We start from the raw sequence: 110,274 nt of genomic DNA on the forward strand, positions 1-110,274 counted from the left end.
CCGCACGTGCTGCCGGGCATGCTGCTGCTCGGCGTGGGGGCGGGCATTGCGCTCAACCCGCTGCTGCTGGCGGCCATGGGCGACGTGCAGCCCGAGGACTCGGGGCTGGCTTCGGGCGTGGTCAACACCGCCTTCATGATGGGCGGCGCGCTGGGCCTGGCCATCCTTGCCAGCCTGGCCGATGCGCGCACCGGCAGCTTGCGGGCGTCGGGTGCCGATGTTGCCGTGGCCCTGCATGGCGGCTACCAGCTGGCGTTCTGGGTGTCTGCCGTGGCGGCGGCGGTGGCCGCCGTGCTGGGTGGGTTGGCGCTGAGGCCGGTGCCGGTCTCCAGCGAAGGCGCACAGCCGGTGCACGCCTGAGGGCTGGCATTGTCCTGTGGTGGGCACCGCACCGTTCCATCCGTGGGACTTCTGTTTGCGCGCGGTGGCCTCACTTGCAGGTGCAAGCCGTTCACAATCCGAGCGGCGCACCACACAAGGAGTCATCGCCCCATGTCGAACACCCCCTCCACGCCCGTCCTGCAGAGCCAGCCGCTCGGCCCGCTGTGGCCCACGCTCGACCCGTTCCTGTTCTGCGCCCACCACGACGACGCCTACCCCGCGGGCAATGCCTCCTTCGGCCCGGCCGTGCCCGTGGACGACCGCCAGATTGGCAGCGACTTCAGCCGCAAGGACGGCTGGAGCATGTACCACGGCGACACCGTGCCCGGCTTTCCCGGCCACCCGCACCGCGGCTTCGAGACCGTGACCCTGGTGCGCAAGGGGCTGATCGACCATTCCGATTCGCTGGGCGCGGCCGCGCGTTTCGGCGGTGGTGACGTGCAGTGGGTCACGGCTGGCAAGGGCATCGTGCATTCCGAGATGTTCCCGCTGCTCAACGCCTCCGAGCCGAATCCGCTGGAGCTGTTCCAGATCTGGCTGAACCTGCCCGCGCGCCACAAGATGGTGGAGCCGCACTTCACCATGCTGTGGAACGAGCGCATCCCGCGCCTGGTGCACCACGACGAGGCCGGCCGCGCCACCACCGTGACCGTGGTGGCCGGTGCCCTGCCCGCCGCGCCTGCGCCGCTGGCGCCACCGCCCGAGTCCTGGGCCTCGCAGCCGGGTGCGGATGTGGCGATCTGGACGCTGCGCCTGGATCCGGGCGCCCAGTGGCCTATGCCAGCCGCGCAGGGCGAAGGCACGCGCCGCATGCTCTACTTCTTTGTGGGCGATGGCCTGCGCGTGGGCCCGCAGGAGGTGCGTGAGCACGCCGCGATGGAAGTCGATGCACGCCAGGACTGGCTGCTCACCAATACCGGCCCCACCGTGATGGAGCTGCTGGTACTGCAGGGCCGCCCCATCGGCGAGCCGGTGGCGCAGTACGGCCCCTTCGTGATGAACACGCAGCAGGAGATCATGCAGGCCATGCAGGACTACCGCCGCACCCAGTTCGGCGGTTGGCCCTGGCCCGACAGCGACCCCGTGCACGGTACCGAGGCGCGGCGCTTTGCGCGCTACCCCGGTCAGGCCGAGGACGAGGTGCCCGCGGCTGCCTGAGTGCCCGCTGCCCCTGCTCCGGCAGGAGTGCGCCTGGTCGTGGACAATGCGCCATCCGGAAACCGCAGGCGGCCGCCGTGCCGCCCGCATTCCTTCGTCAACGAAAGCGCAGATCCATGAACATCGCCAAAGACACCGCCGTCACCATCAGCTACAAGGTCACCACGCCCGAGGGCAAGCCCCTGGACTCGGGCAACCTGTCCTACCTGCACGGCGGCTACGAGAACATCTTCCCCAAGGTCGAGGCCGCGTTGGAAGGCCAGGCTGCCGGTTTCAGCACCACGCTGGACCTGGCCGTGGAAGACGCCTTTGGTGCGCGCGACGAAAGCCTGGTGCGCACCATCCCCAAGGCTGAGTTTCCCCCGGGCGTGAAGGTCGGCGGCCAACTGCAGGGTGTGGGCAACGATGGCCAGCCCGCCGTGTTCAATGTGGTCAAGATCAAGGGGCCCGAAGTGCACCTCGATGGCAACCACCCCCTGGCCGGCCAGGCCCTGCGTTTCTCGTGCAAGGTGGCCAGCGTGCGCGCCGCCAGCGCCGAGGAAATCGCCCACCGCCACGTGCACGGCGACCACGGCCACCACCACTGATAGCCTCAGCCGGGCTGCCGCCGCAGCGCCTCGGGCGGCAGTTCCCAATGTTCCCATTGGGTGTCGCGGCGCCCGCCGCAGCGCGCATACATGCGCTGGGCCGCGGCGTTGCCCGGCAGCACCAGCCATTGCAGCCGCGCAGCACCAATGGCGTTGGCCTGGGCGCGCACCGCATTGAACAAGTGCTCGCCCAGGCCCCTGCGCCGGTGGGCGGGCTGCACCCACAGCTCCTTGAGCACCAGCGTGGGCTGCAGGTCGAAGGTGAAGCGCGTTTGCACCCAGACCGCGTAGCCGGCGAGCGGTGCGTTCACACCCGCCTGCGCGACCAGGCAGCCGAACTCGCGGTCTGCCCCGCTGCAGGCCAGCCCGCGCTCCAGCAGATCCCGCTCCGTCACCTCGAACGCATCGGCATAGCCCTCGAACACGGCCAGCGCGCGCATCATGGCGAGCAACTGTGCTGCATCGTGCGGGCCGGCTTCGCGGATGCGGGTGGGCTCAGGCACCCTGGGCGCCCTTCTCCAGGCTGAAGCCCTCGTCGATCCAGCCGGTCAGGCCGCCGATCATCAGCTTGACCGGCAGCCCCAGCCGCGCCAGCCGCACGGCGCCGCGGTGCGCGCCGTTGCAGTGCGGGCCCGCGCAGTAGACGACGAATAGCGTGCCGGGGGCATAGGCGGCCATCTTCGACGCGATGATCTTGCCGTGCGGCAGGCTCACCGCGCCGGGCACATGGCCGGCCTCGTACAGCGCGTGGCTGCGCACGTCGAGCAGCACAAAGTCCTGCACGCCGCGGTCCATGGCATCGTGCACGTCCCAGCAATCGGTCTCGAAGGCGAAAGCGGATTCGAAGTGGGCGAGTGCCTGGTCGCTGGGGGCGGCGGGGATGGCGGCGACGGCGCTTTGCGCAGAGGTCATGGTCAAGTGCTCCTGAATGAATGGCTGGTGAGATGGCTCCAGTGTCGCCATGGGAACGCTTTCGGGCCAGTGGCCGAAGGGACAATCTTCGGTAACATTGCGCCATGTCCCACCTTGTCGCGATCCTGGCCTACGACCGGCTGTGCACCTTTGAATTTGGCTGTGCGGTCGAGCTGTTCGCGCTGGAGCGGCCCGAGCTCCAGGTGGACTGGTACCGCCATGCCGTGTGCGCGGTGGAGCCCGGGCCGCTGCGCGCCATGGGCGGCTTGCAGGTGCAGGCGCCGCATGGCCTGGCCATGCTGGCGCGCGCCGACACCATCGTGGTGCCCGGCTGGCGCGATGCGGCCGAGCGCCCGCCCGAGGCACTGCTGCGCGCCCTGCAACGCGCCTGGCGGCGCGGTGCGCGCGTCTGCTCCATCTGCTCCGGTGTGTTCGTGCTGGCGCATGCAGGCCTGCTGGCGGGCCGGCGCGCCACCACGCACTGGCGCTATGCCGAGCGCCTGGCCAGTGAGTTCCCCGACATCACCGTGGACGTCTCGGCCCTCTACATCGACGAAGGCCAGGCCATCACCTCGGCCGGCTCCGCCGCGGGGCTGGACATGCTGCTGCACCTGGTGCGGCGCGACCACGGCGCCCGCGTGGCCAACACGGTGGCCCAGCGGCTGGTGATGCCACCGCACCGCGACGGCGGGCAGGCGCAGTTCGTGCCCCGGCCCATGGCTAGCACCGAGGTCAGCCCCATTGCGCGCCTGCTCGACTGGCTGCGCGAGAACGCGCGCCAGGACCATTCGGTGGATGCCATGGCGGATTTCGCACAGATGAGCCGGCGCACGCTGCAGCGCCGCTTCAAGGAAAGCACCGGCCTGTCGCCGCAGGACTGGCTGGTGCGCGAGCGCATCGGCATTGCCAAGGATCTGCTGGAGACGCATCCGGCCATGCCCATCGACGAGGTGGCGGACCTGGCGGGCCTGGGCTCCCCCGAGTCTTTGCGCCGCCACTTCCGGCTGCACCGCCTGCCGGCGCCCACGCGCTACCGGCAGACCTTCTCAGCCCCTGCGGGTGAGCCCACGCCCCTGCAGCACGGGCTCGGCTGACAGCCGCTCGCGCGCAAATTCCACGAAGGCCCGCACCTTGGCCGGTGCACGCCGGCCCGCCGGGTAGACGATGTGCACGGGCACGGGCGGTGGCTCGTGCGCGGCCAGCACAATGCGCAGCCGGCCTGAGCGCAGGCCCGGCGCCGCCTGGTAGGCCAGGCAGCGCGTGAGGCCCAGGCCCGATTCGGCCGCGGCGATGTCCACCTCGTTGCTGTTGCTGATCCAGCTGAACTGCGGCTGGCCGACCACGCCGTCCCTGAACTTCCAGGGCGAGACGCTGTTGTTGTCGAAACTGAAGCCGATGGCACGGTGCGCGGCCAGGTCGCCGGGGTGCTGCGGCTCGCCCTGCTGCGCCAGGTACCCGGGCGCGGCCACCACCAGGCGGCGCAGTGCACCCACCTGCACGGCCGTGAGGCGCGAATCCGGCAGATGGGCGATGCGCACCGCCACGTCCATGCCTTCTTCAAGCAAATGCACCAGCCGGTTCACGAACAGGGTGCGCACCTGCACGCGCGGCTGGGCGTGCAAAAAGGCCTGCACCACGGGCGCCACGTGGCGCATGCCGAACATGTGCGGCGCGGTGATGGCCAGCAGGCCCTGGGGCTCGGCCTGGGCACCACGGGCGGCCTGCTCGGCCTCGTGCAGGTCGGACAGGAGCGGGCGGCAGTCGGCCAGAAAGCGCTCACCCGCCTCGGTCAGGCGCACGGTGCGCGTGCTGCGCTGGAACAGCAGCACGGACAGGCGTGCCTCCAGCGCCGCAATGGCGCGCGTGACGGCGGTGGCCGACACCCCCAGGCGCCGCGCCGCCGCCGCGAAGCCGCCCGCGTCGGCCACGGCAATGAAGCAGCGCAAGCTGTCCAGATGGTCCATTGTTGCGATATCCGCAATTTTGATTGCCGCACTATGGCTATTCACGGCGGATTTGGCAATGGATATCGTGGAGGCATTCCTGTTCTTCCACTTCCCAAGGACCTTTGCCATGGCACCCTCTGCTCCCCTGACGCTCTACCGCATGCCCATCTCGGGCCACAGCCACCGCGTCGAACTCATGCTGTCGATGCTCGGCCTGCCCTACCAACTGGTCCATGTGGACGTGCTTGCCGGCGAGCACCGCCAGGCGGCCCACCTGGCGCGCAACCCGCTGGGCCAGATCCCGGTGCTGGTCGATGGCGACCTGGTGCTGTCCGACAGCAACGGCATCCTGGTCTACCTGGTGCAGCGCTATGCGCCCGGCAGCCACTGGATGCCGCAGGACCCCGTGGGCCAGGCCGGCCTGCAGCGCTGGTTCAGCCTGGCGGCCGGCATGCTGGCGCCCGGGGCATCGAGCGCGCGCTTTGCCGCGATCACGGGCCGCGAGCCCAGCGAGGCGGCGCTCGCCATCGGCCGCAGGCTGTTCGACTTCATGGAGCAGGCGCTCGAAGGCCGTGACTGGCTGCTGGGCGGAACCCGGCCCACGCTGGCCGACATCGCGATGGTGAGCTACACCTCGCAGGCGCCCATCGGCGGGCTCTCGCTGGACGGCTACCCGCGCATCGCTGCCTGGGTGGCACGCACCGAAGCCCTGCCGGGCTATGTGCCGCTGGCCGACCGCCTGCCCGCCCCTGACGCCGTGGTGCCAGCATGAGTGCCGGGGCCGCTGCCGCCTTCCACGTGGGCGAACAGGCGCTGCAGGAGCGCGTGGGCGTGCGCGAGCGCATGGCCGCGGTCGGCCCCGTGGTGCTGCGCGACCACATGCCCGACCAGCACCGTGAACTGTTCGAGAAACTGCCCACCCTGCTGCTGGGCGCGCTCGATGGCCAGGGCCAGCCCTGGACCACCATGGTGGCTGGCGCGCCCGGTTTCGTGCAGACGCCCGATGAGCGAAGCATGCAGATCTCCGTGGAGCCCGATGCGTCCGACCCGGTGCTGGCGCAGCTCACGCCAGGGGCTCTGGTGGGCGTGCTGGGCCTGGAGCCGCACACGCGCCGGCGCAACCGCATGAACGGGCGGGTGGCCGCATTTGGCGCGCGGGAGGGGCTGGTGGTGGATGTGGTGCAGAGCTTTGGCAACTGCCCCAAGTACATCCAGGCACGCGCGCCCGGCCTGCGCGCCGAGGTGACGCCGCCCGCGCCGGCCCAGGCCCTGGGTGCGGGGCTTGATGCCGCCGCACTGGCGCTGATCGCGCGCAGCGACACGATGTTCATCGCCAGCGCCTCGGCGGCCCACCCGGGCTCCCGCCGCAACGAGGGGGTGGACGTGTCCCACCGCGGCGGCGAACCGGGTTTCGTCCATGCCGAGCCCACGGCCGAGGGCCTGGTGCTCAGCCTGCCCGACTACCCCGGCAACCTGTTCTTCAACACCCTGGGCAACCTCGCGCTGCACCCGCAGGCCGGGCTGCTGTGGGTGGACTACGAGGACGGCGGCCTGCTGCATGTGGCGGCCCGCACCGAACTGCTGTGGGACGAGGCCTCGCGCGCGCGCTGGCCTGGCGCGCAGCGCGTGCTGCGCCTGCATGTGCAGGGAGGGATGTGGCGCGCCAACGCACTGCCCTGGCGCTGGACGGTGGCCGAGCCCGCGCCGCAGTTCAGTGCGATGCGTGCGCGTGCGCCGGGATGAGCGGCGCAATCGGCTTGCGCGGCGTGGTGGCCGGTGCCGCCACCATGCGCGCGCTGCGCTCGTGCGCGCCGTGGGCCAGTTCGCTGATGAGCGTGGCCTCGGGCAGGTTGCGCCAGTAGCGCTGCGGCATCTCCTTGCGCATCATGGTGGTCTTCAGGCGCGCAGGGTTGAAGATGTGGCGGTAGTAGGTGAGCCACAGGGCCTCGCCCGCATCGGGTGGCGGTGCATCGCTGCGCTGCGCCCCGGGGCCGATGTGCAGCGCCGAGCCGTCCCAGCGCACGCTGGCATCGGGCGTGAGGATGGCCCAGTGCATCTGCGTGAAGCGGCGCACGAAGAAGCCGGCATTGGCCTCGGCGATGAAGTGGTCGGGCTCGAACCAGGCCACCTGCACGGTCTGGCCGGCACTGTCGGTCACGGGGCGAAAGCGCACGAAGGCGTGCATCTTGTGCATGTCGCGCGCCACGGCACGCACCATGTGGTGGGCCTGCAGGCGGTCTGCATCGAGCGGGTCGTGGCGCAGCCCGCGCTCGCGCGCCAGCCGCCACAGCAGCCGGTACATGAGCGCAAAGCGCGCCGGGTTGCGGTGCAGCACCAGGCGCTCGCACAGCTGCACAAAGGCCTCGGGGACCCGCAGCACCGTGGCCGGGTCCGCAGGCGGCGGTACAAATCCTGGGGCGCTTGCTCCCCCTGCAAACAGATCGTGCGCGGCGGCCTGTGGCGTGAGCCATTCCACCTCCTGCGGCGCAGCGCCGGCCTGCACCAGGGCGCGTGCGGCCTGGCGAAAGCCGCTCCAGTCGGTGGGGTGGGCGAGCGTGATGGTGTGGCGGGCCATGGGCGTGTCGTCAGTCGAACAGGCCGCGCTGCGCGGGCGGTGGCGCCAGGCGGGCCGCCAGGTCGGCGGCGTCCAGCGTGCGGCCGGGACGGTAGTCGGCTGCCTCCACAAAGGGCAGCACTTTCTTGATCGGTACGTGCAGCCGCGCCAGGTCGGCATGGCGCAGGCGGCGCACCCGGCGCGCGGCCAGCAGGCGGTCCACCGTCTGCACGCCGAAGCCGGGCACGCGCAGCAGCAGCTCGCGCGGCGCGGTGTTCAGGTTCACGGGGAAGCGTTCGCGGTGGGCAATCGCCCAGGCGAGCTTGGGGTCCATGTCCAGCGCCAGCATGCCGCCTTGGTTCGCGGGCACGATCTCGCTGTGCGCGAAGCCATAGAAGCGCATCAGCCAGTCGGCCTGGTAGAGCCGGTGCTCGCGCACCGTGGGCGGCGCGACCAGCGGCAGCGCCCGCGCCGCGTCGGGAATGGGGCTGAAGGCCGAGTAGTACACGCGCCGCAACCGGTGCACGCCGTAGAGCCCGGCGCTGGTGGCCAGGATGGTGCGGTCATCGGTGGCGTCGGCGCCCACGATCATCTGGGTGCTCTGGCCCCCGGGCGCGAAATGCGGCGCGGCGGCCCGCCGGGTGAGCGTGGTGCCCGGCATGGACACGGGCCGCGCATGGGCCTGTTCCCTGCGCGCCTGCCGCGCATCCTCGATGTGCACCGCCATGCGCGCCATGGAGCGCGTGATGGCCGCGCCGTCCTTCTGCGGTGCCAGGGCGGCCAGTCCCTCCTGTGTGGGCAGCTCCACGTTGATGCTCAGCCGGTCGGCATGGCGGCCGGCGCGCTCCATCAGCTCGGGCGAAGCGTCGGGAATGGTCTTGAGGTGGATGTAGCCGCGGAAGTCGTGCTCTTCGCGCAGCACGCGTGCCACCTCCACCACCTGCTCCATGGTGTAGTCGGGGCTCTGGATGATGCCGCTGGAGAGGAACAGCCCCTCGATGCAGTTGCGCCGGTAGAAGTCGAGCGTGAGCTGCACCACCTCCTGCACCGTGAAGCGGGCGCGCGGCACATTGCTGCTGACCCGGTTCACGCAGTACAGGCAGTCGTACTGGCAGAAGTTGGTCAGCAGCACCTTGAGCAGCGAGATGCAGCGCCCGTCGGGTGCATAGCTGTGGCAGATGCCCATGCCTTCGGTCGAGCCCATGCCGCGCCCGCCCACGGAATCGCGCGGCGCCGCGCCGCTCGACGCACAGGAGGCGTCGTACTTGGCGGCGTCGGCCAGGATGGCGAGTTTGGATTGCAGAATCACTGTATAAATTTACAGTGATTTGGAGGTTTTGGCCAGTGCGGGGTTATTGGGGTGCGTGGGCCGGTGTCAGAACTGCACGTCCACCTTGACGGTGTCGCTGTAGGCGCCCGCGGGCGGGTTGGGCTGGTCGGGGTAGACCGTGGCCGTGTAGGGAATCGTCTGCAGGGTCAGGCCGTCGGCCGCCGGCAGCCCGGAGACGCGCGCCGTGCCCACGCTGCCCCACACGCTGGCATCGCCCTTGAAGATGTTGTACTGCAGCCGGTTGGCGCCGCTGGCCATCTGCCGGCGCGTGCCGTTGATGTAGCCCCCGGGGTCGAGCCCGACGGTGTAGGTCATGCCTTTGGTGCAATTGAGCGAAATGCTCTGCGACACCGTGGGAAAGGCACTGGGCAGCGGGGCCGAGCCGAAGTTGATGTCGGGCGCGGTGATGGTGCAGTCGTTGATCACGACGAGCTGGACGATGAGCGTGCGGTCCACGTCGCCCGAGCGGTTGTTGCCCACGCAGGTGTTGCCCACCGCTGCGCCCTCGCAGATGTTGGCGTAGTTCCAGTTCACGGTGATGCTGTCGGTGTAGGTGCCTGCCGGCACGTTGGCGCCCACCTGGGTCGTGATGCGCATGCTGATGGTGGCGTTGTTGTTGCTCAGCAGCGCGACCGCGTTGGTTCCGTTGAGGTCGATCAACAGCACGCCCTGCGTGTAGCTGCCACCTCCCAGCTGCGAGAGCGTGTAGGGGATGGTGAGGGCTGTGTTGGTGGTGTTCTTGAGCGTGAGGCCCGTGGTGGCCGTGGTGATCTTGGCCTTGAGGGTGGGCGTTCCCAGCAGGGAGACGACCGCAGTGCCGCAGCCGAGCTTGAAATCGGCCGTGGTCATGATGGGCGTGCCGCTCTGCACCCGCTGCGACGGGTAGCTGCCCAGCGCGCCACCGGTCTCGGTGTTGGTGCAGACTGCGGCAGCAGGCATCGCGCAGGTGGCCAGCAGCAGCGCGCCAAGGGAGAAGAAGGCTCTTGTCATTTCGCTGCGGCTCCTGTGGAGGCACCTGCCGGGACGGGCTGGCACCGGACAATCAGGTCACGGACCGATGCGTAGGCCGCTTCGGAAAACTCGGCCTGGCAGGCGTCGCCTTCGGGCGTGCGCACCTGCAGCAGGTTGTGTGGCCGCAGCACGGTGAGGTAGACCACGCCGTCCCAGCCCACCACGGTCTGCATGTTTCCGGGGGTGTGGAGCACCGTGCTGCCGGCCTTCATGGGCGTGCCCTGGGCATCGACCAGCGTGATGGTGGCGGTGCGCAGCTTGAGCACGGGCAGCTCGACCAGCATGCCGGCGTTGCGCGAGACGGAGATGCGCCGCTCCAGCGCCGGGATGTCCACGTCGGCCGGCAGCGTGAGCGGGTCCACCGCATAGCGGCCGGGGTAGTAGGCGGGCACGCTGGGCACCAGCAGGTAGCCCTGGGCATTGGTGTAGCCAGCCAACTGGTTCTCGTACAGGATGGGCACGCCGGGCATGCCCTGGGTGGAGACGAGCGCAAAGCCATCGTACACACGGTTGGCGGCGAACGGGTGGCCGTCGATGCTGCCCAGCGAGCCCGACAGCGTGCCCCATTGCAGGGTCTGCCCCGGGCTGGCGCTGATGCCGCCTTCCACGCTCAGCGTGCTGTTGCGGTACTGCAGCGAGGCCTGGCTGTAGCGCTGGGGACCGCCCGACAGCGTCTGGGCGACGTTCCAGCCGTAGCCGCCTTCGGTCGGCATGGTGCGCTGGTAGCTGGCATAGGTCTGGGGGGCGTCGCGGTTCTTCGACGCGGCCAGCTGGGCCGTGGAGCGGTCGCCCAGGAAGTAGGTGAGCTGCAGCCGCAGCTGGTTCTCGCGGGTCTCCAGGGTGCGCCCGGCCGTGACCGAGAGAAAGGTGTTGCGGGCCACCGGCAGGTTGTAGCTGGCAAAGGCCAGCCGGGTGCGTTCGCTGCGGGCGTTGAGCAGGTCCAGCCAGCCCCCGGTGACCGAGCCCGTTCCCAGGTTCCAGCTGGCGCTCAACTGGCGCGAGCGCCGGGACAGCTGGTAGCCGTCGTCGGCGTAGGTGCTGGCGTCGCCAAAGCGTGCGTCGCGGCCGGTCTGCTGGAACGAGAAGCCGGCGCGTGGCGTGCTGTACTGCCAGCCGGCGGAGTACTGCCAGCCGCTGCCGGAGCGTGCCGTGTGGCCGCGCGTCAGCGAGGCATTGGCGATGCCCAGCATGCCCAGGCCGGCCATGCCGCCGATGCCCACCACGCCCAGGCCCTTGCCCAGCTGCCCCTGGGCTTCGATGGTGATGCGGTCCGACAGGCCCTGGCGGTACACCCCCGTGGCGATCGGCCGGCCATAGGCAAAGCTGCGCAGGCCATAGGCCCGGCGCAAAGCGCCCAGCGAGAGGGAGTAGTCGGTCCAGCCCGGGCGCAGCAGCTCCCGGTTCACATAGAACGGAATGGTGGTCTGCACCTGCCGCCCGAGGGCGTCCGTGGTCACCACCGAGGCCGTGCCGGCACCGCTCACCACGGGCAACTCGCCCAGCGTGAACGGCCCCGCCGCCACCCGGTGGCTGGCGGCCCGGAAGCCGTTGACGAACAGGTCCACCGCCGATGGCAGGGCCGCCTGGCCCGCGAACTCGGGCAGCGGGTAGGTGATGAGGTCGGGGCGCACGCCGAAGTTGCGTGCCCATTGCACGCCGGCCATGCGCACGGACGTGGTCCAGGGCAGGGAGTTGGTCACGAGGTCGCCGTAAGTGGTTTCCGTGGCGTTGGCGGTGTCCGTGCTCGTCCAGCGCGTGTCGTGGCGTATGTAGCCGCGGTTGCCGCCCGTGGACTGCAGGCGCACGATGCCGGTGTTGGAGATCACGCCGTCCGGCCGGAAGTAGCGCTGCTCGGACCACAGCGAGGTGAGCGACTGCCGGCGCGAGTGGCTGGTGTACAGGTCGTAGTTGAGCAGCACACCGCTGCCTGCGGCGGCGGTGGGTGTCTCCTCGGGCGTCTCGTCGGCCAGGCGCTGCATGGGCAGCCACTGCGCGGGCACGGACAGGCGCAGCCGCTGGCCCAGGGCGTCGTAGTCGGCCGTGACGCCGGGCAGCGTGTCCACCGCGACCCGTGTGCCGGCGCTCTGGCCGTTCTGCACATGCATCTGGCGCAGGGTCTGCGCGTCGATCTCGAAATGGGGGCCGTTCTGCAGCACCTCCACCAGGGTGCCGAAGGCCTGGCCGTTGACCTCGACATCGAGGTAGAGCACCGTGGGTTCCGCGGCCGCCTCGGGCGCCGAAGGCAGCGCTGGATAGGTGCCTGCGGACAGCTGGGCAGGGAGGAAGGCGGCGAGCACCAGGGCTCGGCCAGCGCGGGTCCAGAGGCCAGGGCGGTCATCGCGGTGCACGGGGAACCAGGGTCTCCACCCCGTTGATCGTGGCCTTGAGCTCGGGATTGGCCGGCGGCGTAGCCTCCAGCTCCCATTGCATCTGGCTGCCCGGCAGCACATAGCCCATGAGCCCCTCGTTGATGGGGACGGTGCCCCGGCTGCCGGCGTTCCATTGCACGGAGGTCAGGCGCGCATGGCCTGCGCCCTGGTTGCGCACCACGAGCAGGTGGCGCGGGCCCTGCTTCGTGGCATGCCAGGTGAGGGAGGGCGGCAAGGGCTTGCCCTTGCCGTTGCCGAACAAGGGCTTGGTCGGGCGAAACGGCTGGGCCCCTTCGCCGTAGACGAACAGCGGAATCGCGTAGCGCACATTCAGGCGGATGCCCATGCCGGCTTCGGATCCTGGCTGCTTTTGCGCCAGGTCTTCCGGGGCCGGCAGTTCATCGATCACCACCCGGTAGGCCTCCTCCAGCCCAGGGGGCGGGCGCCGGGTGGCGATCAGGCGCACCATCTGCCGCTTGCCGGCAGGCACCACGCTGATGGGCGGGCTGGCGACCACATCCTTTTGCGTGGAGAACACGTCTTCGCCTTCGGTCTGGGTCCAGTCCAGCACACGCACCTGCAGCGAAGCAGAGGCCGTGCCGCGGTTCTCCAGCCAGACGGCGACGGCCGGCTGTTCTTCGGTGATCACGGGATCGACCGGCCAGATCATCAGCGGGGTCGCCGCCTGGGCCCAGCCGGCGCAGGCGGCGAGCGCGCAGGCCATGCGGCGCGTGGTGCGCAGCCAGGCGGCTGCCGCGGGGTGGGATGCAAGGGCGTGCGCGCTCACCATGTCACGGTCACCTGCACCGTGTCCACATAGGTCCCGGCCATGGCGGAGGAGCCGGGCAGCACCAGGTTGCCCCGGATGGGCAGGGCCGTCGCCGTCGTCCCCATGGTGATGCCGACCGGCACATTGGGCGTGAGGGCGGTCACCGTGCCGGTCACCAGCGACAGCGTGTAGGGAATGAACTGGCCGGCTCCATTGGACAGGCGGCGCTGCGCGCCCTGCAGGTTCAGGCCGCCGTTCACGCTGACCTGGGCCGCCGTGCCGGCCGTGCACACCAGCTTGGCCTGCATGCCCAGGTCATTGCTGGCCATGGCGCTCACCGCACCGGTGCTGACGGCGGAGTGCGTGCCGAAATTGACGGAGCCGAAGGGCACGCCAGTGACCTGCGACGAGTTGCCGGACACGATGCAGCCCGTGACGATGGAGGCATTCACCGCAAAGGAGGGGCTGGTGGGCACCGTGGCGGCCATGGCTGCCACGGACAGGGCCAGCGACGCGCACAGCAGCGGCAGTGCGACGGCCAGCTGTGGACTGTTTCGGCGTTTGGCGTGCAAGCCCCTGCCTGCACGTGCATGCATTTCCTGAACCATCGATGATGCTCCCTCGGCCGCCGCCACGGCCTGGTGTGAGCGCTTGCACGCTCCTCTCCCACCCCTTCCCTGCTGCCTCTGCCCCCTGGTGTGTGCGGCCGGTGGTCCGGCGCCCGGGGATCAGTAGGTCAGTGTGATCTGCAGCGTATCCGTGTACATGCCCGCCGGCAGGGCCGAGGGGTCCTGCTTGTTGATCTGGCCATAGATCGGCAGCGCAAAGGCCACGCCATTGGCCGGCACCGTGATGCCGGTGACGGCCGATCCGGTCGGGTAGGCCAGGGTGTGGCCCGCGTCGCGGTACACCTCGTACGGAATATAGGCCGCGGTGTTGCCGTTGCGCATGGCGCGGCTGCCGACGCCGATGGAGCCCCCCTGGCCGGGAAAAGAGCCTGCGCCCACCTGGATGCTGATGCCCAGCACATCGGGAGAGCAGACGATCTGCGTGGGGCCGGAGACGCCCTCACCCCCGGATGCCGTTGCCGTGACGGTGCCTGTGAAGGTGCTGGGCTTGGTGCCGAAGTCCAGCATACCGAAGTTCACGCCCGAGGCATTGCCCGAGCTGCCGGCGATCACACAGCCCGCCGTGAGCTGGATCTGCGACTGCAGCGTGCCGGTCAGTGTGCCGGCCTGCGTGGGCCAGGCCAGCAGGCCGGCCGCCAGGACCAGTGCTGCTGCGTACTGCTTCCGATGGGGCGCTGGCCCCCCGGTCAGGGGGCGGCACAGGCCTTCCAGCGCCTCTCGTTTTCGCTCGGGTGCTCGCATGGTGTCCTCCTCTCAAAGCCGGAAGATAGGCCAGGGGACGCCCAGTGGAGAGCGCCCTGCCTGCCAAAGCTACGAGCGACCTTGCACTGTTGTCGGGCAGACGTCCAGCTTTTTTTGACCAACTGGTGTGCGGGACGGGTTTCCGCGAGGTGCAGGTGCCGAGGGAACCTGGGGCTCCAGGATCAGGGCGGGGGCAGCGGCGCGCCGGCAGCCACGCCCCGGCGCCGGGGCACGAGCTGCCCGTCGAGCAAGGCCTCGATGCGGGCGAAGATCTCGTGGCGCGAGAAGGGCTTTTTCATGAAATCGTCGGCACCGATCCGGTTGGCATAGAACTGCTCGGTGGCGTGCTCGTTGCCGCTGATCATGATCACCGGGATGTGCTGCGAGGCCGGCATTCTGCGAATGGTGCGCAGCGCGTTGAAGCCGTTCATGCCCGGCAGGATGATGTCGAGAAAGACCAGATCGGGCGGGGCCTCGGCGATCAGGGCCAGGCCCTGCTCGGCATCGAGCGCCTCGCGGGTCTCATAGCCTGCCGAGGCCAGGGTCTTGCGCAGCACGGCGACGACGGTCGGCGAGTCGTCGATGATCAGCACCTTGGTGCCTTTGCGCGCGTTGACGCGCTTGCGCCTGCGCCGCTCCACGGGTACGGCCGCGGCGGTGTGGGGTGCTTCCGGATGGGCTGTCGGCTTGCGCACGCCGCCCAGAAGGCGGTCCAGGATACTCATGGTGCGGGCTCGCTTCTCGCTAGGGTAGGGCTCTGCAGGCCCCAAGTATCCAGGATCTTGGGCCTGGGCAGAAGATCCTGGCGCTTCGGGGGCCTGGTTCCGTGAGAAAGTCGGCGCTTTTGGGGCGGTGTGGCCGTGCCGCACCTGCAACGCGCGGCGCCTGGCCCTTACTCCCCGGCCTTTTGCCGGTCCTTGCGCAGGGCCCGCCGCAGCAGACGGGTGGCGCGGTCCCGAAAGGGCGACCCATGGTGCTCCAGGGGACCCTGCGCCTTGGCCTTGGTGCAGGCAGCCAGAAAGTCCTCCAGGATGGCCGTGTCGTCCAGCGTGTCGGAGCCCAGCTTGTGGAACTCGGGGTGCCACTGCGTGGCGGCGATGTAGCCGCGCCCCGGCGCGGGCTTGAGACGGATGGCTTCGGGCACGCCGTCCGGTTCGCTCAGGGCCTCGACCTCAAAGTCCGGGGCCACCCGCTTGATGCCCTGGTGGTGGATGCTGTTGACCCGTGCGCGCGGTACATCGGGGTACAACTGCGCCAGGCGTGAGCCGGCAACGATCTGGATGTCGTGGAAATGCTGGTCGTAGGTGGTGGCATTGCGGTGCTGCTGCGCGCCGGGGTGCTGGAACTCGATGTCCTGGTACAGCGCACCGCCGAAGGCCACGTTGATCAGCTGCAGGCCCCGGCAGACACCGAAGATGGGCTTGCGCACCTCGGCAAATGCCTTCACCACGGCCAGGTCGTACAGATCGCGCACGCGGTCGCCGATCCACTCCTCGCGCAGGGGTTCCTCGCCATAGTTGCCGGGCCAGACATCGGCACCGCCGTGCATGACGACCCCGTCGAGCCACTCGGCGTAGTGTGCCAGCGTCACGTCGCCGCGTGCCGTCTCCCCGGTGGGGCAGGGCACCATCACGACCATGGCACCGGCCGACATCAGCCAGTGCGCGATGGACTGCTCGACATACTGCAGGGTCTTGCCGGTGAACAGCGGGCGGTTGGGGTCGGCATGCTGGAAGCAGGCGGACAGGCCGATCTTGAGGCGGGGTGCGGCGGACATGGGTTGGGGCTCCACGGGATCCACAGCACGGGCTGCAGATGCAAGGCAATAGGTAATAACGTTGTAGCACCCGCTCCACAGGCCGTCTGTAGGAAAGGGCCCTGCGCGCCCTGTTGGCGCCACGTGGTGCTATGAAATGTGGCTTTCTTCATGAAATGGCGGGTTGCGGGTGTGCGCCGCCTGCACTGCGGCGGGCCCCGTTCCCCATAATTTCCGTAACCAGGTGTGAGCGACGCAGGCGGGTTCGTGCCTGCGCGCCGAACGCCGTTGTCCATCCCCGACGAGAGCAGAGCCCATCGCCATGCGCCATCCCACGCTGCACCTTTCCACCCTGGCCACGCTCGTGGCATTGGCCTGGCCCTGGCATGCGAGTCAGGCCGCCGTGCCGCCAGGCGCTGCGGCCGAGATCGTGGGGCTGCAGGGACCGGGTGACCAGCGCACGGCGGCCGCAGCGGACTGGAAGCCCGCGCGCCAGGCCCAGGCGCTGGCTGCGGGCGACTTCGTGCGCACACGCGAAGCGGCGCGCATGGCCCTGCTGTTCGCCGATGACACCCAGCTGCGCCTGCACCAGAATACGGTGCTGCAGGTCAAGGCCGTGGCCACGCCCACGCAGCCCATGACCACGCTGATGCTCAGCGCCGGCCGCGCCTGGACGCAGACGCGCCGCCCCGATGGCAGCCGCCTGACCCTGGAGACACCGGCGGCGACGGCGGCGATCCGCGGCACCGACTGGGACATCGAGGTGGCGGGCGACGGCCGCACGCTGATCACCGTGCTTTCGGGCACGGTGGAGTTCGGCAATGCGCAGGGGCAGGTCGTGGTGGCGGCCAACGAGGCTGCCTATGCCGATATCGGCCAGGCACCGGTGAAGATGGTGCTGAGCCAGCCGCGCGACCGCATCCAGTGGGTGAATGCGCTGCGCGCCGATCCATTGCCGCACCTGGCGGCCCAGGGCAGCACGGATGGCGGTATGCCGGCCGTGCTGCAGCCCGTGCAGCGGGCGCTGGCCGCACGCGATGGGACGGCCGCTGCGGCCGCGCTGGCCGCGGCCCGCGGCCAGGCGCCTGCAGGCTGGGTGGCGACGATGGAGTCCGCCGTGGCCCTGCAGGCGGGCGACCTGCAGTCCGCACGGGCCGTGTTGGCAGGCCAGGCCGAGGCACGGCCTCCCGTGCTGGCCGCGCAGTTGATGCTGTCGGACCTGCAGTTGCTCGAGGGTGACGGCCCTGCTGCCGTGCGCACCCTGCAGGCCGCCCTGGCCCGGCATTGGCCGGGCCATCCCGCACTGCTGGCCCAGTTGGCGCGTGTGCAACTGCTCACCGACCGGGTGCCGGAGGCCGCAGCCACCCTGGGGCCTGCGCCCGCCGGCGACCCCGGCCTGGCCCTGGTGCGCGCCGAACTGGCCCGGCGGCAGGGCGATGGGCCAGGCGCCATTGCCGCCTACACCGAGGCCACGCGCCTGGCGCCGCAGGACGCACGGGCCTGGCAAGGCCTCGGCAGCGCGCATGTGGAGCGCGAGGAGACCGGGCCCGCGCGCGCGGCGCTGGGCCGTGCGCTGTCGCTCGACGCCCAGGTCCCCGGGGCGCAAGGTGAGCGCGGCACACTCGAGACCTTCGTCAACCAGTTCACCGAGGCGGGCCAGGCCTTCGAGACCGCGCTGCGCGACAACCCGGCCGACTATGTGGCGCTGACCGGCCAGGGGCTGATGCGCCTCAAGCAGGGCCAGCCGCAGGCCGCGCTTGGCGACTTTTTGCGCGCCGGCGTGATGGAGCCGCGCTATGCGCGCGCCAAGGTCTGGACCGCGGTGGCCTACTACCAGCTCGGGCGCACGCCCGACGCGCTGGCCACGCTGCGCCAGGCCAGCGCCCTCGACGACAAGGACCCCTTGCCCTACCTGCTGCTGGCGCAGATCCAGACCGACCTGTTCCAGCCTGGCGATGCCGTCGAATCCGCCCGTGCGGCGGTGCAGCGCATGCCCTACCTCAAGTCGCTCAACCAGGTGGCCAACGACCAGAAGGGCAGCGCCAACCTGGGCGCCTCGCTGGCCTTCTTCGGCATGGAGGACTGGGCGCTGGAGCTGGCGCAAAAGAGCTTCTCGCCCTACTGGGGTGGCAGCCACCTGTTCCTGGCCGACCGCTACCGGGGCGAGTTCAACAAGAACTCGGCGCTGTTCCAGGGTTTTCTGACCGACCCCATGGCCTTTGGCGCCAGCCAGCTGCATTCCTCGCTGCTGCAGCGCCCGGGCAGCCATGGCGCCATGGGCCTGCTGCTGGACCGCGACTTCTACCGCATGCACGCGCCCTCGCTCACGCTCAATGGCATGGACAACAGCCGCCTGCCGGTGTCCTGGTTCTTCAAGGCGCAGGGCGCACGGGCCAAGCGCTCCCCGATCGATGTCGGGGTGTTCAACGTTCCGGCCTTCCACGATCCCTCGGGGACGGCGGACATCGGAGCCGATGTGCTCACCTTCGGCCTGGGCCTGCAGCCCCATGAACGCCTGAACCTTTTCGCCTATGCCAACCAGTACGACGTGTCGCTCCAGGGCCGCAACCGGCTCGACCTGTGGGGTGATGGCTCCGAGGTGCGGCAGACCACAGCGGACAACCGGGCGCGCCTGGGGGTGGCCGGCCTGTCGTACCGCTGGAGCCCCGTAGAGCAGTCCTGGCTCAAGATCGGGCGCAGCCGGGAGCGCAACCGCGCCGACAACTTTCCCACCGTGTTCCTCTTCGAGCCGCTGGCGGCCCTGGGCGGGCTGAAGGCCTCTCCCGAGAAGGCCTTCACCGATCTGCAGCTGCGCCACAGTGTGGATCCGCAAACCGGGCAGCGCTGGAGTGTGGCCCTGGAGCATGTGGCCGAAAAGCAGTCCAGCGAGGTGAGCGGCTACGGCCCCCTGGTCCGCCAGGACAGCGGCGCCGTGCCGGACATCCTGGTCTTCGCCGGGGTCAACGAGATCGACCGCCGCTACACCGGCCTGACCCTGGCGGGCAGCCAGCAGTTCAGTCCGCAACTGCTGCTCGATGGCGCCTTGGGGCTGCAGCAGATCCGCCACCGGGTGCGCGGCGGCAATGCGGTGGGCCTGCTGATCCGCGACGTCAGCGAGTCGACCCAGGCCCGGCGCAACGACACGGAGAGGGTGGCCACCCCGCGCTTCGGCGTGGTGTTCACGCCGGTGGCCGGGACCACGCTGCGCATGGCCTACCAGGACTGGCTGCGCCCGCTGAGCGCGTCCACCCTCACCAGTGTGGAGACCGCCGGCATCCCGGTCGAGGACCGCATGGTGGAGGCTGGCGGGCGGCATCGCCGCACGGTGGCACAGCTGGGCATGGAGGTCGACGGGCACACGTTCCTGAACCTGCGTGCCGACCACCTGCGCGTGCGCAACCCCGGCGTGCTCGGGGTCGACCTGCGCACACCGAGCATGCCCTTCCTGGAGGAGATGCGCAATGCGCAGCTCATCAACCTCTCGACCACCGATGTGCTCGAAGGCACGCCGGGCTTCGAAGAGGGTACGCTGCAGGCCCTGGGGGCCGGCGTCAACCGCATGTTCAGCCGCCAGTGGTCGGGCTATGCCAAGTACCTCTACCAGCACAGCAGCAGCCAGTACCTGGACAGCACCAGCAACCGCATGGTGCGTGGCCTGCGCATCCCCTACATCCCGCGCCATACGGCCGTGGTCGGGGCCACCTGGGCCAGCGCGCAGCGCGTGTACCTGAGCGCCCGGGCCGTGTACCGGTCCGAGCGTTTCGAGGACAAGCAGAACCTCACGCGCCGCCCGCCGGGCTGGAGCCTGGACCTCGTGGGGTATTGGGAGACGCAGGACAAGCACTGGGTGCTGGGCGCGGGGGTGCTGAACCTGTTCGGAGACCGGACGCCGCGCCAGACCGTCCGGTACGTGATCGATGCGCGCTATCGCTTCTAGGGGCTTCTGGCGCGAAACGGCGCTGGCGTTGGGGGCCAGCGCGCTGGTGTTGCTGCTGGTCTGGGCTGCTACGTTCACGCGGCCCTGGCATGCGCTGGAGTTCAAGACCTTCGACGTGCTCACGTCATGGGCCGCGCCGCAGCGTGCGGCCTTTCCGGTGGTGATCCTCGCCATCGACGAGCCCACCTTCCAGGCGCTGCAGCAGCACTGGCCTTTTCCGCGCAGCCTGCATGCGCGCCTGATCGAGCGCGTGCACGCCGATGGCGCCGCCGCCATCGGCATGGACGTGGTGTTCGCCGACCCGGGCGATGAGGAGGAGGATGCCGCGCTGGAGCGCGCGGTGGCCGCTGCAGCCCCGGTGGCGCTGGCCTCGGCGCGGGAGAAGGTCGACAGCGCGAATGCCACCCTGTGGACTGATGTGCCTCCCTTGCCCCGCCTGCTGGCAGCCGGAGGCCAGGCCGGCAGTGCCCTGGTGCTGCCCGACGACGACTTCGTGGTGCGCCGCGCCTTCGGCGAGGCGGACAGCCTGGCCATGCAGCTGGCGCGAAGGGTCGCCGGCGCCACCCGGGACCTGCGACCTGCCGAATGGCTGGCCTACCGGGGCCCGCGCGGCACCTTCGACACGCGTTCGTACTACCAGGCGCTGGAGCCGGGGCTGCTGCCGGCGGGGTTCTTCAAGGACAAGATCGTGCTGGTCGGGCGCTCCGCGCTGAGCGCCTCCGAACTGGAGAATGCGCGGGCCGATCTCTTCAACTCGCCCTTCGGTTCGGCCGGGGGCGAGCGCCTCTTTCCTGGCGTCGAGTTGCAGGCCACGCAGGTCGACAACCTGTTGGCGGACGATGGACTGCGCAGCGCGCCTGGCCACTGGACGCCGGTGCTGGTGCTTCTCATGGTGCCCTTGGTGATCCTGGCCGGCCGGCGTCTGCACACGGGCTGGGCGGTCGTGCTGATGGCGGCCCTGGTCGCGGCCATGGCGCTGGCCGCCTGGCTGCTGTTTGCCTACGCCCGGCTGTGGTGGCCGCCGCTCATGCCCATGGCTTCGGCCATTGGCGTGACGGGCGCCACCGCGCTGGTCATCTACGCCACGGTGCGCCAGCGTGCCCAGCAGACCCGCGCCATGTTTGCGCAGTACGTGCCGCCCGAGGTGGTGGCGCGCCTGGTGGCCGAGCCCGAACTGATGCGCCTGGGCGGCGAGGTGCGCGAGGTGACCATCATGTTCACCGACCTGGCCAACTTCACCACCCTGTCGGAGCAACTGAGTGCGGAGCAGACGGTGGAACTGCTCACGGGCTATTTCGATGCGATGACGCCCATCATCCACGCCAGCGGCGGCACGGTGGACAAGTTCATCGGCGATGCCGTGATGGCTTTCTGGGGTGCTCCGCTCGACGATGCGCGGCATGCCGAGCATGCGGTGCATGCGGCCCTGGACATGCAGCAGGCCATGGAGCCGTTGGTGGCCGCGCTGCGCGCGCGCGGCCTGCCGCCGCTGCAGATGCGCATCGGCCTGCACACGGGGCGGGTGGTGGTGGGCAACGTGGGCTCGCAGCAGCGCTTTTCGTACACCGTGATCGGAGATGCGGTGAACCTTGCGGCGCGCCTGGAGGGGGCCAACAAGGCCTTCGGCACGGGTATCCTGCTGTCGGAAACCACGGCACGGCAACTGCCGGACATGCTGCCGCTGCGTGTGCTCGATGAAGTCATCGTCAAGGGCCGTACCGAGCCCGTGCGCGTGTTCACGCTCTGTGCGGATGCCGAGGTCTCGGCGTTGTCTGCCGCCGCCCTGGACGCCTTCCACGCGGGCGATGCCGCGGCCGCCGCAGCCCACCTTGGCCAATTGCTGCAGCGCAGCCCGGGAGACCCCGCTGCCCTGCGCCTCCAAGCCCGTGTGGCGGAGGCTGCCGCCCTGCCTGCGGGTGCGCCCTGGCAGACCGCGGTGGCGCTGGACAAGTTGTAAGGACTTGCTAAGACCTGTGTCCCGCAGGTCATTGGAATGCCATTTGGCAGACCCGCGATTTGGTGCCACCATGAAGGCTCATGGCGCGGCGCTTCCACTGCCCTCCGTCGTGGCACCGCCGCCGTCTTTGGTAACCCCGAGAAAGGAGCACCGCATGCAAGTCCAAGTCCATACCGATGACCATGTCCAGGGCAGTGAGGCCCTTGCGCAATGGGTCGCCGGCCAGGCGCAGAGCAGGCTCTCGCGCTTTCAGGACAATGTCTCGCGGCTGGAGGTGTTCCTGTCCGACGTGGATGCCGGCAAGTCCGGCAGCAACGACAAGCGCTGCCGCATCGAGGCGCGCGTGAACGGCCGCCAGCCCATCACCGTGGCCGACCATGCCGACAAGATGCCTGTGGCCTTCATGTCGGCCACCGACAAGCTGGCGCGTGCCCTCGACACCGATCTGGCACGCGCCCGCGGTGGTCGCAGCGGCCGGGACACCATCCGCACGGCCGCCGCCACCGACTGACGGTAAAGCCGTATCAGTTATTCACTGCGCTGCGCGCCACCCGCGACGCATGAAACTGGCGCTGCCAAGGCCAGTGCCCCCGTGCAAGGGCCGCCAAGCCGCGAATGCGGCGCTTCGCTTGCGTGCACTGGGGGCGTCCCCCTCCCAGATTGCGAAGCAATATGAGAGAGGGGTGAAGGCGCGAAGCGACTCAGGGGGTGTTGCACTCTTCAGAGGTCCAATACCAGCAGTGCGCTCTTGGCGCGTGAGCAGCAGGGCAGGCACTGTTCGCTCACGGCCTTTTCCTCATCGGTCAGGTACATGTCGCGGTGGTCGACATCGCCTTCGAGCACGCGCGTGAGGCAGGTGCCGCAGACGCCCTGCTCGCACGAGGTCATGATGTCCACGCCATGGGGGCGCAGCGCATCCACGATGGAGATGCCGGCCGGTATCGTGTAGGTGCTGCCCGTGCTGGCGATGCGCACCTCGAACGGGCCATCGCCCGAGGTGTCCTGCGCGGGCGCGCCGAAATACTCAAGGTGCACGCGGTCGGCCGGCCAGCCCAGGTTCTTCGCGGTGTTCACCACATGGTCGATGAAGCCGGCCGGGCCGCAGACATACAGACGCGCGTCCGGGGCGATGTCGGCGAGCACGGCCATGAGGTCGAGCTTCTGCGCGGCGTCGCCATCGTCGGTGTGGATCTCCACATGCGGCGCCATGGCCGATGCCGCAATCTCCTGGGAAAATGCCGTGCGGGCGACGGAGCGCGTGCAGTAGTGCAGCGTGAAGTCGGCGCCCGTATTGGCGAGGCGCTCGGCCATGCACAGCAGCGGCGTCACGCCGATGCCGCCTGCCAGCAGCAGCGTGCGCTGCGCCGGGTGCAGCGCGAAGTGGTTGCGCGGGGTGCTGATGGTGAGCAGGTCGCCCTCGTGCACGGCATCGTGCATGCCCACGGAGCCGCCGCGCGAGGCGGCGTCGCGCAGCACCGCGATGCGGTAGCGGTGCTGCTCGCTCGCGCTGTTGCACAGCGAATACTGGCGCGTGATGCCCCCTGGCACATGCACATCGATGTGCGAACCCGCGCTGAAGGCGGGCAGCGGTGCGCCATCGGTGCGGGCCAGCTCGAAGCTGGCGATGCCCTCGGCCTCCAGCTGCTTGCGCACCACGCGCACCTGCAAGGTGTCCTGCGCGCCGCTCATGCTGCCTGCTCCGCGGCCAGGGTGCGGTCGATCAGCTTGCGCGACTGCACGCCACCCGCGTCGATGTTGAGCATGAGCAGCTTGCGCTCGGGGTGGCGCGTGAGGTTGAGCTGCTGCAGCTCCAGCATCTCCTGGTCCTCGGCGAAGATCTTGCCCTGGCCTTCGCGGATCTGCGCGGTGAGGGCCGGGTCACCGGGCTTGAAGTTGCGTGCCATGCCCCAGAAGTAGTGGATGGAGGTCTCGGTCTCGGGCGTGATGAAGTCCACCACGATGCTCGATGCCTTCTTGTCGGCCGGTGCCTCGTAGCCGCCATGGCCGGCCAGCGCCACGCCGACCTCGATCAGCACATGGCTCGGCGGCGTGAAGTGGCAGATCTGCCAGCGGTCCACCGGCTGGTCATCGGGCAGGCCGTTCATGCGCAGCGCCATCTGCCAGAACGGCGGTGCCTGGATGCCTTCCATGTGGCGGCTGGTGATGACCTCGTCGCCCTCGACGCGGGTCTTGCAGGGCACCTCGTCGATCTCCTTCTGGCCGATGCTGTTGGCGTGCACATAGGTCTCGTGCGTGAGGTCCATCAGGTTGTCGATCATCAGCCGGTAGTCGCAGGCGATGTGGTACAGCCCGCCGCCATAGGCCCAGTCGGGGCTCTCGGCCCAGTGCAGGTGGTGGATCTTGGCCGGGTCGGCCTGCGCCGCATCGCCGGGCCAGACCCAGATGAAGCCATAACGCTCCACCACGGGGAAGCTGCGCGTGCGCGGAAAGCCCTGCACCCGCTGGCCCGGCATGGAGACGGCCTTGCCGTCGCAGCCCACGCGCAGGCCGTGGTAGCCGCACATCAGCTCGCCATCGCAGACCTTGCCCAGCGACAGCGGTGCGCCGCGGTGGGGGCAGAAGTCATCGAGCGCGGCGACCTGGCCCGGTGCGGGGCGGTAGAAGACGATCTTCTCGCCGCAGATGGTGCGGCCCAGGGGCTTGTCGGCAATCTCGTCGGGCATGCAGGCGACGTACCAGGCGTTCTTCGGGAACATGGTGCTTGTCTCTCTCCGTGGGGTGGATCTGTTGGCGCCCGCAGGCTTGGTATACAGCCGGCCCGCAAATCGCCGTGTTCATGGGCCTTATTCTGCGGAAAACCCGATTTTCTGTATACATCGAAAACGCGAAAAGCAGTTATCGCAGCTGGGCATACCACCTAGATCGTTGTTTTGTAAGGGGTTGGGGCGGTTGCCGATGGATGTGGATCGCATTTCTGTATACAGTCGCGCCGATTCCTCCGATATTTGCTGCATGAACCACCCAGACCCCCAGGCGCTGGCCGCCCTTGGTGACGCCGCCGATGCGGGCGCCTCGCAATCGGTGAAGGCCCAGCTGCGGCTGCGCGAGATGATCCTGGCCGGCGAGCTGGCCGGCGGCGCGCGCATTGCCGAGCTCACCCTGGTGGAGATGCTGGGCGTGTCGCGCACGCCGATCCGCGCGGCGCTGATGCGGCTCGAGCAGGAGGGCTTGCTGCACCGCCTGCCCGGCGGCGGCTATGCCGTGCGCACCTTTTCCGAGACCGATGTGGCCGACGCCATCGAGTTGCGCGGCACCATGGAAGGCTTGGCAGCGCGCCTGGCGGCCGAGCGCGGCGCGGATGCTGCGGTGCTGGCCGAGGCCGCGCAGTGCCTGGACGAGATTGACGCCGTGCTGGTGCCGCGCGCGCTCGACGACGAAGGCTTCTCAGCCTATGTGGCGCTCAATGCGCGCTTTCACCATCTGCTCGGCCGCATGGTGGGCAGCGAGGTCATCGTGCGCGAGCTCGACCGCGTCAAGGGCCTGCCCTTTGCGTCGCCCTCGGCCTTCGTCGTGGTGCAGACGCATTCCCCCGAGGCCCGCGACATGCTGGTGATCGCCCAGGACCAGCACCGCCAGGTGCTCGATGCAATCACCCGGCGCGAGGGCGCCCGGGCCGAGGCCATCATGCGCGAGCACTCGCGCATCACGCGGCGCAACCTGCTCGCGGCCGTGCAGGCCGCACAGTTTCAGGGTTTACCCGGGGTTCAACTGATCCGGGATCACGTCTGATGGATAGCTGTTGCAAGTTATCACAAACGGCGATATCTAAAAGTTGGAAATCCCGCTTGTGTAAGCTGGCACCTCCATAGAGACTCCGCCCAATCCACCGCTGTATACAACGACACCCCAAGGAGACAAGCACCATGCACAAACGCCACCTTCTGCGTGCCTCGGCCGCTGCCGCCGCCCTCATGGCCCTGGCCACCACCCTGCCGGCGATGGCCCAGGACAATGTGTTCAAGATCGGCCTGATCCTGCCCATGACCGGCCAGCAGGCCACCACGGGCCGCCAGATCGAGGCCGCCGCGCGCCTGTACATGGCGCAAAACGGCGACACCGTGGCCGGCAAGAAGGTGCAGCTCATCATCAAGGACGACACCAGCCTGCCCGACGTGACGCGCCGCCTGGCGCAGGAACTGGTGGTCAACGACAAGGTCAACGTGCTCGCGGGCATGGGCATTACTCCCTCGGCCATGGCCACGGCACCGCTGGCCACGCAGTCCAAGACCCCGCTGGTGGTGATGGCCGCGGCCACCTCCAGCATCACCGAGGCCTCGCCCTATGTGGTGCGCACCAGCTTCACACTGCCCCAGGTGTCGGTGGCCCTGGCCGACTGGGCGCCCAAGAACGGCATCAAGAAGGTGGTGACCCTGGTCAGCGACTACGGCCCGGGCATCGATGCCGAGAAGTTCTTCAACCAGCGCCTGGCCTTCAACGGCGGCCAGGTGACCGAGGCGCTGCGCGTGCCGCTGCGCAACCCCGACTTCGCGCCCTTCCTGCAGAAGGTGCGCGACGCCAAGCCCGATGCGCTGTTCGTTTTCGTGCCCTCGGGCGCGGGCGCTGCGGTGATGAAGCAGTTCCTGGAGCGCGGCATGGACAAGGCCGGCATCAAGCTCATCGCCACCGGTGACGTGACCGATGACGACCAGCTCAACGACATGGGCGATGGCGCCCTGGGCGTGGTCACCTCGCACCACTACTCGGCTGCCCACCCCTCGCCGCTGAACAAGAAGTTCGTCGAGGCCTTCGAGAAGGCCAACAAGGGCCTGCGTCCCAACTTCATGGCCGTGGGCGGCTACGACGGCATGCGCGTGATCTACGAAGCGCTCAAGACCACCAAGGGCGCGGGCGGCGGCGATGCCCTGCTGGCCGCCATGAAGGGCCAGGTCTTCGAGAGCCCGCGTGGCCCCGTGTTCGTCGACGCACAGACCCGCGACATCGTGCAGAACGTCTACCTGCGCAAGGTCGAGCGCGTCAACGGCCAGCTCTACAACGTGGAATTCGACGTGATCAAGGACGTCAAGGATCCCGGAAAAGCTCGGTAACCCCCTGAGGCGCTGCGCGCTTCCGTGCGTCCACCAGAGGCGGCCGCTCTTCGTCGCCGTCCAAGCCTGCGCAGGCAGGCTTGGAGCCGCGGCACTCAGCCCCTACAGGGGGACGCCTCCGGTTGCCTGGCAAAGCCAGTTCCACGGTGGCGCTGGCTTTGGGCGCGCCAGTATCGACGCCAAGTGGATTTCCTCCGCGGATGGGGGGAAGACCTGGGTACGCCAGTGGTGTCGGTGCACCGTGGATTTGCTGTTCTCTATTGAAGTGATTGCATGCTGACCATTCTTTTTGACGGTGTTGCCTACGGCATGCTGCTGTTCATCCTGGCAGTCGGCCTGGCCGTGACCATGGGCTTGATGAACTTCATCAACCTGGCGCACGGGGCCTTTGCCATGGCGGGGGGCTACATCACGGTGCTGCTGATGCAGCGCCTGGACGTGCCCTTCCTGGTGTGCCTGCCGCTGGCCTTCCTCGGCACGGCGCTGTTGGGCGCGGTGCTCGAGCGCACGCTGTACCGGCCGCTCTACCACAAGGCCCACCTGGACCAGGTGCTGTTCTCCATCGGCCTGGTGTTCATGGCCGTGGCCACGGTGGACTATTTCGTGGGCTCCACGGGCCAGATCATCCAGCTGCCGGCCTGGCTCAAGGGCCGTACCGAGATCGGTAGCGGCGCCTTCATGCTGGGCATGGGGCACTACCGGCTGTTCATCATCGCGGTGTGCGCAGCGCTCACCATCGGGCTGCAGTACGTGCTCACGCGCACGCGCTTCGGCAGCCGGCTGCGCGCCTCGGTGGACGACCAGCACGTGGCGGCCGGCATGGGCATCAACGTGAACATCGTGTTCCTCTCCACCTTCGCCTTCGGCTCGGGCCTGGCAGGCCTGGGTGGCGCACTCGGGGCCGAGGTGCTGGGGCTGGACCCGAGCTTTCCGCTCAAGTTCATGATCTATTTCCTGATCGTGGTGGCCGTGGGCGGCACCTCGTCCATCACCGGCCCGCTGCTGGCCGCGCTGCTGCTGGGCATTGCCGATGTGGCGGGCAAGTACTACATCCCCAAGCTCGGGGCCTTCATCGTCTACAGCCTCATGATCCTGATTCTGATCTGGCGGCCCCAGGGCCTGTTCGTGCGCAAGGGGGGCAAGTGATGAACGGCGCTCCTCCCAATGTGCTGCTCCAGGCCCGCCGCATGCGGCCCTGGGAGCCCGTGCTCTGGCTGCTGGCCTTTGCCGCGCCGCTGGCCCTGCCCAGCCATGCGCTCATCATCAATGAGATCGCCATCGTCGCGCTGTTCGCGATTTCGCTCGACCTGATCCTGGGCTACACCGGCATCGTCTCGCTCGGCCACGCGGCCTTCTTCGGCATGGGCGGCTATGCGGCCGCCCTGTTCGCCAAGCATGTGATGCCCGACCCGCTGGTGGGCCTGGCGGTGGGCATTGCCGCGGCCACCGTGCTTGGGGCCGTGGCCTCGCTGACCATCATGCGCGGCACGGACCTCACGCGCCTCATGGTCACGCTGGGCGTGGGCCTCATCATGCTGGAGCTGGCCAACAAGCTCGACTGGCTCACCGGCGGTGCCGACGGCCTGCAGGGCGTGGTCATGGGGCCGGTGCTCGGCAAGTTCGAGTTCGACCTGTATGGCCGCACGGCCGCCTGGTACTCGATGAGCGTGCTGCTCGTGATGTTTCTGCTTGCGCGGCGCGTCGTGCAGTCGCCCTTTGGCGCCACGCTCAAGGCCATCCGCGACAACCGATTGCGTGCCATGGCCATCGGCATCCCGGTGACGGCCAAGCTGGCCCAGGTCTATACGCTGGCCGCCGCGCTGGCGGGGGCGGCGGGCGCCCTGCTCACGCAGACCACGGGCTTTGCCTCGCTGGATTTGTTTGAGTTCCACCGCTCGGCCGACGTGATGCTGATCCTGGTGATCGGTGGCGTGGGCTGGCTCTACGGCGGCGTGATCGGCGCCATCGGCTTCAAGCTGCTGCAGGACCTGATCTCGGCCGTGACGCCCCAGTACTGGACCTTCTGGATCGGCCTGTTCCTGGTGGTGCTGGTGCTGGTGGGCCGCGAGCGCCTGATCCGCCCCTGGACCTGGTTCGGAGGGCGCAAGGCATGAACACCACTGCAGTCCACAACGAAGCACCTGTGGTGCTGGCCGCGCAAGGCCTGGTCAAGCGCTTTGGCGGCATCACCGCCACCAACAACGTCACGCTGAACCTGCGCCAGGGCGCGCGCCATGCGCTGATCGGCCCCAATGGCGCGGGCAAGACCACGCTGATCAACCTGCTGACTGGCGTGCTGGAACCCACCGAGGGGAGCATCACGCTGGAGGGGCAGGACATCACGCGCCTGGCGCCCCACCAGTGCGTGCAGCGCGGCATGGTGCGCACCTTCCAGATCAACCAGCTGTTCGATTCGCTCACGCCCATGGAGACGCTGGCGCTCACGGTCTCGCAAAAGCAGGGCCTGGGCGGCAAGTGGTGGCAAAAGCTCGGCGCACGCGCAGCGGTGAACGAGCGCTGCGAGCAGTTGCTCGAACAATTCCACCTCACGGCCGTGATGGCCGAGCCCACGCGCGTGCTGGCCTATGGCAAGCGCCGCCTGCTGGAGATCGCCATTGCCCTGGCCTGCGAGCCGCGCGTGCTGCTGCTCGACGAGCCCGTGGCCGGCGTGCCCGCGGGCGAGCGCGAAGAACTGCTGCAGACCGTGGCGGCCCTGCCCGCCGATGTTTCCGTGCTGCTGATCGAACACGATATGGACCTGGTTTTCAGCTTTGCCAATCGCATGACGGTGCTGGTCAACGGCACCGTGCTCACCGAGGGCGACCCCGACACCATCGCCAACGACCCGCAGGTCAAGGCCGTGTACCTGGGCCATGGAGAAGACGCCCATGTCTGAGCTGCTGAAGATCGAGGGCCTGAGCGCCGGCTACGGCGAGGCGGTCGTGTTGCAGGGCGTGTCCCTGTCGCTGGCCGAGGGCGAAACCCTGGCCCTGCTGGGCCGCAACGGCACGGGCAAGACCACGCTGATCAACACCTTGGCCGGCGCTACACGACAGCATGCGGGCACGGTGGCGCTGGGCGGCGTGGCGCTGCACCGCCTGCCTGCGCACGAGCGCGCGGCCGCCGGCATCGGCTGGGTGCCGCAGGAGCGCAACATCTTCAAGTCGCTCACCGTGCACGAGAACCTGACCGCCGTGGCGCGGCCTGGCCGCAAGGGCGCAACGGCAGCACCGTGGACGCCTGACAAGGTCTACGCCATGTTCCCGCGCCTGGCCGAGCGCAAGACCAACCTGGGCACGCAGCTGTCGGGCGGCGAACAGCAGATGCTGGCCGTGGGCCGCGCGCTGGTGCTCAACCCGCGCCTGCTGCTGCTTGACGAGCCGCTCGAAGGCCTGGCCCCCATCATCGTGGAAGAGCTGCTGCGCGCCATCCGCCGCATCACGCGCGAAGAGGGGTTGTCGGCCATCATCGTCGAGCAGCACCCGCAGGCCATCCTCGCGATCTCGGACCAGGCTGCCGTGCTGGACCGCGGCACCGTGGTGCACACCGGCACGGCCGCCAGCCTGAGCGCGCAGCCCGAGCTGCTGGACCGGCTGCTGGGCGTGGCCCGGTAGACCACCGACAGGACGCATCACCATGGACATCCAGCACATTGGCCTGATCGGCTATGGCGAAGTGGGCAAGACCTTTGCCCTGGGCTTGCAGTCCCAACCCGGGGTGGCCGGTGTCGGTGCCTGGGATACCAAGTTCGCACAGGCCGCCACGCGCGAGGCCGAGCGGGCGCATGCCGCGCAGCACGGCGTCACGGCCCATGCCTCGGCCGCGGCGCTGTGTGCGGCCAGCGACCTCGTGATCTCCGCCGTCACCGCCTCGCACACGCTGGAGGTGGCCGAAGAGGTGGCCACCCATATCCGCCCCGGTACGCTGTTCCTGGACCTCAATTCCGCTTCGCCCGGCACCAAGCAGCAGGCGGCCGCATTGATCGACGCGCGCGGCGCGCACTATGTCGAGGCGGGCGTCATGACCTCGGTGCCGCCCTACGGCATCCGCGTGCCCATGCTGCTCGGCGGCGCGCAGGCCCAGGCCCTGGCCGCCGTGCTGCAGGCCTGGGGCATGGACGCCACGCCGGTCAGCGAACAGCTGGGCGTGGCCAGCGCCATCAAGATGTGCCGCAGCGTGATGATCAAGGGGCTCGAAGCCCTGGTGATCGAAAGCTACACCACCGCGCGCCAGTACGGCGTGGAGGCGCATGTGCTGCCGACCTTGGCCGAAACCTTCCCTTCCATCGACTGGGAAAAGCAGGGCAGTTATTTCTTCAGCCGCGTGGTGCAGCACGGCCAGCGCCGCTCCGAAGAGATGCACGAGGCTGCGCGCACCGTGCGCGAGGCGGGTGTGGAACCGCGGATGGCCAGTGCCACCGCGCACCGGCAGGCCGCAGTGGCCGCCATGGCGCGTGAAGGCGTGTTTGCCGGCCTGCCCAAGGATGCGCCGTGGCAGGACTATGCCGACCGGGTGCTGGCGTACCTGGCGAAGGATCAGGGCGCTTTGTAGATGGCCTGCAAGGTCGTGCGGATCAGCTCCGCCATGGCCTGCTGCGTGAGCGTGGCCGGTCGTTGCGAACTCACAGCCATCGACAGCTTGCTGCGCAGCCGGGGTTCGCCCGCCTGGCCGATGGGCCGGGTGCTGAACGCCTCGGGCCGGCCCGAGGTGGTGACCGCATTCATGGGCAGCACGGCGCTGCCGGCGCCATCGGCCACCAGGTCCAGGATGGCGGCCACGCCGTCGATCTCCAGGCTGATCTGCGGGCGCAGGCCCAGGGCGGCCAGCTCCGATTCCACCAGCATGCGGATGGAGTTGGGCCGCGTGGGAATCACCAGCGCATAGCGCGTGAGGGCTTCCAGCGCGACCGGCTCCAGCCCTTCGGCAGGGTCGGCGTCCGGCGCCTGGCGCTGCACAAGGAACAGGTCTTCCTCCAGCAGGGGCGTGATCTCGATGCCCGGGGAAGCCGGTGTGTTGTAGAGCAGCGCAATGTCCAGCAGCCCCGTGGTCAGCGATTCGCGCATGGCGACCGACAAGCCCTCGCTGATGGCCAGGGCCGCATCGGGCATCTGCACGCGGAACGCGCGCGTGAGCGGCACGGTGAGCACCTTGGCCATGGTGGGCGGCAGGCCGATGGCCACGCGCCCGGCCAGCGCCCCGCGCACGCGCCCCAGTTCCTCGCGTGCACGCTCCACCTGGTGCAGGATGCCGCGGCCATGTTCCAGCAGCAGCTTGCCGGCCTCGGTCGGTATGGCGCCGCGGCCATTGCGCACCAAGAGGTTCTGGCGCAGCTCCACTTCCAGCAGGCGCACCTGGCGGCTCAGCGCCGGCTGGGCGATGTCCAGCACCACCGAGGCGCGTGTGAAGCTGCCCAGCTCGGCCACGCGCACGAAGTATTCGATCTGCTTGAGGTCCATGGCCTGCTCTCCGTAATTTGCAATAGCTCCAATTCGACAATACAAGAATGATATATCTGGTAGTGCCCCTGCCGGCTTCACCTTGGGGCCGGCCCTGACCACAATCGCAGGCATGTATACAGCGACTGTTCTCCTCCCATGAGCACGCCCACCCTGCGCGGAATCTCCTCCATGGCCACACGCCAGGTGCTGGCCGAGCTGCTGGCAGCCTACGAGCAGCAGACCGGGCAGCGCGCGGTGATCGAGGCCGTGGGCGGCGTGGACGCCGCCAAGCGCGTGCAGGCCGGCGAGGCCTTCGACGTGGTGGTGCTGGCCTCCGACGCCATCGACAAATTGATCGCCGCTGGCGCAGTGGTGGCCGGCAGCAGAACCGACTGGGTGCGCTCCGGCGTGGCCGTGGCGGTGCGCGCGGGTGCTCCGCTGCCCGACATCGGCTCGGAGGATGCCGTGCGCAGCGCCGTGCTCGCCGCGCGCAGCATCAGCTATTCCACCGGACCGAGCGGCGTGGCGCTGGCCAAGCTGTTCGAGCGCTGGGGCATTGCCGCCGAAGTGGCCGGCCGCATGGTGCAGGCGCCGCCCGGCGTGCCCGTGGGCTCGCTGGTGGCGCGCGGCGACGTGGAGCTGGGTTTCCAGCAACTGAGCGAGCTGTTGCACGTGGAGGGCATCGCCATCGTGGGCCCGCTGCCGCCGGCAATCCAGATCACCACCATCTTTTCGTCGGGCGTTGCCGCCACCAGCCAGCAGCCCGCAGCGGCCCAGGCGCTGCTCGACTTTCTGGCCTCTCCTGCCGCGGCGGATGCCAAGCGCCGCCAGGGCATGGACCCTGCCTGATTCCGAATTCCAAGATCCAAGGAGCACAACGCAATGAGCCTCATCATCGATTGCCATGGCCACTACACCACGGCACCCAAGGCGCTGGAGAACTGGCGCAACCAGCAGATCGCCGGCATCCAGGACCCGGCCGCCATGCCCAAGGTCGCCGATTTGCAAATCAGCGACGACGAGCTGCGCGAGTCCATCGAGAGCAACCAGCTGCGCCTGATGAAGGAGCGCGGCAGCGACATCACGCTGTTCTCGCCGCGCGCGAGCTTCATGGCCCACCACATCGGCGACTTCAACGTCTCCAGTACCTGGGCGGCCATCTGCAACGAGCTGTGCTACCGCGTGTCCACGCTGTTCCCCGAGCACTTCGTGCCCGTGGCCATGCTGCCGCAAAGCCCTGGCGTGGACCCTGCGACCTGCATTCCCGAACTGGAGAAGTGCGTCAAGGACTACGGCGCCGTGGGCATCAACCTGAACCCCGATCCTTCGGGTGGCCACTGGACCAGCCCGCCGCTGACCGACCGCCACTGGTACCCCATCTACGAGAAGATGGTGGAGTACGACCTGCCCGCCATGATCCACGTGAGCACCAGCTGCAATGCGTGCTTTCACACCACCGGCGCGCACTACCTGAATGCCGACACCACGGCCTTCATGCAGTGCATCCAGGGCGACCTGTTCAAGGACTTTCCGACGCTCAAGTTCTTGATCCCGCACGGCGGCGGTGCCGTGCCCTACCACTGGGGCCGTTTCCGCGGCCTGGCGCAGGAGATGAAGAAGCCCCTGCTCGAAGACCACCTGCTGAACAACATCTTCTTCGATACCTGCGTGTACCACCAGCCCGGCATCGACCTGCTCAATACCGTGATTCCGGTGAAGAACGTGCTGTTCGCCTCGGAAATGATCGGCGCGGTGCGCGGCATCGACCCCACCACCGGCAACTACTACGACGACACCAAGCGCTACATCGAGGCGTCGAAGATCCTGAGCGGCGACGACAAGCACCAGATCTACGAAGGCAATGTGCGCCGCGTGTTCCCGCGCCTGGACGCGCGCCTCAAGGCCAAGGGCCTGTAACCCCCACTGGAGACCCCAACATGTACGAACTCGGCGTTGTCTACCGCAACATCACCCGTGCCGACCGCACGGCCGCCGACGGCCTGGCCGCCCTGGGCTCGGCCACGGTGCACGAGGCCATGGGCCGCGTGGGCCTGCTCAAGCCCTATATGCGTCCCATCTACCCCGGCCAACAGGTGTCGGGCACGGCGGTCACGGTGCTGCTGCAGCCCGGCGACAACTGGATGATGCATGTGGCGGCCGAGCAGATCCAGCCCGGCGACGTGGTGGTGGCAGCCGTCACCTCCGAATGCACCGACGGCTACTTCGGTGACCTGCTGGCCACCTCGTTCCAGGCGCGCGGTGCGCGTGCCCTCATCATCGATGCCGGCGTGCGCGATGTGAAGACGCTGCAGGAGATGAACTTCCCCGTGTGGAGTCGCGCCATCTCCAGCAAGGGCACGATCAAGGCCACGCTGGGCTCGGTCAACATCCCCGTGGTGTGCGCCGGCATGTGGGTCACGCCGGGTGACGTGATCGTGGCCGACGACGATGGCGTGGTCTGCGTGCCCGCCGCGCGTGCCGCCGAAACGCTCGAAGCCGCACGCAAGCGCGAGAGCTTCGAGGGCGAAAAGCGCGCCAAGCTCGCCTCCGGCGTGCTCGGCCTGGACATGTACAACATGCGCCCCGGGCTCGAAAAGGCCGGGCTCAAGTACATCGACTGATCCGTCTTTGACGACCCCCTGGCACCGCCTGTTTGGCAGGCGGTGTTTCTGCCGCCGTGTGCGGCGCATCCCGACAACTTCCCTGAGACAACCATGAGCCTGCTTTCCCCCTCCTTCTCCCGCCGTGCCGCCCTCGCCCTGGGTGTGGCCGCCGCGGCCGGCCTGGCACCCCAGCTCGCTGCCGCCCAGCAGTTCCCGAACAAGGCCGTGCGCATCATCACGCCCTTCCCGGTCGGTGGTGGCCCGGACGGCGTGGCCCGCATCGTGGCCGAGAAGCTCGGCCGCATCTGGAACCAGCCCGTGGTGGTCGAGAACCGTCCCGGTGGCAATGGCTTCATCGCCATCGATGCCTTCAAGCGCGGCGCCAAGGACGGGCATGACCTGATCGTGCTCGACAACGTGCACCTGGCCGCCTACCCCAGCCTGTTCAAGAAGCTCCCCTACGATGTCGCAAAGGACTTCGACACCCTGCTGCCGCTGTTCAAGACCCACTTCTTTTTCACCGTGGGCACGGGCAGCAAGTACAAGAACGTGGCCGACATCGTGGCCGATGCCAAGGCCCGCCCGGGCAAACTCAACTACGGCTCGTGGTCGGTGGGCAACCCGGTGCACCTGGGCTCCGAGCTGTTCGAGTCGGCCACCGGCACGCAGATGGAGCACGTGATCTTCAAGGAGACCACGCAGCTCTACACCTCGGTCGCCACGGGCGACATCGACTTCGCGCTGGGCAGCGCCGCCACGGCGGGCCCGCTGTACCGCGCCGGCAAGCTGCGCCTGCTGGCCTTCGCCAGCCCCCAGCGTTCGGCCGAATTCCCCGACGTGCCCACCGTGGCCGAAGCCGGTGGCCCCAAGGACTTCGCCGTCACGGGCTGGAATGCCATCGCCGTGCCGCCCGGCCTGCCCGCCGCCGTCACCGACAAGATCAAGCGCGACATCGAGCAGGCGCTGACGGGCCCCGATGTGGCCGAGAAGTTCAAGACCTTTGGCTACGAGCAGTTCCCGACCACGCGCCCCCAGTTCGCGCAATTCGTCAAGGACGAGAGCCAGCGCTTTGGTGAGGTCATCAAGAAGGCCAACGTCTCGCTGGACTGAGCCTGCAGGCAAGGAGCACGCACATGAGTGAATTCACCAAGACCCCTGGCTGGCTCGACTGGTACGCCGGCCCGAGCCAACCCCGCTTCCAGGTGCCTGAGGGCGCCGTGGATGCGCACTGCCACGTGTTCGGCCCGGGCGCCGAGTTCCCCTATGCCCCCGAGCGCAAGTACACGCCCTGCGATGCGAGCAAGGCGCAGCTCTATGCGCTGCGCGACCACCTGGGCTTTGCGCGCAACGTGGTGGTGCAGGCCACCTGCCACGGTGCGGACAACCGCGCCATGGTCGATGCGCTGGTGCATTCGGGCGGCAAGGCGCGTGGCGTGGCCACGGTGCGCCGCTCGGTCACCGACGAGGAGCTGCAGGCCATGCACGACGCCGGTGTGCGCGGTGTGCGCTTCAACTTCGTCAAGCGCCTGGTGGACTTCACGCCCAAGGATGAGCTTCTGGAGATCGCCGGCCGCATCGCCAAGCTGGGCTGGCATGTGGTGATCTACTTCGAGGCGGTGGACCTGCCCGAGCTGTGGGACTTCTTCACGGCCCTGCCCACCACCGTGGTGGTCGACCACATGGGCCGCCCCGACGTGAGCAAGCCCGTCGACGGGCCCGAATTCGAGCTGTTCCTCAAGTTCATGCGCGAGCACCCCAATGTGTGGAGCAAGGTCAGCTGCCCCGAGCGCCTGAGCGTGGCCGGCCCCAAGGCGCTGGATGGCGAACAGGCCGCCTACCGCGACGTGGTGCCCTTCGCGCGCAAGGTGGTCGAGGAGTTCCCCGACCGCGTGCTCTGGGGCACCGACTGGCCGCACCCCAACCTCAAGGACCACATGCCCGACGATGGCCTGCTGGTGGATTTCATCCCCCACATCGCCACGACGCCCGAGCTGCAGCGCCAATTGCTGGTGGACAATCCCATGCGCCTCTACTGGCCAGAGGAAGTGAAAGGCTGACGCCATGTCCCTCGAAAAACCCTATCTGGACGTGCCTGGCACGACCATCTTTGACGCCGAACAATCGCGCCTGGGCTACCACCTCAACCAGTTCTGCATGTCGCTCATGAAGGCCGAGAACCGCCAGCGATTCCTGGCTGGTGAGCGCGCCTACCTCGACGAATGGGCGATGACCGAAGCGCAGAAGCAGGCTGTGCTGGCGCGTGACCTCAACCGCTGCATCGCGCTGGGTGGCAACATCTATTTCCTGGCGAAGATCGGCGCGACCGATGGCAAGAGCTTCCAGCAGATGGCGGGCTCCATGACCGGCATGACGGAAGAGGAGTACCGCGCCATGATGGTCGGTGGCGGCCGTTCGGTCGAAGGCAACCGCTACATCGGCGAAGACGGCGACGCACAGGCGCACCGCCAACCCCAAGGAGCTGCCGGCAAGAAGCCGGCCGGGAACTGACATGGCCAAGATCACTGCATCCGTCTACACCTCCCACGTGCCCGCCATTGGCGCGGCACTCGACCTGGGCAAGACCCAGGAGCCCTACTGGCAGCCGCTGTTCAAGGGCTATGACTTCTCCAAGGAGTGGGAAAAGGCCCAGAAGCCCGACGTGGTGTTCCTGGTCTTCAACGACCACGCCACCGCGTTCAGCCTGGACATGATTCCCACCTTTGCCATCGGCACGGCGGCCGAGTACCAGCCCGCCGACGAAGGCTGGGGCCCGCGCCCCGTGCCCCGGGTGCACGGCCATCCTGAGCTGGCGGCGCACATTGCGCAGTCGGTGATCCAGGACGATTTCGACCTGACCATCGTCAACCGGATGGACGTGGACCACGGCCTCACCGTGCCGCTGTCGCTGATGTTCGGCCAGCCCGAGCAATGGCCCTGCAAGGTCATCCCGTTTGCCGTCAACGTGGTGCAGTATCCGGTGCCCTCGGGCAACCGCTGCTTCCAGCTGGGCAAGGCCATCCGCAAGGCCATCGAGTCCTTTGACGAAGACCTCAACGTGCAGATCTGGGGCACGGGCGGCATGAGCCACCAGTTGCAGGGGCCGCGCGCCGGCCTCATCAACAAGGACTGGGACAACCAGTTCCTGGACCGCCTGATCGCCGAACCCGCCGAGCTGGCCAAGGTGCCGCACATCGAGTATGTGCGTGAAGCCGGCAGCGAAGGCATCGAGCTGGTGATGTGGCTCATCGCCCGCGGCGCCATGGGCGACGTGGCCGGCACCGGCCCTGCGCCCAAGGTGGCGCACCGCTTCTTCCATGTGCCCGCCAGCAATACGGCGGTGGGGCACCTGATCCTGGAAAACCAATAAAGGAATCCACCATGACCATCAAAGTCGCACTCGCCGGTGCGGGCGCCTTCGGCATCAAGCACCTGGACGGCATCAAGAACATTCCCGGCGTGGAAGTCGTCTCGCTCATCAGCCGCGACCTGGCCAAGACCCAGGAAGTGGCCGATAAGTACGGCATCCGGCATGTCACCACCGACCTCGCGGACAGCCTGGCCATCAAGGAAGTGGACGCCGTCATCCTGTGCACGCCCACGCAGATGCATGCCAGCCAGTCCATCGCCTGCATGGAAGCGGGCAAGCATGTGCAGGTCGAGATCCCGCTGTGCGACATCCTCTCCGAGGGCCAGGCCGTGGTGGACCTGCAGAAGCAGACCGGCCTGGTGGCCATGTGCGGCCACACCCGCCGCTTCAACCCCAGCCACCAGTTCGTGCACAAGAAGATCGAAGCCGGCGAGTTCAACATCCAGCAGATGGATGTGCAGACCTATTTCTTCCGCCGCACCAACATGAACGCGCTGGGCCAGCCCCGCAGCTGGACGGACCACCTGCTGTGGCACCACGCCGCCCACACGGTGGACCTGTTCGCCTACCAGGCGGGCAGCCCCATCGTGCGCGCCAACGCCGTGCAAGGCCCGATCCACAAGGACCTGGGCATCGCCATGGACATGAGCATCCAGCTCCAGGCCGCCAATGGCGCCATCTGCACGCTGTCCCTGAGCTTCAACAACGATGGCCCGCTGGGCACTTTCTTCCGCTACATCGGCGACACGGCCACTTACATCGCGCGCTACGACGATCTGGTCAACGGCAAGGAAGAGAAGATCGATGTGAGCAAGGTCGATGTGAGCATGAACGGCATCGAGCTGCAGGACCGCGAGTTCTTTGCCGCCATCCGGGAAGGCCGCGAGCCCAACGCCAGCGTGGCACAGGTGCTGCCTTGCTACCAGGTGCTGCACGATCTGGAGTTGCAGCTCAACGCGGGCTGAGCCGCGAGCGCCAGGGGTTGCCTCCGGCCCTGCGGTCGGCAATGCCGGCTTGGCACCGACCCGGAGGACGGCGTCTGGGCTGGAATGGGGTCTGCAAGGGGGCTGTGCGCGGCGGTGGATGTTGAGGACAATGTGCTCGCCATGCCCGCTCCCACCTTCTTCGCCACGCAGGCAGCCTTTCGCCGATGGCTGCAGGCCCATGCTGTGAGCGCCTCGGAGTTGCTCGTGGGCTTTCACAAGGTCGGCTCGGGCCGGCCCTGCATGAGCTGGTCCGAATCGGTGGACGAGGCGTTGTGCTTCGGCTGGATCGACGGGGTGCGCCGGCGGTTGAACGAGGACAGCTACTGCATCCGCTTCACGCCGCGCAAGCCCTCGTCCATCTGGAGTGCGGTGAACATCGCCAAGATGGGGCCGCTGCAGGCGGCGGGGCGCGTGACACAGGCCGGGCTGGATGCCTTTGCGCACCGCAGGGCCGACAAATCCGCCATCTACGCGCACGAGCAAGCCACGGTGGCGGATCTGCCGGCGCCGCAATTGCGCGAATTCAAACGGCACAGGAAGGCGTGGCAGTTCTTCGAGGCCACGCCACCGGGCTACCGCAAGACCATGCTGCACTGGCTGGCGTCCGCCAAGCGGCCCGAAACGAAGGCAGCGCGGTTTGCCCAACTGCTCGCCGCCTGTGCGGCGGGAGAGCGTGTGGATCTGTGGGCCAAGCGGCCTGCGGCGGTGGGGCGCATCGTGGACAGGCCGTAGCCCGCCACAAGCCCGACCCCCTCGGGGGGTTGCCGTGCATGCCGTAAGCTCCCGGCATGCAACAAAGAACCCTTGGACCTTTCACCGTCTCGGCCATCGGCCTGGGCTGCATGAACCTGTCGCACGCCTACGGTGCACCCGTCTCTGCCGAGCAGGGCGAGCGTGTGCTGCTGGCCGCGCTGGACGCGGGCGTGACCCTGTTCGACACCGCCACGCTCTACGGCTTCGGTGCCAATGAAACCCTGGTGGGCCGCGTGATGAAGCCGCACCGCCAGCGCTTCACCCTGGCCAGCAAGTGCGGCATGCAGGGCGTGGACGTGGCGGGCGATGGCAAGCTGGTGCGCGTGATCGACGGGCGCCCCGCGACCCTGCGCCAGACCTGCGAAGACAGCCTGCGCCGCCTGCAGACCGATGTGATCGACCTGTACTACCTGCACCGCTGGGACAAGCAGGTGCCCATCGAAGACAGCGTGGGCGCGCTGGCCGACCTGGTGCGTGCGGGCAAGATCCGCAGCATCGGCCTGTCCGAGGTGTCGGCTGCCACGCTGCGCCGGGCCTATGCAGTGCACCCCATCGCCGCCGTGCAGACCGAGTATTCGCTGTGGACACGCAACCCCGAGATCGCCGTGCTCGACGCCTGCCGTGAGCTGGGTGTGGCCTTCGTGGCCTTCAGCCCCGTGGCGCGGGGCTACCTGTGTGGCGGGCTGACCGATGTCTCCACCCTGGATGCCAAGGACATCCGCCGCGCCATGCCGCGCTTTGCGCCCGAAGCCTACGCCGTGAATCTGGCGCTGCTGGAGGGGTATTTCGCGATCGCGCGCCAGGTGGGCTGCACGCCTGCGCAACTGGCGCTGGCCTGGTTGCTGCACCGGGGCGGGCACATCATCCCGATTCCGGGCACGACCAGCGTGGAACACCTGCACGATGACCTGGGCGCTGCCAGCGTGCAACTCGACGCAGCAACACTGGCCGCACTCGACGCGGCCATCAACCAGCACAACGTCGTCGGCCCCCGCTACAGCGCGCAGAGCGCGAGCGAGGTGGATACCGAGACGTTTGCCTAAGGCTGCCGGACGCCCTGCACCATGGCAGGGCGTGCCGCATCAGCGGCGCGAGGGGGTCTCGGTGTGCAGGCTGATCTGGTCGGTGCCGGAACTGGCGGTGCGGATGTTGGCGGCCAGCATGCGCGTGCGTGCCGCGCTGGTGGCGGCCTCCGCCTGCAGGGCGGCCATGTAGGCGATGTGGTTGGTCTCCGCCTCGTCGTGGGTCTTGCTCCAGATGCTGTTGGCCGTGGCCAATGCATCGGTGGCCTTCTTGAGTTCCACCGCTGCATGCCGCATGACGGTGGGGTCGGCGCTGGCCGTGCCGACGGCGGCGCGGGCGCGCTCCAGGGCCATGGAGGGTGCGGTGGCGCAGGCGGACAGAAACCCTGCGGCCATCGCGCTGATGGCGAGAACGGTGGTGCTGCGAAGCATGGGATGCATGGTGGCTGTTTCCTTCAAGACGCTGGTGGGCGTGGTCTGCATCGGCTCCATATGTAACAAATGCATATGACCCGCCCGTGGCAGAAATTGAACAGCAAAACCTGTGCCGCCCCGCATGGGGCTTACCCTTGTGGGATATTCCTGTTACCGGCCGCGGGCTCCGCACCAATCCAAGGCGCCCCAGGGAGCGCGCGGATGTTACAAGTGGGTGGCCGCTCACTTAGACTGGAACATCTTTTTGACCCAGGCACCTCCCGCATGGTGGACACGCAAAAAAGCCGCGCAGTGGGGGACAGCGCGGCCTGGAGGAGGGCAGGGGTTTCAACGGCCCTTGAGGTTGCCCTTGTCATCGGCGATCACGATCTCCACGCGCCGGTTCATGGCGCGCCCTTCGGGCGAGGCGTTGTCGGCCACCGGGTAGACCTTGCCGTAGCCGCGTGCCGTGATGCGGTTCGCATCCACGCCGCGGGCCACTAGCGCATCCCGCACGGCGGCGGCGCGGCGTGACGACAGGTCCAGGTTGTAGGCATCCGAGCCCACGCTGTCGGTATAGCCCTCGATCAGCAGCCTGCGCTCGGGAAACTGCTGGAGGAAGCTGGCCAGCTTGTCCAGGCGCGGTGCGGCCTGGGGCGACAGCTCGGCCTTGTTGAAGGCGAACAGCACATCGCCCAGGGTCACGATCAGGCCGCGCTCGGTCTGCAGGGCCTCCATCTCGCGCAACTGCGCTTCGAGCAGGCGCACGCGGTCCTGTGCGGCACTGGCCTGCGCCAGCGCCGCATTGGCCTGCGCCTGCTGCTGGGCCGCGCGCTGCTCGGCACTCAGGGCCTGGGCCTGGGCGATCTGCGCGTTGCGCGCCTGGGCATCGGCGCGCAGGCGCGCCTCGTCGGCCTCGCGGGTGCGCGCTTCCAGGCGGATGCGGTCGGCCTCGGCACTCGCGCTCTGCAGGTTGGCATCCAGCATGCGGGCGCGGGCTGCATTGGCCGCGATCTGGGCGCGCTGTGAAGCCAGGTAGGCCATGTGGTTGGTTTCGGCCTCGTCGTGCTTGTCGGCCCAGTGGCGGTCGGCGCGCAGCAGCGCATCGTGGGCCTCCTTGAGTTCCAGCGGGGCGTACTGGCCCACGATGGGGTCGGCGCCCACGCGGCTCACGTTGGCGCGGGCCTGCTCCAGGGCGGCAGAGGGGCCGGTGGTCGCGCAGGCGGCCAGCAAGCCGGCGGCCAACAGGCTGGTGGCGAGGGCGGAGGTGCGGCGAAGAATGGGGTGCATGGTCGTTGTTCCTTCGGTATTCGGTGGAGGGCGGGGCGCGTCGGCGGCAGCCAAGGCGCCGATCAGCGGGCCGGCGCCACGGCGCGGCGGTTGATCTCTTCCTGCAGTGCGCGGATCCCGTCCTGCACCTGGGCCAGGTTGCCTGCGTTGCGTTCGGCGTCGGCCCGGGTTTCGGCCACGCGGGCATCGACCTCGGCCTCGGCCGCAAGGCGGCGCGCGGCCGTGTAGTCCTCGGCGCCCATGGCCTTCTCGGCCGCCATGAGCTTGTCGCGGGCGCGCTGCAACTCGATGGGCGCAGTGGCCGTCACGTTGGGGGCCGCAGACACCCGGGTGAGCGTGGTGCGGCTCACGGCCATCTGCTCGGTAGGCGCTGGCGGCTTGGAGGCGCAGGCGGTCAGTGCGGCCAGGGCCAGTGCGGAAATGGCGAGGCGAAGTGCGGAGGATGGATGCATGGCTGGGGGCTCCTTGGGAGGAAAAGGACCGGGAAGCCTGAGAGAGGCATGGTGGGGCAGGGAGGCCTGCCGGGGGCGCGGTCCCGAAACGGTGCGGGTTGAGATGCATTGTTCGCGGCAGTGCCCGCCGCCCGCGTAGTCCCTGCCACAGATCGCCTGTGGGTACGGTCTTACATCGTTTTACGTGCGTGCGATGGGTCGCAAAGGGCGCGATCCCGGTCTGTCCGCCCCGGATCTACGGCAGGTTTTCGCGGAAGACGACCTGGCTGCGCGTGGTCTCCACGCCCGAGAGCGCGGGCCGCCCGTCGCGCAGGTTGGCGAAGATGCGCACGCAGCTCGTGATGGTGCTGAGCGGGTTCTGCGTGATCACGGCGTCCATGCTGCCGTCGATCAGCTGGGCGCGCGTGTCGGGTGTGAGGCCGTGGCCGATGAACACCACCTTGTGCTGCACGCCGCCTTCCTGCAGCGCGCGGGCGATGCCGTCCGAGGCACCGCCGATGTTGTAGATGCCGGCCAGATCGGGGTGGCGCTCCAGCAGGGTGCGCGTCTGGCGGTAGTTCTTCTCGGCATCGTCGAGCCCCTCGCGCAGGCCCACCACGGTGAGCTGTGGAAACAGCTCTTCGAGCACGTGCAGGAAGCCGGCCTCGCGCTCCTGGTGCGCCGCGTAGCGCAGGCTGCCGGCCACCAGCGCCACCTTGGCCTCGCGCGCGCCGATGAAGCGGCCGATCAGGTAGCCCGCCGTGCGGCCCGCGGCCCGGTTGTCCAGGCCCACATAGCCCACGCGCTGCGAGTTGCCCAGGTCCGAGATCACGGTGACCACGGGCACCCCGCGCTCGGCCAGCGTGGCCACGGCCTCGCGCACCTGGGGGTGTTCCAGCGCCATCATCACCAGTCCGTCGTAGCGCTTGCCGTGGTGCAGCAGCGCCTGGGCCAGGGCTTCGGGGTTGAAGCTGTCCACCGTCTCGGCGCGGCACTTGACGTGGAAGGGTGCCCAGTGCTCCTGCGAGTAGCTGACCATGTCGCCCAGCATGGTCAGGAAGCGGCTGGTGTTGCGCGGCAGCAGGAACATCACGCGCAAAGGTGCTGGCGCCAGTGTGGCGGCCAGGCCATCGGCCGGCAGGTAGCCCAGCTCGCCCGCCGCCTGCACCACGCGCTGCGCCGTGGCCTGGCGCACGCCGCCGCGCCGGTTGAGCACCCGGTCCACCGTGGCCGTGGAAACGCCGGCCAGCGCAGCCACCTCGACTATGCCAGGCAGGGCGCGGCCCATGGCGGTCCTCCAAATCCATCAAAAACCATCATGTTGGGCGATTGGTCCATCACGGGTCCGAGGCTATCGTAAGGGCCTGCCGCGTGCCAGAGGGTTGCGGCCCCAACAAGGAAAAATGATGGAGACAAGCAACAACAAGCGGCTCGCGGGCCGCGTGGCCCTGGTGTTCGGTGCCGGGTCCGACGGGGACGGCTGGGGCAATGGCAAGGCCGCTGCGGCGGCCTATGCGCGGGCGGGGGCCCGGGTCGTCGCGGTGGACCGCGACGGCGCCGCCGCGGAAGTGACGCGTGACACCATCCACGGCGAGGGCAACGAGGCATTGGCCGTGCGGGCCGATGTCACGCAATGGGCCGACGTGCAGGCCGCCGTGCAGACCGCCACCGATGCCTACGGCCGCATCGACATCCTGCACAACAACGTGGGCATCACCTCGCAGGGCGGGCCGGTGGAGACCAGCGAGGACACCTGGGACCGGGTCATGGCGGTCAACGTCAAGAGCATGTTCCTCACCTGCAAGGCCGTGCTGCCGCGGATGCAGGCGCAGCAGTCGGGCGCCATCATCAACATCGGCGCGCTCGGCGGCGTGCGCTGGACGGGGTATGCCTACTGTGCCTATGCGGCCTCCAAGGGGGCGGTGAACTCCTTCACCCAGAGCGTGGCCCTGCAGTACGCGGCTCAGGGCATCCGCGCCAACTGCATACTGCCGGGCGTGATGGACACGCCGCACATCTACCGCCAGATCTCGGGCTTCTATGCCAGCCATGAAGAGATGGTGGCCGCGCGCCACAAGCTCTCGCCCACGGGGCGCATGGGTGATGGCTGGGACGTGGCCAATGCCGCGGTGTTCCTGGCCTCCGACGAGGCCCGCTACGTCAACGGCGTGGAGCTGCTGGTCGATGGCGGCATGCATGCGCGCTGCAACTGAGCGTGGTCTGAGAATCCATCAAAACCCATCAGATTGCCCATTTGCCCCAGGCGTGGACCGCGGATAAGGTCTGCCCCTGAACGAAGCCCGCCTGCGGGGTGCCGATTCCAACGATTACAGACAGGAGACAAAGACCATGGCCCATTCCTCGAACCTTCCTTCGCGCCGCAGCCTGCTGCGCGGCCTGTGCGCGCTGCCTGCCGCATCCGTTGCCGGTGCCTGGCCCGGGCTGGCGAGCGCCGCCGCGCCCGAGTACAGCTTCAAGTTCGGCAACAACCTGCCCGTGTCGCACCCGCTCAACGTGCGTGCCAACGAGGCGGCCGCCCGCATCCTGGCCGAAAGCAAGGGCCGGCTGGAGCTCAAGGTGTTCCCCAACAACCAGCTCGGCGGTGACACCGACATGCTCTCGCAGGTGCGCAGCGGCGGCCTGGAGATCTTCAACGCCGGCACCATGGTGATTGCCACGCTCGCGCCCATCAGCGCCATCACGGCTGTGGGCTTTGCCTTTGCCGACTACGACCAGGTCTGGAAGACGGTGGACGGCAAGCTGGGCGACAGCATCCGCGCGGCCTTCGCCAAGGTGGGCCTGTACACCTTCCCGCGCATGTGGGACAACGGTTTCCGCCAGGTGACCACCAGCACCAAGGCCGTGAGCAGTGCGGCCGACCTGGGCGGCATGAAGATCCGCGTGCCCGTGAGCCCCATGGGCATCTCCATGTTCAAGGCCCTGTCCGCCTCGCCGGCCAGCCTGCAGTTCAGCGAGGTCTACTCGGCCCTGCAGACCAAGGTGGTCGACGCGCAGGAGAACCCTCTGGCCATCGTGCAGACCGCCAAGCTCTACGAAGTGCAGAAGTTCTGCTCGGTCACCAACCACAGCTGGGACGGCTACCACATGGTCGTCAACGGCCGTGCCTGGCGCGGCCTGCCGGACGACCTCAAACTCATCCTGGGCCGGGCCTTCGACGAGGCCGGCCTGCAGCAGCGCGCCGACCTGAAGAAGCTCAACGAGACCCTGCGCAGCGACCTCACCGCCAAGGGCATGGCCTTCAACGACGCCAGCCCGCAGAGCTTCCGCGACCAGCTGCGCAAGGCCGGCTACTACTCGGAGTGGAAGGGCAAGTTCGGCGACGAGGCCTGGGCGCTGCTCGAAGCCTCCGTCGGCAAGGTGTCCTGATGCTGGCCGCTGCGATGCCGGCGCCCGCGCCCACGGGCTGGCGCGCCGCGCTCGACCCCGTGGACCGTGGCATCGGCCTGGTGGTGGAGTCGGTGGCCGCGCTGCTGGTGCTGGTGGAGATCGTGCTGCTGTTCTGCGGCGTGGTGTCGCGTTACGTGTTCCACGCGCCGCTGGTCTGGTCGGACGAGCTGGCCTCCATCCTGTTCCTGTGGCTGTCCATGCTGGGCGCGGTGGTGGCCCTGCGCCGCGGCGAGCACATGCGCATGACCGCCTTCGTGGGCAAGGTGCCGCCCGCGGCACGGGCCTACCTGGAGGCGCTGGCCATGGCCGCGTCCTTCGCGTTCCTGCTGCTCATCCTGCACCACGCCTACGAGTACGCGGCCGAAGAGGCGGTGATCGTCACGCCCGCACTGGAGATCAGCAACGCCTGGCGCGCCTCGGCCCTGCCGACGGGCATGGCGCTGATGCTGCTGGTGTGCACGCTGCGCATGCTGCGCGAGGGCGGCCTGGCCGTGATGCTGGCGGCTGCCGCCACGGTGGGCGCGCTGGTGCTGGCCTTCTGGCTGGCGCAGCCGGTGTTCGCGCCGCTGGGCAAGCTCAACCTGGTGATCTTCTTCGTGGTGGTGGTGGCGGCCTGCGTGTTCGCGGGCGTGCCCATTGCCTTCTCGTTCGCGCTGGCCACCTTCGGCTACCTGGCGCTCACCACGCGGGCCCCCATGCTGGTACTGGTGGGCCGGCTCGATGAAGGCATGTCGCACCTCATGCTGCTGGCCGTGCCGCTGTTCATCTTCCTCGGTGCGCTGATCGAGATGACGGGCATGGCACGTGCCATGATCCAGTTCCTGGCCAGCCTGCTCGGCCATGTGCGCGGCGGCCTGTCGTACGTGCTGATCGGCGCCATGTACCTGGTCTCGGGCATCTCGGGCTCCAAGATCGCCGACATGGCGGCCATCGCTCCGGTGCTTTTCCCCGAGATGCAAAAGCGTGGTGCCAAGCCCGGCGACCTGGTGGCCCTGCTCTCGGCCACCGGCGCGCAGACCGAGACCATCCCGCCTTCCATCGTGCTGATCACCATCGGCTCGGTCACGGGCGTGTCCATCGCGGCGCTGTTCACGGGCGGCATGCTGCCGGCTGTGGTGGTGGGGGCCTGCCTGTGCGCCGTGGTCTGGTGGCGCTACCGGCGCGAAGACCTGTCGCAGGTGCAGCGCTTCGGCCGCGCGCAGATCCTGCGCTTTCTGCTCACGGCGCTGCCGGCCATCGCCCTGCCCTTCGTGATCCGCGCGGCCGTGGTCGAGGGCGTGGCCACAGCGACCGAGGTCTCCACCATCGGCATCGCCTATGCGGTGCTGGTGGGCCTGTTCATCCACCGCCAGTTCGACTGGCGCCGGCTGCGGCCCATGCTGATCGAGACGGCCTCGCTCACGGGCGCCATCATCTTCATCGTGGGCTGCGCCACCGCCATGGCCTGGGGGCTCACGCAGTCGGGCTTCTCGCACGACCTGGCCCAGGTGATGAAGCAACTGCCCGGCGGTGCCTGGGGCTTCATGGCCGTGTCCATCATCGCCTTCGTGGTGCTGGGCAGCGTGCTCGAAGGCATCCCCGCCATCGTGCTCTTCGGGCCGCTGCTGTTCCCCATCGCCAAGGCCGTGGGCATCCACGAGGTGCACTACGCCATGGTCGTGATCTTCGCCATGGGCATCGGCCTGTTCGCGCCGCCTTTCGGCGTGGGCTACTACGGTGCCTGTGCGATCAGCAAGGTGCACCCCAACGAGGGCCTGCGCCACATCGGCGGCTATGTCATGGCGCTGTTCGTGGGCCTGGTCATCGTGGCCGCGATCCCGTGGTTCTCCACAGGATTTTTGAGCAAGTAACCCCTTTCATCCACTCCTCTGGTCCGGCCGCATTGCGCGCCGGGCCCCCCATCCCTTTCTGAAAGCAGCAAACCATGAGCCGATTCTTTGGTGAAATCCGCCAGGTGGCCTACCTCGTGCCCGACATCGAGGCCGCCATGGACTACTGGGCCAATGTGCTGGGCGTCGGGCCCTGGTACTACAACCCGCGCGTGCCGATCCAGAACTACACCTACCGCGGCGAGCGCCACGAGCCCCACAACTCGGTGGCCCTGGCCAATGCGGGCGGCGTGCAGATCGAGTTGCTGCAGACGCGCAACGACGTGCCCTCCATGTACCGCGACTTCCAGCAGGCCGGCCATGTGGGCGGGCAGCACGTGGCCTACTGGACGGAAGACTTCGACGCCGACCTGGCACGCGCCGAGGCCGCGGGCTTCAAGGTCTGCATGAGCGGCGAAGTGGGCGTGAACGGCCGCTTCGTCTACTTCGAGGATGGCCAACATCCCGGCCTGCACCCGGGCGCGCTGATCGAACTGTCCGAAGTCGCCGGGCCCAAGGGCCGCCTGTTCACGCTGATCCGCGAGGCCGCCAAGGACTGGGATGGCAAGGACCCGGTGCGCCCCTTCCCCGATCTCAACACCCTCTGAGCCATGGATGCGCACCACTTCGAAGCCTGCTACCTGATCGAGACGCCGCTGGACCCCGCCCATGTGGCCGAGGTGCTCGCGGGCGAGCAGTCCTGCGGCACGTTCGCCCGCGTGGAGGGCGAAACCGATGCGCTGCGCGAGCGCGCCCGCGCCACGGTGGAGTCCATCGAGGAGCTTGAATCCGTGCCCGCGCCCAGCCTGCCCAATGGCTGGCTGGAGCGCCGCGCCGCGGCCGGCAAGCCGCTGGCCGGGCCGTTCCGCCGGGCACGGCTCACGGTGCGCTTTCCGGTGGCCAATGTGGGCGCCAACCTGCCCACGCTCGCGGCCACGGTGTCGGGCAACCTGTTCGATCTGGGCGAGGTCACGGGGCTGCGCCTGGAGTCGCTGCGGCTGCCGGCGGAGTACCGCCAGCGCTTCGACATGCCGCGCCAGGGCATCGCGGGCACGCGCGCGCTCACGGGCGTGCAAGGGCGGCCGCTCATCGGCACCATCGTCAAGCCCAACGTGGGCCTGTCGGCCGAGGAGACCGGCGCCCTGGCCGCGCGGCTGTGCGCGGCGGGAGTGGACTTCATCAAGGACGACGAGGTCTGTGCCGACCCCGTGCATGCCCCGCTGCGCGAGCGCGTGCAGGCCGTGATGCGCGCCGTGCGCACGCACCAGGACCGCACGGGCAAGCATGTCATGGTGGCGTTCAACATCACGGACGAGACCGATGCCATGCGCCGCCACGCCGACCTGGTGCAGGCCGAGGGCGGCAGCTGCGTGATGGCCAGCCTCAACTGGTGCGGCTACTCGGCCGTGCAGACCCTGCGCCGCCATACGCCGCTGGCCTTGCATGGCCACCGCAACGGCTATGGCGCGCTGTCGCGGCATCCATTGCTGGGCTTTTCGTTCCAGGCCTGGCAGACGCTCTGGCGCCTGGCCGGCGTGGACCACATGCACGTGCACGGCCTGCAAGGCAAGTTCTCGCAGACCGACGACGAGGTGGTCGAGTCAGCCCACGACACACTGGCCCCGCTGGCGCCGGGGCTCGACGACGCCGTGCTGCCCGCCGTCTCCAACGGCCAGTGGGCCGGCACCGTGCCGCTGACCTGGGAGCGCCTGCGCAGCACCGATCTCTTGTTCATGTCGGGCGGCGGCATCCTCGCCCACCCCGACGGGCCTGCGGCCGGCGTGGCCAGCATCCAGCAGGCCTGGGAGGCCGTGGCGGCGGGCACGCCGCTCGACCACTTCGCCCGGCACGCGCCCGAGCTGCAACGCGCGCTCGGCTTCTTCGGTTCCAAGGCCTGAGCACACCATGATGGCTGCATCCACCGCCCGCCTGGGCTGGTACGGCGACGACTTCACCGGCGCCACCGACACCCTGGCCACGGCGGCCCAGGCGGGGCTGCGTGCCCTGCTGTTCATGGGCGTGCCCACGGCCGCGCAGCTGCAGCGCGCGGGGCCGCTCGACGCCATCGGCATCGCCGGTGCCGCGCGCGCCATGGCGCCCGAGGCCATGCGAGCGGAGCTGGAGCCAGTGGGCCGCTTCTTCGCGCAGATGCGCGTGCCCGTGCTGCACTACAAGGTGTGCTCCACCTTCGACAGTGCGCCGCACGTGGGCAGCATCGGGGTGGCCGTGCAGGTGCTGCGCGCGCATGTGGAGAACCGCTTCGTGCCCATCGTCGGCGGCCAGCCCAGCCTGGGGCGCTACTGCGTCTTCGGCCACCTGTTCGCACGCGCCGGCAGTGCACCGGCCGTGCACCGCATCGACCGGCACCCGACCATGAGCCGCCACCCCGTCACGCCCATGCAGGAGAGCGATTTGCGCCTGCACCTGGCGCAGCAGGGGCTGGCGCCGACGGCAGGCATGGACTACCCGCTGTACGCCCAGCCGCTGGCCCAGCAGGAGGCTGCACTCGATGCGGTGCTCGCAGGGGACCCTGCTGCCGTGCTGATGGATGCCAGCCGGCCTGAGGACCTGCAGGCGGTGGGCCAACTGGTGTGGCGCCGCGCCCAGCAGGCGCGGCTGCTGGCCGTGGGGCCGAGCAGTGTGGTGCAGGCGCTGGCGACGCAATGGCCGCAAGCGCCTGCATCGGCTGCGCTGCCTTTGGCGGCAGCCCGGGGGCCGGTCTTTGTGCTCGCCGGCAGTCTCTCGCCCGTGACGGCGCAGCAGGTGCGCGCCGCCGTGTCGTACGAACAGGTGCCCATCGATGTCGCCGCCCTGGTCCAGGGCGGTGAGGCCGCTGCGCGGGCCACGGCAGAGCGCCTGGGCGCCCTGCTGGGGGCCGGCCGCAGCGTGCTGGCGGTCACGGCGGGCAGTGCTGCGCAGGGCGCCACGGCCCACCAGGTGGCCCAGGCCGGCGGCCGGCTGCTGGCCCAGGTGCTGGCCCAGGTGCCGCTGCGCCGCATCGGCATCGCCGGGGGCGACACCTCCAGCCTGGCGGTGCAGGCGCTTGCAGCCTGGGGGCTGTCGTACCGGGCCTCGCTCGCGCCCGGCGTGGCGCTGTGCCGGCTGCACAGCGACGGGCCAGGGCTCGACGGTATGGAGATCATGCTCAAGGGCGGGCAGATGGGGCCGGACAACTTGTTCGAGCGCTTGCTGCACGGTGGGGCTTGAGGCTGGGCCTGCGCATGAAAAAGGCCGGCCCCTTGCGGGAGCCGGCCTTCTGGCAAGAGCGTGTGGTCGCTTACTTGGCCACCACGCGCACCATTTCCAGGCACTTGTTCGAGTAGCCCCATTCGTTGTCGTACCAGCTCACGACCTTCACGAAGGTGCCGTCGAGGGCGATGCCGGCGTCGGCGTCGAAGATCGAGGTGCGGGTGTCGCCGCGGAAGTCGGTGGCCACCACCTTGTCTTCCGTGTAGCCCAGCACGCCCTTGAGCGCGCCTTCGGACTGTGCCTTCATCTCGGCCTTGATCTCTTCATAGGTGGCGGCCTTGTCCAGCTCCACCGTCAGGTCGACCACGGACACGTCGCTCGTGGGCACGCGGAAGGACATGCCGGTGAGCTTCTTGTTCAGCGACGGGATCACCACGCCCACGGCCTTGGCAGCGCCGGTGCTCGAGGGGATGATGTTTTCCAGGATGCCGCGGCCGCCGCGCCAGTCCTTGTTGGAGGGGCCGTCCACCGTCTTTTGCGTGGCGGTGGCTGCGTGCACCGTGGTCATCAGGCCGCGCTTGATGCCCCACTTGTCGTTGAGCACCTTGGCCACGGGGGCCAGGCAGTTGGTCGTGCACGAGGCGTTGGAGATGATGGCCTCACCCTTGTAGCTCGTGTGGTTCACGCCGTACACGAACATGGGGGTGTCGTCCTTGGAGGGGGCCGACAGGATGACCTTCTTGGCGCCGGCGTCCAGGTGCTTCTGGGCCGTGGCCTTGTCCAGGAACAGGCCCGTGGACTCGATCACCACGTCCGCGCCGACCTCGTTCCACTTGAGGTTGGCGGGGTCGCGCTCCTGCGTCAGGCGGATCTTCTTGCCATTGACGATCAGGGTATTGCCGTCCACCGACACTTCGCCCTTGAAGCGGCCGTGCACCGAGTCGTACTGCAGCATGTACGCCAGGTACTCGGGCTCCAGCAGGTCATTGATCGCAACGACTTCGATGTCGCTGAAATTCTGGATGGCGGAGCGCAGCACGTTGCGGCCGATGCGGCCGAAGCCGTTGATGCCAATCTTGATCGTCATTTCCAAGGTTCTCCAAACGTTAAGGAATCAGGGTTGACATTGCGCCGCCTGTGCGAATGTCGAGAGGTATCCCAGGCGCTGCACCGAAGGTGTGGGTTGCGTCTGGTAGAAGTAGACACTGGGCTGGTCGAAGGTCGGCACGGCCGTGTCGGCCCCCAGGCACATCGTGCCGTTGGCGTAGCAGCGCAGGTGGAAGGGCGAAACGGTGGCCGTGCCCGTGGGTGTGGTCAGCAGCTGCGGGAAGCTCTTCTCGGCCCAGTCGAGCACGCAATCCAGCGGTGTCGAGGTGCCGGTGCCGTTCAGCGGATACGTCGCCAGTGCCGCGCCGGTGCGCGACTGGACGATGAGTTGGGAGATGCGCGATCCCGGGGCGGTGGGGGTGAAGGCCACCAGGGTCGAGCAGCCCTGGTTGGGCTGCAGCACCGCGTTGGAACAGCCGTCCGAACCGGCGGGTATCAGGAAGTCCCCCTGGGCGACGACCGGGCAACCGATGCCGGCACAGGTCACCAGGGCCGCACCGCTGGAGATCACCGAGCCCAGTTGCAGCGGCGCACCGCTGCGGTTGAACACCGAGAAGTACTGCGTGGCAAACGTGGCATTGAGCGGGACCTTGCCGAAGTTGTGGCCGGCCGGCGGATCGGTGATCTCCACCTGGGCATGGGCCGACAGGCAGGCCAGCGACAGCACGGCCACGGCGGCCAGCGACTTGCGGGGGGACAGGGTCGGGATCATCATGGCAGCTCCTTGAAAAGGGGGACGTCAGTGAAAACGACTAGCGTGCCGACCCCATGTAACCGCGTCAAGCATGCAAAGAGGCCGCAACGTGCTGTAAATCACGCGAAACCTCTGCATGTTTGCACAATGTTACGTTCCCGCCGTGCCGCGCCTGTCAGCGGCCGCCCTTCAGCACGGTCTGCACGGTGGCCGCCACGTTTTCTTCCGTGAAGCCGAAGTGCTTGAACAGCACCGGTGCAGGGGCCGATTCGCCATAGGTGTCGATGCCGACCACGGCCGCACAGCCGTACTTCCACCAGCCATCGGTGACGCCCATCTCCACCGCCACGCGGGGGATGCCGGCGGGCAGCACGGACTTCTTGTACTTGGCGTCTTCGCGGTCGAAGGTGGTGGTGCTGGGCATGGAGACCACGCGCACGGCGATCTTGCGGTCGGCCAGCAGGCGCTGGGCCTTGAGGGCCAGCTGCACTTCGGAGCCGGTGGCGATGATCACTGCCACAGCCTTCTTGTTCAGGCCCACGTCGGCGGGCTCGGACAGGACATAGGCACCGCGGGAGATGTCCCCCAGGTCACGCTTGGGAGCGTAGGGCAGGTTCTGGCGCGACAGCGCGAGCACGGTGGGCTTGTCCCGGTTGCTCAGGGCCACGCTCCAGGCCACGGCCGTTTCGGCCGTATCGGCGGGGCGCCACACATCCAGGTTGGGGATGAGGCGCAGGCTGGCGACATGCTCGATCGACTGGTGCGTGGGACCGTCTTCGCCCAGGCCGATGGAGTCGTGCGTGAACACGTGGATCACACGCTGCTTCATCAGCGCGGCCATGCGGATGGCGTTGCGGCTGTAGTCGCTGAAGGTCAGGAAGGTGCCGCCGTAGGGGATGTAGCCACCGTGCAGGGCAATGCCGTTCATGATGGCGGCCATGCCGAACTCGCGCACGCCATAGTTGATGTGGCGGCCACCGATCTTGCGGCCCTCGGCCACTTCGGTCTGCACCACATGGCCCTGCATGTCGAAGCGCAGGTTGGGCGTGCTCTTGGTGTTGGTGAGGTTGGAGCCGGTCAGGTCGGCGCTGCCGCCCAGCATTTCGGGCAGGGCGGCGGTGAAGGCTTCCAGCGCCAGCTGGCTGGCCTTGCGGCTGGCCACGGTCTCACCCTTGGTGTGGGCGGCGACCACGGTGTCCACGGCCACCTGGGCGAAGTTGGCAGGCAACTGGCCCTGCATGCGGCGCGTGAACTCGGCGGCCAGTTCGGGGAAGGCGGCGCTGTAGGCAGCAAAGCGCTCATTCCAGGCGGTCTCGGCGGCCTGGCCCGTGTCCTTGGCGTTCCAGGCACCGTACACGTCTTCGGGGATCGTGAACGGTTCGTGGCTCCAGCCCAGGGCTTCGCGGGTCAGTGCGATTTCCTCGGCGCCCAGGGGCTCGCCGTGGGCCTTGGCGGTGTTGGCGCGGTTCGGGCTGCCCTTGCCGATGTGGGTCTTGCAGACGATCAGGGTGGGGCGCTCGGTCTGCTTCTTGGCCTCGGCGATGGCGGCGTCCACCTTCTCGGCGTCATGGCCGTCGATGGGGCCGATCACGTTCCAGCCGCTGGCCACGAAGCGCAGGGGCGTGTTGTCGGCGAACCAGGGGGCCACCTGGCCGTCGATGCTGATGCCGTTGTCGTCGTACAGGGCGATCAGCTTGTTGAGTTTCCAGGCGCCGGCCAGCGACACGGCTTCATGGCTGATGCCTTCCATCAGGCAGCCGTCGCCCAGGAAGACATAGGTGTTGTGGTCCACGACGGCATGGCCTTCGCGGTTGAATTCGGAGGCCAGCAGCTTCTCGGCCAGCGCGAAGCCCACGGCATTGGTGATGCCCTGGCCCAGCGGGCCGGTGGTGGTTTCCACGCCGGGGGTGATGCCCACTTCGGGGTGGCCGGCGGTCTTGCTGTGCAGCTGGCGGAAGTTCTTGAGCTCGCCGATCGGCAGGTCATAGCCCGTGAGGTGCAGCAGCGCGTACAGCAGCATGGAGCCGTGGCCATTGCTCAGCACGAAACGGTCGCGGTCGAACCACTGGGGGTTGGTCGGGTTGTGCTTGAGGTGGCGACCCCACAGGGCCACGGCCATGTCGGCCATGCCCATCGGGGCGCCGGGGTGGCCGGAGTTGGCTTGTTGAACGGCGTCCATGGCCAGCGCGCGGATCGCGTTTGCCATTGGTTGGTTGTGCAGGGTGTTGGCCATGGAAAGAGCGGCTCCGGGTGGGGGAGGTTCAGGGGAAACCCGCTATTTTACCGGTCAGCGCCTGGGAACGGTTTCCGCTCGCGCAAACACGGCTTTGTGTTCTGGCGGCTGGGCGATGCACTACAGTGCGGCTGATGCAAGGATTGCACCTCACCGCCGACCTCCACGGCTGCCGCTGCGCCCCCGAATGGCTGCTCGATCCCGCGGCCCTGGGCCGCGCTTGCACGGACGCCGTGCGCACCGCAGGCCTGCAGCCCGTGGGCCAGCTGTTCCATGGCTTTCCGGCCACCGACCAGGGGCCTGGCGGGGTCACGGCCACAGTGCTGCTGGCGGAGTCGCACCTGTGCGTGCACACCTGGCCCGAGCAGCGTGCCGTGACGCTGGATGTCTATGTCTGCAACTTCGGTGCCGACCATTCGGGCAAGGCGCGCGCGCTCATGGAGGCGCTGCTGGCCTTGTTCGATCCGGCCCGGGTGCAGCGCCATGCGCTGCAGCGCGGCGCCGTGGATGCCGCCGTGGTGGAGGTGGCCGCATGAGCGCCGCCGCCCAGGTGCCGGCCCTGCTGCTCGCCGCCGGTCGGGGGGAGCGCATGCGGCCACTGACCGACACCATGCCCAAACCCCTCCTGCAGGTGCAGGGCCAGCCCCTGCTGGTATGGCACCTGCAGGCCCTGGCCGAAGCCGGCGTGGGCGAGGTGGTGATCAATACCGCCTGGCTGGGCGAGCAGATCGAGGCCCACTGCGGCACCGGCTTTGGCACGCACCACTCGCGCCGCGGCAACCACCGGGTCGAGATCGCCTATTCCCGCGAGGGCCGCGACTTCGGGGGCGCGCTGGAGACGGCCGGGGGCATTGCCCGCGCTCTGCCACTGGTGGAGTCCGACGTCTTCTGGCTCGCGGCCGGGGATGTGTACGTGCCCGATTTCGTGTTCGAGGCCCAGGCCGTGCAGGCCTTCAAGGCCAGCCGGCAACTGGCCCACCTGTGGCTGGTGCCCAACCCCGGGCACAACCCGCGCGGCGACTTCGGCCTGTCGCCCGAGGGGCTGGCGTTGAACCTGGCGGCCGACGACCCGGCCCCCCGCTATACCTACAGCACCATTGCACTGCTGCACGCCGAGCTGTTCTTCAAGCCCTGGTGCGAGATCCCGGTCGGCAACCCGGGGGGGCTGAAAGCGCCGTTGGCGCCCCTGCTGCGCCGGGCCATGGATGCGGGCCGTGTGGGCGCTTCGCTCTACACGGGCCGCTGGACCGACGTGGGGACGCCCGAGCGCCTGGCTGAACTCAACCGATAGTGATCAGCACCCCCTGAGGCGCTGCGCGCCTTCACCCTCTCTCGACTCGCTTTGCGAGTCGGGAGGGGGACGCTCCCAGCGCGGCGGGGCGGCCCTTGCGCGGGAGCACTGGCTTGGGCAGCGCCAGTTTCATACCCCTGTCGGTGGTAGCCAGTGCCGCAGAAGCCATCCTCTGGGCCTCATTGCACCTTTGGCGCACTGTCCGTGTTGGGTGGCGGTGCTGTGGCGGCTATTGGCTCGCTGCGGCCGCGTGGGCAGGCTGCACGGCAATGGCTGGGCCGTTCTCGCAGGCGCGCAGCAGCCATTCGCTGGGGCGAAAGCGGGCTTCGGGCCCATCGGGTGCGGGCTTGCCCACCTCGGCCTGCACGTCGTAGGGAATGGGCGGTACCTGGTACAGCGCCATCTGTCCCTTGCGGCAGGCCAGTGCCGGCACCAGCTTGTGCTCCACCCAGCCCTGGGTGGTGCTGTCGAAGCGGTAGAGCGGGCCCAGGGTCTGGTCCTGCGCCAGCTCCAGGCGCAGCGGCGTGGTCTGCAGCGCGCTGACCCAGGCGCCGGCGATCTGCACGGGTTGGGCAAAGCGCACCGACTCCAGCCCGTGCAGTGCGACCGGCTTGCCCGGCTCGCCCTTGTCGAAGGGGTCGTTGCGGTTGATCAGGCTGCCTGCGGGGACCAGCAACTCGCCGTACTGGAAATCCGCGGGCAGCACGAAGCGTTCCCTGCTGGCGCGCACCACGGCGCCGTCCTGCCGTGCCTGTGTCGCGCGCATGGACAGGAACCAGTTCAGCAGGATCAGCCCGTGGCACAGCAGGGCCACGGCGCACAGCACCTGCAGCGCGCGCGGGGTGAGTACCCATTTCTGCGGGATGTCCACGAAGCGGACATAGGCGGCATACACCAGCAAGGCCCCGGTCAGTGCCAGCCCCAGCACGGGGAGCAGCAGCGTGAAGATGAAATTCAACAGGGAGCTGAGCAGAAGGAGCATGGGGCCCGAGTCTGCCATGCCCGTGGCCGGGGCGGCCGGCGCGGCAGGGGGCTGCGTGGCGCACAAGCCACGCGGCCGGGCTGGGCCGCGTGCGCCCGGAGGGTCACCCGGCGGTGTGGCCGGCCTGCGCTTGCGTGGGCTGCGCAGGGCTGCCCAGCATGCCGGCCAGGCTCTGCGCCATGCCGGTGATGCCTTCATTGGACAGGCCCGCGTCCTTCATCACTGCGTCCACGATGGGCTTGGCGATCTGGTACTGCAGGGCCGAGTTCATGACCTGCTCGGGAAAGGTGCCCGTGGCGCCGGTGCCGCCCTGTGCCGCGCCCTGGGCTGCACTGCCGCCGGGCATGCCGCCCACCTGCACGATGCGGATCGAGTCGATCTTCTCCATGGGGCGCACGGCTTGGGCGATGATCTGGGGCAGCTGCTGCAGCAGCAGGCTGCGCACCTGCAGGTCCACCTGGGCGGCCGACAGGGTGTTGAGCGCCTCGTTCAGTGCGCGCTTGCCCTCGGCCTCGGCCAGGGCCGCGGCCTGGCGCGCGCGGGCCTCGATGGTGATGGCTTCGGCGCGGTCCAGCGCGGCCTCCTTCTCGGCCGACGCGGAAACCCGGATCGAGATGGCGTTCTGCTCGGCGTCCTTGGAGGCCTCGATCAGCTGGATGTTCTTGTCGCGTTCGGCCACGGCCACCTGGCGCGCGGTGTTCACGGCTTCCTCGGCCTTCACGGCCTCGGCGCGCGCCAGGTTGGCGGCGGCGTCGGCATCGGACTGCTCGCGCGATTTGGTGGCAATGGCGATCTGCGTGTCCTGGCGCGCAATCTCCACCTGCTTGCGCTGTTCGGCGCGCTTGGTCTCGGTATGGCGCTCCAGCTCGATCTCCCGCGTCTGGATCACCAGGTTCTTCTCGATCTCGGCGGCCTTGATCTCGCGCTCGGCCTCGATGCGCTTTTGGCTCACCTGGCGCTCGGCCTCGATCTTGGCGGCTTCGGCCTCGCGGTTGCGCTCGGCCTGCTGCGTGGCGATCAGTGCGGCCTGCTCAGCGCGCGTGGTCTCGATCTCGCGTTTTTGCGAGAGCGAGGCAAACTCCTGGTCCTTCTCGATGGTGAGCTTCTGGCGCGTGGCCTCCAGGTCCTTGGTGCGCACCTGCACCTCGGTGTCCTGTTCCACGTCGTTGCGCTGCTTGCGCCGCGCCTCGGTCTGCTCGGTCAGGCGCGTCAGGCCCTCGGCGTCGAAGGCGTTGTTGGGGTTGAAGAACTGCTTTTCGGTCTGGTCCAGGCTGGTCAGCGAGACCGATTCGAGCTCCAGGCCGTTCTTCTCCAGGTCCTCGGCCACCGCGTTCTGCACGGCCTGCACGAAGTCGCGGCGCTTGTCCTGCAGCTCCTGGATGGTCATGGTGGCGGCCGTGGCGCGCAGCGAGTCGACGAACTTGTCTTCCACCAGGGCCTTGAGTTCCTCGGGGCTCATGGTGCGCGCGCCCAGGGTCTGGGCGGCGATGCTCACAGCTTCCTCGGTCTGCTTGACGCGCACGAAGAAAGCGGCCGTCACGTCCACGCGCATGCGGTCCTTGGTGATCAGGCTTTCCTTGGCGCGGCGCACCACCTCGAGCTTCAAGGTGTTCATGTTCACCAGCACGCGTTCATGGAACACCGGCAGCAGGATGGCGCCGCCGTCCATGATGACCTTCTGCCCGCCCAGGCCCGTGCGCACGAAGGCGGTTTCCTTGGTGGAGCGCTTGTACAGGCGCGCAAAGACGATGCCGATGGTCAGCAGGGCCAGCAGCGCAATGCCGGCGATGGCGCCTATTTCGATCAGGTTGCTCATTTCTCGGTTTCTCCCTCGGTTGGTGTCGGTATGTTGATGGGAACGGGCGCCTACATCAAGCCCGGATGCGGGTTGGCAATGCAGCGGTAGAAGGCCCCGATCTTGCGCACGATGAGGATCTGCGCGCCTTCGTCGAAGACCTCGTCGTCGAGGTCGGGCTCGACCATCAGGTAGTGGGTGCGGCCATGGGTGTCGCGCACCCGCGCCTGCGCCGCCAGGCCCCGGCGCGCCGCGCCAGCGGAGACCACGCCAGGCCGACCTATCAGCGACATCTCGCTCACGGCCGAGGTCTCGTCGCGCGGAATGATGTGGGCGATCAGTGCGCCCAGGCTGCGCACCGTGGCCATGCCCGGTGCCACGGCCACCAGGCCCGCGATCCAGACCGGCAGGTAGCCCCCCAGCAGGCCGTTCGCCACCTTCTGCAGGCTGTAGCCGAAGATCGCATAGCCCGTGAGGAACAGCACCAGCAGCACCAGCGAAGGCACCTTGCCGATGTAGAGCCAGCCCAGCACCCGGTCCAGGCCGGTGTCTCCATCAATGTCGGGCAGCAGATCGTCGAGCCAGTTGCTCGGGCTCAGCGAGACCAGCATGCCCAGGCCCTCGATCAGCGCGATGCCGACGATGAGCGCAAAGGCCACGCCAAAGGGCCAGGTCTCCGGGGCGGTGAACAGCGCGGTGATCACGCCTGCCCCGTCTTCAGGCGCGCCATGCGCTCGGCGATCTTGTGGTCGCGCACCAGCTCATCGAGCTCCTTGAGCTTGGCCGCCTGGTCCAGCGTGTGGCTGCGGTCGGTGCCCGCCAGGCCGGTCTGGCGCGCATACAGGCGGTCGAAAGCGCCGGTCACGGCATCGATGCGCTGCTGCACTGCGTTGGCGCCACCGGGCGGCGTGGCGGGGGCCTGGGTTGCCGTGGCGCGGCTTTGGCGAAAAGCCTCCAGCGCATCGGCCATCTCGCGCTGCTTGGCCAGCAGCGCCGCCACATAGCCCGTGAGCTCACTCTCCTGCCGTGCCAGGTCGGCCAGCGTGGTCTCCAGCACCGGGATCTGGGCCTCGATGTCGAGTTGGCGCGCCACGGCGGCACGCGCCAGGTCGTCGCGGTCGGCCGCCAGGGCCTGGTCGATCTGCTCGGCCAGGGTGGCGTGCTGGCCATTGAGGTGGGCATGCTGCTGCTGGGCCAGGTGGCGGTTGGCGCTGGTGCGACCCAGCTCATGGCGCACCTCGCCGATCACGGTGTCGGCCTCGCGCAGCGACTGCTCCATCACCGCCAGCGGGGCATGGTTCTCCAGATGGTCCACCAACGCATGCACGCTGCCGGCAATGATGCGGCCTACGCGTGTCTTGAGCGAATCTGCCATCTCAGGCTCCTTTCGAGAGAGGGGATTGAATGGTCTGGGCCAGCTCCAGGGTCGCTGCGGCGTGGCGCTGCACGACGGCCGGATCGTACGCGCTGGCCTGCGTGGTGGTCGCCTGGCGCAGCAGCATCTCACTGAGGGCAAAGCCCCGCCGCACCAGCAGGTCTTCGAGCCGGGCGGCTTCCTGCTCCGACGTGGGCGCGTTGCTGACCACGATGGCCAGACAGGTCGTGACATGGTCCAGCATGGCGTTGAGCACGTCCGAGTGGCGGCCCGTCTGGCCCTCGGTGCGCACCAGCGATTCGCGCAGCCGGGACGTGATGTCGCGCGCCCAGGCGTGGGCGGCCACATAGTCGAGGGCGCCGTCGTGGTGGCGCTTGAGCTGGCCCAGCAGCACGCGCAGCTTGTCGCTGTTGGTGGTGGCGCCCTCGACCTGCAACTGCGCCAGCCACAGGTAGAGGTCGCTCGGGATGCGGGCGGAGAGGGGCTCCATCGTGGTGGAGGTGGTGACCATGGCGTCCATCCGAAGTGGTGTTGAATGCGATGGTATTCATGTGAATACGTTTGTCAACAACCCATTCGGGTGGCGGGTTTTGGAATTGTTTGCAAGCGCGATGGCCCACGGCACCGAAGGGTGGCGGATTCGCGTTAAAAATAGCGCATGAACTCACCGTCCTCGCCATCCATCTATGCCCAGCGCCGTGCGCGCCTTGCTGCCCAGCTGGGTGCCGGGGGCATCGCCATCATCCCCACGGCACCTGAGTACCCGCGCAACCGCGATACCGACTTCCTGTACCGCCATGACAGCTATTTCTACTACCTGACCGGGTTCACCGAAGCCGGTGCCTGCCTGGTGCTCACGGCTGAAGGGCACAGCACGCTGTTCTGCCGCCCCAAGGACCTGGAGCGCGAGATCTGGGACGGCTACCGCCTGGGCCCGGAGGCCGCGCCTGCTGCGCTGGCCATGGATGCGGCCTTCTCGAGCGCCGTGCTCGACGCACAGTTGCCGCGCCTGCTGGAGAACCGCCAGAGCGTGTGGTACCCCCATGCCACGCACAACGGCCTGGCCGCGCGCGTGGAGGGCTGGCTCAATGCCGTGCGTGCCCGCGTGCGCTATGGCGCGCAGTGCCCGGCGGTGCAGCAGGACCTGTGCGGCCCGCTCGACGAGATGCGCCTCATCAAGGACGCGTACGAGCAGGACACCATGCGCCGCGCCAGCGACATCAGCGCGCGCGCCCACATCCGCGCCATGCAGCGCTCGGCCCGCATGCTGCGCGCCGGCGAGGACGTGCGCGAGTACCACCTCGACGCCGAACTGCTGTATGCCTTCCGCGAGGGCGGCTCGCAGTACCCGGCCTACGGCTCCATCGTGGCCGCGGGTGCCAATGCCTGCGTGCTGCACTACCGCGCCGATGCCGCCCCGGTGCGCGATGGCGAGCTGGTGCTGATCGATGCGGGTTGCGAGCTCGACGGCTATGCCAGCGACATCACGCGCACCTTCCCGGCCAACGGCCGCTTCACCGGGCCGCAGCGCGCGCTCTACGACCTGGTGCTGGCCAGCCAGGTCGCGGCGGTGGATGCCACGCGCGCTGGTGCCCGCTTCAACGACCCGCACGACGCCACGGTGGCCGTGCTGGCCCAAGGCATGTTGGACCTGGGCCTGCTCGATGGCAACAAGGTCGGCACGGCGCAGGACGTGATCGACAAGCGCGCCTACTTCCCGTTCTACATGCACCGCACCAGCCACTGGCTGGGCATGGACGTGCACGACTGCGGCAGCTACGTGGAGCCCGGTGAGGCCGACAAGGTGACCGAGCGCAAGGACCCGCTGTCGGGCGAGACCCTCCTCAACCGCCCGAGCCGCGTGCTGCAACCCGGCATGGTGCTGACCATCGAGCCGGGCATCTATGTGCGCGCGGGCGAAGGCGTGCCCGAGCAGTTCCACGGTATCGGCATCCGCATCGAGGACGATGCCATCGTCACCGCCACAGGCTGCGAACTGATCACGCGCGGCGTGCCGGTGGACGCCGACGAGATCGAGGCACTGATGCGCGCCTGACGGCGCCGGCGCTACATGCTGGCGATGAGGTGGTCGATGAAGACCCGCACGCGCAGCGGCATGTGGCGGGTGGCGGGGTAGACGATGGAAAATGGCCGGGAGCGGCCCCCCAGCTCCTGCAGCACTTCCACCAGCCGGCCCTGGCGCAGATCGTCTTCCACGATGAAGCGGTAGGTCTGCAGCAGCCCTGCGCCGTGGCGTGCCAGGGTGACCATGCCCAGCAGGTCGTCGGAGCAGGTGAGGCTGCCGGCGGTGGCGACATCGATGTCGCGACCCTCCTGGCAAAACACCCAGGGCACGGCCTGCCCGGTGCTGGGCAGTACGAACTGCAGGCATTCGTGGGCCGCCAGGTCCTCCAGGCGGCGCGGCACGCCCGCCGATTGCAGGTAGGCCGGCGTGGCGACGACCACCAGCTCGGCATCCAGCAGCTTCCTCGCGACGAGGCCTGAATCGGGTTGCACCCGCGCGCGCACGGCCAGGTCGAAGCCGTCGGCCGTGAAGTCCACATTGCGGTTGCTCAGCTGCACCTCGACCTGCACCTTGGGATAGCGCGCCCGGAAAGCCACCAGCGCCGGCAGCACCCGGCAGTGCCCCAGCGTGGTGGGCACGCTGATGCGCAGCTTGCCGGCAGGCTCGGCCTGCGTGCCGGTCAACTCCCGCTCGGCCTCGCTGAGGCGGTTGAGCGCCTGCCTGCATTGGTCGAAGTAGGCCAGCCCGCCATCGGTCAGGCGGATCTTGCGCGTGCTGCGCACGAAGAGCCGCACCTGCAGGCGCTCTTCCAGGCGCGCAATGGAGCGGCTCACGGCCGCCGGGGTCAGCCCCGCCTGCTGGGCCGCGGCCGTGAAGCTCTGGGCCTCGGCCGCCAGGCAGAACAGTTCGATGCTTCCCAGCATCACATCGCCAAACTCGCGAGCCATGGATTACCCCATGTAATAAATGAAGTTAATGGTGGTGAGTTTATCAATGCATGCGTATTCAATAACCTGCGGTTTCCTCTTTTTTGTGCCGACCAGGAAACCCATGACCTCTCCCATCTCCATCGTTTTCCACAGCGGCTACGGCCACACCCGCGAGGTCGCGCAGGCGGTCGCCGCGGGCAGTGGCGGTACGCTGCTCGCCATCGACGACCAAGGCGAACTCAGTCCCCAAGGGTGGGCGCAGCTCGATGCCGCGCGCGCCATCGTGTTCGGCTCGCCGACCTACATGGCCAATGTCAGCTGGCAGTTCAAGCGCTTCGTGGATGCCAGCTCCGCCGTCTGGGCCCGCCAGGGCTGGAAGGACAAGCTGGCCGCCGGCTTCACCAACAGTGCCGGGATCAACGGGGACAAGCTCACCACGCTGTACACCCTGTTCTCGCTGTCGCAGCAGCACGGCATGCTCTGGGCCGGTACGGCCATGCCGCCGAGCAATACCAAGGCCGCCGTGCGCGATGACCTGAACTACCTGGCCTCCTTTGCCGGGCTGATGACGGCCACGCCCTCCGATGCCTCGCCCGCCGACATGGTGGCCGGAGACCTGGCGACGGCCCGGGCCTTCGGCGAGCGCATTGCGCAGGTCGTGGGCCGCATCGGCTGAAAGGGCGGTCCCTATGCCCTATGTGAACATCCAGGTCACCCGTGAGGGGGTGACGCGCGAACAGAAGGCCGAGCTCATCGCGGGCGTCACCGCGTTGCTGGTGCGGGTGCTGCACAAGAACCCCGCGACCACGCATGTGGTGATCGACGAGATCGACCTCGACAACTGGGGTGTGGGCGGCCTGCCTGTGGCCGAGTTCCGAAAGCGCCAGCCATGAGCGCCGACGCGGATTTCGCTGGCGTCACCGCCGCTTTGCACACCTACTTCGACGGACTGCACCACAGCGACACGGGCCGCCTGGCGCAGGTCTTCCATCCGCTGGCCATCTATTGCTGCGCCACCGAGGGGCCACTGCTGTACCGGACCATGGCGGAGTACTTTCCCATCGTGGAGCAGCGTCCTTCGCCCGCGAGCCGCGGGCAGGGCCGGCGCGACCGCATCCTGTCCATCGAATTCGCGGGCCCGGTCACGGCCTTTGCGCGGGTCGAGTGCGCGATTGCGCCGCGCTTCTTCACCGACTTCCTGACGCTTGTGCGGACCGACGGGCGCTGGCAGATCATGAGCAAGGTGTTCCACTTCGACGTGGTGGAGCAGGGCGCCTAGGCGCCCCTGCCCCCCATGGAAAAAAGGCCGGCACCACCTTGCGGTGGCCCGGCCTTTGGCGTGGGGGCTGCGGTGCGGTCCGCAGCCTCGTCGTGCGAATTACAGGGCGCCGACTTCGCCGGAAGAGATCTGGCCGGTGCGCACAGCGTCAGCCGCCTGGGCACGCACGGCAGCGCGGTCAGCGGTCGACTTGTAGGTCACCACGCGGGAACCAGCGGGTTCCAGGCTGCGCGTCTGGGCGACGGTGGCGGCTTCGGCAGCCACTTCAGCGCGGGTGCGGTTGGTTTCGAACTTGGTGGCGAATTGCGAAGCATCGGCTTCGTCGGCGTAAGCGCCGAAGGAAGCGAAAGCGGCTACAGCGGCGATGGAGAGGAAACGGGCGGTCGTGTTCATGATGAAAGTCCTTTGGGTAGAAAAAGCGTCTCAAAAAAACCGGAGCGAAAACAACTTCAAACCGGGTTCGGTGAGTCGCCTTGCGGGTTCGGCTCATCGATGGGTTGAACTGTACGCCTCGTGTGTTCAGAGAAAAACTACCCAGTCACGAACTGTCTGTTCCAGTTTTGGAAATAGTCGCCCCGGGGTGGATGGGCCCGCCATGCGGGTGGTAATCCGCATGTAACTGGTTTCGTGTGAAAATTGAAATTCGATTACATAACCCGCAGAGACAAGCCCATGCAAATCCGCCGCGCCACCAAGATCGTTGCCACCCTGGGTCCCGCATCGAGCGACCCGCAACTGCTGGAGGCCATGATCCGTGCAGGCGTCAATGTGGTGCGCCTGAACTTCAGCCATGGCAAGGCCCAGGACCATATCGACCGCGCCGCCACCGTGCGCGCTGCCGCCCAGCGCGCCGGGCGCGAAGTGGCCATCATGGCCGACCTGCAGGGCCCCAAGATCCGTGTCGGCAAGTTCGCCGAAGGCAAGGTGCAACTGGTGCCGGGCGAGAAGTTCGTGCTCGATGCCTCGCGCACCGAGCCGGGCGATATCGACGGCGTGGGGCTCGACTACAAGGAATTGCCGCGCGACGTGAAGGCCGGCGACGTGCTCTTGCTCAACGACGGCCTGATCGTGCTCACCGTGGACGCCGTGCAGGGCGAGGAGGTGCACACCACGGTCAAGCTGGGCGGCGAGCTGTCCAACAACAAGGGCATCAACAAGCAGGGTGGCGGCCTCACGGCCCCCGCGCTCACGGCCAAGGACATGGAGGACATCCGCACGGCGATGAGCTTCCAGGCCGACTACGTGGCGGTGAGCTTCCCCAAGAACGCGACCGACATGGAGATGGCGCGCCAGTTGTGCAACGTGGCCGCGTCCGAGTTCCGCCACAAGCCGGGCCTGATCGCCAAGATCGAGCGCGCCGAAGCCATTCCGCACCTCGAGTCCATCCTGCGCGTGAGCGACGGCATCATGGTCGCGCGCGGCGACCTGGCCGTGGAAGTGGGCAATGCGGCCGTGCCGGCGCTGCAAAAGAAGATGATCCGCATGGCGCGCGACCTGGACAAGGTCGTGATCACCGCCACGCAGATGATGGAGAGCATGATCACCAACCCCGTGCCCACGCGCGCCGAGGTCAGCGACGTGGCCAATGCCGTGCTCGACGGCACCGATGCCGTGATGCTCAGCGCCGAGACGGCGGCTGGCAAGTACCCGCTGGAGACGGTGATGGAGATGGCCACCATCTGCGCCGCCGCCGAGGCCGCCGAAGACCACCCTCTCGATGCCGATTTCACGGGCCAGACCTTTGGCCGCATCGACCAGTCCATCGCCATGGGCGCGCTGTTCACGGCCCACCACCTGGGTGCCAAGGCCATCGTGGCCATGACCGACAGCGGTGCCACGGCACTGTGGATGAGCCGCCACCGCATCCACATCCCGATCTATGCGCTCACGCCCAAGGTGGCCACGCAGCGCAAGATGGCCATGTACCGCAATGTGCGCCCGCTGCTCATGGACACCAGCGCCGACCGCGACACGGCGCTGGAGCAGGCCGAAGGCCACCTCAAGACCCGCAACATCGTGCAGACGGGCGATGTCTATGCCATCACCTGCGGCGAACCCATGGGCGCACCGGGCGGCACCAACATGCTCAAGATCTGCCGGGCGGGCTGATCGCCCGCTGCGCCTTCAGGGCGCCACCGGGGCGACGGCTCCGGTGCGCACGGCCATGCGCCTGCGCAGCAGGCGTGCGGCCAGGTCGCAGGCCCAGGCCGTCGTCCAGCACAGCCAGCCCGACCACAGGGTGTGGCTCATGAAGTGCGCGCCCCGCGCCTGCTGGGCCAGGCCCAGCAGCAGCCCGGCCAGCAGCGATGCGGCCAGGCAGAGCCGGGCAGCCCGTGGCTGCGCGCGCCGCAGCGCGAACCAGCCGCCGATGAAGGCGAAGCCTGCCGAGGCATGGCCGGCCGGGAAGCAGCGGCCGCTGCCCCCGTCGGCCAGGCCCCAGGCCCAATGCGAGGCGTAGCGCGCCACGCCGCCGAACTCGGCCATGTCCCAGGGGCAACTGGTGCTGCTCAGGTTCTTGGCGATGCCCACCACGGCGAGCGACAGCAGCGCGCTCACCACCCACTGCAGGCGCTCGCCCGTGTCCAGGCGGCGCAGCGGGCCCATGGGCCACCACACGCCCAGCGCCAGCAGCAGCACCAGCAGCCAGCCCGCGCGCCGCGCGCCCTCGTGCGCCACATGCACGAAGAACCACTGGTCGCGCAACGGAAATCCCGAGGCGCTCCCGAAGGCACGGGCCAGCAGCCGGTCCTGTCCCAGAAAGTCCCACAGCACCAGCAGGGCCAGCGCGGCCAGGGTCCATGCCGCGATGCGGCGTTGTTCGGGTGGCAGGCGGTGGTGGGAGGCAGGGGGGGAGGACGGCAGGCGCATGGGGCGACGATAGAAAGCCGCTCTTAACGCCGCCTTAAACCCCTGCCGGCCCCTGGCGGCGTGTCGGGCGCAGGACTGCCACAATGCCTCCATGCGAATCCTTGTGGTGGAAGACGACGCCGGCATTGCCAGCGGCCTGCGGACCAACCTGCAGCAGCGCGGCTATGCCGTCGACGTGTGCGACGGCGTGGCGGGCGCCTGGGCGGCCCTGCGTGCCGAGCGCTTCGATGCCGTGCTGCTGGACCTGGGGCTGCGCGATGGCGATGGCAGCGAAGTGCTGCGCCGCCTGCGCGCCAGCCCGGCTGCAACGGCCGGGGCACAGGCCGCGGCGGCGCTGCCCGACCCGGCCACGCCGGTGCTCATCCTCACGGCGCGCGACCATGTCACCGAGCGCATCGCCGGGCTGGACCAAGGGGCCGACGACTACCTGGTCAAGCCCTTCAACGTCGATGAGCTGGAGGCACGGCTGCGTGCCATGCTGCGCCGTGCCACCGGGCGGGCCACGCCCACGCTGCGCCATGCCGACATCGAACTCGATCCCGGTGCCCGCACCGTGCACCAGGGCGGCCAGGCGGTGGACATGTCGCCGCGCGAGTTCTCGGTGCTGTGGGTGCTGATGGACGCGCGTGGCCGCGTGCTCTCGCGCCAGCAGATCGAAGAGCGCCTGTACAGCTGGGACGTGGCCATCGAGAGCAATGCCATCGAGGTCTACATCCACCACCTGCGGCGCAAGCTGGGCAGTGCCTGCATCCAGACCATGCGCGGCGTGGGCTATTTCATGCCGCAGGAGAAGCCCTGATGATGAAGGCCTGGGGCCGGCGCCTGCTGCGGGTGGCCGGCGGCGCCTCGCTCACGCGCCAGTTGCTGCTGTGGTCGCTCGGGGCCCTGGTCCTGGTCTGGGCCAGCTTTGTCTACCTGGGCTACCAGACCGGCATCCATGAGGCCGACGAACTCACCGATGGCCACCTGGCCAGCGTGGCCGCGCTGCTGCTCAACCTGCGCGCCTCGGAGTCGGTGGCAGTGGAGAACACCACCCCGCGCGCGGCAATGCCCTGGCTCAAGGCGCACGACTACCAGCAGTCGCTGAGCGTGGTGCAGTGGGATGCCCAGGGCCGCCTGCTGGCGCACACGGGCAGCGCGCCGCTGCCGGCCTTCAGTGCCGCCGAGGGTTTTTCCAACCTGACCCTGGGCCCCCATGCCGTGGTGTGGCGCAGCTTTTCCCAATGGTCGGCTGACCGCGACCGCAAGGTGGTCGTGCTGCTGGAGCTCAATGAGCGCGACGATCTGGCCGAGGACATTGCCGAGCAGATGGTCGAACCCGGCCTGTGGCTGCTGCCCGTCGTGGCCCTGGCACTGGGCCTGGCGCTGTGGCGGGGCCTGCGCCCCCTGTACGAACTGTCGCGCGATGTGGCGGCGATTGATCCGGTCAGCGCCGAGCGCTTGAGCGCCCGCCGCGCCTGGAGCGAGTTCGAATCGGTGGTGGCATCGATCAACACCCTGCTGGAACGCCAGCAGGCCGCCATGGCACGCGAGCGCCGCCTGGCCAACGAAGTCGCGCACGAGCTGCGCACGCCCCTGTCTTCGATCGCCCTGCAGGCCAGCGCGCTCGACAAGGGGCTGGACGCCGAGGCCCAGGCCCTGGCGGTGGCGCGCATCGGCCAGGACGCGCTGCGCGCCGGCCATGTGCTCAACCAGTTGCTGGCCCTGGCGCGTGCCAGCCGGGCCGAGCTGCACGAGGCCAAGGCGCCGCTGGACCTGGCGGCCATCGGCCGGGCGGTCTGCGCCGACTATGCCCAGGCCGCCTGGCAACGCGGCGACGAGATCGCGCTGGCCGGGCCCGAGCAGATGGCCATGGCGGGCCATGCCGTGCTGCTGGACCTGGCGCTGCGCAACCTGCTGGAAAACGCCCTCAAGCACACTTCGCAAGGCACGCACATCGCCGTGCAGATGGGATGGGCCGACGGTGGTGCGGCCTGGCTGCAGGTCTGCGACGACGGCGGGCGCGATGCGGGTGGCAACGCCCCGCCGGCACCGGTGGACAGCCTGCACCTGGGGCATGAAATCGTGCGCCGCGTGGCCGAAGCCCATGGCGGCCGTTTCGGGGCGGCGGCGGCCCCCGCGCCGTTTACCACCTGCTACCGGCTGGAATTTCCTGCAACCCCCTTGGCGGCGGCCGGGTAAAATCACGGGTTACCAAGCGGTTACCGACCGCGCTGCGCCTGCCTGCGGGCGCCCGGCACCCCATCAACCCCTGTACGGACCTCACGACCATGCCCCTCGTCTCGATGCGCGAACTGCTCGACCACGCCGCAGCCAACAGCTACGGCATCCCTGCCTTCAACGTCAACAACCTGGAACAGGTCCAGGCCGTGATGGCGGCTGCCGACGAGGTGGGCGCACCAGTGATCCTGCAGGCCAGCGCCGGCGCGCGCAAGTACGCTGGCGAGCCCTTCATCAAGCACCTGATCCAGGCCGCCGTCGAGGCCTTCCCCCACATCCCGCTGGTGATGCACCAGGACCACGGCACTTCGCCCAAGGTCTGCTCGGGCGCCATCGACCTGGGCTTCGGCTCGGTGATGATGGACGGCTCGCTGATGGAAGACGGCAAGACCCCCGCCTCCTTCGAGTACAACGTGGACGTGACGCGCAAGGTCGTGGAAATGGCGCACAAGGTCGGCGTCACCGTGGAGGGTGAGCTCGGCTGCCTGGGCAACCTGGAAACCGGTGAAGCCGGCGAGGAAGATGGCATCGGCGCAGAAGGCAAGCTGGACCACAGCCAGATGCTGACCGACCCCGAAGAGGCCGCCGTGTTCGTCAAGGCAACCCAGCTCGACGCCCTGGCCATCGCCATCGGCACCAGCCATGGCGCCTACAAGTTCAGCCGCAAGCCCACGGGCGACATCCTGGCGATCAGCCGCGTCAAGGAAATCCACCAGCGCATCCCCAACACCCATCTGGTGATGCACGGTTCCTCCTCGGTGCCGGCCGAACTGCTGGCCATCATCAACCAGTACGGCGGCAAGATGAAGGAAACCTACGGCGTGCCCGTCGAGGAGATCCAGGAAGCCATCAAGTACGGCGTGCGCAAGATCAACATCGACACCGACATCCGCCTGGCCATGACCGGTGCGGTGCGCAAGTTCCTGGCCGAGAACCCCGACAAGTTCGACGCGCGCGAATGGCTCAAGCCCGCGCGCGAAGCCGCCAAGCAGGTCTGCAAGGCCCGCTACCTGGAATTCGGCTGCGAAGGCCAGGGCAGCAAGATCAAGGGCCTGAGCCTCAAGGACGTGGCCCAGCAATACGCCGCAGGCACGCTCGCACAAGTCGTTCACTGAGCAAGCGCCCCTCCCGCCAAAAGCCCGCCAGCCTTGCGCTGGCGGGCTTTTTTTGCGCCCGAAGTGTCTCCTTTGCGATGGGGAGCTGCCTCTACATCAGGCGAAAGCGACAGCCATCAAAGTTTCTTCATGTAAGCTCGCGGTCAGCAAGTAAGTAATTTCACTGACCTTACAACCGACCTTGAGCAAGGAGACGACATGCTGATTGGTGTGCCTGCAGAGTCCATGGCAGGAGAGACACGGGTTGCCGTGACCCCCGAGACGGTCAAGAAGCTCAAGGCCCAGGGCCATACCCTGCGCATTGAGGCCGGCGCCGGGGTGGCGGCCAGCGTCACCGATGCCGCCTACGAGGCTGCGGGCGCCGAGATCACCGATGCCGCTGGCGCCTGGGGCGCCGACCTGCTGCTCAAGGTGCGCTGCCCCTCCGAGGCCGAGACCCCGCGCCTGCGCGCAGGTGCCACGCTGGTCGGCATGCTCAACCCCTTCGACGCGGCCGGCCTGCAGCGCCTGGCCGCGGCCGGTGTCACCGCCTATGCGCTCGAAGCGGCACCGCGCACCACACGGGCCCAGAGCATGGACGTGCTGTCCTCCCAGGCCAACATCGCTGGCTACAAGGCCGTGATGATCGCGGCCGACCGCTACCAGCGCTTCTTCCCCATGCTCATGACGGCCGCCGGCACCGTGAAGGCCGCGCGCGTGGTGATCCTGGGCGTGGGCGTGGCCGGCCTGCAGGCGATTGCCACGGCCAAGCGCCTGGGCGCCGTGATCGAGGCGTCGGACGTGCGTCCCAGCGTCAAGGAACAGGTCGAATCGCTGGGCGCCAAGTTCATCGACGTGCCCTACGAAACCCAGGAAGAAAAGGACGCCGCCGAAGGCGTGGGCGGCTATGCCCGGCCCATGCCGCAAAGCTGGCTGGACCGCCAGAAGGCCGAGGTGGCCAAGCGCGTGGCCCAGGCCGACGTGGTCATCACCACGGCGCTGATTCCTGGCCGCCCGGCGCCGGTGCTGGTGACCGAGGAGATGGTCCGGTCCATGAAGGCCGGCTCGGTCATCGTCGATCTTGCCGCCCCGCAGGGTGGCAACTGCCCGCTCACGGAGCCCGGCCAGACCGTGGTCAAGCACGGCGTGACCCTGGTGGGCGAGACCAACCTGCCGGCCCTGGTGGCGGCCGATGCCTCCTCGCTCTATGCACGCAACGTGCTCGACTTCCTCAAGCTCATCGTCAACAAGGAAGGCGCCCTGCACATGGACCTGCAGGACGACATCGTGGCGGCCTGCCTGATGGCCCACGAAGGCACGGTGAAGCGCGCATGAGGCCGCTGCTGCCCCGCCTGCTGGCCGCTGCGGCGACCCTGGCGGTTCTCTCCGCCTGTGCCCCCATGCCTGCCGGCCCGGCCGAGTTCAGCGCCGGGCGCACGCGTGTGGTGCTGCCGTCCCCCGCCTGGGAAGACCTGGGCAGTTTCAGCGAAACCCTGTCGGCGCTGCCGCCACCGGCCAGTGTGCCCCTGCAGACGCGTGCCACGGTGCTGCGCGGCGCGCGCAATGAAGTGCTGGCGGTGCTGCTGGTGCAGTCCCACCAGCGCAGCGATCCGCGCGAGCGCACGCTGTGGACGGCCTCCTGCCCGGAAGAGCAGGGCCTGTGGGTCCGGGACGCCGCCGCGGGCAGCCCCCTGCGCGTGGACTGCCTGCGCTTCAAGCGCTGGGCCCACACCAGCGACCGCTTCCTGGACAAGGCCCACCCCGGCCTGGTGCGCTGGGTGCAGGAGCGTGGCGTGGCGCTCGCGCAGCCGCATTCGCACCTGAATTACCGCTATGCCACTGAGGGCGGTGCCTCCATCGAGGTGGATGCCCTGGTGGACCTGCGCCTCCTGAAGCTTCCTGCTGGCAACACGGCCGACTACCTGCGCGTCGGTATGGCGGCCGAGGACTGGAGCCAGCGGATGGCCCGGGCCGCGCGCGTGAGTGTCGGCATGGTGGATGGATTCCTGGCCGTGCCGCCGTTCCCCGCCGCACTGCCGCAATAAACGCACAACAACACCGCCAAGGGAGGCACGGAACATGGGGATCATTTTGCAAATCCTGGGCCTGGTCATCACCTTCACCATGGCCATGGAGGCCCTGCGGCGCTTTGGCATCGATGTGGGCTGGCTCAACCCGCTGACCTTCTTCCACCGGCGCGCCTGGAAGAAAAAAGTCACGACGCCACCGCTGTACGCGCTTGACCATCCGGTGGACGTGGTCGCCGTGCTGGCCCTGGCCACGGTGCAGACCACGGGGGCCATCACCGTGCAGCAAAAGACCGGGGTGCAGGCGCTGCTGCAGGAACACCTGGCGCTGACCGAAGGCGATGCCGGCAGCCTCTGGGTGGCCAGCGCCCACATGCTGCGCAACCGCGCCCTGGCGCTCAGCGAGCTGCCCGAGGTGCTCGCGCGCAGTGCCGACAAGTTCACCGATTACCACGTGCAAACGCTCAAGACCGTGATGCGATCGGCAGCTCTGATCGAGCCGCCCATCAACGCGGCCCAGCAACAGCTGATCGACGCTGTGGATGCCTATTTCGCCAAGAAGAACGCCGCCAAAGGCCCCTGGTCGGCCGCAAGCTAACGCCCATTGATTGAAGAAGGACACATTTCCATGGATGCCGTCTCTCCCACCCTCATCAACCTCATCATCTTCGTGCTGGCCATCTATGTGGGCTACCACGTGGTCTGGACGGTGACCCCCGCACTGCACACGCCGCTGATGGCGGTGACCAACGCGATTTCCGCCATCGTCATCGTGGGGGCCATGCTGGCTGCCGCGTTGACCGAGACCACCCTGGGCAAGAGCATGGGCGCAGTGGCCGTGGCGCTGGCCGCGGTCAACGTGTTCGGCGGCTTCCTCGTGACGCGCCGCATGCTCGAGATGTTCAAGAAGAAGGACAAGAAGGCGGCGCCCAAGGCCGAAGGAGGCCAGGCATGAGCATGAACCTCGTCACGCTGCTGTACCTGGTGGCCAGCGTCTGCTTCATCCAGGCGCTCAAGGGGCTCTCGCACCCCACGACATCGATCCGCGGCAACATCTTCGGCATGACGGGCATGGCGATTGCCGTGCTCACCACGGCGGCGCTCATCGTCGAGCTCTCGGGCGGCAAGGCACAGGGCATGGTCTATGTGCTGGGTGCCCTGGTGGTCGGCGGTGCGGCCGGCGCCATCATGGCCAACCGGGTCGAGATGACCAAGATGCCCGAGCTCGTGGCCTTCATGCACAGCATGATCGGCCTGGCCGCCGTGTGCATCGCCGTGGCCGTGGTGGCCGAGCCCTGGGCTTTTGCCATCGTGCCCAAGGATGCCCCCATCCCCGGCGGCAACCGCATCGAGCTGGCGCTCGGCGCCTTCATCGGTGCGGTGACCTTCAGCGGCTCGGTGATCGCCTTTGGCAAGCTCTCGGGCAAGTACAAGTTCCGCCTGTTCCAGGGCGCGCCCGTGCAGTTCGCAGGCCAGCACAAGCTCAACCTGGTGCTGGGCCTGGCCGTGCTGTTCTTCTGCTTCGGCTTCTGGCACTCGCAAAGCTGGATCGACATCGTGCTGGTGATCGCGCTGGGCTTCATCCTCGGCGTGCTCATCATCATCCCCATCGGCGGTGCCGACATGCCGGTGGTGGTCTCCATGCTCAACAGCTACTCGGGCTGGGCGGCCGCAGGCATCGGCTTTTCGCTGAACAACTCGATGCTGATCATCGCCGGCTCGCTGGTGGGCAGCTCGGGCGCGATCCTGAGCTACATCATGTGCAAGGCCATGAACCGCTCGTTCTTCAACGTGATCCTGGGCGGCTTCGGCGGCGATGCCACCAGCGCCGCCTCGGGCGCCAAGGAGCAGCGCCCGGTCAAGAGCGGCAGCTCGGACGACGCGGCCTTCGTGCTGGGCAATGCCGAGACCGTGGTCATCGTGCCCGGCTACGGCCTGGCCGTGGCGCGTGCCCAGCATGCCGTCAAGGAACTGGCGGCCAAGCTCACCGAGAAGGGCGTGACCGTGAAGTACGCCATCCACCCGGTGGCGGGGCGCATGCCCGGCCACATGAACGTGCTGCTGGCCGAGGCCGAGGTGCCCTACGACCAGGTGTTCGAGATGGAAGACATCAACGGCGAGTTCGGCCAGGCCGACGTGGCCATCATCCTGGGTGCCAACGACGTGGTGAACCCCGCCGCGCACACCAAGGGCAGCCCGATCTACGGCATGCCCATCCTGGAGGCCTACAAGGCCAAGACCGTGATCGTCAACAAGCGCTCCATGGCGGCGGGCTACGCCGGCCTGGACAACGAGCTGTTCTACATGGACAAGACCATGATGGTTTTCGGCGATGCCAAGAAGGTCGTCGAGGACATCGGCAAGGCCATCGAGTAGGCCCGCCGAACAGGCCATTTCCCACGGCGAAAGACCCTTCGGGCGCTACGGCGAAAAGCCCTGTCGCCTAGGGGAAACTAAGCACCCACGGAGCCACCACCGGCAGGGACAATGCCGGGGTTCCATCGCAATCAGAAGTTTGGAGAGACACGTACCATGACCGACCGTCCCTGGCTGGCCGCCTATCCGCAAGGTGTTCCCGCAGATATCGATACCTCGCAGTACCCCTCGCTGGTGGCGCTGATGGACGAGGCGTTCAGCAAGTACGCCAGCCGCGTGGCCTACAGCTTCATGGGCAAGGACGTGAGCTACGGCCAGACCGATTCGCTGAGCGCTGCCTTCGCCGCCTACCTGCAGGGCCTGGGCCTGGTCAAGGGCGACCGCGTGGCCATCATGATGCCCAACGTGCCGCAGTACCCCGTGGCCGTGGCCGGCATCCTGCGCGCCGGCTTCGTCGTGGTCAACGTGAACCCGCTGTACACCCCGCGCGAACTCGAGCACCAGCTCAAGGACTCGGGCGCCAAGGCCATCGTCATCATCGAGAACTTCGCCACCACGCTGCAGCAGTGCATCGCCAACACGCCCGTCAAGCACGTGGTGCTGGCCGCCATGGGCGACCAGCTGGGCTTGCTCAAGGGCACGCTGGTGAACTACGTGGTGCGCAACGTCAAGAAGATGGTGCCCGCCTACGACCTGCCCGGCGCCGTGCGCTTCAACGACGCGATCGCCCGCGGCACGCGCGGCAGCTTCAAGAAGCCCGACATCCGCCCCGATGACATCGCCCTGCTGCAGTACACCGGCGGCACCACCGGCGTGAGCAAGGGGGCGGTGCTGCTGCACCGCAATGTGCTCGCCAACGTGCTGCAGTCGGAGGCCTGGAACGCGCCCGTGATGGCCAAGGTGCCTGCCGGCGAGCAGCCCACCAGCGTCTGCGCGCTGCCGCTGTACCACATCTTCGCGTTCACCGTGAACATGATGCTGTCCATGCGCACGGGCGGCAAGACCATCCTGATCCCGAACCCGCGCGACCTGCCCGCGGTGCTCAAGGAGCTGTCCAAGCACACCTTCCACAGCTTCCCGGCCGTGAACACGCTGTTCAATGGACTGGCCAACCACCCCGACTTCAACACCGTCAACTGGAAGAACCTCAAGGTCTCGGTGGGTGGCGGCATGGCCGTGCAGGGCGCCGTGGCCAAGCTCTGGCTGGAGAAGACCGGCTGCCCCATCTGCGAAGGCTATGGCCTGTCGGAGACCAGCCCCTCGGCCAGCTGCAACCCCGTGACGGCCAAGGAATACACCGGCACCATCGGTGTGCCGATTCCCGGCACGACGATGAAGCTGCTGGACGACGAAGGCCACGAGGTCACCACCTTGGGCCAGCCGGGCGAGATCGCGATCAAGGGCCCGCAGGTCATGGCTGGCTACTGGCAGCGCCCCGACGAGACCGCCAAGGTCATGACCGAGGACGGCTACTTCAAGTCCGGCGACATCGGCATCATGGACGAGCGCGGCTTCTTCAAGATCGTGGACCGCAAGAAGGACATGGTGCTGGTCAGCGGCTTCAACGTCTACCCCAACGAGGTCGAGGAAGTGGTTGCCAACTGCCCTGGCGTGCTCGAATGCGCGGTGGTCGGCGTGCCCGACGAGAAGACTGGCGAGGCCGTCAAGCTGGTCATCGTGAAGAAGGACCCGGCCCTCACCGAAGCCCAGGTCAAGGAGTTCTGCAAGGCCAACCTCACTGGCTACAAGCAGCCGCGCGTGATCGAGTTCCGCACCGAGCTGCCCAAGACCCCGGTGGGCAAGATCCTGCGCCGCGAACTGCGCGACAAGAAGTAAACGACAGGCAAACAAGCGGGGGCGGCGGGCGCGCAGGGCTGGAATAATCCCGGCCATGCGTGCCACGTCTTTCCACCCCGTTCCATGACCACCGCCATCCTCAGCGCTCTGCCCGAAGAGCAGGCCAGCCTCATTGCCCGGCTCGAGCGCGCCCAGCGCCTCACCCATGCGGGCCGCTCTTTCTGGAAAGGCGAGCTGTGCGCTCGCCCCGTGCTGCTGGCGCTTTCGGGCATTGGCAAGGTGGCGGCTGCCACCACGGCCACGGCGCTCATCGAGCATTTCGGTGTGGCACGCATCGTGTTCACCGGCGTGGCCGGGGGTCTGGGCGAGGGCGTCGGCGTGGGCGACGTCGTGGTGGCAGAGAGCTTTCTGCAGCACGACATGGACGCTTCCCCCCTGTTCCCGCGCTGGGAGGTGCCCGGCTATGCGCGCACGCGTTTCGACTGCGACGCGCGCCTGTCTGCCCTGCTGCAGGACGCGGCCCGCCACTGCCTGTCCGGCGCGGACCGGCTGCCCGAACTGGAGGACGGCGTCCACCGCGTGCACCAGGGCCTCGTGGCCAGCGGCGACCGTTTCGTATCAGGCGCTCAGGAGGCCCTGCGACTGCGCGAGTCCCTCGGTGCAGCCGGCCACGCCGTGCTGGCCGTCGAAATGGAAGGCGCCGCGGTGGCCCAGGTCTGCCTGGACTACAGCGTCCCCTTCGCCGCCATCCGCACCATCTCCGACCGCGCCGACGACACCGCCCACGTCGACTTCCCCGTCTTCATCCAGACCGTCGCCAGCCGCTACGCCGAGCACATGGTGCTAGCCCTGATGCGAGCGCTGTGACCCTTCAGCACAAGGGCTCACGGTTCCATGAGTAGCTACATGGCGCAGGCGTTTCGAAAAACCCCGCCCTATTGCACGAAGGCGCGAAGCGCCTGACGTGCACCTACCAGCGCCACCGTGGATCCGGCTTTGCCGGTCCAGGGGTGGCGTCCCCCCTCAGGGGGGAAGGCGCGCAGCGCCACAGGGGGGAGCCTATTTCAACCAGCCCCGCTTGCGGAAGTACCACATCGGCCCGAGCGCGCTCGCCACCATCAGCGCAATGCCGTAGGCATAACCGTAGGTCCACTTGAGTTCGGGCATGAACTCGAAGTTCATGCCGTACACGCTGGCGATCAGCGTGGGTGGCAGCAGGGCCACGCTGGCCACCGAGAAGATCTTGATGATCTTGTTCTGGTTGATGTTGATGAAACCGACCGTCGCGTCCATCAAGAAGTTGATCTTGTCGAACAGGAAGGCCGTGTGGTTGTCCAGCGACTCGATGTCGCGCAGGATCTGGCGCGCCTCCTCGAACTGCTCGGAGTTGAGCATCTTGCTGCGCATCATGAAGCTCACCGCGCGGCGCGTGTCCATGACGTTGCGGCGGATGCGGCCATTCAAGTCTTCCTGGCGTGCGATGGCGGCCAGCACCTCGCCGGCACGGGCGTCGGTCACGTCGCCGGCCAGCACCTGCTTGCTCACGGCTTCGAGCTCGTCGTAGATGTTCTCCAGCGTGTCGGCCGAGTACTCGGCGTCCGCGTCGAACAGCTTGAGCAGCACCTCCTTGGCGTCCTCGATGAGGCCGGGTGCACGCCGCGCACGCATGCGCAGCAGGCGAAAGACGGGCACATCCTCGTCGTGGATGGAGAACAGCACGCCCCGGCTCTTGAGGTTGGCGTTGTGCTGGTTCAGGATGAAGGCCACGCGCACCGAGCGCGGGTTCTCGTCATCATCGATCAGGAAGTCGCTGCGGATGTGCAGCTCGCCGTTGTCTTCTTCGTAGAAGCGGGCGGATTCCTCGATGTCCTCGTCCATCGCATCCTCGGGGATGGACAGGCCATAGTGCTGCTTGATCCAGCGCTTTTCTTCGAGCGTGGGGGCTTCCAGGTCCACCCAGATCGGCTGGAACTTGGCGAGCTCTTCCAGGGATTCGATTTCTTCCTGGAACAGGCGGCCATTGGCGAGCGTAAAGATGTTGAGCATGGGCTCACTCCCTTGTGATTGGCGTCTGCGGTGGGGGTCATGGGTTGCTTTCAACCCCACGGCAGGCCGGGGAGCTGAAAGCTACCAACTCGGGTAGGTTTCCAAGGAGCTTTCTCCGTTAAAAATGCAAGCGCCGGATTATCGCACCGGGCACGCGGCCTGTCTGTGACTGCGCTGGCGCTGGGAAGTTCAAGCGGTGGTCGCCGCCCGCACGGTGGCCAGTGCCCGGCACAGGTCGGCCCAGGCGGCGGCCTTGTTGTCCTGCGAACGCAGCAGGAACGCGGGGTCATAGGTGACAACGGCCGGGCAGCCCGCCAGGGTGTGGGGGCCTGCGCGCAGGCGGCCCAGCGGTTCGGTGCTGGCCAGGGCGGCCCGGGCGGCCACGTGGCCCAGCACAAGCACCATGGCCGGTTGCAGCATGGCGACGGCCTGGGTCAGTTGCCCTGCGACGTCGGCATCGCTGCCGCCGGGGGCCGTGCGCTCCAGTGCCGCGAGGAACACCCGGGGGTGGCGGTGCAGTTGCATGGCGCGCAGCATGTTGTCCAGCAGCTTGCCGGCATCGCCCGCCAACGGTTCGGCGGGGTCGGGGACTTCGGCCACGATCAGCCAGCCGCTGCCCAGGCCGGCGGGCGTGCGCGCCGGGTCGGCCGTGGGGTACAGCGCCCGGGGCGCATGCAGGGACAGCGAGCCTGCGGCGACCGATCCGGCGGCCATGGCGGCCGGCGTGCTGGCTGGAGCCGGCGCTGGAGCGCGCTGCGCGACTGGTGCGGGGGGGCTGGTCCTGGGGGGCTGGGCGGCGGGTACGGGGGCAGCTGCCACCGGGGACGGCACGGCCTTCGCCGCGCCCTCGGGCGCGCTGGCGCTGCGGGCGGGTGGGGCCGCGGCGGGCACCGCAGCGGCTGCCTCGGCGGGGGCCCAGACGGTCACCCCCATTTCCTGCAGCATGGCGCGCTGGCGCGCATCGAGGGAAAGGCTCATAGGAACGGGCAAATTCTCACAGGGGCAGGCTCATGACCATCGCGTCCTCGCGCTGGCCATGGTGGGCGGGGTAGTAGCGCTTGCGCTCGCCCACGCGGCGAAAGCCATGGGTCTCGTAGATGTGCTGGGCGCGCAGGTTGCTCATGCGCACCTCCAGCCACAGCCACTGGGCGCCCTTGCCGCGCGACCACAGGGCCAGTGCATCCAGGAGCACGCGGGCCCAGCCCTGGCGCTGGAACTCCGGGGTGACCGTGAGGTTCAGCAAATGCACCTCGTCCACCCCCATCATGGCCACGAAGTAGCCCAGCAGGCGGTCTCCGCCCATGAGCAGCCGGCACTCGTAGCGCGAGGCCATGGCGTCGATGAAGTTGCCGCGCGTCCAGGGGTGGGTGTAGGCGCGCTGCTCCACCTCCAGCACCGCGTCGAGCTGTGCCAGCGTGAGGGTTTCCAGGCGCACCTCGGGGGCGTCGGCGGAAGGGGTGGGTACGGCGCTCATGGCGGGGGCGGTTGGTTCAGGGTGGGGTGGGCGTGGCCGGCTGGGCGGCGCGCAAGGCCTCCCGTTCGGCGGTGGTCTTCGCCACTTTATCGCGGATATAGCGCGGCAGCGCATCGCTGGCCGGCACGGCGTTGCCGGCGGCCAGCAGGGCTGGCGCCAGGCGCAGCAATGCAGTGGCCGTGGGCAGCGCGCGCAGGTGCACGGCCTGGGGTGCCAGGCGCTCGCCGTAAGGCGCTTGCGCATTGCCGGCCACGCTCCAGCCGTCGGGCACCTCCACCGTTTCGGGGGCGCCCAGGCCGAAGTCGGCATCGGCCTGCCAGCGGCCCTCCGCGGGGAGCCATGTGCAACGCGCACTGTAGACCTCGTCCATGCGCGCATCGAGCACAGCCACCACCTGCGTGCAGCCGTGCTGCAGGCGCGCCTCCTCGGCCACGGCCAGCAGCGTGTCCACCGGCAGCACCGGCACCCCCGCGCCGTTGCGCGCGCCAAAGGCCAGGCCCTGGGCCACGGCGCAGGCCGTGCGCAGGCCCGTGAAAGAGCCCGGACCGCGGCCAAAGACAATCGCGTCCAGCGTGGCGAACGACAGGCCGGCCTCGGCCAGCAGGCGGTGGATGGTCGGGAGCAGCGTGGCCGAGGCCTGCGCACCGCCCGGGCCCGTGTGTTCGCGCACCAGATCCCCGTGCCGCACGGCAATGGACAGGGTGTCGGTACTCGTATCGAAGGCTAGCAGGTTCATGGCAGGGGCAGACAGGGGCAGCATCAGGCTGCGGAGTTTCCGGGCGCGGCAGGCAAGGGGGCGGGCGCAGGGCTTTGGCGCAGCACGCCCAGCAGGATACCCGTGGTCACGAGCGCCAGGCCCGCGCCCAGGTTCCAGTGCATGGGCTCACCCAGAAACAGCACAGCGCCGACGGCCGACAGCCCCGGCACCAGGGCGGTGATCATGGTGCTGCGCACGGGGCCGTAGTGCTGGATCATGCGCGTGAAGGCGATGCCGGACACCACCACCGAGCCCCCGCCCTGGAACACCAGCTGGAACAGGATCTCGCTCCAGGGGGCCTGGCGCAGGTGGCTGGTGACCGTGCCCAGTGCCACCAGCACGCCCCAGACGGGCACGTACACCAACAGCGCGAAGGCGGTGATGGCGATGGTGGCCTGCACCGCATCCACGGCGAGGCGCCGCGCCTGAACACTGTAGCTGGCCCAGCATGCGGCTGCCAGCATGAACAGCAGGTCGCCTTTCCACACGTCCCCGCCGGCAAAGCCCGCCAGCAGGCTGCGACCGCCCACCAGCAGGTCGCCAGCCACGATGAGTGCCAGGCCCAGAGCGCGCAGGGGCGTGATGCGGTCGCGCAGCACCACCACGGCCAGCAGGGCCGTCCACAGCGGCAGGCTGCCGGGCATGAGCACGGCGGCGTGGGTCGCCGGGGCGTGGAAGAAGCCGGCGTAGGCCAGCACGGCGTACAGCACCCCGCCGAAGATACCCAGCAATGCGGTGGTGGACAGCGGCAGCGGCGAGACGCCGCCCAGGCTGGAAGCCGGGGCGCTGGCTCCCATCTGCGCCCGCCGGCGGCGCACCAGCCACCAGCCCCAGGGCAGCAGCACCAGGCTGGCACCGACGATGCGCAGCAGCGAGATGTCCAGCGGCGCAAGGCTGCGCTGTGCCGAGGCGCGGGCGATCACGATGAAACTGGTCCAGATGGTGACGGTCACCAGGGCCGCCAGCAGGCCCGTGGCACGGGGAGAAAAGCGCATCCGGGGATTATCCGCGGGCCGGGCCGGCCGTGCCGGTGGCGGGCGATAGACTCCCTGCCCATGCTGTCCGTTCGTCTTCTGCCCCGCTTGTCCCTGCCCTCCTGGGTGCCCTTGGCCACGCTGCTGTGGAGCATGGTGGTTCCCGCCGCCCATGCCCAGGCGCCCGCCCCTTCGCCGCTGCCGCCCGAGGTGGAGGCCGCGCTGTCCCGCACCCGCCTGCCGCGCGAGGCGCTCTCGGTGCTGGTGGTCGATGCCCAGGGCGGCGCACGCCAGGCGCCGCGCCTGGCGCACCGTGCCCAGGTGCCCATGAACCCGGCCTCGGTGATGAAGCTGGTCACCACCTACGCTGCGCTCGACCAGCTCGGTCCGGCCTACACCTGGAACACCCCGGTCTACGTGCAGGGCTCCGTACAGGACGGCAGCCTGCGCGGCAATGTCTACATCCAGGGTCAGGGCGATCCCAAGCTGGTGATGGAGCGGCTGTGGCTGCTGCTGCGCCGCCTGCAGGCCCAGGGCATCCAGGTCATCGTGGGCGACATCGTGCTCGACCGCACGGCCTTCGACGTGCCCGAGCAGGACCCCGGCAGCTTCGACAACGAACCCCTGCGGCCCTACAACGCCTCGCCCGATGCCTTGCTGGTGAACTACAAGTCCCAGGTGATGACCTTTGTGCCCGACGCTGCCGCCGGCCTGGCGCGCATCCAGTACGACCCGCCGATGGCCGGTGTGCAGCGCCAGGCTTCCGTGGCACTGGCCGCTCCGGGCGCGGAATGCGGCGACTGGCGCGGTGCCTTGAAGGCGGAGCTGTCCGACCCCGCGCGCATCGCGTTCCAGGGCGTGTACCCGTCCAGCTGCGGCGAGCGCGTCTGGCCCATGGCCCCGGCCGATCCGCGCGGCTTTGCCGCGCGCGCCGTGGAGGGCATGTGGCGCGAGCTTGGCGGCAAGCTCACGGGCAGCGTGCGCGACGGCAAGGTCCCGGCCGGCCTCAAGCCGGCTTTCGTGGCCACGTCGCCCGCGCTCGCCGAGGTGGTGCGCGATGTCAACAAGTACAGCAACAACGTCATGGCGCAACAGGTGTTCCTGACGCTGGCGCTGGGGAACAAGGGGGCGGCGGCCACCTTCGAGGGTGCGCGCGAGGCGCTGCGCCGCTGGTGGCAGCTGCGCTTTGGCGATGCCGACCAGCCCGTGGCCGACAATGGTGCGGGCCTCTCCCGCGATGCACGCATCACGGCCCAGGGCCTGGCGCGCATGCTGCAGTCGGCCTGGGCGTCGCCGGTGATGCCCGAGCTGGTGTCTTCCCTGCCCATCGCCGGTGTCGACGGCACGCTGCGCCGCAGCCAGGCCCGGGGCGCGGCCCACCTCAAGACCGGCAGCCTGCGCGACGTGATGGCAGTGGCCGGCTATGTGCACGGCGCCAGCGGCCGGCGCTATGTGCTGGTGGCCATGGTCAACCACGCCAATGCCGGGGCCGCCCGCCCGGTGCTCGACGCACTGACCGATTGGGCCGCGCGCGACCAGTAGGTGGTGCGGGCGCGGCCCTGTCGCCCAGGCGTCCACACGCTCTCGTAAACCCTAATGGCAACGCCCGTGCCGGTGCGCGCACGATGCGGCGTTACCATCGACCGGTCATACATAGAGAGAGGATTGAGCCCATGAAGTACTTTCGCCTGAGCTGTATCGCCGCCGTCGCGGCCCTGCTGGCCGCCTGCGGCGGATCCGAGGATCCTTCGCGTGGGGATCTGATGGATCCTCCCAACATCCTGGCCACGCTGACCACCGCGCAGATCGACGCGGGCACCACCGCCAGCGGCCTGCGCACCCTCGCCGGCAAGGCACGGTGCGATGTGAAGGTCGTGGCACTCAACTACTACACGGCAGGAGCAAAGGCGGGCGAACTCACGAACGTGTCCGGTGTGATGCTGGTGCCCGCTGGCACCTGCAGCACCGAAAAGACCGCTCTGCTGGCCTACGCCAAGGGCACCGACGTGCAAAAGCCGCGCACCCTGGCCAACCCGCAGGACAGCGAGACCTTCCTGCTGGCCGCGATGTACGCCTCGCAGGGGTACTCCGTGGTCGCCACCGACTACCTGGGTTTCGCCAAGTCGGCCTACAGCTACCACCCCTACCTGCATGCGGATTCGGAAGCCACCTCGGTGATCGACTCGGTGCGTGCTGCGCGCAAGGCCGCCAGTTCGGTGGGGGCCAACCTGTCGGGCCGCATCCTGTTCACCGGTTACTCGCAAGGCGGGCATGCATCCATGGCCGCGCACCGCTCCGCCGAGCGCGACTACGGCAATGAATTCGACGTGGCGGCCGGCGCCCACCTGGCAGGACCCTACAACCTGTCTGGATCGCTGCGCATCCCCGACGCGATCGCCGGCGTGCAGTTCTTCGTGCCTTACCTCGTGACATCCTGGCAGAAGGTCTACGGCACCATCTACAGCGATGTGAAGCAGGCCTTCAAGGCCCCGTACTCGAACTACATCGAGACCCTGCTGCCCAACCCGACGATGACCTACACCACGCTGGTGACCTCGGGCACGCTGCCGGGCGGCACGCCCAACCAGGCGCGCGATGCGCTGTTCCAGCCGGCCTTCATCGCCAGCAGCCAGACCAACCCGAACGATCCGCTCTACCTGGCCGCGCAAAAGAACGACATCCTGGGCTGGACACCCAAGTCGCGCGTGCTGCTGTGTGGCGGCTCGGGCGACCCCACGGTGCCGCCCGCCGTGCACCAGAACGTGATGAAGGCCGACTTCGACGCCCGGGGCGTGACCAACGTGGTCTCGGTGGACGTGGACGGCGCCATCCAGGCCACCTTCGGCCCCGGTGGCGTTGCGCCCACCGACCCGGCATCTGCAGCCTTCGCCACCTACTACGGCGCCTACCACGGCACCTATGAGCCGCCGTTCTGCCATGCCCAGGCGCGTGCCGTCTTCGACGTCATCGTGAAGTAAGCGATTCACCTCGCCTCTCAGAAGCCGACCTGCGGGTCGGCTTTTTTCATGGTGTGCCGCTCGGTAGTTTCCCGGGCGGGCATGGGCTGCATGCAGGGGTAGGATGTCTGTTGGAAAAAAGCACGGTCGTGCTTTTTAAACATCCGTTACCTGGAGAACCCCTTGAACACAAGACAATGCAAGGCTGCCTTTTCGGCATTGGCAGCGGCCTGCCTGCTGGCTGCATGCGGTGGCGGTGGCTCGGACACCACGCCTGCTGCCCCGGTGACCGCAGTGAAGGTGGCTGGCGACAGCCTGGCCGACAGCGGCACCTTCGGTTTCAAGGCCACCGTGCAAGGCGCGGCGGCCACGGGGCCCGGTTCCACCCCGATCTGGCCCGAGCGTGTGGCCACCAGCTATGGCCAGACCCTGTGCGCGCACTACCTGTTCAACGGCACGGCGTTCGTGGCCAACAACAGCTGCTTGAACTACGCCGTGAGCGGCGGCCGCATCAACAACTTCACCGCACCCACCTCGCCGGTTTCCATCACCCAGCAGCTCAAGGACCTGGGCAATGCTGGCTACAGCCCTTCGGACCTGGTGCTGGTGGATGGTGGCGGCAACGACGCGGCCGATCTGGTGGGGGCCTACCTGCGCGCCTCCACAGACAATGGCCAGGCCTATGCGGCCATGCTCACCAGTGTGCTGCCCGCAGCCACCGTCAACACGGCCCTGGCCAGCGGTGCCACGGGCATGGCGCAGATCGGTGGCGCCTACATGCAGGCGCTGGCCCAGCAGTTTGCCGCGACCATCCAGGCCAACACCGTGGCCAAGGGAGCGCCGCGCGTGGCCGTGCTCAACGCCCCGGGCATCACCCGCACGCCCCGCTTCCAGATGGTGCTGGGCTCGATCGCGGCCCAGCGCGGTGCCGACGCCGCCAAGCAGGCCGAAGCCCTGTTCGACGGCTGGGTCCAGGCCTTCAATGCACAGCTGGCCACCAGCCTGGCGGGTGATGCCAAGGTCGTGGTGGTGGACTTCTACACCTCGTTCAAGGACCAGTCGACCAACCCTGCGCAGTACCAGCTGACCAACACCACCACGCCGGCCTGCCCTGCGACCGGCCTGGGCAGCGATGGCCTGCCGACCTACAGCTTCCCGAGCTGCACCGCGACTGCGCTTTCCGCCATGGTGCCCCCTGCCGGGGCCACCGGGGGCGCGGACTGGTGGAAGAGCTACGGCTTTTCCGACAGTTTCCATCCCACGCCCTATGGCCACCAGCTGATCGGGCAACTGGTCTCGCGCTCGCTGTCGCGGGCGGGCTGGCTGTAAACCGCCGCCGTGGTCTCCGTACTTTCCAAGGAGTTACTCATGCACCATTTCTCCCGGCTGGGCTTGGCAGCGGCGACCCTGCTGCTGGGCACCAGTGCCTCGGCCCAGGTGGCCGGCACCTTCAGCGTGCGCGCAGGCTTCACCCACATCGCCCCGCAGGTCAAGAGCGGCAACCTCAGCGCCCCGAGCTTTCCAGGCACCACGGTGGACGTGGGCAATGCCACTTCACTGTCTGGTGGCGTGAACTACATGCTCACCAACCACTGGGCCATCGACGTGCCCCTGGCGCTGCCCTTCAAGCACGACATCGAGGGCGATGGCGCGATCGCAGGCGTGGGCAAGCTTGGCGAGACCAAGGTCCTGCCGGTCACCGTGTTCGCGCAGTACCGCTTCGCCGAGCCTGAGGCCAAGTTCCGCCCCTACGTGGGCCTGGGCCTGACCTACAGCCGCTTCTTCAAGACCCGCAGCACGGCCACCCTGAGCGGGCTGACCGGCGGCACTCCGTCGCGCCCCACGACGGCCTCGGTGGACAACAAGTGGGGCATCACTCCGCAGATCGGCTTTGTCTGGAGCATCAACGAGCGCTGGTCGCTCGATGCGGCTTACTACAAGAGCTTCCTCAAGACCACGACGCATCTGTCTTCGGGCCAGTCGATCAGCACCCGGCTGAACCCCGACGTCATCGCCATCGGGGTCGGATACCGCTTCTGAGCCTTCCGCATGCGAAAAAGCCGACCCGAGGGTCGGCTTTTTTGGGGGGGTGCAGGGCAGCGCGGCTTACCAGCGCGCGCGCAGGCGGTCGTAGGCGTAGTTGCCGAACTGGCGGTGGGCGTTGGGCGTCAGGTAGACGCTGTCGGCGAACACGTAGGAGTCCTGGTTGGCGCCGGTCAGCAGGGTCGAGGGCGTGCACAGGGCGGAGTTGACCTGGCCGGCGCCGATGCCGATACCGTTGGCCGTGTCCAGCGAGGTGCACACGGGCGTGGTGGCGTTGTTGAAGCCGTAGTTGGCGGGCGTGCCGACATACAGGTTCACGTAGTAGGCCGAGTCCACGTAGAGCACGTTGGCGCCCAGGTCGACGATGCTCACCAGCAGGCCTTCGTTGAAGCGGCTGCTGGCGTCGCTGAGCAGCGACTCGCGGTTGATGGTTTTGGCCCAGGGCGTCTTGCCCAGGTCGTAGGTGCCGGTGACGACGATGTTCTTGGCGCCGGCGGTGACCAGGCGGCGCACCTGGGTCGCCAGGTCCTGGCCGGCCTTGCGCGAAGCTGCCACCATGTCGGTGGTGCTCAGGCTGCCCGAGGTCACGGCGGCCATGCCGGCGATCACGTCGCTCGGGCCGCCGTTGATGAAGATCAGGTCATTGGTGGCCACGCCACCCGCGGCCAGGAAGGCGTCGATCTGCTCGGTCACGGTCGGGGTGGTCGCGACACCGGCAGCATCGGGCTTGGCGGCCACGCGCGCATTGCCCACGGCATAGCTGCGGCCGCCGGCTGCCGACGATGCGGCCAGGGTGCGGCCGTAGCGCGATGCGACCTGCAGCGTCCAATTGTTCACGCTGCCATCGTTGACCGAATAGCGCGTTCCCTTTTGGCCGACGTCGTTGTAGGCGTCGCCAAAGGCCACCAGGCGTTCGGGGGTGAAAGCCGACTCGGTCGTGCTCGACCCGCAAGCCGCAAGCAGTGCGGCCGACGCGCATGCGGCCACCAGGGCGGTGCGGCGCATCCAATTTGCTGCCATGTATTTCTCCAGAAAATGGGGTGTTAGTTTAACGACGCTGTGTCAAGGCATGTAAAGGCTTGTCACGGCACAGCGGAAGAGGGAGTTCCGGCGGGTGCCGGCGGTTCCCTGCATCAGGAGGCGGCGGCCCGTTGCAGCCGGTCGCGAACCCCCTCCCATTCGGGCGTTGCCGGCGGGGTCTCGATCCAGATGAGCTTCACGCCCTCGTCGTCGAAGCTGCGCAACACCGCAAACAACTGCTGCGCCGTTGCGGCAGCATCATCGGGCATGCGGCGCATGACCAGCTTGGAAGAACGGGTGCGCAGCGCCGCGCGGGCATAGATCGCCATGTGGGCGGCGTCGGCACCCAGCAGGTCCAGGCCGGTCTGCAAGGCCTTGGCATCCATGAGGCGCACCTTGGCGTTGGGGGCATAGTGCGCCTCCAGCGTGCCCGAGGCACGTGGCGTGTGCTCGGGCAGCTCCTCTGGGGACAAGGGCTGCATGCCGCAGGCCCGTGCAATCTGCGTGCGCGTGATGGCCCCCGGGCGCAGCAGCACCGGCCGGCCGCGCGTGCAGTCGACGATGGTCGATTCGATCCCCACGCCGCAGGGCCCGCCGTCCAGCACCAGCAGCTCGCTGCCAAACTCGCTCGCCACATGCTGTGCCGTGGTCGGGCTCACCCGGCCGAATCGGTTGGCGCTGGGGGCGGCAACCCCCCAGACGGGTGGACCACCGAGTTCGCTGCCCTCGCCAGGGGCCGCACAGGCCGCGAGCAGCGCGTGCGCTACCGGGTGTGCCGGGCAGCGCAGGCCCACGCTGGCCTGTCCCCCGGTCGCTGCCGTGGCCACATCCGCCAGGCGCGGCAGGATGATGGTCAGGGGGCCGGGCCAGAACGCATCGACCAGGGCCTTGGCGAAGGCCGGGACCTCGCTCGCGAAATGGGCGATGCCCGAAGCATCGGCCACGTGCACGATCAGCGGGTGGTCGCTGGGCCGGCCCTTGGCCGCGAAGATCTGGGCCACGGCCGCATCGCTGCTGGCATCGGCGGCCAGGCCATACACCGTCTCGGTGGGCAGGCCCAGCAGGGCGCCGCTGCGCACCGTACGGGCGGCGGCGGCAATGGATTCGGGCTGGGTGCCGTCAAGGATCATGGAATGCGGTCCGGGCCGGTCAGAACGGGGCGATGCCCAGCAGGGCAGCGGCCTTGAGGGCGGTGGCGCGTGCGGCATCGGCACTGTCGGCGGTGATGTTCAGGTGCCCCATCTTGCGCCCGCGCTTGGCGTCGCGCTTGCCATACAGGTGCAGGTGGGTGCCGGGCAGGGCCAGGACCTCGGCCCAGGGGGGCGTCTGCTGGCTGCCGTCTGCGGCGAACCACAGGTCACCCAGCAGGTTGAGCATGAAGGCCGGGCTGTGCTGGCGTGGCTGCGTGAGCGGCAGGCCGGCCATGGTGCGCACCTGCAGCTCGAACTGCGAGACGTCGCAGGCGTTCTGGCTGTAGTGGCCACTGTTGTGCGGGCGCGGCGCAATCTCGTTGACCACCAGGCTGCCGTCCTGCAGCACAAAGAACTCCACGCACAGCACGCCCACGTAGGCCAGGCCGGTGGCAATGGAGATGGCCCCGGCAATGGCCTGGCGGGCCACGGTGTCGGGCAGGTTGGCGGCATGCACCTCGGTCACTGCCAGGATGCCATCGCGGTGCAGGTTGCGCTGCACGGGCAGGTGCACACAGGCGCCATCGGCACCGCGCGCGACGATGACCGAGCACTCCAGTGCCAGCGGCAGCATCTTTTCGAGCACACAGGCCACGCGGCCCACGGACTCCCAGGCCGCGGCCAGCTCGGCGGCGGTCTTCACGCGCACCTGGCCCTTGCCGTCGTAGCCCATGCGGGCGGTCTTGAGGATGCCGGGCAGCAGGTCGGCGGGCACCGCGGCGAGTTGCTCGGCCGTTTCGATCACGGCGTAGGGCGCGCACGCCACACCGCAGCGCACGAAATGGGCCTTTTCCTGCGCACGGTCCTGCGCCACGGCCACGGCACCCGCTGCAGGCGACACCGGGCGCAGCGCGCCCAGCGCTGCCAGGGCGGTGGCGGGCACGTTCTCAAACTCGGTGGTCACGGCATCGGCCAGGCGCGCCAGCTCGGCCAGGCCTGCCGCGTCTTCGTAGCCGGTCTGGACATGGTGGTGGCTCACCAGCCCTGCGGGGCTGGTGGGGTCGGCGTCGAGCACGGCGGTGAAATAGCCCATGGCCTGGGCCGCGTGCACGAACATGCGGCCGAGCTGGCCGCCGCCCAGGACGCCCAGGGTGGACCCAGGAAGAAGCGGTGCGGAAAGCGTGGTCATGCGGCGGGGGGCAAGGCCATGTTGCGCGCCACTTCCGTCTGCTCGGCGCGGAAGGCTTCCAGGCGCTGGCGCAGTGCGGGGTTTTCGCTGGCCAGCAGGGCCACGGCGAACAGGGCTGCGTTGGCAGCGCCGGCCGTGCCAATGGCAAAGGTCGCCACCGGGATGCCCTTGGGCATCTGCACGATGCTGTGCAGCGAGTCCACGCCCTGCAGGTGGCGGCTGGCCACGGGCACACCCAGCACCGGCACGGTGGTCTTGGCGGCGATCATGCCGGGCAGGTGGGCTGCGCCGCCGGCACCGGCGATGATGGCCTTCAGGCCCCGGCCCGCGGCGGCCTCGGCGTAGGCGAACATGTCGTCGGGCATGCGGTGCGCCGACACCACGCGCGCCTCGTGGGAAATGCCGAATTGCTCAAGAATCTGCACTGCATGCTGCATGGTCTCCCAGTCGCTGCTGGAGCCCATGACCACGCCGATCTGGATGGGTTTCATGGTGTGTGTGGGGGCGCTTGGGCGGATTGCGGTCCGCCTGGGCGCTGTAGGTGGAACCCCCGATTTTACGATTTGCGATGGCCCCCCTGCCACGGGGTTGTTTCAATGCGCCAAAATAGCGCCAACTTGCTTCACCGGCCCTGGGCCCCCGACCATGATTGATGTCACCGTAGAAAATTTTGAAGCCGAGGTGATTGCCGCCTCGATGGAAGTCCCGGTTCTGGTGGATTTCTGGGCGCCCTGGTGCGGCCCCTGCAAGTCGCTCGGCCCGGTGCTGGAGAAGCTCGAGACCGAATACGAAGGGCGTTTTCGCCTGGCCAAGATCGATTCCGACCAGGAGCAGCAACTGGCCGGCATGTTCGGCATCCGCAGCATCCCGACCTGTGTGCTGCTCATGAACGGCCAGCCCGTGGATGGCTTCATGGGCGCCCTGCCCGAAGGCAAGGTGCGCGAGTTCCTGGACAAGCACGTGCCCACGGCCGAGGCCCTGGAGGCTGAGGAGCAGGAAGAGGAGGCCCAGGATGCCCTGGCCGATGGCGACACCGACACCGCGCTGGAAAAGCTGCAGCACGCCGTGGCGACCGACCCGGCCAATGACGATGCGCGCTTCGACTACGTCAAGCTGCTGCTGCAGCTGGGCCGCGACGACGACGCCAAGGTGGCCTTTGCCCCGGTGATCGCCAAGGCGCCCAATGCGCGCAAGATTGCTGCGCTCAAGGTCTGGATGGACGCCATCGACACCGTGGCCACCACCGAAGGCGCGGGCGACACCGCCGCCTTCGAGGCGAAGATCGCCGCCAACAAGCGCGACTTCGACGCCCGCCTGGCCCAGGCACGCTGGCTCATCACCGAGCAGCGCTGGACCGATGCCATGGACGAGCTGCTCGAGATCCTCATGCGCGACAAGGCCTGGGGCGACGAGGTGGCGCGCAAGACCTATGTGGCCATCCTGGAAATCATCGAGCCGCCCAAGCCCAAGGTGGCCGATGGGCAGATTCCCCCCGACGACCCGGTGGTGGCCACCTACCGCCGCCGGCTGTCGAGCGTCGTGCTGAGCTAAATCCGCGCGCCCCATGCAAAAAGGCTCCCGAGGGAGCCTTTTTGCGTTGCCGGGGCCGGAAAATCAGCCCACCAGGCGTTCCAGCGCTTCGCGGTACTTGGCTGCGGTCTTCTCGATCACTTCGCGCGGCAGGCGCGGCGAGGGCGGGGTCTTGTCCCAGGGCTTGCCGTTGATCTGGGCCTGCTCCAGCCAGTCGCGCACGAACTGCTTGTCGTAGCTGGGCGGGTTCTGGCCGGCGGCCAGGGCTGCCTCGTAGCCCTCCACGGGCCAGTAGCGCGAGCTGTCGGGGGTGAGCACCTCGTCCATCAGCACCAGGGTGCCATCGGGCGCCAGGCCGAACTCGAATTTCGTGTCGGCGATGATCATGCCCTTGGTGAGGGCGATCTCGGCCGCGGCCTGGTAGATGGCGATGCTCAGGTCGCGGATCTTCGTGGCCAGCGGCAGGCCGATCATCTCCACCGTGCGCTCGAAGGTGATGTTCTCGTCGTGCTCGCCCGCGGCCGCCTTGGCGGCCGGGGTGTAGATGGGCGCAGGCAGCTTGGCGGCATTGGTCAGGCCTTCGGGCAGGGGCACGCCGCAGACCGAGCGCGATTCCTGGTATTCCTTCCAGCCGCTGCCGGCCAGGTAGCCGCGCACCACGGCTTCCACGGGAATCGGCTGCAGGCGCTGCACCAGCATCGAGCGGCCGCGGATCTGCGCGGCCTCGGCCGGGGTGACCACGCTCTCCGGGGCATCGCCGGTCAGGTGGTTGGGGCAGATGTGGCCGAGCTTGTCGAACCAGAACAGCGCCATCTGCGTGAGCAGCTCGCCCTTGCCGGGGATGGGTTCGCCCATGATCACGTCGAAGGCCGAGAGGCGGTCGCTGGCCACCATCAGGATGCGGTCGTCGCCCACGGCGTAGTTGTCGCGCACCTTGCCGCGCGCCAGCAGGGGCAGCGAGGTCAGGGCAGAGGTGTGCAGGGCATTGGAGCTTGGCTGGGTCATGGTGTCGGTGTGGGCAGTCGATGTCCGCTGCGGTCAGGCCTGGGAAAAGGGAGGGCGCGCACCCGCGCGGCCACGTTCGCTGTACAGCGTGGCGATTTTACGCGCCGGGGCGGTACGGCCGGTGGGACGGGGGCTTGTGGCCCATCCCGAGGGGCGGCACACTGCCGGGCTTGCTTTCACCATGCCCTCGCCGGCAACGCCCCTGTGCCCACGTCCCATCCCCTGACTCCCCGCCGCGAACTGTGGCTGCTGCTGACCCTGGCGGGCGTGCAGTTCACGCACATCCTGGATTTCATGATCATGATGCCGCTGGGCCCGCAGCTCACGCGCATCTTTGCCATCAGCGACGCGCAGTTCGGCCTGCTGGTGTCGGCCTACACGCTTTCGGCCGGTGCATCGGGCCTGCTGGCCTCGACCTACATCGACCGCTTCGGCCGCAAGCGCCTGCTGCTGGCGCTGTACGCGCTGTTCGGCCTGGCCACCCTGGCCTGTGGCCTGGCGCCCACCTACGCCACGCTCATGGTGGCGCGCGTGCTGGCCGGCATGTTCGGCGGCGTGCTCTCGGCCCTGTGCCAGACTGTGGTGGCTGATGTGGTGCCCTTCGAGCGGCGCGGGCGCGCCATGGGCATCGTCATGACCTCGTTCTCGGTGTCCACGGTGGCCGGGGTTCCGCTCGGGCTGGTGCTGGCCGAGCATGGCGGCTGGCACATGCCCTTCTTCGCGATTGCCGCGATGTGTGCGCTGTTGCTGGTGTTTGCCGCGCGCACGCTGCCCACCCTGGATGCCCACCTGGCGGCTGGCCAGCAGCGCACGGCGCTGGGCGGCATTGCCGAGGTGCTCAGGGACGCCAACCACCGCTGGGCCTTCGTGTTCTCGGGCCTCTTGATGTCCACCGGCTTCACGGTGATCCCCTACATCACGATCTACATGCAGGCCAATGCCGGCGTGCGCACCGACCAGGTGCCGCTGATCTACCTGTGCGGCGGGGTCGTGACCCTGTTCACCGCGCGCCTGTTCGGGCGGCTCACGGATGCGCGCGGTAAGGTGCGTACCTTCCGCTGGCTGGCCCTGGCAGTGGGGCCCTGCCTGCTCGGCATCACCACGGTGCATGGGGTGCCGCTGTGGGCCGTGCTCACGGTCTCCACGCTGATGTTCGCTTTCATGAGCGGGCGCATGATCCCGGGCATGGCCATCATCACCTCGGCCGCCAATCCGCAGCTGCGCGGCACGTTCATGACGCTCAATGCCTCGGTGCAATCGGCGGCCATGGGGGTGGCTTCGCTGGTCGGGGGCGTGCTGATCAGCCGGGATGCCCAGGGGCTGGTGCAGGGCTACTGGATGGCTGCCGTGGTCGGCATCGTTGCCAGCGTGCTGTCCATCGTGGTGGTGGGGCGGCTGGTGCTGCATGGCGCAGCGCCGGGGCGGGCGGCATAAGAGGGCCGGGTTCCCCGGGTCAACCGGCTCCCGGTCGACTTTGCCATTGTGCGCCCTTTTCGGGCTGCTGGCACCTTGGCCGGCATAACCCAGTGGGCGGGGGCGGTATGGGATTGCATTTCGGGGACGGCGGGCGCATAGTGAACCCGTCGATGGATGCATCCAAGTTCGCCAGGCCGCAACTCTGATCAAGGGCGGCCATTTGTTCCACCGTGAGCCACAGGAGACTTATTTATGAACTTGACGATCAGCGGTCACCACCTCGAAGTTACCCCAGCGCTGCGCAGTTACGTGACAACCAAGCTGGACCGGATCAATCGCCATTTCGACCAAGTAGTAGACGTCAAGGTGCTGCTGACAGTAGAGAAGCAAAAGGAAAAGGAAAAGCGCCAGCGAGCGGAATGCAACATCCATGTGAAAGGCAATGACCTGTTTGCCGAAAGTTCCCACTCGGACCTGTATGCTGCGGTGGATGAGCTGGTTGACAAGATGGACCGCCAGGTGGTGCGCCACAAGGACCGCCTGCAGGACCACCACCACGAAGCTGCCAAGCGCGAAATGCACGCCTGAGCGTTGCATTGCGGCCCACAGCAACCGCCCCTGGAGGCGGTTTTTTTGTGGCCCCTTGTAAATTGCTCAGGGTTTTTGCCAATATGTGCATAATTGTTACCTCTGACCATGAACCGACTCGCCTCCATCCTGCCTCCCGCCCAAGTGCTTGTGAGCGTGGACTCCACCAGCAAGAAGCGTGCTTTTGAAGAGGCGGGTCTGCTGTTCGAGAGCCAGCACGGGCTCTCGCGTGCCCTGATCACCGACAGCCTGTTCGCGCGCGAGCGCCTGGGCTCCACGGGCCTGGGCCATGGCGTAGCCATCCCGCACGGCCGCATCAAGGGCCTGAAGGCCCCCATGGCCGCCGTGTTCCAGTTGGCCCACCCCATCGGCTTCGATGCCCCCGACGAAATGCCGGTGGCCCTGCTGATCTTCCTCCTGGTGCCCGAGGCGGCGACCCAGAAGCACCTGGAAATCCTGTCGGAAATCGCCGAACTGCTGAGCGACTCCGCGCTGCGCGAAAAGCTCAAGGCCAGCACCGACGCCGCCGAACTGCACGGCATGATCGCCGGTTGGCAGTCCACCCAGGCTGCCTGAGCCCTGCGGCACCGCGCATTCCCCCCGCAGCCCGGCCGTGAAACCCAATGTCGTCAGCGCCGATGTCCTGTTCGAGGAATTCCGCAGCGCGCTGAAATGGGAGTGGGTCGCAGGCCTGGGGGCCTCCGAGCGCCGCTTCGACGAGGTGGCGGTGCGCTCGGCCCGCTCGGGCGCCGACCTGGTCGGCTACCTCAACTACATCCACCCCTACCGGGTGCAGATCCTGGGTGAGCGCGAGATTGCCTACCTGAGCAATGCCTCGCCCGACGACTGCAAGCGCCGCATCGCCCGCATCGTGACCCTGGAGCCACCGGTGCTGGTGCTGGCCGACAACCAGACCGCCCCCGATGCGCTGGTCTCGATGTGCGAGCGCGCGCAGATCCCGATGTTCTCCACGCACGAGTCCTCGGCGTTCGTGATCGACGTGCTGCGGGCCTACCTGTCCAAGCATTTCGCCGACCGCACCACCATGCACGGCGTGTTCATGGACATCCTGGGCCTGGGGGTCATGATCACCGGCGAATCGGGCCTGGGCAAGAGCGAGCTCGGCCTGGAGCTGATCTCGCGTGGCAACGGCCTGGTGGCCGACGACGCGGTGGACCTGTTCCGCATCAACCAGACCACCATCGAGGGCAAGTGCCCCGAGCTGCTGCAGAACCTGCTGGAAGTGCGCGGCATCGGTCTGCTCGATATCCGTGCCATCTTCGGCGAGACGGCCGTGCGCCGCAAGATGCGCCTGAAGCTCATCGTGCACCTGGTGCGCAAGGAAACGCTGGAGCGTGACTACGAACGCCTGCCCTACGAACCGCTGACCCAGGACGTGCTGGGCGTGCCCGTGCTCAAGGTGGTGATCCAGGTGGTCGCCGGCCGCAACATCGCCGTGCTGGTCGAAGCCGCGGTGCGCAACACCATCCTGCAGCTGCGCGGCATCGACACCTACCAGGAATTCGTCGAACGCCACCGCCGCGCCATGGAGCGCGACACCGGCGGCTAGAGCTCAGGCCGCCAAAACTGGCGCGGCCGAGGCCAGTGCTCCCGCGCAAGGGCCGCCCCGCCGCGCTGGGAGCGTCCCCCCTCTGGGGGGAAGGCGCCGAAGGCGACTCAGGGGGGATTCACTTCTTGGCGCAATCGGCGCACTGGCCGTACAGCGCCATGGTGTGGTCCTGCACCACCCAGCCCTTGGACTTGGCCACCATCTGCTGGCGCTTCTCGATCTCGGGGTCGTAGAACTCCTCGACCTTGCCGCACGAGGTGCAGACGAAGTGGTCATGGTGCGAGCCCTCGTTGAGCTCGTACACGGCCTTGCCGCTCTCGAAATTGCTGCGGATCAGGATGCCGGCCTGCTCGAACTGCGTGAGCACGCGGTACACCGTGGCCAGGCCGATGTCCGAGCGCTCCTCGAGCAGTACGCGGAACACGTCTTCGGCCGTCATGTGGCGCTGCGTGCCCTTCTGGAAGATCTCCATGATCTTCAGGCGCGGCAGGGTTGCCTTCAGGCCGGTGCTTTTGAGTTCGTCGATATTGGTCATGGATGGGTCCTGGTTGCCGGTGTCCCGGGAAAGGCAGGGAGCGAGAGGCTGCCGCTACAATGGTTTGAATCATATCCTCAGGTCTTTCTCCCATGCCAGTCAATGCCCGTATCCACGCCCGCCTGGGCTCGATCCTGTTGCTGGGTGCTGCCATCGGTACCCTGGCGGGGTGCGGCAGCCTGGACGGCGCCAGCCGCCGCCTGGCCACCGTGGTCACGCCGTACAAGATCGACATCGTGCAAGGCAATTTCGTCTCGCGTGAGCAGGTCGAGGCCCTGAAACCCGGCCTGAGCCGCCAGCAGGTGCGCGAAATCCTGGGCACCCCCCTGGTGACCAGCCTGTTCCATGCCAACCGCTGGGAATACGTCTTTACGCTGAAGAAACCTTCGGCCGAGCTCGTGACCCGCAAGCTCACGGTGTTCTTCGAAGGCGATGTGCTGGCCCGATCGGAAGGCGACGAAATGCCCTCCGAGGCCGAATTCGTCGCCTCACTCGACGGTGGCCGCGCAGGCAAGGGCAAGGTGCCCGTGCTGGAGGCGACGCAAGACCAACTGGCGCGCTACCCCGCGCGCAAGGCCGAAACCCCTGCCGAAAAGGCGGCCGACGCAGCCCCGCAGGAAATGGCCCCCACCCGCTATCCGCCTCTCGAAGCGCCTGGGCGCTGACAAGGCCGCTTTCTGGGCGTGCAGGCGCGTAACCAGAGGGCTTTTTCTTCATTGTTTTTGGTCTGCCGACCATTTTTGCGAATCCAGGAAACACATGGCAGGGAATTCTTCGACAGCCTCCACCCCCGTGCGCGTGGCCGTTGCCGGCGCATCGGGCCGCATGGGCCGCATGCTCATCGAGGCCCTGCGCGCCACCGATGACTGCGTGCTCGCCGGCGCACTGGACGTGGCCGCCAGCCCCGGCATCGGCTCGGACGCCACGGCCTTCCTCGGCCATGCCAGCGGCGTGGCCATCACCTCGGACATCAAGGCCGGGCTGCAGAATGCCGACGTCCTGATCGATTTCACCCGCCCCGAAGGCACGCTGGCCCACCTGGCCGTGTGCGCCGAACTGGGGGTGAAGATGGTCATCGGCACGACCGGCTTCTCCGACGAGCAGAAGGCCGAGATCGCGGCGCTGGCACAGCGCACGGCCGTGGTCATGGCGCCCAACATGAGCGTGGGCGTGAACGTCACGCTCAAGCTGCTGGAAATGGCCGCCAAGGCCATGGCCACGGGCTATGACATCGAGATCATCGAGGCCCACCATCGCCACAAGGTGGATGCGCCCTCGGGCACCGCACTGAAGATGGGCGAGGTCATTGCCGAGGCGATGGGCCGTGACCTCAAGGAATGCGCCGTCTACGCCCGCGAGGGCATCACGGGGGAGCGCGACCCCTCCAGCATCGGCTTTGCCGCCATCCGCGGTGGCGACATCGTGGGTGACCACACCGTGCTGTTCGCCGGCATCGGCGAGCGCATCGAGATCACGCACAAGTCCAGCAGCCGCACCACTTACGCCCAGGGCAGCCTGCGCGCCGTGCGCTACCTGGCAGCGCACAAGACCGGCCTGCACGACATGTTCGACGTGCTGAACCTCAAGTAAGCCCCAAGGCGGCTCGCGCGCATGGATGCACTCCACTGGTGGCGGCAAGGTGATGCGGTGACCCAGGGCTCGGCCCTGCTGCTGCTGGCCATGTCGGTCGCAAGCTGGGTGGTGATCGTCTGGAAACTGCGCCTGCTGCGCCGCGCCAGCGCCGACGTGGCGCGCTGCGTGGCCGCCGTCTGGCAGGCCCCTTCGCTGCCCGAGGCCGCCCTGCGCCTGCAGGGCTTTGACCGGCTGGCCCTGGTGTTGCCCATGGTGCAGGCGGTCAACACCGTGGCCGATGCCGCCTCTCCCTCGGCCCTGGCGTCCATGGGCAGCCTGTCGCAGCGCCTCACGCGCGTGCTGCGCGACGCCCTGCACGGCGTGCTGGGGCGCCTGCAGTTCGGCCAGGTGCTGCTGGCCACCGTGGGCTCCACGGCGCCCTTCGTGGGCCTGCTGGGCACCGTCTGGGGCATCTACCACGCGCTCTCGGCCATGGCGGGCGCCGGGCAGATCACCGTCGACCGTGTGGCCGGCCCGGTGGGCGAGGCCCTGGTCATGACCGCTGCCGGCCTGGCCGTGGCCATTCCGGCCGTGCTGGCCTACAACGTCTGCGGCCGGCTCATCGGGCGCATCGAGGCCGATCTGGAGGGCTTTGCACGCGACCTGCGCGAGCTGCGCATCGACACGGCGGCCCAGGATCACGTCGCAAGCAAGGCCCCATGAGCTTCGGCCGCCTCGAGCGCACCCAGGGGCCTCAGCCCATGAGCGACATCAACATGACGCCGCTGGTTGACGTGATGCTGGTGCTGGTGGTGATCTTCATCCTCACAGCGCCCCTCATGGCCAGCTCCATCCGCCTGGACCTGCCGCGCGCCGAGGGCACGGCGGCGGGCGCACCAGCCAAGGCCCTCACCCTGGTGGTGGACCGCACCGGCCAGGCTTTCCTTGACGACCAGCCCCTGGCACAGGCCGCGCTGGCCGAGCGCCTGCAGCGCATCGGCGCGACGGCCCCTGATACCGAGGTGCAGCTGCGTGCCGACGCCGCCGTGCCCTATGGCCGCATCGTGGAAGTCATGGGCGCGGCCCATGCCGCCGGCCTGCAGCGCATCGGCTTCGTGGCCGAGCCGCAGCCTGCCCCGGGCGCCCCGAAAACCCCCTGAAAATCCGCTGGCGGGGCATGCGCACAGCGCGGCGCGCCCGACAGCCTAAAATCCGCGCAGCGCAGTCCTGTGGCTGCACCCATCCTGACCCGAGCCTCCATGCAAGACAAATACTCTCCCCAAGAGGTTGAGCGCGCCGCGCAAGACCACTGGACCGCCCGCGACGCCTACCGCGTGGTCGAAGACGCGAACAAGAAGAAGTTCTACGCCTGCTCGATGCTGCCCTACCCCAGCGGCAAGCTGCACATGGGCCACGTGCGCAACTACACCATCAACGACATGCTCACGCGCTACCTGCGCATGAACGGCCACAACGTGCTCATGCCCATGGGCTGGGACGCTTTCGGCCTGCCGGCCGAGAACGCCGCGCTCAAGAACGGTGTGCCCCCGGCCAAGTGGACGTACGAGAACATCGCGTACATGAAGAAGCAGATGCAGGCCATGGGCCTGGCCATCGACTGGTCGCGCGAAGTCGCCACCTGCGACCCCGAGTACTACCACTGGAACCAGTGGCTGTTCCTGAAGATGCTGGACAAGGGCATCGCCTACCGCAAGACCCAGGTCGTGAACTGGGACCCGGTGGACCAGACCGTGCTGGCCAACGAGCAGGTCATCGACGGCAAGGGCTGGCGCACCGGCGCCACGGTGGAAAAGCGCGAGATCCCCGGCTACTACCTCAAGATCACCGACTACGCCGAGGAGCTGCTGGACTTCGTGACCGGCGACAAGCTGCCCGGCTGGCCCGAGCGCGTCAAGCTCATGCAGGAGAACTGGATCGGCAAGAGCGAGGGCGTGCGCTTTGCCTTCCTGCACGACATCCAAGGCGATGACGGCAAGGTGATCGGCGATGGCCGCATGTACGTCTTCACCACGCGCGCCGACACCATCATGGGCGTGACCTTCTGCGCCGTGGCGCCCGAGCACCCGCTCGCGGCCCATGCCGCACGCAGCAACCCCGCCGTCGCTGCCTTCATCGAGGAATGCAAGAGCGGTGGCACGACCGAGGCCGAGCTGGCGACCCAGGAGAAGAAGGGCATTGCCACCGGCCTGTTTGTCACGCACCCCATCACCGAAGAGCAGATCCCGGTGTGGGTGGGCAACTACGTGCTCATGGGCTACGGCGATGGCGCCGTGATGGGCGTGCCTGCGCACGACGAGCGCGACTTCGCCTTTGCCCTCAAGTACAAACTGGAGATCAAGCAGGTCGTGCTGGTGGACGGCGAGCACTTCAACTACCACCAGTGGAACGACTGGTACGGCGACAAGCAGCGCGGCGTGACCATCAACTCCGACAGCTTCAGCGGCATGGGCTACAAGGAGGCCGTGGCCGCCGTGGCCCACGCCCTGCAGGCCAAGGGCCTGGGCGAGACCAAGACCACCTGGCGGCTGCGCGACTGGGGCGTTTCGCGCCAGCGCTACTGGGGCACACCCATCCCCATCATCCACTGCGAAGAGCACGGCGCCGTGCCCGTGCCCGAGAAGGACCTGCCGGTGGTGCTGCCCACCGATTGCGTGCCCGACGGCTCGGGCAACCCGCTGCACAAGCACGAAGGCTTCCATGCCGGCGTGACCTGCCCGGTCTGCGGCAAGGCCGCTCGCCGCGAGACCGACACCATGGACACCTTCGTGGACAGTTCGTGGTACTTCATGCGCTATTGCGACCCGAAGAACAACGACGCCATGGTGGCCGATGGCACGGCCTACTGGATGCGCGACCAGAAGACCGTGACCGGCGGCGCCGGCATGGACCAGTACATCGGCGGCATCGAGCACGCCATCCTGCACCTGCTGTACGCGCGCTTCTGGACCAAGGTCATGCGCGACCTGGGCCTGGTGACGGTGGATGAGCCGTTTGCCCACCTGCTCACGCAGGGCATGGTGCTCAACCACATCTACTTCACGCGCGACGAAAAGGGCGGCAAGAGCTACTTCCCGCCCGAGGGCGTGACCCCGGTGCTGGATGCCCAGGGCCGCATCACCGGCGGCAAGCTCAACGAAGCCGAAGGTGCGTTTGCGCAGGGCCTGCTGCTGGAGTACGGCGGTGTCGGCAAGATGGGCAAGACCGAGCGCAACGGCGTCGACCCGCAGGACCTGATCGCCAAGTACGGCGCCGACACGGCCCGCCTGTACACCATGTTCACGGCCCCACCCGAAGCCACGCTGGAGTGGAACGATGCGGCGGTGGAAGGCAGCTTCCGCTTCCTGCGCCGGGTGTGGAACTTCGGCTTCAAGCTCGCTGCCATCGACCGCGATGCGGCGCTGGCCAGCGTGGCCGGCGCCACCAGCCTGGCCGACGTGCAGTTCGGCAAGGAGGCCAAGGCCCTGCGCCTGGAGATCCATACCGTGCTCAAGCAGGTGGACTACGACTACCAGCGCATGCAGTACAACACCGTGGTTTCGGGCGCGATGAAGATGATCAACGCGCTCGAGGACTTCAAGGCCACGGATTCGGCCGGTGCCCAGGTGGCGCTGATCGAGGGCTTCGGCATCCTGCTGCGCTGCCTGTACCCCGCCACGCCCCACATTGCCCATGCGCAGTGGACCAGCCTGGGCTACGCCGGTTCTCTGGGCGAGCTGCTCGATGCACCCTGGCCCCAGGTGGATGCCGGCGCCCTGGTGCAGGACGAGATCGAACTCATGCTGCAGGTCAACGGCAAGCTGCGCGGCTCCATCCTCGTGCCGGCCCAGGCCGATAAGGCCGAGATCGAGCGCATTGCGCTGGCCAGCGAAGCCTTTGTCGCCCAGGCCGCCGGTGCCGCGCCCAAGCGTGTGATCGTGGTGCCCGGGCGCCTGGTGAACGTGGTGGTGTAAGCATGCCGACCAAGCGCACCCTGCTCCTGGCGGCCCCTGCCGCGCTGCTGCTCACGGCCTGCGGGTTCCGCCTGCGCGGCGTGCCCGAGTTCTCGTTCGATGTGCTGCTCATCGCCGCGGCCCCCAGTTCCACGCTGGCGCGCGAGCTGCAGCGCACGCTGGAAGGCTCGGGCACCAAGCTCACGGTGCTGCGCGATCTGGCCGACCTGCCCAAGGCGCAGGTCGGGCTGGAGCTGCTGTCCGAGCAGCGCGAGCGCGTGGTCGTGGGGCAGAACGCCTCGGGCCAGGTGCGCGAGCTGCAACTGCGCCTGCGCGTGAAGTTCCGGGTGCGCGGCGCCAACGGCAGCGAGCTGATTCCCGAAACCGAGCTGCTGCAGCAGCGTGACATCAGCTACAACGAAACCATCGCCCTGGCCAAGGAGGCCGAAGAGGCGCTGCTCTACCGCAACATGCAGACGGACATCGTGCAGCAGCTGCTGCGCCGCCTCGCCGTGGTGAAAAGGTAGCCCCCCTGAGGCGCTTTGCGCCATCCCCCCAGGGGGACGCCCCCGGTGCGGCGGGGCGGCCCTTGCACGGGGGCTCTGGTACCGGGCGCGCCGGTTTCGGTCGTTGCGCGCGTGCGGTGCCACCGAGAGGCCGAAGCCTTCATCATTTCAGCGGCGGTACTCGCATCAAAGTGCTTTTTCCGAAGAGTGATTCCACCAGGTCCACGGCCACCTCGGCCGTCTGGTTGCGCACGTCCAGAGCGGGGTTCAGCTCCATGATGTCCAGCGAGGCCAGGCGGCCGCTGTCGGCGATCATTTCCATGCACAGCTGGGCTTCGCGGTAGGTCGGGCCACCGGGCACCGTGGTGCCTACCCCGGGGGCGATGCCCGGGTCGAGGAAGTCCACGTCGAAGCTCACGTGCAGGTGGGTGTTGTCGTCCATGCCGGCCAGGGCCTGCTGCATGGCCTGGCGCATGCCGATCTCGTCGATGGCACGCATGTCGAACACCTCCAGGCCCTGCTCGTGCACCAGCCGCTTTTCGCCCGCGTCCACGCTGCGGATGCCGATCTGGCGCACCTGCTGGGGGCGCAGGGCCGGGCCGCCGCCGGGCATGCCGGCCAGTTCCGTGAGTTCCGCCGGGCCCAGCCCGCACAGGCAGGCCACGGGCATTCCGTGCACATTGCCGCTGGGGGTGAGGGCGCTGGTGTTGAAGTCGGCATGGGCATCGAGCCAGAGCACACGCAGCGCCTTGCCGCTCTCGGCGCAGTGGCGTGCCACCGCGCTGATGCTGCCCAGGCCCAGGCAGTGGTCGCCGCCCAGCAGGATGGGCAAGCGGCCCTGCTGCAGCTCCGCATAGACCGCATCGAACACCAGCCGATTCCATTGCACCACCTCGGGCAGATGGCGGTAGCCGTCTACGGGCGGCTGCCAGGGGTTGGCCGGGCCGTTCAGGTTGCCGCGGTCCACCACCTGCAGGCCATGGCGCTCCAGTGCCGGCTGCAGCCCCGCCACGCGCAGGGCCTCGGGGCCCATGGAGGCGCCGCGCGCGCCAGCGCCGATGTCGGTGGGGGCGCCGATCAGGCTGGCGGCAGGGTGCGGTGCAGGGAGGATGGTCATGCGAAGAAAGCCTTTGTGGGGTGGGGAGCGGCTGCCGCAGCGCGGGTAGCGCGGCGGCCATGCAGGGCGCTATTGTGGGTCGGTGCGCGTCCAATGGAAAGACAATGGCCTGTGCAATTCTTGCCAAAGATAGGTCAATTTGTGCAACTGGATTGGCATTTTGCAGGGCGTGAGCCTTTCAGGGACTGCCGGCAGCCCGGGCGGAAGCCTGCTGCGCGTTTAGACTTTGCACCATGCAAGTCGCCCTGGCCCAACTCTCCTCCCATCTCCAAAAGGGCCTGTCGCCGCTGTATGTCCTGCATGGCGACGAGGCGCTGTTGCAGCAGGAGGCTGCGGACGCCATCCGCGCCACGGCGCGCAACCAGGGCTATACCGAGCGCAGCTCCTACACGGTGGCGGGCGCCCACTTTGACTGGAGTGCCGTGCTGGCGGCGGGTGGCTCGCTGAGCCTGTTTGCCGACAAGCAGATCGTGGAGATCCGCATCCCCTCGGGCAAGCCCGGCAAGGACGGCAGCGTGGCGCTGCAGCAGATCGCCGAATCGGCGCGGGGCAACGACAGCACCCTGACCCTGGTGATGCTGCCGCGCCTGGACAAGGCCACGCGCAGCGGCGCCTGGTTCGCCGCGCTGGAGGGCCAAGGCACCTCCATCCAGATCGATCCCATCGAGCGCGGCATGCTGCCGCAATGGATTGCCCAGCGCCTGGCCACGCAGGGCCAGCGCGTGGTGGCGGGCGAGGAGGGCCAGCGCACGCTGCAGTTCTTTGCCGACCGCGTGGAGGGCAACCTGCTGGCCGCGCACCAGGAGATCCAGAAGCTCGCGCTGCTGCACCCGCCGGGCGAACTGACCCAGGCGCAGGTGGAGGCGGCCGTGCTCAATGTGGCGCGCTACGACGTGTTCAAACTCTCCGAATCGGTGCTGGCCGGCCACACCGGGCGCGTGCAGCGCATGCTCGACGGCCTGCAGGCCGAAGGCGAGGCCGAGGTGCTGGTGCACTGGGCACTGGCCGAGGACATCCGCGCCCTGAAGCGCGTGAAGGATGCAATGAATGCCGGCCGTCCCCTGCCCATGGCCCTGCGCGAGAACCGCATCTGGGGGCCCAAGGAGCGCCTGTTCGAGCGCATCCTGCCCAAGGCCAGCGACGCCGCGCTGGCGCGCCTGCTGCAGTCGGCCCACACGGTGGACGGCATCGTCAAGGGCCTGAAGGTGCCCGACTGGCCCACCGACGGCTGGCAGGCCCTGCAGCGCCTGGCGCTGCAGCTGTGCAAACTGACTAGCGCAGCACGCTGACGGACCGGGCGGCGGCCGCGCTCAGCGCGCGTCCAGCGTACCGCGCGCCTTGTCCACCCACATCTGCAGGTTGGCGACCAGGTCCTTCTGGCTGAACGAGCAGCTTTCCTCGGAGAACAGCGCGCTCGATTCGAGGCGGTCCAGCAGGTTCAGCAGCACTTCGCTGTAGCGCGGCGGCAGGGCCGCGAGCAGTTGGGCCTGGCTGCGTGCCAGCTCGCTCAGGGCCGAGGCGCTGGAGCTGCCCTCGCTGAAACGCGCCAGAGCGCCTTGCAATGTCGTGAGTTGGTCGTGTTCGGCTGCCATGCCCCAAGTATCCGCGAAAGGCCGGCCAGGTCTGGCGGCAGCGCGGGCGTGCGATTTTCCGTGCCGGCTTCGTGCACAAGTTCACGCCCGGCCCGCCGGCATGGCCGCGACACCATTGTTTGCAAAGCCCGCCGCCGTCAGACTCGCGGCCAAGCGGTTCGCAGCCATGCATCACGAAGATGCGGGCACGGCGCACACCGCTGGTTCATGGAGCCCTCCATGGGTTCTGAACGATCTGCCTGTCTTTGATTTTTTTGTCCTGATGGACACAACCACTGAGAACACCGATGAAGCAACTGATGATGAAGAACAAGTCTTTCCGCACGGCCGCAGCCCTGGGCGCCGCCGCACTGTGCTCGGCCTTTGCGATGACCTCCGCGCATGCGGTGCAGCCGGCCATCTCCATGGGCTATGACCACGCGCTGGTGCTGCGCGCCGACGGCACGGTCTGGTCCTGGGGGTATGGCGGCAGCGGCCAGCTGGGCCTGGGCAACACCGCCACGCGCACCACTCCCACGCAGATCCCGACGCTGCAGGACGTGGTGCAGGTGGTGGCGCGCGGTTCGTTCTCGCTGGCGCTCAAGGCCGACGGCAGTGTCTGGGCCTGGGGAGACAACTCGGGCGGGCGCACCGGGGGCAACGGCACCAGCGTGCCCGTGCAGATCAACGGCCTGAGCAACATCGTGAGCATCAACGCCGGCACCGACACGGCAGCCGCCTTTGCCACGGATGCCTCCGGCCAGGTGTTCGCCTGGGGCAGCAACAGCACGGCCCAGCTGGGCACCGGCCAGACCAGCCCGGGCGGCAACCCTGCGCCCCGCCTGGTGGCCGGCGCGCAAGGTGCCGTGGCCGTGAGCGCCTCGGACGCGGCAGTCCTCTCGCTGCGCCAGGACGGCAAGGTGGTCGCCTGGGGTTCCAATGGCAACAAGGCCCTGGCCCCCGTGGCCGGCACCGCCACCGCCCCCGTCGTGCTCGACGCCCTGGGCAGCGTGCAAGCCGTGGCCGCCACCTCCATCAACATTGCCGGCCAGTACTACGCGCTCAAGAACGACGGCGGCGTCTCTGTCTGGGGCCAGGCCTCGACGAACGCCACCTACTGCGGCCAAAAAGGCATCCAGAACGGCGGCTTTGCCCTGATCGACATCTCGCCCATCCAGGGCTTGTCGCGCATCCAGCAGATCGAACCGGGCGACGGCCACACCCTGTTCGTGGACGCCGACGGCGCCGTGCACGCCTGCGGCGTCAATGCCGCCGGCCAACTGGGCGACGGCACCCTGGTCAACCCCAGCACCGAAGTGCCCAAGATCGCGCACATCGCTGGCTTGCCGCCCGTGGTCGCGGCGGCGGCGGGCTCTGCGATCTCCGGCGCCATCGGCACTGACGGCAGCGTCTGGATCTGGGGCAAGGGCACGAACCTGGGGGGCACCGACAAGACCACCGCGCCCGTGCGCGTGATGGGCGGCAATGGCGCCGCCTTCGATGCCGGCCGCGTGGGCGAGGCCAGTGGCACCTTTGCTGGCGGGCAGACCGGCCCCTTGAGCAACGTGACGGTGGACGTGGGTGCCACGGTGTCTACGCTGCACCGTGGCAAGACCGGGCGCGTGTACGTGGCTGCATTTGCGGGCTCGACCGTGCTCTTCCTGGGGCCAAATGGCTGGACGCAGTACACGGGAGGCGGCTTCCCGGCCTACCTGTCGGGAGCGTTGCCGCGCACGGTGCCGGTGCGCATTGCCTCGGGCATGAACTTCAGCGGCCTGGAAGGCGTGCAGCTGGTGGTGGGCTATGGGGTGGGGGACGATGCCAGCGCGGCTGCGGAGATGGTGCGCGCGGGGCGCTACAAGGTTGTGCACACGCTCAACTGAGCGCCTTGGCGCCAGCGCGCGCGCTCCAGCCCTTCCTTCTGGCACGCAGGGGGAGGGCGCTTCTGCGAGAATCGGGCCATGAACGCGCTCAACGTGGCTGAATACACGCACACCCTCGGATCCCAGGCCAAGGCCGCCTCCGCCCTCATGGCGAAGGCGCCTGCGGCCGTCAAGAACAAGGCGCTGCGCGCCCTGGCGCGCCTGCTGCGTGAGCACACCGCCGCCCTGCAGGACGACAATGCCCGCGACCTGGAGCGCGCCCGTGCCGCTGGCCTGGCCGAACCCATGGTCGACCGTCTCAAGCTCACGCCCAAGGTGCTGGAGACCTGTGCCGAAGGCTGCGAGCAGCTGGCCGCCATGGCCGATGTGATCGGCGAGATCATTGGCATGAAGCAGCAGCCCAGCGGCATCCGCGTGGGCCAGATGCGCGTGCCCATCGGCGTGTTCGGCATGATCTACGAGAGCCGTCCCAACGTGACCATCGAGGCGGCCAGCCTGTCCATCAAGAGCGGCAATGCCTGCATCCTGCGTGGCGGCTCGGAAGCCATCGATTCCAACAAGGCCCTGGCGCGACTGGTGCAACTGGCGCTGGCCGAGGCCGGTTTGCCAGAGGACGCGGTGCAACTGGTGCAGACCACCGACCGCGAGGCCGTGGGCCAGCTCATTGCCATGCCGCAGTTCGTGGACGTGATCATCCCGCGCGGTGGCAAGGGCCTGATCGAGCGCATCAGCCGGGACGCCAAGGTGCCCGTGATCAAGCACCTGGACGGCAACTGCCACACCTATGTGGACGCCCCCTGCGACGTGGCCATGGCCGTGAAGGTGGCCGACAACGCCAAGACGCAGAAGTACAGCCCCTGCAACGCCAGCGAGGGCCTGCTGGTGGCGCGTGGCGTGGCCGCCGAATTCCTGCCGCTGATCGGCGCCGTCTATGCCGCCAAGGGCGTGGAAATGCGCGTGTGCCCCGAAAGCCGGGCACTTCTGGCCCCGGTGGCGGGCGCCAAGCTCGTGGACGCGACCGAGCAGGACTGGTCCGAGGAATACCTTGCGCCCATCATCAGCATCAAGCTGGTGGAAGGGGTGGACGAGGCCATCGCCCACATCAACCACTACTCCTCGCACCACACCGACGCCATCCTCACGACCGACCACGTGCACGCCCAGCGCTTTCTGCGCGAGGTGGATTCGGCCAGTGTCATGGTCAACGCCAGCACGCGCTTTGCCGATGGCTTCGAGTACGGCCTGGGCGCCGAAATCGGCATCAGCACCGACAAGTTCCACGCGCGCGGCCCCGTGGGCATCGAGGGCCTGACCTCGCTCAAGTACGTGGTGCTGGGCGAAGGCGAGGTGCGCGGCTGAGGAAATGAAGCACCCCCTGAGTCGCTTCGCGCCTTCACCCCTCTCTCGCATTGCTGCGCACTGCGGGAGGGGGACGCCCTCAGCGCGGCGGGGCGGCCCTTGCGCGGGGGCACTGGC

109 protein-coding genes and 1 pseudogene (1 of these 110 cut by a window edge) are annotated in these 110,274 nt (G+C 68.4%); 67 read left to right on the top strand and 43 right to left on the bottom strand.

The window, feature by feature from the left end:
* The 3 genes and pseudogenes from HNP48_RS03890 to HNP48_RS03900 all read left to right on the top strand — a co-directional run.
* Positions 1–360 (top strand): annotated as a pseudogene (locus HNP48_RS03890) (MFS transporter); its annotated part reaches 69 nt to the left of the window's first position; the annotation flags it as partial.
* 132 nt (positions 361–492) lie between these two features.
* Entirely contained in the window at positions 493–1,539 is a 1,047-nt protein-coding gene (locus HNP48_RS03895) for a pirin family protein (protein ID WP_184855510.1), read from the top strand.
* Positions 1,540–1,655: 116 nt separating this feature from the next.
* Positions 1,656–2,126, top strand: a complete 471-nt coding sequence (locus tag HNP48_RS03900) for a peptidylprolyl isomerase (protein ID WP_184855511.1) — start codon at positions 1,656–1,658, stop codon at positions 2,124–2,126.
* Positions 2,127–2,131: 5 nt separating this feature from the next.
* Here HNP48_RS03900 and HNP48_RS03905 read toward each other — a convergent pair whose 3' ends face one another.
* Both HNP48_RS03905 and HNP48_RS03910 read right to left on the bottom strand, forming a co-directional pair.
* Positions 2,132–2,629, bottom strand: a complete 498-nt coding sequence (locus tag HNP48_RS03905) for a GNAT family N-acetyltransferase (protein WP_184855512.1) — start codon at positions 2,627–2,629, stop codon at positions 2,132–2,134.
* Positions 2,622–3,038 carry a rhodanese-like domain-containing protein gene (locus tag HNP48_RS03910; RefSeq protein ID WP_184855513.1) on the bottom strand — a complete coding sequence of 139 codons (417 nt, stop codon included), beginning with the start codon at positions 3,036–3,038 and terminating at the stop codon, positions 2,622–2,624. The genes HNP48_RS03905 and HNP48_RS03910 overlap by 8 nt, the downstream gene beginning before the upstream one ends.
* 104 nt (positions 3,039–3,142) lie before the next feature.
* Here HNP48_RS03910 and ftrA point away from each other — a divergent pair, with 104 nt between their 5' ends.
* Positions 3,143–4,132 carry a transcriptional regulator FtrA gene (gene ftrA, locus HNP48_RS03915; protein ID WP_184855514.1) on the top strand — a complete coding sequence of 330 codons (990 nt, stop codon included), beginning with the start codon at positions 3,143–3,145 and terminating at the stop codon, positions 4,130–4,132.
* On the opposite strand, the gene HNP48_RS03920 is transcribed toward ftrA, so the two are convergent.
* Entirely contained in the window at positions 4,085–5,002 is a 918-nt protein-coding gene (locus HNP48_RS03920; protein ID WP_184855515.1) for a LysR substrate-binding domain-containing protein, read from the bottom strand. The two genes, ftrA and HNP48_RS03920, sit on opposite strands and share 48 nt — an antisense overlap.
* Positions 5,003–5,111: 109 nt before the next feature.
* Between HNP48_RS03920 and HNP48_RS03925 the strand changes: the two genes are divergently transcribed.
* The gene (locus tag HNP48_RS03925) at positions 5,112–5,756 is read left to right on the top strand and encodes a glutathione S-transferase family protein (RefSeq protein ID WP_184855516.1); all 645 of its coding nucleotides are present in this window, start codon (positions 5,112–5,114) and stop codon (positions 5,754–5,756) included.
* The gene (locus HNP48_RS03930) at positions 5,753–6,727 is read left to right on the top strand and encodes a pyridoxamine 5'-phosphate oxidase family protein (protein WP_184855517.1); all 975 of its coding nucleotides are present in this window, start codon (positions 5,753–5,755) and stop codon (positions 6,725–6,727) included. Before HNP48_RS03925 ends, HNP48_RS03930 begins: the two co-directional genes overlap by 4 nt.
* On the opposite strand, the gene HNP48_RS03935 is transcribed toward HNP48_RS03930, so the two are convergent.
* The 9 genes from HNP48_RS03935 to HNP48_RS03975 form a co-directional block, all read right to left on the bottom strand.
* Complete coding sequence (locus HNP48_RS03935; protein ID WP_184855518.1) at positions 6,696–7,559, bottom strand: TIGR03915 family putative DNA repair protein; 864 nt, start codon at positions 7,557–7,559, stop codon at positions 6,696–6,698. The genes HNP48_RS03930 and HNP48_RS03935 overlap by 32 nt on opposite strands.
* A 10-nt stretch (positions 7,560–7,569) precedes the next feature.
* Complete coding sequence (locus tag HNP48_RS03940; RefSeq protein WP_184855519.1) at positions 7,570–8,847, bottom strand: putative DNA modification/repair radical SAM protein; 1,278 nt, start codon at positions 8,845–8,847, stop codon at positions 7,570–7,572.
* Positions 8,848–8,913: 66 nt separating this feature from the next.
* Positions 8,914–9,858 (bottom strand): spore coat U domain-containing protein, encoded by a 945-nt coding sequence (locus tag HNP48_RS03945; RefSeq protein WP_184855520.1) that lies wholly within the window; start codon positions 9,856–9,858, stop codon positions 8,914–8,916.
* Positions 9,855–12,176 carry a fimbria/pilus outer membrane usher protein gene (locus HNP48_RS03950; protein WP_311773801.1) on the bottom strand — a complete coding sequence of 774 codons (2,322 nt, stop codon included), beginning with the start codon at positions 12,174–12,176 and terminating at the stop codon, positions 9,855–9,857. The genes HNP48_RS03945 and HNP48_RS03950 overlap by 4 nt, the downstream gene beginning before the upstream one ends.
* 37 nt (positions 12,177–12,213) lie before the next feature.
* Positions 12,214–13,038: a molecular chaperone gene (locus HNP48_RS03955; RefSeq protein WP_184855522.1), complete on the bottom strand. Its 825-nt coding sequence runs from the start codon at positions 13,036–13,038 to the stop codon at positions 12,214–12,216.
* Positions 13,032–13,589, bottom strand: a complete 558-nt coding sequence (locus HNP48_RS03960; RefSeq protein WP_260420064.1) for a spore coat U domain-containing protein — start codon at positions 13,587–13,589, stop codon at positions 13,032–13,034. Before HNP48_RS03960 ends, HNP48_RS03955 begins: the two co-directional genes overlap by 7 nt.
* 156 nt (positions 13,590–13,745) lie before the next feature.
* A complete protein-coding gene (locus tag HNP48_RS03965; protein ID WP_184855524.1) occupies positions 13,746–14,387 on the bottom strand; it encodes a spore coat U domain-containing protein in 642 nt (213 codons plus the stop codon).
* A 182-nt stretch (positions 14,388–14,569) separates the two neighbouring features.
* On the bottom strand, positions 14,570–15,112 hold the full coding sequence (locus HNP48_RS03970; RefSeq protein WP_184855525.1) for a PleD family two-component system response regulator: 543 nt from the start codon (positions 15,110–15,112) through the stop codon (positions 14,570–14,572).
* Positions 15,113–15,279: 167 nt separating this feature from the next.
* Positions 15,280–16,164 (bottom strand): gamma-glutamyl-gamma-aminobutyrate hydrolase family protein, encoded by an 885-nt coding sequence (locus HNP48_RS03975; RefSeq protein ID WP_184855526.1) that lies wholly within the window; start codon positions 16,162–16,164, stop codon positions 15,280–15,282.
* Between the two features lie 301 nt (positions 16,165–16,465).
* Between HNP48_RS03975 and HNP48_RS03980 the strand changes: the two genes are divergently transcribed.
* The 3 genes from HNP48_RS03980 (at position 16,466) to HNP48_RS03990 (ending at position 22,548) form a co-directional block, all read left to right on the top strand.
* A complete protein-coding gene (locus HNP48_RS03980) occupies positions 16,466–20,080 on the top strand; it encodes a TonB-dependent receptor domain-containing protein (RefSeq protein WP_184855527.1) in 3,615 nt (1,204 codons plus the stop codon).
* Positions 20,061–22,037, top strand: coding sequence for an adenylate/guanylate cyclase domain-containing protein (locus HNP48_RS03985; RefSeq protein WP_184855528.1), 1,977 nt, complete (start codon positions 20,061–20,063; stop codon positions 22,035–22,037). The genes HNP48_RS03980 and HNP48_RS03985 overlap by 20 nt, the downstream gene beginning before the upstream one ends.
* Positions 22,038–22,191: 154 nt before the next feature.
* On the top strand, positions 22,192–22,548 hold the full coding sequence (locus HNP48_RS03990; protein ID WP_184855529.1) for an HPF/RaiA family ribosome-associated protein: 357 nt from the start codon (positions 22,192–22,194) through the stop codon (positions 22,546–22,548).
* Positions 22,549–22,757: 209 nt separating this feature from the next.
* On the opposite strand, the gene HNP48_RS03995 is transcribed toward HNP48_RS03990, so the two are convergent.
* Together HNP48_RS03995 and HNP48_RS04000 are read right to left on the bottom strand one after the other, a co-directional pair.
* Positions 22,758–23,726, bottom strand: coding sequence for a PDR/VanB family oxidoreductase (locus HNP48_RS03995; protein WP_184855530.1), 969 nt, complete (start codon positions 23,724–23,726; stop codon positions 22,758–22,760).
* On the bottom strand, positions 23,723–24,754 hold the full coding sequence (locus HNP48_RS04000) for an aromatic ring-hydroxylating dioxygenase subunit alpha (protein ID WP_184855531.1): 1,032 nt from the start codon (positions 24,752–24,754) through the stop codon (positions 23,723–23,725). Before HNP48_RS04000 ends, HNP48_RS03995 begins: the two co-directional genes overlap by 4 nt.
* Before the next feature lie 256 nt (positions 24,755–25,010).
* Here HNP48_RS04000 and HNP48_RS04005 point away from each other — a divergent pair, with 256 nt between their 5' ends.
* The 7 genes from HNP48_RS04005 to HNP48_RS04035 all read left to right on the top strand — a co-directional run bounded on the left by HNP48_RS04005 (position 25,011) and on the right by HNP48_RS04035 (position 31,654).
* Positions 25,011–25,787: a GntR family transcriptional regulator gene (locus HNP48_RS04005; RefSeq protein ID WP_184855532.1), complete on the top strand. Its 777-nt coding sequence runs from the start codon at positions 25,011–25,013 to the stop codon at positions 25,785–25,787.
* Between the two features lie 134 nt (positions 25,788–25,921).
* Positions 25,922–27,103, top strand: coding sequence for an ABC transporter substrate-binding protein (locus tag HNP48_RS04010; protein WP_184855533.1), 1,182 nt, complete (start codon positions 25,922–25,924; stop codon positions 27,101–27,103).
* Between the two features lie 273 nt (positions 27,104–27,376).
* The gene (locus tag HNP48_RS04015) at positions 27,377–28,249 is read left to right on the top strand and encodes a branched-chain amino acid ABC transporter permease (protein ID WP_184855534.1); all 873 of its coding nucleotides are present in this window, start codon (positions 27,377–27,379) and stop codon (positions 28,247–28,249) included.
* Positions 28,249–29,217: a branched-chain amino acid ABC transporter permease gene (locus HNP48_RS04020; RefSeq protein WP_184855535.1), complete on the top strand. Its 969-nt coding sequence runs from the start codon at positions 28,249–28,251 to the stop codon at positions 29,215–29,217. The genes HNP48_RS04015 and HNP48_RS04020 overlap by 1 nt, the downstream gene beginning before the upstream one ends.
* Positions 29,214–29,999, top strand: coding sequence for an ABC transporter ATP-binding protein (locus HNP48_RS04025; RefSeq protein WP_184855536.1), 786 nt, complete (start codon positions 29,214–29,216; stop codon positions 29,997–29,999). Before HNP48_RS04020 ends, HNP48_RS04025 begins: the two co-directional genes overlap by 4 nt.
* Positions 29,992–30,717 carry an ABC transporter ATP-binding protein gene (locus HNP48_RS04030; RefSeq protein ID WP_184855537.1) on the top strand — a complete coding sequence of 242 codons (726 nt, stop codon included), beginning with the start codon at positions 29,992–29,994 and terminating at the stop codon, positions 30,715–30,717. The genes HNP48_RS04025 and HNP48_RS04030 overlap by 8 nt, the downstream gene beginning before the upstream one ends.
* Positions 30,718–30,739: 22 nt before the next feature.
* Positions 30,740–31,654, top strand: a complete 915-nt coding sequence (locus tag HNP48_RS04035; RefSeq protein WP_184855538.1) for an NAD(P)-dependent oxidoreductase — start codon at positions 30,740–30,742, stop codon at positions 31,652–31,654.
* Here the strand turns inward: HNP48_RS04035 and HNP48_RS04040 are convergent.
* Entirely contained in the window at positions 31,639–32,559 is a 921-nt protein-coding gene (locus HNP48_RS04040; protein ID WP_184855539.1) for a LysR substrate-binding domain-containing protein, read from the bottom strand. The genes HNP48_RS04035 and HNP48_RS04040 overlap by 16 nt on opposite strands.
* 138 nt (positions 32,560–32,697) lie before the next feature.
* Between HNP48_RS04040 and HNP48_RS04045 the strand changes: the two genes are divergently transcribed.
* The 10 genes from HNP48_RS04045 to HNP48_RS04090 all read left to right on the top strand — a co-directional run bounded on the left by HNP48_RS04045 (position 32,698) and on the right by HNP48_RS04090 (position 41,293).
* Positions 32,698–33,390 carry a substrate-binding domain-containing protein gene (locus HNP48_RS04045; RefSeq protein WP_184855540.1) on the top strand — a complete coding sequence of 231 codons (693 nt, stop codon included), beginning with the start codon at positions 32,698–32,700 and terminating at the stop codon, positions 33,388–33,390.
* Positions 33,391–33,423: 33 nt separating this feature from the next.
* A complete protein-coding gene (locus HNP48_RS04050) occupies positions 33,424–34,458 on the top strand; it encodes an amidohydrolase family protein (protein WP_184855541.1) in 1,035 nt (344 codons plus the stop codon).
* Between the two features lie 20 nt (positions 34,459–34,478).
* A complete protein-coding gene (gene ligK, locus HNP48_RS04055) occupies positions 34,479–35,162 on the top strand; it encodes a 4-carboxy-4-hydroxy-2-oxoadipate aldolase/oxaloacetate decarboxylase (protein WP_184855542.1) in 684 nt (227 codons plus the stop codon).
* A 93-nt stretch (positions 35,163–35,255) separates the two neighbouring features.
* Positions 35,256–36,254 (top strand): tripartite tricarboxylate transporter substrate binding protein, encoded by a 999-nt coding sequence (locus tag HNP48_RS04060; protein ID WP_184855543.1) that lies wholly within the window; start codon positions 35,256–35,258, stop codon positions 36,252–36,254.
* A gap of 23 nt (positions 36,255–36,277) precedes the next feature.
* On the top strand, positions 36,278–37,201 hold the full coding sequence (locus HNP48_RS04065; protein WP_184855544.1) for an amidohydrolase family protein: 924 nt from the start codon (positions 36,278–36,280) through the stop codon (positions 37,199–37,201).
* A gap of 4 nt (positions 37,202–37,205) precedes the next feature.
* Positions 37,206–37,652 (top strand): protocatechuate 4,5-dioxygenase subunit alpha, encoded by a 447-nt coding sequence (gene ligA, locus HNP48_RS04070; protein WP_184855545.1) that lies wholly within the window; start codon positions 37,206–37,208, stop codon positions 37,650–37,652.
* Between the two features lies 1 nt (position 37,653).
* Positions 37,654–38,511, top strand: coding sequence for a class III extradiol dioxygenase subunit beta (locus HNP48_RS04075; RefSeq protein WP_184855546.1), 858 nt, complete (start codon positions 37,654–37,656; stop codon positions 38,509–38,511).
* Positions 38,512–38,522: 11 nt separating this feature from the next.
* Positions 38,523–39,476: a Gfo/Idh/MocA family oxidoreductase gene (locus HNP48_RS04080; RefSeq protein ID WP_184855547.1), complete on the top strand. Its 954-nt coding sequence runs from the start codon at positions 38,523–38,525 to the stop codon at positions 39,474–39,476.
* 141 nt (positions 39,477–39,617) lie between these two features.
* A complete protein-coding gene (locus tag HNP48_RS04085) occupies positions 39,618–40,229 on the top strand; it encodes a YdeI family protein (RefSeq protein ID WP_184855548.1) in 612 nt (203 codons plus the stop codon).
* A gap of 56 nt (positions 40,230–40,285) precedes the next feature.
* Positions 40,286–41,293 (top strand): aldo/keto reductase, encoded by a 1,008-nt coding sequence (locus HNP48_RS04090; protein ID WP_184855549.1) that lies wholly within the window; start codon positions 40,286–40,288, stop codon positions 41,291–41,293.
* A 39-nt stretch (positions 41,294–41,332) separates the two neighbouring features.
* Here the strand turns inward: HNP48_RS04090 and HNP48_RS04095 are convergent, their stop codons facing one another.
* The 4 genes from HNP48_RS04095 to HNP48_RS04110 all read right to left on the bottom strand — a co-directional run bounded on the left by HNP48_RS04095 (position 41,333) and on the right by HNP48_RS04110 (position 44,695).
* Positions 41,333–41,713 (bottom strand): DUF4398 domain-containing protein, encoded by a 381-nt coding sequence (locus tag HNP48_RS04095; protein ID WP_184855550.1) that lies wholly within the window; start codon positions 41,711–41,713, stop codon positions 41,333–41,335.
* 321 nt (positions 41,714–42,034) lie between these two features.
* Positions 42,035–42,976: an OmpA family protein gene (locus HNP48_RS04100; RefSeq protein WP_184855551.1), complete on the bottom strand. Its 942-nt coding sequence runs from the start codon at positions 42,974–42,976 to the stop codon at positions 42,035–42,037.
* A gap of 62 nt (positions 42,977–43,038) precedes the next feature.
* Positions 43,039–43,428 (bottom strand): DUF4398 domain-containing protein, encoded by a 390-nt coding sequence (locus tag HNP48_RS04105; RefSeq protein WP_184855552.1) that lies wholly within the window; start codon positions 43,426–43,428, stop codon positions 43,039–43,041.
* Positions 43,429–43,663: 235 nt separating this feature from the next.
* The gene (locus tag HNP48_RS04110) at positions 43,664–44,695 is read right to left on the bottom strand and encodes a LacI family DNA-binding transcriptional regulator (protein ID WP_184855553.1); all 1,032 of its coding nucleotides are present in this window, start codon (positions 44,693–44,695) and stop codon (positions 43,664–43,666) included.
* A 118-nt stretch (positions 44,696–44,813) separates the two neighbouring features.
* On the opposite strand from HNP48_RS04110, the gene HNP48_RS04115 reads away from it, so the two are divergent.
* The 6 genes from HNP48_RS04115 to HNP48_RS04140 all read left to right on the top strand — a co-directional run bounded on the left by HNP48_RS04115 (position 44,814) and on the right by HNP48_RS04140 (position 51,890).
* Entirely contained in the window at positions 44,814–45,620 is an 807-nt protein-coding gene (locus tag HNP48_RS04115; protein ID WP_184855554.1) for an SDR family NAD(P)-dependent oxidoreductase, read from the top strand.
* A gap of 136 nt (positions 45,621–45,756) precedes the next feature.
* Positions 45,757–46,794 carry a TRAP transporter substrate-binding protein gene (locus HNP48_RS04120; protein WP_184855555.1) on the top strand — a complete coding sequence of 346 codons (1,038 nt, stop codon included), beginning with the start codon at positions 45,757–45,759 and terminating at the stop codon, positions 46,792–46,794.
* Positions 46,795–46,808: 14 nt separating this feature from the next.
* Positions 46,809–48,665, top strand: a complete 1,857-nt coding sequence (locus HNP48_RS04125; RefSeq protein WP_260420090.1) for a TRAP transporter large permease subunit — start codon at positions 46,809–46,811, stop codon at positions 48,663–48,665.
* A gap of 74 nt (positions 48,666–48,739) precedes the next feature.
* Positions 48,740–49,291 (top strand): VOC family protein, encoded by a 552-nt coding sequence (locus HNP48_RS04130; RefSeq protein ID WP_184855557.1) that lies wholly within the window; start codon positions 48,740–48,742, stop codon positions 49,289–49,291.
* Positions 49,292–49,294: 3 nt separating this feature from the next.
* Complete coding sequence (locus HNP48_RS04135; protein WP_184855558.1) at positions 49,295–50,581, top strand: ribulose-bisphosphate carboxylase large subunit family protein; 1,287 nt, start codon at positions 49,295–49,297, stop codon at positions 50,579–50,581.
* A gap of 7 nt (positions 50,582–50,588) precedes the next feature.
* On the top strand, positions 50,589–51,890 hold the full coding sequence (locus tag HNP48_RS04140) for a four-carbon acid sugar kinase family protein (protein ID WP_184855559.1): 1,302 nt from the start codon (positions 50,589–50,591) through the stop codon (positions 51,888–51,890).
* A 70-nt stretch (positions 51,891–51,960) separates the two neighbouring features.
* Here the strand turns inward: HNP48_RS04140 and gap are convergent, their stop codons facing one another.
* The 3 genes from gap to tkt form a co-directional block, all read right to left on the bottom strand.
* Positions 51,961–52,959 (bottom strand): type I glyceraldehyde-3-phosphate dehydrogenase, encoded by a 999-nt coding sequence (gene gap / locus HNP48_RS04145; RefSeq protein WP_184855560.1) that lies wholly within the window; start codon positions 52,957–52,959, stop codon positions 51,961–51,963.
* A 27-nt stretch (positions 52,960–52,986) separates the two neighbouring features.
* Complete coding sequence (locus tag HNP48_RS04150) at positions 52,987–53,694, bottom strand: hypothetical protein (protein ID WP_260420065.1); 708 nt, start codon at positions 53,692–53,694, stop codon at positions 52,987–52,989.
* Positions 53,695–53,848: 154 nt separating this feature from the next.
* A complete protein-coding gene (gene tkt / locus HNP48_RS04155) occupies positions 53,849–55,906 on the bottom strand; it encodes a transketolase (RefSeq protein WP_184855561.1) in 2,058 nt (685 codons plus the stop codon).
* Positions 55,907–56,040: 134 nt separating this feature from the next.
* Between tkt and HNP48_RS04160 the strand changes: the two genes are divergently transcribed.
* Together HNP48_RS04160 and HNP48_RS04165 are read left to right on the top strand one after the other, a co-directional pair.
* Positions 56,041–56,442, top strand: a complete 402-nt coding sequence (locus tag HNP48_RS04160; protein ID WP_184855562.1) for an S-adenosylmethionine decarboxylase family protein — start codon at positions 56,041–56,043, stop codon at positions 56,440–56,442.
* Entirely contained in the window at positions 56,439–57,197 is a 759-nt protein-coding gene (locus HNP48_RS04165; RefSeq protein ID WP_184855563.1) for a nucleotidyltransferase family protein, read from the top strand. Before HNP48_RS04160 ends, HNP48_RS04165 begins: the two co-directional genes overlap by 4 nt.
* 229 nt (positions 57,198–57,426) lie before the next feature.
* On the opposite strand, the gene HNP48_RS04170 is transcribed toward HNP48_RS04165, so the two are convergent.
* The 5 genes from HNP48_RS04170 to HNP48_RS04190 all read right to left on the bottom strand — a co-directional run bounded on the left by HNP48_RS04170 (position 57,427) and on the right by HNP48_RS04190 (position 61,860).
* Complete coding sequence (locus tag HNP48_RS04170) at positions 57,427–58,179, bottom strand: hypothetical protein (RefSeq protein WP_184855564.1); 753 nt, start codon at positions 58,177–58,179, stop codon at positions 57,427–57,429.
* Between the two features lie 103 nt (positions 58,180–58,282).
* Positions 58,283–59,995, bottom strand: coding sequence for a flotillin family protein (locus HNP48_RS04175; protein WP_184855565.1), 1,713 nt, complete (start codon positions 59,993–59,995; stop codon positions 58,283–58,285).
* 50 nt (positions 59,996–60,045) lie between these two features.
* Positions 60,046–60,678: a YqiJ family protein gene (locus HNP48_RS04180; protein ID WP_184855566.1), complete on the bottom strand. Its 633-nt coding sequence runs from the start codon at positions 60,676–60,678 to the stop codon at positions 60,046–60,048.
* Complete coding sequence (locus HNP48_RS04185) at positions 60,675–61,349, bottom strand: PspA/IM30 family protein (RefSeq protein ID WP_184855567.1); 675 nt, start codon at positions 61,347–61,349, stop codon at positions 60,675–60,677. Before HNP48_RS04185 ends, HNP48_RS04180 begins: the two co-directional genes overlap by 4 nt.
* Before the next feature lies 1 nt (position 61,350).
* Positions 61,351–61,860: a hypothetical protein gene (locus HNP48_RS04190; RefSeq protein WP_184855568.1), complete on the bottom strand. Its 510-nt coding sequence runs from the start codon at positions 61,858–61,860 to the stop codon at positions 61,351–61,353.
* Positions 61,861–62,007: 147 nt separating this feature from the next.
* On the opposite strand from HNP48_RS04190, the gene HNP48_RS04195 reads away from it, so the two are divergent.
* Positions 62,008–63,405 (top strand): aminopeptidase P N-terminal domain-containing protein, encoded by a 1,398-nt coding sequence (locus tag HNP48_RS04195; RefSeq protein ID WP_184855569.1) that lies wholly within the window; start codon positions 62,008–62,010, stop codon positions 63,403–63,405.
* 11 nt (positions 63,406–63,416) lie between these two features.
* Here the strand turns inward: HNP48_RS04195 and HNP48_RS04200 are convergent, their stop codons facing one another.
* Positions 63,417–64,322 (bottom strand): LysR family transcriptional regulator, encoded by a 906-nt coding sequence (locus HNP48_RS04200; RefSeq protein ID WP_184855570.1) that lies wholly within the window; start codon positions 64,320–64,322, stop codon positions 63,417–63,419.
* A 103-nt stretch (positions 64,323–64,425) separates the two neighbouring features.
* Here HNP48_RS04200 and HNP48_RS04205 point away from each other — a divergent pair, with 103 nt between their 5' ends.
* The 3 genes from HNP48_RS04205 to HNP48_RS04215 are packed head-to-tail and all read left to right on the top strand — an operon-like array spanning position 64,426 to position 65,583.
* Positions 64,426–64,980 (top strand): flavodoxin family protein, encoded by a 555-nt coding sequence (locus HNP48_RS04205; protein WP_184855571.1) that lies wholly within the window; start codon positions 64,426–64,428, stop codon positions 64,978–64,980.
* A gap of 13 nt (positions 64,981–64,993) precedes the next feature.
* Positions 64,994–65,197, top strand: coding sequence for a 4-oxalocrotonate tautomerase family protein (locus tag HNP48_RS04210; RefSeq protein ID WP_184855572.1), 204 nt, complete (start codon positions 64,994–64,996; stop codon positions 65,195–65,197).
* On the top strand, positions 65,194–65,583 hold the full coding sequence (locus HNP48_RS04215; RefSeq protein ID WP_184855573.1) for a nuclear transport factor 2 family protein: 390 nt from the start codon (positions 65,194–65,196) through the stop codon (positions 65,581–65,583). Before HNP48_RS04210 ends, HNP48_RS04215 begins: the two co-directional genes overlap by 4 nt.
* 99 nt (positions 65,584–65,682) lie before the next feature.
* On the opposite strand, the gene HNP48_RS04220 is transcribed toward HNP48_RS04215, so the two are convergent.
* Positions 65,683–65,976 (bottom strand): DUF4148 domain-containing protein, encoded by a 294-nt coding sequence (locus tag HNP48_RS04220; RefSeq protein ID WP_184855574.1) that lies wholly within the window; start codon positions 65,974–65,976, stop codon positions 65,683–65,685.
* Positions 65,977–66,255: 279 nt separating this feature from the next.
* Here HNP48_RS04220 and pyk point away from each other — a divergent pair, with 279 nt between their 5' ends.
* On the top strand, positions 66,256–67,692 hold the full coding sequence (pyk, locus tag HNP48_RS04225; protein ID WP_184855575.1) for a pyruvate kinase: 1,437 nt from the start codon (positions 66,256–66,258) through the stop codon (positions 67,690–67,692).
* A 15-nt stretch (positions 67,693–67,707) separates the two neighbouring features.
* On the opposite strand, the gene HNP48_RS04230 is transcribed toward pyk, so the two are convergent.
* Positions 67,708–68,451 (bottom strand): phosphatase PAP2 family protein, encoded by a 744-nt coding sequence (locus HNP48_RS04230; RefSeq protein ID WP_184855576.1) that lies wholly within the window; start codon positions 68,449–68,451, stop codon positions 67,708–67,710.
* 91 nt (positions 68,452–68,542) lie between these two features.
* On the opposite strand from HNP48_RS04230, the gene HNP48_RS04235 reads away from it, so the two are divergent.
* The 10 genes from HNP48_RS04235 (at position 68,543) to HNP48_RS04280 (ending at position 78,832) form a co-directional block, all read left to right on the top strand.
* Positions 68,543–69,250: a response regulator transcription factor gene (locus HNP48_RS04235; RefSeq protein WP_184855577.1), complete on the top strand. Its 708-nt coding sequence runs from the start codon at positions 68,543–68,545 to the stop codon at positions 69,248–69,250.
* Positions 69,251–69,252: 2 nt separating this feature from the next.
* A complete protein-coding gene (locus HNP48_RS04240; RefSeq protein WP_184855685.1) occupies positions 69,253–70,632 on the top strand; it encodes a histidine kinase dimerization/phospho-acceptor domain-containing protein in 1,380 nt (459 codons plus the stop codon).
* Positions 70,633–70,721: 89 nt separating this feature from the next.
* Positions 70,722–71,786 (top strand): class II fructose-bisphosphate aldolase, encoded by a 1,065-nt coding sequence (fba, locus tag HNP48_RS04245; protein ID WP_184855578.1) that lies wholly within the window; start codon positions 70,722–70,724, stop codon positions 71,784–71,786.
* Positions 71,787–71,984: 198 nt separating this feature from the next.
* Positions 71,985–73,100, top strand: a complete 1,116-nt coding sequence (locus HNP48_RS04250) for a Re/Si-specific NAD(P)(+) transhydrogenase subunit alpha (RefSeq protein ID WP_184855579.1) — start codon at positions 71,985–71,987, stop codon at positions 73,098–73,100.
* Positions 73,097–73,810 (top strand): hypothetical protein, encoded by a 714-nt coding sequence (locus HNP48_RS04255; protein ID WP_184855580.1) that lies wholly within the window; start codon positions 73,097–73,099, stop codon positions 73,808–73,810. The genes HNP48_RS04250 and HNP48_RS04255 overlap by 4 nt, the downstream gene beginning before the upstream one ends.
* Before the next feature lie 34 nt (positions 73,811–73,844).
* On the top strand, positions 73,845–74,390 hold the full coding sequence (locus HNP48_RS04260) for a phenylacetic acid degradation protein (protein WP_184855581.1): 546 nt from the start codon (positions 73,845–73,847) through the stop codon (positions 74,388–74,390).
* 30 nt (positions 74,391–74,420) lie between these two features.
* Positions 74,421–74,747, top strand: coding sequence for an NAD(P) transhydrogenase subunit alpha (locus HNP48_RS04265; protein ID WP_184855582.1), 327 nt, complete (start codon positions 74,421–74,423; stop codon positions 74,745–74,747).
* Positions 74,744–76,168, top strand: coding sequence for an NAD(P)(+) transhydrogenase (Re/Si-specific) subunit beta (locus tag HNP48_RS04270; protein WP_184855583.1), 1,425 nt, complete (start codon positions 74,744–74,746; stop codon positions 76,166–76,168). The genes HNP48_RS04265 and HNP48_RS04270 overlap by 4 nt, the downstream gene beginning before the upstream one ends.
* A 156-nt stretch (positions 76,169–76,324) precedes the next feature.
* A complete protein-coding gene (locus tag HNP48_RS04275; RefSeq protein ID WP_184855584.1) occupies positions 76,325–78,004 on the top strand; it encodes a long-chain-fatty-acid--CoA ligase in 1,680 nt (559 codons plus the stop codon).
* 84 nt (positions 78,005–78,088) lie between these two features.
* Positions 78,089–78,832 carry a 5'-methylthioadenosine/adenosylhomocysteine nucleosidase gene (locus HNP48_RS04280; RefSeq protein WP_184855585.1) on the top strand — a complete coding sequence of 248 codons (744 nt, stop codon included), beginning with the start codon at positions 78,089–78,091 and terminating at the stop codon, positions 78,830–78,832.
* 192 nt (positions 78,833–79,024) lie between these two features.
* Here HNP48_RS04280 and corA read toward each other — a convergent pair whose 3' ends face one another.
* The 5 genes from corA to HNP48_RS04305 all read right to left on the bottom strand — a co-directional run bounded on the left by corA (position 79,025) and on the right by HNP48_RS04305 (position 83,237).
* A complete protein-coding gene (corA, locus tag HNP48_RS04285; RefSeq protein WP_184855586.1) occupies positions 79,025–80,011 on the bottom strand; it encodes a magnesium/cobalt transporter CorA in 987 nt (328 codons plus the stop codon).
* 189 nt (positions 80,012–80,200) lie between these two features.
* Positions 80,201–80,989 carry a uracil-DNA glycosylase family protein gene (locus tag HNP48_RS04290; protein WP_184855587.1) on the bottom strand — a complete coding sequence of 263 codons (789 nt, stop codon included), beginning with the start codon at positions 80,987–80,989 and terminating at the stop codon, positions 80,201–80,203.
* A gap of 16 nt (positions 80,990–81,005) precedes the next feature.
* On the bottom strand, positions 81,006–81,485 hold the full coding sequence (rimI, locus tag HNP48_RS04295; protein WP_184855588.1) for a ribosomal protein S18-alanine N-acetyltransferase: 480 nt from the start codon (positions 81,483–81,485) through the stop codon (positions 81,006–81,008).
* A gap of 16 nt (positions 81,486–81,501) precedes the next feature.
* Entirely contained in the window at positions 81,502–82,221 is a 720-nt protein-coding gene (gene tsaB, locus HNP48_RS04300) for a tRNA (adenosine(37)-N6)-threonylcarbamoyltransferase complex dimerization subunit type 1 TsaB (RefSeq protein WP_184855589.1), read from the bottom strand.
* Between the two features lie 23 nt (positions 82,222–82,244).
* Complete coding sequence (locus HNP48_RS04305) at positions 82,245–83,237, bottom strand: DMT family transporter (protein WP_184855590.1); 993 nt, start codon at positions 83,235–83,237, stop codon at positions 82,245–82,247.
* A 60-nt stretch (positions 83,238–83,297) separates the two neighbouring features.
* On the opposite strand from HNP48_RS04305, the gene dacB reads away from it, so the two are divergent.
* The 4 genes from dacB to HNP48_RS04325 all read left to right on the top strand — a co-directional run bounded on the left by dacB (position 83,298) and on the right by HNP48_RS04325 (position 88,213).
* The gene (gene dacB / locus HNP48_RS04310; RefSeq protein WP_184855591.1) at positions 83,298–84,758 is read left to right on the top strand and encodes a D-alanyl-D-alanine carboxypeptidase/D-alanyl-D-alanine-endopeptidase; all 1,461 of its coding nucleotides are present in this window, start codon (positions 83,298–83,300) and stop codon (positions 84,756–84,758) included.
* A gap of 131 nt (positions 84,759–84,889) precedes the next feature.
* The gene (locus tag HNP48_RS04315; protein WP_184855592.1) at positions 84,890–86,194 is read left to right on the top strand and encodes a lipase family protein; all 1,305 of its coding nucleotides are present in this window, start codon (positions 84,890–84,892) and stop codon (positions 86,192–86,194) included.
* Positions 86,195–86,356: 162 nt separating this feature from the next.
* Positions 86,357–87,502, top strand: a complete 1,146-nt coding sequence (locus tag HNP48_RS04320; RefSeq protein ID WP_184855593.1) for an SGNH/GDSL hydrolase family protein — start codon at positions 86,357–86,359, stop codon at positions 87,500–87,502.
* A gap of 39 nt (positions 87,503–87,541) precedes the next feature.
* On the top strand, positions 87,542–88,213 hold the full coding sequence (locus HNP48_RS04325; RefSeq protein ID WP_184855594.1) for an OmpW family protein: 672 nt from the start codon (positions 87,542–87,544) through the stop codon (positions 88,211–88,213).
* Positions 88,214–88,279: 66 nt separating this feature from the next.
* Here the strand turns inward: HNP48_RS04325 and HNP48_RS04330 are convergent, their stop codons facing one another.
* The 4 genes from HNP48_RS04330 to purE form a co-directional block, all read right to left on the bottom strand.
* Positions 88,280–89,236 carry an SGNH/GDSL hydrolase family protein gene (locus HNP48_RS04330; protein ID WP_184855595.1) on the bottom strand — a complete coding sequence of 319 codons (957 nt, stop codon included), beginning with the start codon at positions 89,234–89,236 and terminating at the stop codon, positions 88,280–88,282.
* Between the two features lie 113 nt (positions 89,237–89,349).
* Positions 89,350–90,366 carry an L-threonylcarbamoyladenylate synthase gene (locus HNP48_RS04335; protein WP_184855596.1) on the bottom strand — a complete coding sequence of 339 codons (1,017 nt, stop codon included), beginning with the start codon at positions 90,364–90,366 and terminating at the stop codon, positions 89,350–89,352.
* Positions 90,367–90,385: 19 nt separating this feature from the next.
* Positions 90,386–91,555: a 5-(carboxyamino)imidazole ribonucleotide synthase gene (locus HNP48_RS04340; RefSeq protein ID WP_184855597.1), complete on the bottom strand. Its 1,170-nt coding sequence runs from the start codon at positions 91,553–91,555 to the stop codon at positions 90,386–90,388.
* A complete protein-coding gene (gene purE / locus HNP48_RS04345; RefSeq protein ID WP_184855598.1) occupies positions 91,552–92,046 on the bottom strand; it encodes a 5-(carboxyamino)imidazole ribonucleotide mutase in 495 nt (164 codons plus the stop codon). Before purE ends, HNP48_RS04340 begins: the two co-directional genes overlap by 4 nt.
* A gap of 154 nt (positions 92,047–92,200) precedes the next feature.
* On the opposite strand from purE, the gene trxA reads away from it, so the two are divergent.
* Entirely contained in the window at positions 92,201–93,106 is a 906-nt protein-coding gene (trxA, locus tag HNP48_RS04350) for a thioredoxin (protein ID WP_184855599.1), read from the top strand.
* Positions 93,107–93,169: 63 nt separating this feature from the next.
* Here the strand turns inward: trxA and HNP48_RS04355 are convergent, their stop codons facing one another.
* Positions 93,170–94,090 (bottom strand): phosphoribosylaminoimidazolesuccinocarboxamide synthase, encoded by a 921-nt coding sequence (locus tag HNP48_RS04355; RefSeq protein ID WP_184855600.1) that lies wholly within the window; start codon positions 94,088–94,090, stop codon positions 93,170–93,172.
* 204 nt (positions 94,091–94,294) lie between these two features.
* Here HNP48_RS04355 and HNP48_RS04360 point away from each other — a divergent pair, with 204 nt between their 5' ends.
* From HNP48_RS04360 to hprK, 4 genes are all read left to right on the top strand, one after another.
* Positions 94,295–95,524, top strand: a complete 1,230-nt coding sequence (locus HNP48_RS04360) for an MFS transporter (RefSeq protein WP_184855601.1) — start codon at positions 94,295–94,297, stop codon at positions 95,522–95,524.
* 234 nt (positions 95,525–95,758) lie between these two features.
* Positions 95,759–96,094 (top strand): ribosome hibernation-promoting factor, HPF/YfiA family, encoded by a 336-nt coding sequence (gene hpf / locus HNP48_RS04365; protein WP_007857535.1) that lies wholly within the window; start codon positions 95,759–95,761, stop codon positions 96,092–96,094.
* Between the two features lie 108 nt (positions 96,095–96,202).
* The gene (locus HNP48_RS04370) at positions 96,203–96,670 is read left to right on the top strand and encodes a PTS sugar transporter subunit IIA (RefSeq protein WP_184855602.1); all 468 of its coding nucleotides are present in this window, start codon (positions 96,203–96,205) and stop codon (positions 96,668–96,670) included.
* Between the two features lie 37 nt (positions 96,671–96,707).
* Complete coding sequence (hprK, locus tag HNP48_RS04375) at positions 96,708–97,664, top strand: HPr(Ser) kinase/phosphatase (protein WP_007857533.1); 957 nt, start codon at positions 96,708–96,710, stop codon at positions 97,662–97,664.
* Positions 97,665–97,782: 118 nt separating this feature from the next.
* On the opposite strand, the gene fur is transcribed toward hprK, so the two are convergent.
* Positions 97,783–98,199: a ferric iron uptake transcriptional regulator gene (gene fur, locus HNP48_RS04380; protein ID WP_184855603.1), complete on the bottom strand. Its 417-nt coding sequence runs from the start codon at positions 98,197–98,199 to the stop codon at positions 97,783–97,785.
* Between the two features lie 92 nt (positions 98,200–98,291).
* Between fur and HNP48_RS04385 the strand changes: the two genes are divergently transcribed.
* The 6 genes from HNP48_RS04385 to lptE all read left to right on the top strand — a co-directional run bounded on the left by HNP48_RS04385 (position 98,292) and on the right by lptE (position 104,248).
* A complete protein-coding gene (locus tag HNP48_RS04385; RefSeq protein ID WP_184855604.1) occupies positions 98,292–98,864 on the top strand; it encodes an outer membrane protein assembly factor BamE in 573 nt (190 codons plus the stop codon).
* 94 nt (positions 98,865–98,958) lie between these two features.
* Positions 98,959–99,789, top strand: coding sequence for a 4-hydroxy-tetrahydrodipicolinate reductase (dapB, locus tag HNP48_RS04390; RefSeq protein WP_184855605.1), 831 nt, complete (start codon positions 98,959–98,961; stop codon positions 99,787–99,789).
* Positions 99,790–99,810: 21 nt separating this feature from the next.
* Positions 99,811–100,494 (top strand): MotA/TolQ/ExbB proton channel family protein, encoded by a 684-nt coding sequence (locus HNP48_RS04395; protein WP_184855606.1) that lies wholly within the window; start codon positions 99,811–99,813, stop codon positions 100,492–100,494.
* On the top strand, positions 100,491–100,931 hold the full coding sequence (locus HNP48_RS04400; RefSeq protein ID WP_184855607.1) for a biopolymer transporter ExbD: 441 nt from the start codon (positions 100,491–100,493) through the stop codon (positions 100,929–100,931). Before HNP48_RS04395 ends, HNP48_RS04400 begins: the two co-directional genes overlap by 4 nt.
* A 99-nt stretch (positions 100,932–101,030) precedes the next feature.
* Positions 101,031–103,742: a leucine--tRNA ligase gene (leuS, locus tag HNP48_RS04405; protein ID WP_184855608.1), complete on the top strand. Its 2,712-nt coding sequence runs from the start codon at positions 101,031–101,033 to the stop codon at positions 103,740–103,742.
* 2 nt (positions 103,743–103,744) lie between these two features.
* Positions 103,745–104,248 carry an LPS assembly lipoprotein LptE gene (gene lptE / locus HNP48_RS04410; RefSeq protein ID WP_184855609.1) on the top strand — a complete coding sequence of 168 codons (504 nt, stop codon included), beginning with the start codon at positions 103,745–103,747 and terminating at the stop codon, positions 104,246–104,248.
* 142 nt (positions 104,249–104,390) lie between these two features.
* Here lptE and rocF read toward each other — a convergent pair whose 3' ends face one another.
* Positions 104,391–105,344 carry an arginase gene (gene rocF, locus HNP48_RS04415; RefSeq protein WP_184855610.1) on the bottom strand — a complete coding sequence of 318 codons (954 nt, stop codon included), beginning with the start codon at positions 105,342–105,344 and terminating at the stop codon, positions 104,391–104,393.
* Positions 105,345–105,577: 233 nt separating this feature from the next.
* Between rocF and holA the strand changes: the two genes are divergently transcribed.
* Entirely contained in the window at positions 105,578–106,633 is a 1,056-nt protein-coding gene (holA, locus tag HNP48_RS04420) for a DNA polymerase III subunit delta (protein WP_184855611.1), read from the top strand.
* A gap of 21 nt (positions 106,634–106,654) precedes the next feature.
* Here the strand turns inward: holA and HNP48_RS04425 are convergent, their stop codons facing one another.
* Entirely contained in the window at positions 106,655–106,936 is a 282-nt protein-coding gene (locus tag HNP48_RS04425; protein WP_184855612.1) for a hypothetical protein, read from the bottom strand.
* Positions 106,937–107,223: 287 nt separating this feature from the next.
* Between HNP48_RS04425 and HNP48_RS04430 the strand changes: the two genes are divergently transcribed.
* Both HNP48_RS04430 and HNP48_RS04435 read left to right on the top strand, forming a co-directional pair.
* Entirely contained in the window at positions 107,224–108,798 is a 1,575-nt protein-coding gene (locus HNP48_RS04430) for a hypothetical protein (protein ID WP_184855613.1), read from the top strand.
* Between the two features lie 78 nt (positions 108,799–108,876).
* Positions 108,877–110,157 carry a glutamate-5-semialdehyde dehydrogenase gene (locus HNP48_RS04435; RefSeq protein WP_184855614.1) on the top strand — a complete coding sequence of 427 codons (1,281 nt, stop codon included), beginning with the start codon at positions 108,877–108,879 and terminating at the stop codon, positions 110,155–110,157.
* Positions 110,158–110,274 lie beyond the last annotated feature (117 nt).

The organism is Acidovorax soli (genome assembly GCF_014207955.1).
GTDB lineage: Bacteria > Pseudomonadota > Gammaproteobacteria > Burkholderiales > Burkholderiaceae_C > Acidovorax > Acidovorax soli_A.

Coding starts and splice junctions, on each gene's coding strand:
- HNP48_RS04270 (WP_184855583.1), top strand. CDS start 74,744: ATGAGCATGAACCTCGTCACGCTGCTGTACCTGGTGGCCAGCGTCTGC.
- HNP48_RS04400 (WP_184855607.1), top strand. CDS start 100,491: ATGAGCTTCGGCCGCCTCGAGCGCACCCAGGGGCCTCAGCCCATGAGC.
- hpf (WP_007857535.1), top strand. CDS start 95,759: ATGAACTTGACGATCAGCGGTCACCACCTCGAAGTTACCCCAGCGCTG.
- fur (WP_184855603.1), bottom strand. CDS start 98,199: ATGACCAATATCGACGAACTCAAAAGCACCGGCCTGAAGGCAACCCTG.
- HNP48_RS04110 (WP_184855553.1), bottom strand. CDS start 44,695: ATGGGCCGCGCCCTGCCTGGCATAGTCGAGGTGGCTGCGCTGGCCGGC.
- HNP48_RS04010 (WP_184855533.1), top strand. CDS start 25,922: ATGCACAAACGCCACCTTCTGCGTGCCTCGGCCGCTGCCGCCGCCCTC.
- HNP48_RS04435 (WP_184855614.1), top strand. CDS start 108,877: ATGAACGCGCTCAACGTGGCTGAATACACGCACACCCTCGGATCCCAG.
- pyk (WP_184855575.1), top strand. CDS start 66,256: ATGCAAATCCGCCGCGCCACCAAGATCGTTGCCACCCTGGGTCCCGCA.
- HNP48_RS04425 (WP_184855612.1), bottom strand. CDS start 106,936: ATGGCAGCCGAACACGACCAACTCACGACATTGCAAGGCGCTCTGGCG.
- HNP48_RS04005 (WP_184855532.1), top strand. CDS start 25,011: ATGAACCACCCAGACCCCCAGGCGCTGGCCGCCCTTGGTGACGCCGCC.
- HNP48_RS04035 (WP_184855538.1), top strand. CDS start 30,740: ATGGACATCCAGCACATTGGCCTGATCGGCTATGGCGAAGTGGGCAAG.
- HNP48_RS04185 (WP_184855567.1), bottom strand. CDS start 61,349: ATGGCAGATTCGCTCAAGACACGCGTAGGCCGCATCATTGCCGGCAGC.
- HNP48_RS04205 (WP_184855571.1), top strand. CDS start 64,426: ATGACCTCTCCCATCTCCATCGTTTTCCACAGCGGCTACGGCCACACC.
- HNP48_RS04250 (WP_184855579.1), top strand. CDS start 71,985: ATGCTGATTGGTGTGCCTGCAGAGTCCATGGCAGGAGAGACACGGGTT.
- HNP48_RS04090 (WP_184855549.1), top strand. CDS start 40,286: ATGCAACAAAGAACCCTTGGACCTTTCACCGTCTCGGCCATCGGCCTG.
- HNP48_RS04000 (WP_184855531.1), bottom strand. CDS start 24,754: ATGTTCCCGAAGAACGCCTGGTACGTCGCCTGCATGCCCGACGAGATT.
- HNP48_RS04015 (WP_184855534.1), top strand. CDS start 27,377: ATGCTGACCATTCTTTTTGACGGTGTTGCCTACGGCATGCTGCTGTTC.
- dacB (WP_184855591.1), top strand. CDS start 83,298: ATGCTGTCCGTTCGTCTTCTGCCCCGCTTGTCCCTGCCCTCCTGGGTG.
- leuS (WP_184855608.1), top strand. CDS start 101,031: ATGCAAGACAAATACTCTCCCCAAGAGGTTGAGCGCGCCGCGCAAGAC.
- HNP48_RS04150 (WP_260420065.1), bottom strand. CDS start 53,694: ATGATGATCCCGACCCTGTCCCCCCGCAAGTCGCTGGCCGCCGTGGCC.
- ftrA (WP_184855514.1), top strand. CDS start 3,143: ATGTCCCACCTTGTCGCGATCCTGGCCTACGACCGGCTGTGCACCTTT.
- HNP48_RS04135 (WP_184855558.1), top strand. CDS start 49,295: ATGGATGCGCACCACTTCGAAGCCTGCTACCTGATCGAGACGCCGCTG.
- HNP48_RS04260 (WP_184855581.1), top strand. CDS start 73,845: ATGGGGATCATTTTGCAAATCCTGGGCCTGGTCATCACCTTCACCATG.
- HNP48_RS03985 (WP_184855528.1), top strand. CDS start 20,061: ATGCGCGCTATCGCTTCTAGGGGCTTCTGGCGCGAAACGGCGCTGGCG.
- HNP48_RS04030 (WP_184855537.1), top strand. CDS start 29,992: ATGTCTGAGCTGCTGAAGATCGAGGGCCTGAGCGCCGGCTACGGCGAG.
- HNP48_RS03925 (WP_184855516.1), top strand. CDS start 5,112: ATGGCACCCTCTGCTCCCCTGACGCTCTACCGCATGCCCATCTCGGGC.
- HNP48_RS04340 (WP_184855597.1), bottom strand. CDS start 91,555: ATGACCACGCTTTCCGCACCGCTTCTTCCTGGGTCCACCCTGGGCGTC.
- fba (WP_184855578.1), top strand. CDS start 70,722: ATGCCCCTCGTCTCGATGCGCGAACTGCTCGACCACGCCGCAGCCAAC.
- rocF (WP_184855610.1), bottom strand. CDS start 105,344: ATGACCATCCTCCCTGCACCGCACCCTGCCGCCAGCCTGATCGGCGCC.
- HNP48_RS04050 (WP_184855541.1), top strand. CDS start 33,424: ATGAGCCTCATCATCGATTGCCATGGCCACTACACCACGGCACCCAAG.
- HNP48_RS03920 (WP_184855515.1), bottom strand. CDS start 5,002: ATGGACCATCTGGACAGCTTGCGCTGCTTCATTGCCGTGGCCGACGCG.
- tsaB (WP_184855589.1), bottom strand. CDS start 82,221: ATGAACCTGCTAGCCTTCGATACGAGTACCGACACCCTGTCCATTGCC.
- HNP48_RS04385 (WP_184855604.1), top strand. CDS start 98,292: ATGCCAGTCAATGCCCGTATCCACGCCCGCCTGGGCTCGATCCTGTTG.
- HNP48_RS03965 (WP_184855524.1), bottom strand. CDS start 14,387: ATGCGAGCACCCGAGCGAAAACGAGAGGCGCTGGAAGGCCTGTGCCGC.
- HNP48_RS04140 (WP_184855559.1), top strand. CDS start 50,589: ATGATGGCTGCATCCACCGCCCGCCTGGGCTGGTACGGCGACGACTTC.
- purE (WP_184855598.1), bottom strand. CDS start 92,046: ATGAAACCCATCCAGATCGGCGTGGTCATGGGCTCCAGCAGCGACTGG.
- HNP48_RS04040 (WP_184855539.1), bottom strand. CDS start 32,559: ATGGACCTCAAGCAGATCGAATACTTCGTGCGCGTGGCCGAGCTGGGC.
- HNP48_RS04175 (WP_184855565.1), bottom strand. CDS start 59,995: ATGAGCAACCTGATCGAAATAGGCGCCATCGCCGGCATTGCGCTGCTG.
- HNP48_RS03995 (WP_184855530.1), bottom strand. CDS start 23,726: ATGAGCGGCGCGCAGGACACCTTGCAGGTGCGCGTGGTGCGCAAGCAG.
- HNP48_RS04020 (WP_184855535.1), top strand. CDS start 28,249: ATGAACGGCGCTCCTCCCAATGTGCTGCTCCAGGCCCGCCGCATGCGG.
- HNP48_RS04335 (WP_184855596.1), bottom strand. CDS start 90,366: ATGATCCTTGACGGCACCCAGCCCGAATCCATTGCCGCCGCCGCCCGT.
- HNP48_RS04195 (WP_184855569.1), top strand. CDS start 62,008: ATGAACTCACCGTCCTCGCCATCCATCTATGCCCAGCGCCGTGCGCGC.
- HNP48_RS04315 (WP_184855592.1), top strand. CDS start 84,890: ATGAAGTACTTTCGCCTGAGCTGTATCGCCGCCGTCGCGGCCCTGCTG.
- HNP48_RS03975 (WP_184855526.1), bottom strand. CDS start 16,164: ATGTCCGCCGCACCCCGCCTCAAGATCGGCCTGTCCGCCTGCTTCCAG.
- HNP48_RS04060 (WP_184855543.1), top strand. CDS start 35,256: ATGAGCCTGCTTTCCCCCTCCTTCTCCCGCCGTGCCGCCCTCGCCCTG.
- HNP48_RS04220 (WP_184855574.1), bottom strand. CDS start 65,976: ATGAACACGACCGCCCGTTTCCTCTCCATCGCCGCTGTAGCCGCTTTC.
- HNP48_RS04025 (WP_184855536.1), top strand. CDS start 29,214: ATGAACACCACTGCAGTCCACAACGAAGCACCTGTGGTGCTGGCCGCG.
- HNP48_RS04210 (WP_184855572.1), top strand. CDS start 64,994: ATGCCCTATGTGAACATCCAGGTCACCCGTGAGGGGGTGACGCGCGAA.
- HNP48_RS04305 (WP_184855590.1), bottom strand. CDS start 83,237: ATGCGCTTTTCTCCCCGTGCCACGGGCCTGCTGGCGGCCCTGGTGACC.
- HNP48_RS04430 (WP_184855613.1), top strand. CDS start 107,224: ATGAAGCAACTGATGATGAAGAACAAGTCTTTCCGCACGGCCGCAGCC.
- HNP48_RS04120 (WP_184855555.1), top strand. CDS start 45,757: ATGGCCCATTCCTCGAACCTTCCTTCGCGCCGCAGCCTGCTGCGCGGC.
- HNP48_RS04290 (WP_184855587.1), bottom strand. CDS start 80,989: ATGAGCCTTTCCCTCGATGCGCGCCAGCGCGCCATGCTGCAGGAAATG.
- HNP48_RS04325 (WP_184855594.1), top strand. CDS start 87,542: ATGCACCATTTCTCCCGGCTGGGCTTGGCAGCGGCGACCCTGCTGCTG.
- HNP48_RS04125 (WP_260420090.1), top strand. CDS start 46,809: ATGCCGGCGCCCGCGCCCACGGGCTGGCGCGCCGCGCTCGACCCCGTG.
- HNP48_RS04200 (WP_184855570.1), bottom strand. CDS start 64,322: ATGGCTCGCGAGTTTGGCGATGTGATGCTGGGAAGCATCGAACTGTTC.
- HNP48_RS04265 (WP_184855582.1), top strand. CDS start 74,421: ATGGATGCCGTCTCTCCCACCCTCATCAACCTCATCATCTTCGTGCTG.
- tkt (WP_184855561.1), bottom strand. CDS start 55,906: ATGGCCAACACCCTGCACAACCAACCAATGGCAAACGCGATCCGCGCG.
- lptE (WP_184855609.1), top strand. CDS start 103,745: ATGCCGACCAAGCGCACCCTGCTCCTGGCGGCCCCTGCCGCGCTGCTG.
- dapB (WP_184855605.1), top strand. CDS start 98,959: ATGGCAGGGAATTCTTCGACAGCCTCCACCCCCGTGCGCGTGGCCGTT.
- HNP48_RS04230 (WP_184855576.1), bottom strand. CDS start 68,451: ATGCGCCTGCCGTCCTCCCCCCCTGCCTCCCACCACCGCCTGCCACCC.
- HNP48_RS04170 (WP_184855564.1), bottom strand. CDS start 58,179: ATGCTCCTTCTGCTCAGCTCCCTGTTGAATTTCATCTTCACGCTGCTG.
- HNP48_RS03910 (WP_184855513.1), bottom strand. CDS start 3,038: ATGACCTCTGCGCAAAGCGCCGTCGCCGCCATCCCCGCCGCCCCCAGC.
- HNP48_RS04395 (WP_184855606.1), top strand. CDS start 99,811: ATGGATGCACTCCACTGGTGGCGGCAAGGTGATGCGGTGACCCAGGGC.
- HNP48_RS04235 (WP_184855577.1), top strand. CDS start 68,543: ATGCGAATCCTTGTGGTGGAAGACGACGCCGGCATTGCCAGCGGCCTG.
- HNP48_RS03945 (WP_184855520.1), bottom strand. CDS start 9,858: ATGACAAGAGCCTTCTTCTCCCTTGGCGCGCTGCTGCTGGCCACCTGC.
- HNP48_RS04080 (WP_184855547.1), top strand. CDS start 38,523: ATGACCATCAAAGTCGCACTCGCCGGTGCGGGCGCCTTCGGCATCAAG.
- HNP48_RS03935 (WP_184855518.1), bottom strand. CDS start 7,559: ATGGCCCGCCACACCATCACGCTCGCCCACCCCACCGACTGGAGCGGC.
- ligK (WP_184855542.1), top strand. CDS start 34,479: ATGTACGAACTCGGCGTTGTCTACCGCAACATCACCCGTGCCGACCGC.
- HNP48_RS04165 (WP_184855563.1), top strand. CDS start 56,439: ATGAGCGCCGCCGCCCAGGTGCCGGCCCTGCTGCTCGCCGCCGGTCGG.
- HNP48_RS04215 (WP_184855573.1), top strand. CDS start 65,194: ATGAGCGCCGACGCGGATTTCGCTGGCGTCACCGCCGCTTTGCACACC.
- HNP48_RS03990 (WP_184855529.1), top strand. CDS start 22,192: ATGCAAGTCCAAGTCCATACCGATGACCATGTCCAGGGCAGTGAGGCC.
- HNP48_RS03980 (WP_184855527.1), top strand. CDS start 16,466: ATGCGCCATCCCACGCTGCACCTTTCCACCCTGGCCACGCTCGTGGCA.
- HNP48_RS03955 (WP_184855522.1), bottom strand. CDS start 13,038: ATGGTGAGCGCGCACGCCCTTGCATCCCACCCCGCGGCAGCCGCCTGG.
- HNP48_RS04240 (WP_184855685.1), top strand. CDS start 69,253: ATGAAGGCCTGGGGCCGGCGCCTGCTGCGGGTGGCCGGCGGCGCCTCG.
- gap (WP_184855560.1), bottom strand. CDS start 52,959: ATGACGATCAAGATTGGCATCAACGGCTTCGGCCGCATCGGCCGCAAC.
- corA (WP_184855586.1), bottom strand. CDS start 80,011: ATGCTCAACATCTTTACGCTCGCCAATGGCCGCCTGTTCCAGGAAGAA.
- HNP48_RS04330 (WP_184855595.1), bottom strand. CDS start 89,236: ATGGCAGCAAATTGGATGCGCCGCACCGCCCTGGTGGCCGCATGCGCG.
- HNP48_RS03895 (WP_184855510.1), top strand. CDS start 493: ATGTCGAACACCCCCTCCACGCCCGTCCTGCAGAGCCAGCCGCTCGGC.
- HNP48_RS04275 (WP_184855584.1), top strand. CDS start 76,325: ATGACCGACCGTCCCTGGCTGGCCGCCTATCCGCAAGGTGTTCCCGCA.
- HNP48_RS04130 (WP_184855557.1), top strand. CDS start 48,740: ATGAGCCGATTCTTTGGTGAAATCCGCCAGGTGGCCTACCTCGTGCCC.
- HNP48_RS03930 (WP_184855517.1), top strand. CDS start 5,753: ATGAGTGCCGGGGCCGCTGCCGCCTTCCACGTGGGCGAACAGGCGCTG.
- ligA (WP_184855545.1), top strand. CDS start 37,206: ATGTCCCTCGAAAAACCCTATCTGGACGTGCCTGGCACGACCATCTTT.
- HNP48_RS04370 (WP_184855602.1), top strand. CDS start 96,203: ATGAACCGACTCGCCTCCATCCTGCCTCCCGCCCAAGTGCTTGTGAGC.
- rimI (WP_184855588.1), bottom strand. CDS start 81,485: ATGAGCGCCGTACCCACCCCTTCCGCCGACGCCCCCGAGGTGCGCCTG.
- HNP48_RS04160 (WP_184855562.1), top strand. CDS start 56,041: ATGCAAGGATTGCACCTCACCGCCGACCTCCACGGCTGCCGCTGCGCC.
- HNP48_RS04115 (WP_184855554.1), top strand. CDS start 44,814: ATGGAGACAAGCAACAACAAGCGGCTCGCGGGCCGCGTGGCCCTGGTG.
- HNP48_RS04065 (WP_184855544.1), top strand. CDS start 36,278: ATGAGTGAATTCACCAAGACCCCTGGCTGGCTCGACTGGTACGCCGGC.
- HNP48_RS04280 (WP_184855585.1), top strand. CDS start 78,089: ATGACCACCGCCATCCTCAGCGCTCTGCCCGAAGAGCAGGCCAGCCTC.
- HNP48_RS03970 (WP_184855525.1), bottom strand. CDS start 15,112: ATGAGTATCCTGGACCGCCTTCTGGGCGGCGTGCGCAAGCCGACAGCC.
- trxA (WP_184855599.1), top strand. CDS start 92,201: ATGATTGATGTCACCGTAGAAAATTTTGAAGCCGAGGTGATTGCCGCC.
- HNP48_RS04355 (WP_184855600.1), bottom strand. CDS start 94,090: ATGACCCAGCCAAGCTCCAATGCCCTGCACACCTCTGCCCTGACCTCG.
- HNP48_RS04045 (WP_184855540.1), top strand. CDS start 32,698: ATGAGCACGCCCACCCTGCGCGGAATCTCCTCCATGGCCACACGCCAG.
- HNP48_RS04085 (WP_184855548.1), top strand. CDS start 39,618: ATGCCCGCTCCCACCTTCTTCGCCACGCAGGCAGCCTTTCGCCGATGG.
- HNP48_RS04255 (WP_184855580.1), top strand. CDS start 73,097: ATGAGGCCGCTGCTGCCCCGCCTGCTGGCCGCTGCGGCGACCCTGGCG.
- HNP48_RS04105 (WP_184855552.1), bottom strand. CDS start 43,428: ATGCATCCATCCTCCGCACTTCGCCTCGCCATTTCCGCACTGGCCCTG.
- holA (WP_184855611.1), top strand. CDS start 105,578: ATGCAAGTCGCCCTGGCCCAACTCTCCTCCCATCTCCAAAAGGGCCTG.
- HNP48_RS04190 (WP_184855568.1), bottom strand. CDS start 61,860: ATGGTCACCACCTCCACCACGATGGAGCCCCTCTCCGCCCGCATCCCG.
- HNP48_RS04095 (WP_184855550.1), bottom strand. CDS start 41,713: ATGCATCCCATGCTTCGCAGCACCACCGTTCTCGCCATCAGCGCGATG.
- HNP48_RS04075 (WP_184855546.1), top strand. CDS start 37,654: ATGGCCAAGATCACTGCATCCGTCTACACCTCCCACGTGCCCGCCATT.
- HNP48_RS04100 (WP_184855551.1), bottom strand. CDS start 42,976: ATGCACCCCATTCTTCGCCGCACCTCCGCCCTCGCCACCAGCCTGTTG.
- HNP48_RS03900 (WP_184855511.1), top strand. CDS start 1,656: ATGAACATCGCCAAAGACACCGCCGTCACCATCAGCTACAAGGTCACC.